General features: G+C 72.6%; 93 protein-coding genes and 3 pseudogenes (2 of these 96 only partly in view). 45 read left to right on the plus strand and 51 right to left on the minus strand.

Going from position 1 to position 115,034, the window contains the following annotated elements:
- Both HEP81_RS18515 and HEP81_RS18520 read left to right on the plus strand, forming a co-directional pair.
- On the plus strand, window positions 1–719 hold the 3' portion of the coding sequence (locus HEP81_RS18515; RefSeq protein WP_037658354.1) for an ABC transporter permease. 97 nt of this gene lie to the left of the window's left edge; 719 of the gene's 816 nt are visible here — the last part of the coding sequence; the start codon falls outside the window, past its left edge; it ends in the stop codon at window positions 717–719.
- A complete protein-coding gene (locus tag HEP81_RS18520; RefSeq protein WP_037658353.1) occupies window positions 716–2,518 on the plus strand; it encodes a dipeptide ABC transporter ATP-binding protein in 1,803 nt (600 codons plus the stop codon). The genes HEP81_RS18515 and HEP81_RS18520 overlap by 4 nt, the downstream gene beginning before the upstream one ends.
- Window positions 2,519–2,543: 25 nt before the next feature.
- On the opposite strand, the gene HEP81_RS18525 is transcribed toward HEP81_RS18520, so the two are convergent.
- Entirely contained in the window at window positions 2,544–3,569 is a 1,026-nt protein-coding gene (locus tag HEP81_RS18525; protein ID WP_078967497.1) for a bile acid:sodium symporter family protein, read from the minus strand.
- Window positions 3,570–3,675: 106 nt separating this feature from the next.
- Between HEP81_RS18525 and HEP81_RS41540 the strand changes: the two are divergent.
- Window positions 3,676–3,897, plus strand: a pseudogene (locus tag HEP81_RS41540) (glycosyltransferase); the annotation flags it as partial.
- Between the two features lie 15 nt (window positions 3,898–3,912).
- Here the strand turns inward: HEP81_RS41540 and HEP81_RS18530 are convergent.
- Complete coding sequence (locus tag HEP81_RS18530) at window positions 3,913–4,167, minus strand: hypothetical protein (protein ID WP_051850318.1); 255 nt, start codon at window positions 4,165–4,167, stop codon at window positions 3,913–3,915.
- A 13-nt stretch (window positions 4,168–4,180) separates the two neighbouring features.
- On the minus strand, window positions 4,181–4,702 hold the full coding sequence (locus tag HEP81_RS18535; protein ID WP_243279475.1) for a hypothetical protein: 522 nt from the start codon (window positions 4,700–4,702) through the stop codon (window positions 4,181–4,183).
- A gap of 267 nt (window positions 4,703–4,969) precedes the next feature.
- Between HEP81_RS18535 and HEP81_RS18540 the strand changes: the two genes are divergently transcribed.
- A complete protein-coding gene (locus HEP81_RS18540) occupies window positions 4,970–6,358 on the plus strand; it encodes a hypothetical protein (protein ID WP_037650117.1) in 1,389 nt (462 codons plus the stop codon).
- Between the two features lie 25 nt (window positions 6,359–6,383).
- On the opposite strand, the gene HEP81_RS18545 is transcribed toward HEP81_RS18540, so the two are convergent.
- The 4 genes from HEP81_RS18545 to HEP81_RS18560 all read right to left on the minus strand — a co-directional run bounded on the left by HEP81_RS18545 (window position 6,384) and on the right by HEP81_RS18560 (window position 11,753).
- A complete protein-coding gene (locus tag HEP81_RS18545; RefSeq protein ID WP_037650753.1) occupies window positions 6,384–7,616 on the minus strand; it encodes a vWA domain-containing protein in 1,233 nt (410 codons plus the stop codon).
- Window positions 7,617–7,765: 149 nt separating this feature from the next.
- Window positions 7,766–9,115, minus strand: a complete 1,350-nt coding sequence (locus HEP81_RS18550) for an AAA family ATPase (protein WP_243279476.1) — start codon at window positions 9,113–9,115, stop codon at window positions 7,766–7,768.
- Window positions 9,116–9,269: 154 nt separating this feature from the next.
- The gene (locus HEP81_RS18555; RefSeq protein WP_037650755.1) at window positions 9,270–10,649 is read right to left on the minus strand and encodes a hypothetical protein; all 1,380 of its coding nucleotides are present in this window, start codon (window positions 10,647–10,649) and stop codon (window positions 9,270–9,272) included.
- A gap of 315 nt (window positions 10,650–10,964) precedes the next feature.
- Entirely contained in the window at window positions 10,965–11,753 is a 789-nt protein-coding gene (locus HEP81_RS18560; protein ID WP_037650119.1) for an Fpg/Nei family DNA glycosylase, read from the minus strand.
- A gap of 257 nt (window positions 11,754–12,010) precedes the next feature.
- Between HEP81_RS18560 and HEP81_RS18565 the strand changes: the two genes are divergently transcribed.
- From HEP81_RS18565 to HEP81_RS18585, 5 genes are all read left to right on the plus strand, one after another.
- Window positions 12,011–12,349, plus strand: a complete 339-nt coding sequence (locus tag HEP81_RS18565) for a MerR family transcriptional regulator (RefSeq protein ID WP_037650121.1) — start codon at window positions 12,011–12,013, stop codon at window positions 12,347–12,349.
- Between the two features lie 232 nt (window positions 12,350–12,581).
- Window positions 12,582–12,785 (plus strand): cold-shock protein, encoded by a 204-nt coding sequence (locus HEP81_RS18570; protein WP_003969786.1) that lies wholly within the window; start codon window positions 12,582–12,584, stop codon window positions 12,783–12,785.
- 239 nt (window positions 12,786–13,024) lie between these two features.
- Entirely contained in the window at window positions 13,025–14,653 is a 1,629-nt protein-coding gene (locus HEP81_RS18575; protein ID WP_051849829.1) for a DEAD/DEAH box helicase, read from the plus strand.
- Between the two features lie 134 nt (window positions 14,654–14,787).
- Window positions 14,788–15,252, plus strand: a complete 465-nt coding sequence (locus tag HEP81_RS18580) for a hypothetical protein (RefSeq protein ID WP_037650757.1) — start codon at window positions 14,788–14,790, stop codon at window positions 15,250–15,252.
- A gap of 6 nt (window positions 15,253–15,258) precedes the next feature.
- Window positions 15,259–18,753, plus strand: a complete 3,495-nt coding sequence (locus HEP81_RS18585) for a CHAT domain-containing protein (RefSeq protein WP_037650123.1) — start codon at window positions 15,259–15,261, stop codon at window positions 18,751–18,753.
- Window positions 18,754–18,759: 6 nt separating this feature from the next.
- On the opposite strand, the gene HEP81_RS18590 is transcribed toward HEP81_RS18585, so the two are convergent.
- Both HEP81_RS18590 and HEP81_RS18595 read right to left on the minus strand, forming a co-directional pair.
- The gene (locus HEP81_RS18590) at window positions 18,760–20,043 is read right to left on the minus strand and encodes a serine/threonine-protein kinase (protein ID WP_243279477.1); all 1,284 of its coding nucleotides are present in this window, start codon (window positions 20,041–20,043) and stop codon (window positions 18,760–18,762) included.
- A 189-nt stretch (window positions 20,044–20,232) separates the two neighbouring features.
- Window positions 20,233–21,225 carry a helix-turn-helix transcriptional regulator gene (locus HEP81_RS18595; protein WP_037650125.1) on the minus strand — a complete coding sequence of 331 codons (993 nt, stop codon included), beginning with the start codon at window positions 21,223–21,225 and terminating at the stop codon, window positions 20,233–20,235.
- A 95-nt stretch (window positions 21,226–21,320) separates the two neighbouring features.
- Between HEP81_RS18595 and HEP81_RS18600 the strand changes: the two genes are divergently transcribed.
- Window positions 21,321–21,764: a VOC family protein gene (locus HEP81_RS18600; protein ID WP_037650128.1), complete on the plus strand. Its 444-nt coding sequence runs from the start codon at window positions 21,321–21,323 to the stop codon at window positions 21,762–21,764.
- Window positions 21,765–21,878: 114 nt separating this feature from the next.
- Complete coding sequence (locus HEP81_RS18605; protein ID WP_051849781.1) at window positions 21,879–22,349, plus strand: rhomboid family intramembrane serine protease; 471 nt, start codon at window positions 21,879–21,881, stop codon at window positions 22,347–22,349.
- 89 nt (window positions 22,350–22,438) lie between these two features.
- Here the strand turns inward: HEP81_RS18605 and HEP81_RS18610 are convergent, their stop codons facing one another.
- Window positions 22,439–22,870 (minus strand): PPOX class F420-dependent oxidoreductase, encoded by a 432-nt coding sequence (locus tag HEP81_RS18610; RefSeq protein ID WP_037650130.1) that lies wholly within the window; start codon window positions 22,868–22,870, stop codon window positions 22,439–22,441.
- Window positions 22,871–23,194: 324 nt separating this feature from the next.
- Here HEP81_RS18610 and HEP81_RS18615 point away from each other — a divergent pair, with 324 nt between their 5' ends.
- Window positions 23,195–26,233 carry an AfsR/SARP family transcriptional regulator gene (locus HEP81_RS18615; RefSeq protein ID WP_037650133.1) on the plus strand — a complete coding sequence of 1,013 codons (3,039 nt, stop codon included), beginning with the start codon at window positions 23,195–23,197 and terminating at the stop codon, window positions 26,231–26,233.
- Between the two features lie 327 nt (window positions 26,234–26,560).
- Here the strand turns inward: HEP81_RS18615 and HEP81_RS18620 are convergent, their stop codons facing one another.
- From HEP81_RS18620 to HEP81_RS18655, 8 genes and pseudogenes are all read right to left on the minus strand, one after another.
- Window positions 26,561–27,289, minus strand: a complete 729-nt coding sequence (locus HEP81_RS18620; RefSeq protein ID WP_037650135.1) for a hypothetical protein — start codon at window positions 27,287–27,289, stop codon at window positions 26,561–26,563.
- A 185-nt stretch (window positions 27,290–27,474) separates the two neighbouring features.
- Window positions 27,475–27,894 (minus strand): annotated as a pseudogene (locus tag HEP81_RS18625) (SDR family NAD(P)-dependent oxidoreductase); the annotation flags it as partial.
- 101 nt (window positions 27,895–27,995) lie between these two features.
- Complete coding sequence (locus HEP81_RS18630; RefSeq protein WP_037650138.1) at window positions 27,996–29,195, minus strand: NAD(P)/FAD-dependent oxidoreductase; 1,200 nt, start codon at window positions 29,193–29,195, stop codon at window positions 27,996–27,998.
- A gap of 119 nt (window positions 29,196–29,314) precedes the next feature.
- A complete protein-coding gene (sigJ, locus tag HEP81_RS18635) occupies window positions 29,315–30,259 on the minus strand; it encodes an RNA polymerase sigma factor SigJ (RefSeq protein WP_037650141.1) in 945 nt (314 codons plus the stop codon).
- A gap of 668 nt (window positions 30,260–30,927) precedes the next feature.
- Window positions 30,928–31,965, minus strand: a complete 1,038-nt coding sequence (locus HEP81_RS18640) for a sphingomyelin phosphodiesterase (RefSeq protein WP_037650143.1) — start codon at window positions 31,963–31,965, stop codon at window positions 30,928–30,930.
- A 159-nt stretch (window positions 31,966–32,124) separates the two neighbouring features.
- Window positions 32,125–33,387: an MFS transporter gene (locus HEP81_RS18645; protein WP_051849783.1), complete on the minus strand. Its 1,263-nt coding sequence runs from the start codon at window positions 33,385–33,387 to the stop codon at window positions 32,125–32,127.
- A 6-nt stretch (window positions 33,388–33,393) separates the two neighbouring features.
- Window positions 33,394–34,191, minus strand: a complete 798-nt coding sequence (locus HEP81_RS18650; protein WP_243279479.1) for a GntR family transcriptional regulator — start codon at window positions 34,189–34,191, stop codon at window positions 33,394–33,396.
- A gap of 98 nt (window positions 34,192–34,289) precedes the next feature.
- Entirely contained in the window at window positions 34,290–35,798 is a 1,509-nt protein-coding gene (locus tag HEP81_RS18655; RefSeq protein WP_243279481.1) for a hypothetical protein, read from the minus strand.
- 328 nt (window positions 35,799–36,126) lie between these two features.
- Here HEP81_RS18655 and HEP81_RS18660 point away from each other — a divergent pair, with 328 nt between their 5' ends.
- On the plus strand, window positions 36,127–36,756 hold the full coding sequence (locus tag HEP81_RS18660; RefSeq protein WP_037650144.1) for a phosphatase PAP2 family protein: 630 nt from the start codon (window positions 36,127–36,129) through the stop codon (window positions 36,754–36,756).
- Between the two features lie 44 nt (window positions 36,757–36,800).
- Complete coding sequence (locus HEP81_RS18665; protein ID WP_037650146.1) at window positions 36,801–37,745, plus strand: aminoglycoside phosphotransferase family protein; 945 nt, start codon at window positions 36,801–36,803, stop codon at window positions 37,743–37,745.
- A gap of 81 nt (window positions 37,746–37,826) precedes the next feature.
- Here the strand turns inward: HEP81_RS18665 and HEP81_RS18670 are convergent, their stop codons facing one another.
- On the minus strand, window positions 37,827–38,258 hold the full coding sequence (locus HEP81_RS18670; protein ID WP_037650148.1) for a GNAT family N-acetyltransferase: 432 nt from the start codon (window positions 38,256–38,258) through the stop codon (window positions 37,827–37,829).
- Window positions 38,259–38,369: 111 nt separating this feature from the next.
- Between HEP81_RS18670 and HEP81_RS18675 the strand changes: the two genes are divergently transcribed.
- Together HEP81_RS18675 and HEP81_RS18680 are read left to right on the plus strand one after the other, a co-directional pair.
- The gene (locus HEP81_RS18675) at window positions 38,370–39,527 is read left to right on the plus strand and encodes a permease (RefSeq protein ID WP_037650151.1); all 1,158 of its coding nucleotides are present in this window, start codon (window positions 38,370–38,372) and stop codon (window positions 39,525–39,527) included.
- A gap of 469 nt (window positions 39,528–39,996) precedes the next feature.
- Window positions 39,997–40,140 carry a hypothetical protein gene (locus tag HEP81_RS18680; protein ID WP_157854305.1) on the plus strand — a complete coding sequence of 48 codons (144 nt, stop codon included), beginning with the start codon at window positions 39,997–39,999 and terminating at the stop codon, window positions 40,138–40,140.
- Window positions 40,141–40,423: 283 nt separating this feature from the next.
- Here the strand turns inward: HEP81_RS18680 and HEP81_RS18685 are convergent, their stop codons facing one another.
- Window positions 40,424–45,280 (minus strand): DNA repair ATPase, encoded by a 4,857-nt coding sequence (locus HEP81_RS18685; RefSeq protein WP_051849787.1) that lies wholly within the window; start codon window positions 45,278–45,280, stop codon window positions 40,424–40,426.
- 142 nt (window positions 45,281–45,422) lie between these two features.
- Entirely contained in the window at window positions 45,423–47,609 is a 2,187-nt protein-coding gene (locus HEP81_RS18690; RefSeq protein WP_037650154.1) for a flotillin family protein, read from the minus strand.
- Between the two features lie 236 nt (window positions 47,610–47,845).
- On the opposite strand from HEP81_RS18690, the gene HEP81_RS18695 reads away from it, so the two are divergent.
- From HEP81_RS18695 to HEP81_RS18705, 3 genes are read left to right on the plus strand one after another with little or no spacing between them, the layout of a single operon-like run.
- Complete coding sequence (locus HEP81_RS18695; RefSeq protein WP_037650157.1) at window positions 47,846–48,913, plus strand: PucR family transcriptional regulator; 1,068 nt, start codon at window positions 47,846–47,848, stop codon at window positions 48,911–48,913.
- 46 nt (window positions 48,914–48,959) lie between these two features.
- Window positions 48,960–49,349, plus strand: a complete 390-nt coding sequence (locus HEP81_RS18700; RefSeq protein ID WP_037650160.1) for a helix-turn-helix domain-containing protein — start codon at window positions 48,960–48,962, stop codon at window positions 49,347–49,349.
- Between the two features lie 48 nt (window positions 49,350–49,397).
- Window positions 49,398–49,808: a VOC family protein gene (locus tag HEP81_RS18705; RefSeq protein ID WP_037650163.1), complete on the plus strand. Its 411-nt coding sequence runs from the start codon at window positions 49,398–49,400 to the stop codon at window positions 49,806–49,808.
- 28 nt (window positions 49,809–49,836) lie between these two features.
- On the opposite strand, the gene HEP81_RS18710 is transcribed toward HEP81_RS18705, so the two are convergent.
- The 5 genes from HEP81_RS18710 to HEP81_RS18730 all read right to left on the minus strand — a co-directional run bounded on the left by HEP81_RS18710 (window position 49,837) and on the right by HEP81_RS18730 (window position 55,154).
- Entirely contained in the window at window positions 49,837–50,775 is a 939-nt protein-coding gene (locus HEP81_RS18710; protein ID WP_037650165.1) for an MIP/aquaporin family protein, read from the minus strand.
- Window positions 50,776–50,882: 107 nt separating this feature from the next.
- Window positions 50,883–51,560 carry an SDR family NAD(P)-dependent oxidoreductase gene (locus HEP81_RS18715; protein WP_037650167.1) on the minus strand — a complete coding sequence of 226 codons (678 nt, stop codon included), beginning with the start codon at window positions 51,558–51,560 and terminating at the stop codon, window positions 50,883–50,885.
- Window positions 51,561–51,609: 49 nt separating this feature from the next.
- On the minus strand, window positions 51,610–52,311 hold the full coding sequence (locus HEP81_RS18720; RefSeq protein ID WP_037650169.1) for a DUF6445 family protein: 702 nt from the start codon (window positions 52,309–52,311) through the stop codon (window positions 51,610–51,612).
- Window positions 52,312–52,444: 133 nt separating this feature from the next.
- Window positions 52,445–54,091: a glycoside hydrolase family 13 protein gene (locus tag HEP81_RS18725; RefSeq protein WP_037650173.1), complete on the minus strand. Its 1,647-nt coding sequence runs from the start codon at window positions 54,089–54,091 to the stop codon at window positions 52,445–52,447.
- A 94-nt stretch (window positions 54,092–54,185) separates the two neighbouring features.
- Window positions 54,186–55,154: a nucleoside hydrolase gene (locus HEP81_RS18730; RefSeq protein WP_037650176.1), complete on the minus strand. Its 969-nt coding sequence runs from the start codon at window positions 55,152–55,154 to the stop codon at window positions 54,186–54,188.
- 204 nt (window positions 55,155–55,358) lie between these two features.
- Here HEP81_RS18730 and HEP81_RS18735 point away from each other — a divergent pair, with 204 nt between their 5' ends.
- Window positions 55,359–56,144 (plus strand): hypothetical protein, encoded by a 786-nt coding sequence (locus HEP81_RS18735; protein WP_051849794.1) that lies wholly within the window; start codon window positions 55,359–55,361, stop codon window positions 56,142–56,144.
- Between the two features lie 37 nt (window positions 56,145–56,181).
- Here the strand turns inward: HEP81_RS18735 and HEP81_RS18740 are convergent, their stop codons facing one another.
- The gene (locus HEP81_RS18740; RefSeq protein WP_037650179.1) at window positions 56,182–57,525 is read right to left on the minus strand and encodes a helix-turn-helix domain-containing protein; all 1,344 of its coding nucleotides are present in this window, start codon (window positions 57,523–57,525) and stop codon (window positions 56,182–56,184) included.
- Between the two features lie 112 nt (window positions 57,526–57,637).
- Here HEP81_RS18740 and HEP81_RS18745 point away from each other — a divergent pair, with 112 nt between their 5' ends.
- The 3 genes from HEP81_RS18745 (at window position 57,638) to HEP81_RS18755 (ending at window position 61,229) form a co-directional block, all read left to right on the plus strand.
- Window positions 57,638–57,817: a hypothetical protein gene (locus HEP81_RS18745; RefSeq protein WP_106979809.1), complete on the plus strand. Its 180-nt coding sequence runs from the start codon at window positions 57,638–57,640 to the stop codon at window positions 57,815–57,817.
- A gap of 66 nt (window positions 57,818–57,883) precedes the next feature.
- Complete coding sequence (locus tag HEP81_RS18750) at window positions 57,884–59,146, plus strand: amidohydrolase (protein WP_037650181.1); 1,263 nt, start codon at window positions 57,884–57,886, stop codon at window positions 59,144–59,146.
- Between the two features lie 115 nt (window positions 59,147–59,261).
- The gene (locus HEP81_RS18755) at window positions 59,262–61,229 is read left to right on the plus strand and encodes a hypothetical protein (protein ID WP_037650185.1); all 1,968 of its coding nucleotides are present in this window, start codon (window positions 59,262–59,264) and stop codon (window positions 61,227–61,229) included.
- Window positions 61,230–61,247: 18 nt separating this feature from the next.
- Here the strand turns inward: HEP81_RS18755 and HEP81_RS18760 are convergent, their stop codons facing one another.
- Window positions 61,248–62,474, minus strand: coding sequence for a hypothetical protein (locus HEP81_RS18760; protein WP_037650187.1), 1,227 nt, complete (start codon window positions 62,472–62,474; stop codon window positions 61,248–61,250).
- A gap of 151 nt (window positions 62,475–62,625) precedes the next feature.
- The gene (locus tag HEP81_RS18765; RefSeq protein ID WP_051849796.1) at window positions 62,626–63,822 is read right to left on the minus strand and encodes a PP2C family protein-serine/threonine phosphatase; all 1,197 of its coding nucleotides are present in this window, start codon (window positions 63,820–63,822) and stop codon (window positions 62,626–62,628) included.
- 144 nt (window positions 63,823–63,966) lie between these two features.
- Between HEP81_RS18765 and HEP81_RS18770 the strand changes: the two genes are divergently transcribed.
- Both HEP81_RS18770 and HEP81_RS18775 read left to right on the plus strand, forming a co-directional pair.
- Complete coding sequence (locus HEP81_RS18770; protein ID WP_037650188.1) at window positions 63,967–64,449, plus strand: hypothetical protein; 483 nt, start codon at window positions 63,967–63,969, stop codon at window positions 64,447–64,449.
- A 79-nt stretch (window positions 64,450–64,528) separates the two neighbouring features.
- Entirely contained in the window at window positions 64,529–65,464 is a 936-nt protein-coding gene (locus HEP81_RS18775; protein WP_037650190.1) for a hypothetical protein, read from the plus strand.
- On the opposite strand, the gene HEP81_RS18780 is transcribed toward HEP81_RS18775, so the two are convergent.
- Window positions 65,352–66,719, minus strand: coding sequence for an aminotransferase-like domain-containing protein (locus HEP81_RS18780; protein ID WP_037650191.1), 1,368 nt, complete (start codon window positions 66,717–66,719; stop codon window positions 65,352–65,354). The two genes, HEP81_RS18775 and HEP81_RS18780, sit on opposite strands and share 113 nt — an antisense overlap.
- A 99-nt stretch (window positions 66,720–66,818) precedes the next feature.
- Between HEP81_RS18780 and HEP81_RS18785 the strand changes: the two genes are divergently transcribed.
- The 4 genes from HEP81_RS18785 (at window position 66,819) to HEP81_RS18800 (ending at window position 72,603) form a co-directional block, all read left to right on the plus strand.
- Window positions 66,819–67,607 (plus strand): alpha/beta fold hydrolase, encoded by a 789-nt coding sequence (locus HEP81_RS18785; protein ID WP_037650192.1) that lies wholly within the window; start codon window positions 66,819–66,821, stop codon window positions 67,605–67,607.
- A gap of 170 nt (window positions 67,608–67,777) precedes the next feature.
- A complete protein-coding gene (locus HEP81_RS18790) occupies window positions 67,778–70,093 on the plus strand; it encodes a VWA domain-containing protein (protein ID WP_421673933.1) in 2,316 nt (771 codons plus the stop codon).
- A 98-nt stretch (window positions 70,094–70,191) separates the two neighbouring features.
- Window positions 70,192–71,808, plus strand: coding sequence for a methionine--tRNA ligase (gene metG / locus HEP81_RS18795; RefSeq protein ID WP_037650194.1), 1,617 nt, complete (start codon window positions 70,192–70,194; stop codon window positions 71,806–71,808).
- 99 nt (window positions 71,809–71,907) lie between these two features.
- Entirely contained in the window at window positions 71,908–72,603 is a 696-nt protein-coding gene (locus tag HEP81_RS18800) for a nucleotidyl transferase AbiEii/AbiGii toxin family protein (RefSeq protein WP_037650195.1), read from the plus strand.
- An 84-nt stretch (window positions 72,604–72,687) separates the two neighbouring features.
- Here the strand turns inward: HEP81_RS18800 and aspS are convergent, their stop codons facing one another.
- Window positions 72,688–74,451 (minus strand): aspartate--tRNA ligase, encoded by a 1,764-nt coding sequence (gene aspS / locus HEP81_RS18805; protein WP_037650197.1) that lies wholly within the window; start codon window positions 74,449–74,451, stop codon window positions 72,688–72,690.
- 165 nt (window positions 74,452–74,616) lie between these two features.
- Here aspS and HEP81_RS18810 point away from each other — a divergent pair, with 165 nt between their 5' ends.
- Window positions 74,617–76,797, plus strand: coding sequence for a SpoIIE family protein phosphatase (locus HEP81_RS18810; RefSeq protein WP_037650199.1), 2,181 nt, complete (start codon window positions 74,617–74,619; stop codon window positions 76,795–76,797).
- On the opposite strand, the gene HEP81_RS18815 is transcribed toward HEP81_RS18810, so the two are convergent.
- The 3 genes from HEP81_RS18815 to HEP81_RS18825 all read right to left on the minus strand — a co-directional run bounded on the left by HEP81_RS18815 (window position 76,710) and on the right by HEP81_RS18825 (window position 79,573).
- Complete coding sequence (locus tag HEP81_RS18815) at window positions 76,710–77,813, minus strand: AI-2E family transporter (RefSeq protein ID WP_037650201.1); 1,104 nt, start codon at window positions 77,811–77,813, stop codon at window positions 76,710–76,712. The genes HEP81_RS18810 and HEP81_RS18815 overlap by 88 nt on opposite strands.
- A gap of 150 nt (window positions 77,814–77,963) precedes the next feature.
- On the minus strand, window positions 77,964–78,941 hold the full coding sequence (locus tag HEP81_RS18820; protein ID WP_037650204.1) for a pirin family protein: 978 nt from the start codon (window positions 78,939–78,941) through the stop codon (window positions 77,964–77,966).
- A gap of 149 nt (window positions 78,942–79,090) precedes the next feature.
- Window positions 79,091–79,573, minus strand: a complete 483-nt coding sequence (locus HEP81_RS18825) for an SseB family protein (RefSeq protein WP_037650207.1) — start codon at window positions 79,571–79,573, stop codon at window positions 79,091–79,093.
- Window positions 79,574–79,768: 195 nt separating this feature from the next.
- On the opposite strand from HEP81_RS18825, the gene HEP81_RS18830 reads away from it, so the two are divergent.
- The 3 genes from HEP81_RS18830 (at window position 79,769) to HEP81_RS18840 (ending at window position 83,424) form a co-directional block, all read left to right on the plus strand.
- A complete protein-coding gene (locus tag HEP81_RS18830) occupies window positions 79,769–81,595 on the plus strand; it encodes an acyl-CoA dehydrogenase (protein WP_037650211.1) in 1,827 nt (608 codons plus the stop codon).
- Between the two features lie 124 nt (window positions 81,596–81,719).
- Window positions 81,720–83,018, plus strand: a complete 1,299-nt coding sequence (locus HEP81_RS18835; protein WP_037650213.1) for a M18 family aminopeptidase — start codon at window positions 81,720–81,722, stop codon at window positions 83,016–83,018.
- Window positions 83,019–83,163: 145 nt separating this feature from the next.
- Window positions 83,164–83,424: a DUF6458 family protein gene (locus HEP81_RS18840; RefSeq protein WP_037650215.1), complete on the plus strand. Its 261-nt coding sequence runs from the start codon at window positions 83,164–83,166 to the stop codon at window positions 83,422–83,424.
- On the opposite strand, the gene HEP81_RS18845 is transcribed toward HEP81_RS18840, so the two are convergent.
- Complete coding sequence (locus tag HEP81_RS18845; protein ID WP_037650217.1) at window positions 83,412–85,283, minus strand: NHL domain-containing thioredoxin family protein; 1,872 nt, start codon at window positions 85,281–85,283, stop codon at window positions 83,412–83,414. The two genes, HEP81_RS18840 and HEP81_RS18845, sit on opposite strands and share 13 nt — an antisense overlap.
- Window positions 85,284–85,436: 153 nt before the next feature.
- On the opposite strand from HEP81_RS18845, the gene HEP81_RS18850 reads away from it, so the two are divergent.
- A complete protein-coding gene (locus tag HEP81_RS18850) occupies window positions 85,437–85,931 on the plus strand; it encodes an LURP-one-related/scramblase family protein (protein ID WP_037650219.1) in 495 nt (164 codons plus the stop codon).
- A gap of 57 nt (window positions 85,932–85,988) precedes the next feature.
- Here the strand turns inward: HEP81_RS18850 and HEP81_RS18855 are convergent, their stop codons facing one another.
- Window positions 85,989–86,789 (minus strand): carbon-nitrogen family hydrolase, encoded by an 801-nt coding sequence (locus HEP81_RS18855; RefSeq protein WP_037650221.1) that lies wholly within the window; start codon window positions 86,787–86,789, stop codon window positions 85,989–85,991.
- A gap of 182 nt (window positions 86,790–86,971) precedes the next feature.
- Between HEP81_RS18855 and HEP81_RS18860 the strand changes: the two genes are divergently transcribed.
- Both HEP81_RS18860 and HEP81_RS18865 read left to right on the plus strand, forming a co-directional pair.
- Window positions 86,972–87,796 carry a maleylpyruvate isomerase family mycothiol-dependent enzyme gene (locus tag HEP81_RS18860; RefSeq protein WP_037650224.1) on the plus strand — a complete coding sequence of 275 codons (825 nt, stop codon included), beginning with the start codon at window positions 86,972–86,974 and terminating at the stop codon, window positions 87,794–87,796.
- A gap of 79 nt (window positions 87,797–87,875) precedes the next feature.
- Entirely contained in the window at window positions 87,876–88,628 is a 753-nt protein-coding gene (locus HEP81_RS18865; protein WP_037650227.1) for an SAM-dependent methyltransferase, read from the plus strand.
- A gap of 21 nt (window positions 88,629–88,649) precedes the next feature.
- Here HEP81_RS18865 and HEP81_RS18870 read toward each other — a convergent pair whose 3' ends face one another.
- Together HEP81_RS18870 and HEP81_RS18875 are read right to left on the minus strand one after the other, a co-directional pair.
- On the minus strand, window positions 88,650–89,945 hold the full coding sequence (locus tag HEP81_RS18870) for an MFS transporter (RefSeq protein WP_037650229.1): 1,296 nt from the start codon (window positions 89,943–89,945) through the stop codon (window positions 88,650–88,652).
- Window positions 89,942–90,613, minus strand: a complete 672-nt coding sequence (locus tag HEP81_RS18875) for a GntR family transcriptional regulator (protein ID WP_037650232.1) — start codon at window positions 90,611–90,613, stop codon at window positions 89,942–89,944. Before HEP81_RS18875 ends, HEP81_RS18870 begins: the two co-directional genes overlap by 4 nt.
- A gap of 187 nt (window positions 90,614–90,800) precedes the next feature.
- On the opposite strand from HEP81_RS18875, the gene HEP81_RS18880 reads away from it, so the two are divergent.
- The 3 genes from HEP81_RS18880 (at window position 90,801) to HEP81_RS18890 (ending at window position 93,206) form a co-directional block, all read left to right on the plus strand.
- Complete coding sequence (locus HEP81_RS18880) at window positions 90,801–91,703, plus strand: D-alanyl-D-alanine carboxypeptidase family protein (protein WP_037650233.1); 903 nt, start codon at window positions 90,801–90,803, stop codon at window positions 91,701–91,703.
- Between the two features lie 157 nt (window positions 91,704–91,860).
- Window positions 91,861–92,211 (plus strand): GntR family transcriptional regulator, encoded by a 351-nt coding sequence (locus tag HEP81_RS18885; RefSeq protein ID WP_037650238.1) that lies wholly within the window; start codon window positions 91,861–91,863, stop codon window positions 92,209–92,211.
- Window positions 92,208–93,206 (plus strand): DUF1648 domain-containing protein, encoded by a 999-nt coding sequence (locus HEP81_RS18890; protein WP_243279483.1) that lies wholly within the window; start codon window positions 92,208–92,210, stop codon window positions 93,204–93,206. The genes HEP81_RS18885 and HEP81_RS18890 overlap by 4 nt, the downstream gene beginning before the upstream one ends.
- Window positions 93,207–93,231: 25 nt before the next feature.
- On the opposite strand, the gene HEP81_RS18895 is transcribed toward HEP81_RS18890, so the two are convergent.
- Window positions 93,232–93,999 (minus strand): hypothetical protein, encoded by a 768-nt coding sequence (locus HEP81_RS18895; protein ID WP_243279485.1) that lies wholly within the window; start codon window positions 93,997–93,999, stop codon window positions 93,232–93,234.
- Window positions 94,000–94,371: 372 nt separating this feature from the next.
- On the opposite strand from HEP81_RS18895, the gene HEP81_RS18900 reads away from it, so the two are divergent.
- On the plus strand, window positions 94,372–95,226 hold the full coding sequence (locus tag HEP81_RS18900; protein ID WP_037650241.1) for a hypothetical protein: 855 nt from the start codon (window positions 94,372–94,374) through the stop codon (window positions 95,224–95,226).
- Between the two features lie 79 nt (window positions 95,227–95,305).
- On the opposite strand, the gene HEP81_RS18905 is transcribed toward HEP81_RS18900, so the two are convergent.
- From HEP81_RS18905 to pdhA (HEP81_RS18915), 3 genes are read right to left on the minus strand one after another with little or no spacing between them, the layout of a single operon-like run.
- On the minus strand, window positions 95,306–96,727 hold the full coding sequence (locus HEP81_RS18905) for a dihydrolipoamide acetyltransferase family protein (protein WP_037650242.1): 1,422 nt from the start codon (window positions 96,725–96,727) through the stop codon (window positions 95,306–95,308).
- A gap of 11 nt (window positions 96,728–96,738) precedes the next feature.
- Window positions 96,739–97,716 (minus strand): alpha-ketoacid dehydrogenase subunit beta, encoded by a 978-nt coding sequence (locus HEP81_RS18910; protein WP_037650243.1) that lies wholly within the window; start codon window positions 97,714–97,716, stop codon window positions 96,739–96,741.
- Between the two features lies 1 nt (window position 97,717).
- A complete protein-coding gene (gene pdhA, locus HEP81_RS18915) occupies window positions 97,718–98,971 on the minus strand; it encodes a pyruvate dehydrogenase (acetyl-transferring) E1 component subunit alpha (RefSeq protein WP_037650245.1) in 1,254 nt (417 codons plus the stop codon).
- Window positions 98,972–99,492: 521 nt separating this feature from the next.
- Between pdhA (HEP81_RS18915) and HEP81_RS18920 the strand changes: the two genes are divergently transcribed.
- Window positions 99,493–100,512 (plus strand): phosphotransferase, encoded by a 1,020-nt coding sequence (locus HEP81_RS18920; RefSeq protein WP_172636903.1) that lies wholly within the window; start codon window positions 99,493–99,495, stop codon window positions 100,510–100,512.
- Window positions 100,513–100,673: 161 nt separating this feature from the next.
- On the opposite strand, the gene HEP81_RS18925 is transcribed toward HEP81_RS18920, so the two are convergent.
- Window positions 100,674–102,320, minus strand: a complete 1,647-nt coding sequence (locus tag HEP81_RS18925) for a protein kinase domain-containing protein (protein ID WP_037650247.1) — start codon at window positions 102,318–102,320, stop codon at window positions 100,674–100,676.
- 344 nt (window positions 102,321–102,664) lie between these two features.
- On the opposite strand from HEP81_RS18925, the gene HEP81_RS18930 reads away from it, so the two are divergent.
- Window positions 102,665–104,299: a Stk1 family PASTA domain-containing Ser/Thr kinase gene (locus HEP81_RS18930; RefSeq protein WP_037650250.1), complete on the plus strand. Its 1,635-nt coding sequence runs from the start codon at window positions 102,665–102,667 to the stop codon at window positions 104,297–104,299.
- A gap of 124 nt (window positions 104,300–104,423) precedes the next feature.
- Here the strand turns inward: HEP81_RS18930 and HEP81_RS18935 are convergent, their stop codons facing one another.
- On the minus strand, window positions 104,424–104,966 hold the full coding sequence (locus HEP81_RS18935; protein WP_037650252.1) for a bacterial proteasome activator family protein: 543 nt from the start codon (window positions 104,964–104,966) through the stop codon (window positions 104,424–104,426).
- 180 nt (window positions 104,967–105,146) lie between these two features.
- Between HEP81_RS18935 and HEP81_RS18940 the strand changes: the two genes are divergently transcribed.
- The gene (locus HEP81_RS18940; RefSeq protein ID WP_037650254.1) at window positions 105,147–105,833 is read left to right on the plus strand and encodes a hypothetical protein; all 687 of its coding nucleotides are present in this window, start codon (window positions 105,147–105,149) and stop codon (window positions 105,831–105,833) included.
- A gap of 20 nt (window positions 105,834–105,853) precedes the next feature.
- Here the strand turns inward: HEP81_RS18940 and HEP81_RS18945 are convergent, their stop codons facing one another.
- The 7 genes from HEP81_RS18945 to pdhA (HEP81_RS18975) form a co-directional block, all read right to left on the minus strand.
- Window positions 105,854–106,834: an NAD(P)H-quinone oxidoreductase gene (locus HEP81_RS18945; protein ID WP_037650257.1), complete on the minus strand. Its 981-nt coding sequence runs from the start codon at window positions 106,832–106,834 to the stop codon at window positions 105,854–105,856.
- Window positions 106,835–106,891: 57 nt separating this feature from the next.
- Complete coding sequence (locus tag HEP81_RS18950; RefSeq protein WP_078967089.1) at window positions 106,892–108,034, minus strand: potassium channel family protein; 1,143 nt, start codon at window positions 108,032–108,034, stop codon at window positions 106,892–106,894.
- The gene (locus tag HEP81_RS18955; protein ID WP_037650259.1) at window positions 108,022–109,419 is read right to left on the minus strand and encodes a molybdopterin molybdotransferase MoeA; all 1,398 of its coding nucleotides are present in this window, start codon (window positions 109,417–109,419) and stop codon (window positions 108,022–108,024) included. The genes HEP81_RS18950 and HEP81_RS18955 overlap by 13 nt, the downstream gene beginning before the upstream one ends.
- Window positions 109,416–110,330, minus strand: a complete 915-nt coding sequence (locus tag HEP81_RS18960) for an NTP transferase domain-containing protein (RefSeq protein WP_037650261.1) — start codon at window positions 110,328–110,330, stop codon at window positions 109,416–109,418. Before HEP81_RS18960 ends, HEP81_RS18955 begins: the two co-directional genes overlap by 4 nt.
- Window positions 110,331–110,391: 61 nt before the next feature.
- Window positions 110,392–111,795 carry a dihydrolipoamide acetyltransferase family protein gene (locus tag HEP81_RS18965; protein WP_037650264.1) on the minus strand — a complete coding sequence of 468 codons (1,404 nt, stop codon included), beginning with the start codon at window positions 111,793–111,795 and terminating at the stop codon, window positions 110,392–110,394.
- A complete protein-coding gene (locus tag HEP81_RS18970) occupies window positions 111,795–112,799 on the minus strand; it encodes an alpha-ketoacid dehydrogenase subunit beta (RefSeq protein ID WP_037650268.1) in 1,005 nt (334 codons plus the stop codon). The genes HEP81_RS18965 and HEP81_RS18970 overlap by 1 nt, the downstream gene beginning before the upstream one ends.
- Window positions 112,796–113,950, minus strand: coding sequence for a pyruvate dehydrogenase (acetyl-transferring) E1 component subunit alpha (gene pdhA / locus HEP81_RS18975; RefSeq protein ID WP_037650271.1), 1,155 nt, complete (start codon window positions 113,948–113,950; stop codon window positions 112,796–112,798). The genes HEP81_RS18970 and pdhA (HEP81_RS18975) overlap by 4 nt, the downstream gene beginning before the upstream one ends.
- 175 nt (window positions 113,951–114,125) lie before the next feature.
- Between pdhA (HEP81_RS18975) and HEP81_RS18980 the strand changes: the two genes are divergently transcribed.
- Complete coding sequence (locus HEP81_RS18980) at window positions 114,126–114,623, plus strand: Lrp/AsnC family transcriptional regulator (protein ID WP_372504421.1); 498 nt, start codon at window positions 114,126–114,128, stop codon at window positions 114,621–114,623.
- 44 nt (window positions 114,624–114,667) lie between these two features.
- Window positions 114,668–115,034: pseudogene (locus HEP81_RS18985) on the plus strand (IS5 family transposase); it runs 463 nt beyond the window's last position.

The following is a 115,034-nucleotide window of genomic DNA, read 5'->3' on the forward strand; positions in this document are numbered from 1 at the left end:
ACCACGTGGACGCCGCCCGGCAACTCGCCGGCGCGGGCGGTGAACACCTGTTGGGGACAGACCAGTTCGGCCGTGACGTGGCCAGCCGCCTGATGGTGGGTGCCCGCATCACCGTCTTCGCCGGTGTCGTCGCCGTGGGCATCGCGCTGCTGGCCGGGGTACCCATGGGCGTGGTCGCCGGGATGACGGGCGGCTGGCTCAGCGCCGTCATCATGCGCGTGAGCGACTTCCTCCTGGCCTTCCCCGCCCTGCTGCTGGCCATCATGCTGGCGGCCGTCTACGGCTCCGGCACACTGACCGCGATGGTGGCGATCGGGATCGCCTCGGCCCCGGGTTTCGCCCGGGTCAGCAGGGCCGCGACGCTGCGCGTCATGACCGCGGAGTACATCGACGCGGCACGGCTGGCCAAGCGCGGCCGCGTCGCGATCGCCCTGCGGCACGTGCTGCCGAACATCGCGGACATCGTCATCGTGCAGGCGTCCGTGTCGTTCTCCACCGCGATCCTGGCCGAGGCGGCCCTGTCCTACCTCGGGCTCGGCACGACGCCTCCGACCCCCTCCTGGGGACGGATGCTCCAGGAGTCACAGGATCTGCTCTTCTCCACGCCCCAGCTCTCCCTGTGGCCCGGGCTCGCTGTCGCGGCCACCGTGCTGGGGCTCAACCTCCTCGGCGACGGTCTGCGTGACCGCGTGGACCCTGCTCTCGAAGGAGTGCGATGAGCCCAGGCGAGCCCCTGCTCGAAGTGACGAACCTGACGGTCGACTCGGCTTCGGCGCAGTTGGTGCGCGGTATCGGCTTCACCGTGGCGCGCGGCGAACGGGTCGGTCTCATCGGCGAATCCGGTTCGGGCAAGTCCCTGACCGCACTGGCCTGCCTGGGGCTGCTCGACGACGGGTTGCGGCCGGGCGGGAGCGTGCGCCTCGCGGGCGTGGAGTTCGACCTGCTGGGCGCCTCCGACCGGCAGCTGTCCGCGATCCGCGGCAAGCGCGTCGGCATGGTCTTCCAGGAGCCGATGACCGCCCTCAACCCCGTGCGGAGGGTCGGCTCACAGATCACCGAGGGGATCCGCCTGCACGGCACCCGGCCCACCCGCCGGGCAGCCGACGAAGCGGCCGTGGAACTCCTCGACCGGCTGCGGCTGCCCGCCCCCCGGCAGGCGGCCCGCTCCTTCCCGCACCAGCTCTCCGGCGGCCAGCGCCAGCGCGGCGTCCTCGGTATAGCCCTCTCCAACGACCCCGACCTGCTGATCTGCGACGAGCCGACCACCGCCCTCGATGTGACCGTGCAGAAGGAGATCACCGACCTGATCGTCGGCGATTGCGAGGAGCGGGGCACCGCGGTGCTGTTCATCAGCCACGACCTCGCACTCGTGTCGTCCGTGTGCCACCGCGTCCTGGTCATGTACGGCGGCCGGATCGTGGAGAGCGGGCCTGCCGACCGGGTGCTGGCGGCACCGAAGCACCCCTACACCCGGGCCCTGCTCGCCGCCTGTGATCTGACGCCCGGCTCCCGCGCCCGCGCCATCCCGGGCGTCGTCCCCGCGCCGAAGGACCTGCCGGCCGGCTGCGGTTTCAGCAACCGGTGCGCGTACGCGGATGAGCAGTGTGCCGCCCCGCCCGAGCCGACCGGCGAGAAGCCGGACGACACGGTCGCCTGCTGGCACCACGACGCGCTGCCCTCCTGGCCGTCCGCCGCCGAGTCCCCGGACCGGGACCGTACGGAGCCGGCCCACCGCGGGAAGGCCGTGGACAGCGAACTGCTGCTGTCCACGCAAGGCCTCACCCGGCACTACCAGGGGCGCCGTACGGGCCTCTTCGGCAAGCGCCCGACCTTCAGGGCCCTCGAACCCATCGATCTCGACCTGCGCGCGGGACAACGGGTCGGGGTGGTCGGCGAGTCGGGGGCCGGAAAGTCGACTCTGCTGCGGCTGCTGGCCGGTCTGGATCGCCCGAGCGACGGCGGCGTGCGCTACTTCGGGCGCGCCGACGGGCCCAGCGGCGGGGCCGGTTCCAGACTTCAGGTGGTCTTTCAGGACCCCATGGGCTCGCTCGATCCCCGGCTTCGGGTGCGGGAGATCATCGCCGAGCCCCTGCCCGCCCGCCGCTCCGCGGCCGCGCGGGAGCGGGTGTCCGAACTGCTGATGGCCGTCGGACTTCCCGAAGAGGCCGGCGAGCGCTATCCGCATCAGCTCTCCGGCGGCCAGCGCCAGCGCATCGCCATCGCGCGGGCGCTGGCTCCGGAACCCGCCGTCCTGCTCGCCGACGAACCCGTCAGCGCGCTGGACGTCTCGGTACGCGCCGAAGTCCTCGACTTGCTGCGCACGGCCACGACCGAGCGCGACATGGCACTGTGTGTCATCTCGCACGACCTCGGCGTCATCCGCTATCTGTGCGACAAGGTGCTGGTGCTGCGGGACGGCAGGCTGGTCGAGAGCGGCACGGTGGAGTCGGTGTGGGAGGCACCACGGCACCCGTACACGAAGCAGCTCCTCGCCGCCGTGCCGAGGATGAGGTACTGAAGACCGGCGGCCCGGCCCCGCCCGCTCAACTGCGGCGTGCCGCGCGGGACATCCAGGCCGCGACCGCCGCGCCCGAGACGTTGTGCCACACGGAGAAGATGGCTGCGGGCAGAGCCGCCGCCGGACTGAAGTGGGCGGTGGCGAGCGAGGCCGCGAGGCCGGAGTTCTGCATGCCGACCTCGAACGCCATGGCCCGGCTCGCCGGCCGGCTGAGGCGCGCCAGCTTCCCGGCGCCGTAACCGAGCAGCAGGCCGAGGCCGTTGTGCAGCACCACTGCGAGGAACACCAGGGCGGCCGCGTCCTTGATGCGAGCGGCGCTGCCCGAGATGACGACGAGCACGATGACGGCGACGGCGACGGCGGAGAGCCAGGGAAGCAGCCGCAGGACCCGGTCCACGTAACGGCCGACGGCCAGCCGTACGGCCAAGCCGACGAGGACCGGGGCCAGCACCGTCTTGAGAATGTCCACCACCATGGAACCGGCGTCGACCGAGAGGAACTTCCCGGCGAGCAGCAGCGTGAGGGGCGGCGTCACCAGCGGTGCGACCACCGTGGAGACCGTCGCCACCGAGACGGACAGCGCGACGTCTCCCCGGGCCAGGTAGGTGATCACGTTCGACGCCGTACCGCTCGGGGCGCAACCGACGAGGATGACACCGGCCGCCAGCTGAGGGGGCAGATCCAGCACCGTCGCGACCAGCCAGCCCAGGCCGGGCATGATGACGTAGTGGGCGACCAGGCCCAGCCCCACAGGCCAGGGGCGTCTGGCGATCGCGGTGAAGTCCGGCGGCGTCAGGGTCAGTCCCATGAGGAACATCACCACGCCCAGCATCCACGGCACGGCGGGCGCCCAGCCCGTGAAGTGCGCCGGCCAGAGCAGCCCGATCACACCGGCCGCGACCACCAGAAGGGGGAAGAGGACGACGGCACGTCGTGCCGCCCGGTCGGCGGACGGAACGTCAGCGGGAGGGGAGGGGGCGTCCGGGGTGGTCGGCGTCTCGGGTAACGAGGACAGCTCATCGCCGGAGACGCTCTGGTGCTCGCTAGGCATGACCGGCACCCTAGCCCGTAGCCGAGCGGGCCACCGAAACATTTGACGGTCAAGGGGCCACCGGCAGGACCCGGCCGAGCGGGGTCGCGGCAGCGGGCAGGCGGGCGCCGACCAGCTGTTCTGGGCGGCCCGTCTCGCCGCCCTCGGCGCCGCCACCGCCCCGATCCCCTTCCGGTCCCTCACCGCCGAACGGCTCTCCGACGCACTCCACCGTGTCGTGACCCAACAGGCGTACGCACGAGCCGCCATGAGAGCCGCGCACCACATGGCGACCGAGGACGGGGCGGGGCAGGCCCTCAAGGCCGTCGGGCAGTTGACCGAGGGATGAGGCCGGTCCGTCCGCTCATCCATGGGAGCCGATGACTCCGGCCGACGGCGCAGGAGCCCGGCCCGCATGACCACCCGCCGCACAGGCCGTCCGCCACGACGGGCTGCCGGGGCGGACCGACGCGAAGGCCGCCTCGAAGGTGGTGTTGCGGGTGATCTTGTACGACGCGACGAGGTTCCCGTGCGCGTCGACCTTGCCGCTCTTGAGCCGCGGGCGCGACGTGCCCGCCGGCTGGTTGCCCCCGGACCCGGGCCGGGCGGGGCGGGCCACGACGGACTCGCGCTCACTGCCCGGCAGGCTCGTCGTAGTCGTCGAGAAGAGGACTGTGACGTTCCGTCAGCGGGCCGACGCCGAGGTCTTCCCGCATGAGCTTGCGCATCCTGGCGGCCGCCTGACCGCGGGCCTCCCAGCGGGCGCGGTCCTCCGGGCTGCCGACCGGGGTGCCGGTGGCGTAGCCGTCGCAGATGCGGCGCAGGCAGTGGAACACGCCGTTGGACGCCTTGACGACGGGCTGGGGGGCGATGAGCCACATCCGTTCCGAGGCGGTGCTGATGCCGGAGTCCCGGAAGGCGTCGCGCAGCGCGAGGGCGCGCTCGCCGTCGGACGGGTGCTCGCGCCGGGCCAGCGCCCGCAGGGTCTCGCCGAGGACCTTCACGGTGGTGGTGTACTGCGTATAGATGTCGAGCCGCAGCCGAAGGGCCTCTTTGGCGTCGTCGTGCTTCCACCGGTTCCGGTCGGCGACGACGGTGGCGACGATACCGATCGCGGCACCGGCCAGGGTGGAGAGCAGCGGCAGCGAGTCCATGCGGGCCAGCTTGGGGCACCGGGGGGTGGGGGCACCAGGGGGGCGGACGGGGGGCTGACAGGTCTGTCCTGGTCATCGACAACCGTGGGCACCGACAACGGGAGCGGCGTCAGCAAACCCGCGCTCCCCATGGGCACTTGGTCGCGCCCAAGTCCCGGAAATCCCATGCGACCGGCGGCGTCGGCCCATACGATCTCCTCGCCGTCCGCACACCTGTGCCTATCGGGGCGCCGTATGCGGGCATCCAAACGGGAGGACCACTTGTCCATGTCCTTCGGCGCGCGCTCGCGTGCCGCCCTCGCTTCCCTGGGAACCCTCGGCCTGGCGCTGGTCGCCGGCGTGTCACCGGCGAGTGCGGCCGACGGGAAGCCGACCACGCCCACCCAGCTGTTCAACGGCTACCGGACCTGCTCGACCGACGCGGACCGGCCCACGTACCTCTCCGCGGTCGGCAACCTTGTCGTGGAGGGCATTCCCGGGACTGCCGACACCACCGGCAGCCCTTCGGTCAGCATCCGCTACCAGGTCTTCCCGGTCGGCGATCCGACCCGCACCGCCACGGTCACCCGCGACCACACGGCCGCCGGGTACGAGGCTCCCGGCATCCTGCCCGCCGACGCGCTCACCGACGGCCAGACCTACGCGTGGCAGGCACAGACGGTGGTCGGGGACGCGGTCTCGGACTGGACGTCCCCCTGCTTCATCACGATCGACAGCTCCCGCCCGGCGAACGCGCCCACCGTCTCCTCGCCGAACTACCCTCCGACCGGCTGGAACCAGGGCGGCGAGCCGGTCACGTTCAAGCTGAGCCCGAACGGCGTCGACGACGTCACCGGGTACGAGTACTCCTGGCAGCAGGATCTCCCGGTCATCGGCACGTCGATCGGCGACCACGGCATTCCGCAGCCCGTCGACCCGTATGCGGATACGAAATATTTCACGCGCGCCGACGCGACCGACGGTTCGGCCACGATCAGCCTGGTCCCGCCGACCGGTGTCGGGCCGATGACCCTGTGGGTGCGGAGCCTCGACCGGGCCTACAACTCCTCGGCGACCAGCAGTTACGGCTTCTACGTCAGCTCGACGGCACCCACCCTCACCCCGGCCGTCCCGTCGCCCGAGTTCGGCGTGCCGACCACGTTCACGCTCCGGCCCGATCCGGCGCTCCAGGCGAAGAGCCCGGTGGTCGGCTACTCCGTGCACACCAGTGGGGGCTCCACCCCTGACAGGACCATCGACGTCGCGGCGGCCGCGGACGGCACGGCGGACGTGCAGCTCACGCTGGACGGCGTCTACGGCGAGTTCGTCCAGGTGACCAGCAAGAGCGCGAACGGCTGGGTCAGCGACGCGGCCTCGTGGAGCAGCAGCTACGACACCACGCCGGCCGTCGCTTCGGACGTCTACCCCGAGTACGGGTCGAGCGGCGGGGTCGGCGTCCCGGGCACCTTCACGTTCACCTCGAAGGTGAAGGACGTCGTGAGCTTCACGTACTCCTTCAACGGGGGCCCGGAGGCCACGGTCGCCGCGGGTGCCGACGGTACCGCGAGCGTCGACTGGACCCCGGACTCGGACGGCGGCACCGACCTCATGGTCAGCGCGACGACCGGCTCGGGCATCCAACTGGCGCCCTACGACTACTTCTTCACCGTGAACTGAGACCGCGGATCGGCGGATCGCCTACTCACCCGATGGTGACCACCCGGGCCCAGGGTGGTGGGGTGTCCGGGAGGTGGTCGGGGTTCTCCTCGTCGGTGGGGCGGGGTGGGCGGGGGAAGAGGCCGACGACGCTGCGGCAGGGCGGGGGCGCGGAGGGCCAGGGGGTCTGGCCGTCGGTGAGGGCGACGATCACGTCGGGGCGGGAGCGCAGCGCCCGCGCGAAGCCGGAGCGCAGATCCGTGCCCCCGCCGCCGACCAGCGGGATGTCCTCCGCGCGGCACAGCGGTACGGCGATCCCGGCCGCCGCGTCGCAGGAGATCACCGAGACCAGGTCCCGTCGGCCGCCCACCGCCCGGGAGATCGCCGCCACCTCCAGCAGCGCGCTGCCCAGCTCGGCGTCGCTCACCGAACCGGAGGTGTCGATCACCACACACACCCGGGGCGGGCTGCGGCGCAGACTCGGCAGCAGCACCCCGGGGACACCGGCCGAGCGGCGGGAGGGGCGCCGGTAGCTGTGGTTCTCGCCCACTCCCGGCGCACCGGCCGCCGCCCGGACCGCCGCGCCGAGCAACTGCCGCCACGGCTGCGGGGGATGGAACACCGCGTCCGCCCATCTGCGCCATCCCTCGGGTGCGTCGCCCGGCCTGCCCCTGATGCCCTCCGCGACCCGGAAGCGGACCGCGTCCCGCTGCTGTCTGCTCAGTCCGTGTGCCCCGTCGGGTCCCAGCTCCCACGGCCGCCGCTGCCCGTCGGCGCCGCTGCCGCAGTCCAGCCAGGCCAGGTCCGCGGTGAGTCCGGACATCGACGCCGTCCGCAGGTACTCCTCCATCAGCAGCCCGTTGGGCAGCCCCAGCAGGGACGGCAGGACCGCGCCGGCCGGCCGGGGCAGGCCGTCGCCGTAGATGTCGTCGTTGATCTCGAAGTCGGCGGCGATGTTCTGCCGCAGCCGCAGCCACGCCCGGCCCTCGGCCGTGGCGCCGCGCTCACCCGGGCCGGGGCCCTCGTGCTCGCGGGCGTACCGCTCGCCGCGTCCGTGGTGGTCCCGGAGCAGGTGGGAGACCTCGTGCACCCAGACCCCGGCCAGCTCCTCCAGCGGGGTGCGGGCCACGAAGCCGGGTGAGACGTAGCAGCGCCAGTGCGCGTCCACCGCCATCGTCGGCACCGCGCGGTCCTCGACCACGTGCAGCGCGAAGAGGGCGGCGGCGAGGTAGGGGCGGACCTGCACCGCATGGAGGCGGGCGGCGAGCAACTTGTCCAGATCCAGGGGGAGTCCGGGGCGGGGGCCGGCGCTGTCCGGCCCGCCGGGAGTGGCCGGGGGGCGCGGGGTGATGGTGGTGGTGGGGCGTACCGGGCGGGGTGGGGGCACCGGGCGCGGCACCGGGTTCGGGTTCGGGGTCGGGGTCGTCATCAGCGGGTGGCCGTCGTACGGGGAGAGTTGGCGGCCGAGGCGGGAGGGGGCGTCGGCACCGGCGGGTTCGATGGGAACGCCGTCGGCGCAGGAGCAGCCGACTTGGTGGAGCCGGTGGCCAGATCCACTGACCGGGCGGCCCGTTGGGCGAGGCCGATCACTGCGGCCAATCGTTCCACCGCCTCCGGCACCTCCCACTCGTCCCGGCGCAGCGCGGCCAGCGCCGTCGCCGGGGCGACCAGCAGGTCCGGAGCGCCGGTCTCCAGGGCGCGGACGAGTACCGCCCAGCCCGCCTCCCACCGCTCCCGCCGCGGCCGCGCGCCGACGGCGGCCACCACCGCCTCCAGCGCCGCCTGCCGCAGATCGCCCCGCTCCGGCAGCTCGGCGGACGCCGGATCCGCGAGCAGCGATTCCGGGTCGGGGAGGTCCATCCGGTCGATATGGGCGAGGAGTTCGAACCCGGGGCCGTCCCCGACCGCGCCCCGCACCAGCAGCGCCAGCACCTCCTTGGAGACGCCGGCCGCCGTGCCGAAGGCCAGCAGGGTCAGCGCGGCCTCCCAGCTGCGCGGCGAGGGCCAGGCACCCCCGCGCCGCGTCTCGGTGCTCGGCAGCCGGTGGATCAGCGTCGGCCTGGCCTCCAGGAACCCGCACACCGCGCGCCGGGCGTACGCCACCGCCTCCGACAGCCGCTCCGGCAGCAGCCGGGGCAGCTCCGCCCGGGGCCAGACCCCGCCGAGGCCGCGCACCACCACCTCCCGGTCGTGCACCCAGTACAGATGCACGAACCGGTTGGCCAGCGGCGGGCTCAGCTCCCATCCGTCCGCAGCCGAGGCGCGCGGGTTGGCCGCGGCCACGATCCGTACTCCGGGCGGCAGTTGGAGCGCGCCGACCCTGCGCTCCAGGACGACCCGGAGCAGCGCGGCCTGGACCGCCGGGGTGGCGGTGGAGAGCTCGTCCAGGAAGAGCAGCCCCCGTCCGGCCCGTACCAGCTCCACGGCCCACTGCGGCGGCGCCATCGGCACGCCCCGCGTCTCCGGGTCGTCGCCCACGATGGGCAGCCCGGAGAAGTCGGTCGGCTCATGGACGCTCGCGATGACCGTGGTCAGCGGCAGGTCGAGGGTCTCGGCGAGCTGTGTCAGCGCCGCGGTCTTGCCGATGCCGGGCTCACCCCAGAGCAGCACGGGCAGATCGGCCGCGACGGCCAGGGTGAGCGCTTCCAGCTGCTCGTCGGGACGGGGCTCCGTGACGGTCGCACGCAGGAGCGTCAAGAGATTGTCGGCCACAGCGAGTTGGGGGTCGGTGGGGGTGGGGGCGGATACCGGTGCGGGGAGGAGGGTGGCGGAGGTCATGGGCATCACCTGGGTGGGAAGGGGGACGGCGACGGCGGCCGTCCCGGATGTCGGGGGGCGTGGGGTGCTCGGGGTAGCCGCCCGTGAGGCCGTAAGTCGGCGGCCAGAGCGGCGCGGGGCGGGAAGGTCGGTGCTGGACGGAGGGTCGCGCGGGTCAGAGCAGGCCGGTGCGTGGCCGGGGCCGGCTGCCTCGCTTGCTGCGCAGTGCGGCGGGCGTATGACGGTCGAGCCGAGGCCGCTGGGCCGTCGCCGCGGGGTGTACGGCGACCAGCCCCGCGCGGAAGAGCCCGTGGTCGACGCGGCGGGCCGCCGCCGACTCCAGTTCCTGCCGCAGAGGTCCGTCGCGCAGCATCGCGGCGGGGCCGAGCAGCCCCTCGACGACGGCCAGCGCGCCGCTGACGTCACCGTGGCCGAGCCGCTCCCGTACGGCGGGCAGCGCCTCGGGGTTGCGGTGCACCGCGTCGATCGCCCGCAGGCACGGCAGCGCGGGGCCGCCGAGGGCCACCAGCAGTTCCTCGCGACGCAGTTCGGCGGGGTGGTGGTCGATCGCCGTGAGCGCCCCGTCCCGCAGCGCGATCCGATGAGTCTCGCCCCGGCACCGCACGCGGTGCGGATCGTGGGGTTCGGGAGCGGGACCGGCCGGTGCCGGGCCCTGTGCGGGCGAGCCGACGGCGGTCAGCGCCTCGGCGACGAGCGGATGCAGTCGCCCGACCGTGATCAGCCCGGACCGCAGCAGCTCCAGATCCGGGAGGAGCCGGGCCGCGGCCTCCGGGAGCACCGGGAGCGCGGCGGCCTCCTGGGGAGGAAGGTCGTACGGCAGCGGCCGGAACGTCGGGACATGGCTGTCGTCGGGCGCGACGAGTTCGAGTACGGCGCGGCCGCGCGCCCCGAGTCGTACGGTGAAGGCGCCGCGCGGACGTCTCTCGGCCCGCAGGAGCAGCTCCGCCTCGGCGGCCCAACTGCCCTTTGCCCAGGGAGAGTCCTGGTCGGGCGAGCCGCAGCGCCGGGCCAGTTCGCCGCTGCGTGTCCGGTCCCAGAGGTGCCGGTGCAGATCGAGCCGGAAGCGGCGGTCGGGATGCGGGTGGGGATGGTGGCCCCAGGTGCTGTCGCCGGGCCCCTCCCACAGGCTCAGTGACATCCGCTGTCCGGCGTCCGCGCGGGCCGGTGGCGTCCGCACCACCAGCTGGACGGACGGTCTGTCGCCGTAACCGCCGTACTGGGCAAGGGGGATGGTGAGGCCGGGGCGGAGGCGTCCGTCGGGAGCGATCCGGGGCATGTGCCAGCGCAGCAGATCGGGGGCCAGTCGGCGCAGGTCCGCGCGCAGGCGGGAGGTGAGTTCGGTGCCGTGGCGGTCGCGCACGGCGCGCAGATCGAGATCGGCGTCGACCCGGGCGGCGGCGCAGGCCCCCGCCCAGTCGCCGGCCGCATGGCGTGCGGTCGCGGTCTCGATCATGGACGGTGGCACGGCGTACTCGCGCACGCGCTGCCACATCAGCAGGTGGGGCGGAAGGTCGTTCGCGAAGTGAGATGCCATCAGCACTCACCCTGAGCGAACGATTCCCCCAATCCGTACGAGGAGAAGTTCTTCATCGCGAGCATCATAAGCACCGCTTCGACGGTCTGTCAGTCGCGATAGCCGGGTGGACACCCGGCACACCGAGACGCCCCGGCCGGAGCGGGAGGACCCGGAGCACCCGCCACCGACGTCGTGATCGTCTCCCCGCTGTACTGGTACTCCGCGTCCTCGTACGCCAAGCGCTCCCGCGTTCTTCGCCGGGGAGTCCCGGCCGACCCGCCTTCCGGAAGGAGGCGAGGCAGCGGGCCGTTCGCGGCCACCGGGACCAGCGGCTCAGTCCCCGTCCCCCTGGCACCGGGGGCACCACACCGTTCCCCGGCCGCCCAGCCGCGTCCGGCGCAGCGGGGTCCCGCAGCGCGGGCACGCCGGGTCCGGGTCGTCGCGGTGGCCGGTGAGCCAGGAGGCGCGGGGTGGGACGCGGCCGGTGGGGAGCGCGGAGCGGAGGGTGCGGCGCATCTGGGTGTGCAGGCGCCGGAGTTCCGCCGGGGTGAGATCGCGGGCTCGGCGGTCGGGGCGCAGCCGGGCCCGCCACAGGATCTCGTCGGCGAGCAGGTTGCCGAGGCCGGCGAGGACGGACTGGTCGGTGAGGGTGGTCTTCAGGCGGCCGCGGCGGGTGGCGAGGGCGGCCGCGAGGTCGTCCCGGGTGACCGTCAGCGCGTCGGGGCCCTGGCGCGCGAGCAGCCGGTCGACCTCGGACTCGTCGTGGGCCAGCCACAGGCCCCGGAGTTTGCGCTGGTCGCGGTAGTGCAGCCGGTGGTCGTCGTCCAGCGTGAACAGGACGCGGTCATGGGCCTCGACCGGGTCGTCCGGGTCGGCGCACAGCAGCAGGCCGGTCATGCCGAAGTGCAGCAGCAGCGTAGGTCCGTCGGTGCGGGCCAGCAGCCACTTCCCGCGCCGCTCCGGCTCCGCGAACCGCCGCCCCTTGAGCGCGTCGCGCAACCCGCGCGCGCCGATGCCGTGCAGGACGCCGGTGTCGCGGACGTCGACACGGCGTACGACGCGGCCGCGGGCACAGGAGTCCAGCAGGCGGCGGAAGCCTTCGACGTCGGGGAGCTCAGGCATGCGGGAGCGCCCTCGGCGCGGGACAGCCGCCGCCCATGGGTTCTACGAGGTCCATGAACTCCATGAGATCCCTTTTTTCCCCCGTCAGCCTCGCGGAAGTACGGCGACTCGCGCGGCCGACGCGCCCGAAAATCTGCCACGGCCGGTACACATGTCCGCGCCCGGCGGCACTAATGTGGACCTACGAGGTGGACAGCGCCGGGTCCGGGCAGGGCGGGCGTCGGACTCCTCGCCGCAGTCCCCGGAACGAAGGTGTCATGCCCGCTGAGAACGCCCCCGCAGTCGGCAACCTGGACGACGACGACTACCCCGCCTACACCATGGGACGGGCCGCCGCCGTTCTGGGCATCACCCCCGCCTTCCTGCGGGCCGTGGGCAGGGCCGGACTGATCACACCGCTGCGTTCGGAGGGCGGCCACCGCCGGTACTCCCGCCGGCAGCTGCGCATCGCCGCCCGCGCCCGGGAGCTGGTCGACCAGGGCACTCCCGTGGAGGCCGCGTGCCGCATCGTCTCCCTGGAGGACCAGCTGACGGACGCCCGCCGGCTGAACCGGGACATGCGCCAAAAGCTGGACGCGCACGGTATCGATATCTAGTCCCGCCGATACAGAATCGCTGAGCACGGTGGGAGCAGAATTGGCCGGACGGCCTGAAAACCCCCCGGGCGCGGCCAAGCGACGTGTGTTAGCGTGATAGGCGTTGCAGTTTTGGTTGCCAGAGAATTTTTTTCTTTGCAGAGCTTTCCGGATCTTTCCGGAGGGGTGATCACAGCGGCGACTCGGCTTCGTAAGGTGCGAAGTCCGGCACTGCCCCCTAAGGGAGATTCACATGGCAACTGGCACCGTGAAGTGGTTCAACTCGGAAAAGGGTTTCGGCTTCATCGAGCAGGACGGCGGCGGCGCTGACGTGTTCGCCCACTACTCGAACATCGCCACCTCCGGCTTCCGTGAGCTTCAGGAAGGCCAGAAGGTCAGCTTCGACGTCACGCAGGGCCAGAAGGGCCCGCAGGCCGAGAACATCGTTCCTGCCTGACGCTGACACGCGTCGTCGCGAGCCGAGCGGCTCGCACATCATGAGGCTGGGGCCCGCGCTCTCGGGGTGCGGGTCCCAGCTCATTGTCTTTTTCCGGGCCCTCGCCTTTCCCTGGACGACTCCAGCGCCGAGAGCTGCCCGGTTCTTCACCATTTATTCGGCTCATTCTTGCGAATCCTCACGCGGTCGGCACCGCCGGACGGAATTCCTCGATACGCCGCATCGAGGAGGGTTCCCCCCTGAACCGCACCCGTCGCACCAACGGCACCACCGGTGACGTCCGCGCCCCCCGCAGGTCCGCGCGCCCCCGTCCCGGCACCAGCCGCAAGACCGGTCAGAGCGCTCGGCCCGCCGCGCGCCGGCAGGAGTTCGCCCTGCCCACCACGATCACCGAGCCGTTGCCCGCGGTCGAGGCGTTCGCCGAGCTCGACATGTCCGAGCGACTGCTGAAGGCACTGGTCGACGAGGGCATGACCATGCCCTTCCCGATCCAGGCGGCCACCCTGCCGAACGCGCTCGCGGGCCGGGACGTCCTGGGCCGGGGCCGTACCGGCTCGGGCAAGACGCTCGCCTTCGGCCTGCCGGTGCTGGCCCGGCTGGAGGGGCAGCGGGCCCAGCCCAAGCAGCCCCTCGCCCTGGTCCTCGTACCGACCCGGGAACTGGCCACGCAGGTCACCGACTCGCTCGCCCCGTACGCCCGCGCCCTGCATGTGCGCTTCGCCACCGTGGTCGGCGGTGTGTCGATCGGCCGCCAGACCAGCGCGCTGCGCGCTGGCGCGGAGGTCGTGGTCGCCACGCCCGGCCGCCTCAAGGACCTGATCGACCGCGGCGCCTGCCGCCTCGACCATGTCGCCGTCACCGTCCTCGACGAGGCGGACCAGATGGCCGACATGGGCTTCATGCCGCAGGTGACCGCGCTGCTCGACCAGGTCCCGGCCCGTGGGCAGCGGCTGCTGTTCTCGGCCACCCTGGACCGCAACATCGACCTCCTGGTGCGGCGCTACCTCCACGACCCGGTCGTGCACTCCGTCGACCCGTCGGCCGGCGCGGTCACGACGATGGAGCACCACCTGCTCCAGGTGCGGGACACCGAGAAGCACGACGCCGTGACCGAGATCGCCGCCCGCGACGGGCGCGTGATCATGTTCCTGGACACCAAGCACGCGGCGGACCGGCTGGCCAAGCACCTGCTGTCCGTCGGGGTGCGCGCCGCGGCCCTGCACGGCGGAAAGTCCCAGCCGCAGCGCGACCGTACGCTGGCGCAGTTCAAGAACGGCCAGGTCACGGCCCTGGTGGCGACCAATGTCGCCGCCCGCGGCATCCATGTCGAGGGCCTCGACCTCGTCGTGAACGTCGATCCCCCGGCCGACCACAAGGACTATCTGCACCGCGGCGGCCGTACCGCCCGCGCGGGCGAGTCCGGCACCGTCGTCACCCTGGTGCTGCCGCACCAGCGGCGCGCGATGGACCGGCTGATGGCCGACGCCGACATCACCCCGAGCACCGCGCGGGTGCGCCCCGGCGAGGACGAGCTCCAGCGCATCACCGGCGCCCGGACGCCCTCCGGCATACCGGTCGTCCTCGCCGCACCGGCCGACGAACGCCGCGAGAACGGCGAGGGCTCCGGCCGCCGCCGGGGCCGCGGCCGGGGCCGCGGCGCGGGTGGCCAGGGCGGCGCCGGACGCGCCACCGGCCAGGGAACCGGCCGCGGCGGCGCGAACGGGCAGAGTGCCGGCCGGAGCAGGAGCGGCCAGGGTGCCGCCGTGCGTGCCGAGGGCAGCGGCCAGGGCGGTCAGGGTTCCGCCGGTCGCGGTGGCAGCGGCAGGGGCGGGGCGCAGACGCGTCGCCCCCGCAGGACCAACCCGTAGTCCGAACCCCCCGACGGGGCGGGCGGGGCGATCCCGGGCGGTGACAGGCCGGGGGCGCGGCCACGCCGGCACCCGTTGTGAAGAGTCCCCCACACCTGCCCCCGCCCGTCCGCGTGCGGGGGCAGACTTGGCTCATGTCGCAGCGAGATGAGCTGGTACGCGAGATTCGTGCGCTCTCCGACGCGGAGGCCGTACGGGCGTTGACCGTGTTGGTGGAGGACCGGGGGTTGCTGTCCTCGGCCGAGCAAATGGCGTTACCCGACGGAGAGTTGGGAGCAGCGCTCACGGCGGCCGGGGTCGAGCCGGACGGCGGTGCGGGGGAAGGCGACGTCGCGCGGGCCGCGTTGGAGTACGCGGCCCTGGGCGGAGACGGTGTCGTCGGTGAGGCCGTGGAGTATGTGCGGTCGCCGATGGAGCGGTTCGATCCGGTGTCCGTGTCCGTGGGGGTGCTGGCCGTCACGCTGCTTCAGACCGAGGTCGTGGTCAAGCGGGACCGGCGGGGGCGGTGGAGCGTGACCGTGCGCAAGCGGGCCCTGAAGGACGCGGCGCTCGCCCGCGTGCTGACGGCGTTGCTCTCCCATCTCACCGACGGCAAGTAGGCCCCGGTGGTCTCCACGAGGACGCCGTACGAGTGGACGTGTGAGCGGTGCGGGCGGCCGTGCCGGGCGCCGGTGTGGCGGATCGTCGACAGCCGTGAGCGCGCCGATGTCCTCGAAAGCCCCGACGGCCCGTACGGCTTCGGGCCCGGGCTGCACTGGGCGGACTGCCCCGGCTGCGGGGCCCGGACACAGGTCGAGGCGCCGGTGCTGGTGCTGCGGGCCGGGGCGTTCGTACCGTCGCTGTTCGCCACCTCCGTCGCGGAGCTCCAGCGGGATGCCACCGCGAGCGCGGCCGCGCTGGTGGAGGAGGCACGGGTCGCCGGGGCCTTCACCGGCGGGCGGTTCGGCGGGAACGTGGTCGTGCTGCCGCGCAGACTGCTGCCGTTCGCGCTGAGCCGGGACACCGAGCGGGATCTGGCGGACCCCGAGGCCGCCTGCGCGGAGTTGGCGCCGTACGGGGCACCGACGGTGGCCAACTACCGGATCTTCCTGGACAACGTGGCGGCGGAGTCGGCGGAACCCGATGTCCGGGAGCTGCTGTACGCCGTCACCGTGACCATGCCGGACCGGCTCGCCGAACTGGTCCTGGCCCACCCCCGGCTCACCGGGAGCACCCTGGTGCGCGATGCCGGGGCGCGGGAGTTGCGCGAGGTCGCCGGCACTCCGCTGGAGGCTCCGCTGCGGATGCGGCAGCGGTTCCTGGAGGAGCTGTGCGGAGGTCGTGTCCCCGTGGGTACGGCCGTCGAGCACCACGCGGCCGCGCTGGCCGCCTTCGGGCAGGGCCTGCGGACCCGGCTGTACGCGATGTACGACCAGGTCCGGGGCGCGGAAGGGCCGGAGATCGTGCCACTCGCCCGGGAGGCGCTCGAACTCGCCGGGCAGACGGGAGAGTTCGCGATCGAGACCGAACTCGCCGCGCGACTGGGCGGGTTGCTGCTGTCGTCCCTCCATACGGCGGACCCCGCCGACCCCGCCGAAGCGGTGCGGGTGCTCCGACTCGCCCTGTCACGGCTGCCGGAGGGCACCCTCCAGTGGGCCGAGGTGGCCACCAACCTCGCCTCCGCACAGTACTTCCGCGACGACGGCGACCACATCGAGCGCTGGGAGACCGCCCGCGATCTGCTCGTCCGCGCCATCGCCGCGGTGGACCGGCGCACCCACGGAGGGTTCTGGGCCCGGGTGCAGACCAACTACGGGCTGCTGCTCGGTCAGCGGCCGGGCGGCGGGACCGACGATCTCACCCTCGGCATCGAGCACATCCAGGCCGGACTGGGCGAACGCGCCCGTGCGAGCGACCGCGTCGACCGGGCCTACTCCCTGATCAACCTCGGGCTGCTGCTGTTCCGGCGCGGCGCACCGGGTGACCTGAAGCGGGCCGAGCGGTGCTACCGGGACGCCCTCGGGCGGCTGCGTCCGGACGACGACCCGATGCTGTGGTCGCAGCTCCGGTGCAATCTGGCGGACCTGCTGCTCTCCCCCGGGCGCGACACCGCCGACCCGCGCGGCGCCCGTGCCGCGGTGGCCGCCGTCGTCGCCTTCGGCGCCGAGCACCCGGGGCGCCTCGACACCAGCCGCGCGACCTGGCTGCTGGCCCGGACCGCCGATCTGCTCGACGGTCCGGGGAGCGCCGAGGGGCTGCGGCTGCGGCGCGCGGCGCTGACCGCCGTACCAGCGAGCGTCTTTCCCTCCCTGCATCTGTCCATCGCCCGGGAGGCGGTCGACGCGCTCGCCGCCGCCGCTGCCTGGGACGCGGCGGCCGAGGTGGCAGCGGGCATGCTGACCGCCGCCCATGCGCTCTACGACGCCCAGGTCACCGCCGCCGGGCGCCGGGGCGTGCTGCTGCTGACGCGCGGGACCGCCCGCGAGGCCGCGTTCCTGCTGGCCCGCGCGGGGCGCCCGGAGCGTGCGGTGGAGGCGATCGAGCGGGGGCTCGCCCGTGAGCTGTCGGTGGTGACCGGGCGGGACACGGTGGATCTGGCGGCGCTGGAGGGGGTCGATCCGCTGCTGGCCCACCGGTACCGCCGGGCGCGGGAGCGGTACCGGGTGGTGGCCGCCGGGGTGGAGGGGGCGGGGCCGGCCGTCGAAGGGGCCGGGGCGGCAGTCCAAGGGGCGGGCGCGGCAGTCCAAGTGGGCGGGGCCGCGTCGAACGGCGGGTTCGCCGCCGGGACCGGTCCGGAAGGGGGTTCCGGCGCCTCGGACGTGGGGCTCGTCGCGCCGCCCGGAGACTTCGTCGCCGCCGCGGGAGTGCAGGCCGCGGCCGAGCGTGCGGTGCGCACCGTGGTCGAGGAGATCCGGGCGATCCCCGGCTTCGAGGGGTTCCTGCGCACGACCGAGGTGGCGGATGTCGTCCGGGCGGCGGGCGGGATGCCGCTCGTCTATCTGGTGAACGCGGTCTGGGGCAGCTGCGTCCTCGTGGTGCCGCCCGACGCGCGGACCGGGGTGCGCGCCGTATTCGTCCCCGAGGTGACCAGTTCCTCGGTCGTCCGGCTTCTGGCGCTGGACCCGGACACACCCGAGGCGGGACTGTTCCTGGCCCAGCAGGCCGGTGCGCTCGCGCGTCGGCGTGAACTGCCGCGCGCGGTCGACCGGTTGCGGGAGCTCGCCCCGTTGCTGCGGCCCCTCGCCGGGCTCCTGGCGGAGGATCCCCGGCATGAGGTGGTCGTCGTACCGACCGGGCTGCTGGGACACGTGCCGCTGCCGGCCGTACCACTGGGCCCGGAAGGTGAACTCCTCGATGATCTGGGGACTTTGACGCTCGCGCCGTCGGCCGGAGTGTACGCCGCCTCCCGGGCGGCCGCCGGCCGGCCGCCGTCGTCCCCGCCGCGGTTGGTCGCCGTCGCGGATCCCGACGGCTCGCTGCCCGGTGCGCGCGGCGAACTGGCCGGGATCCGGGCGCTGTTCGAGCCGGGCGGGGAGGCCGTGTCCGCGACGGGAGCCGAGGCGACGGTCGAATGGCTGCTGCCGCGTCTCGCGGAGGCGTCGTATCTGCATCTGAGCTGCCACGGGAGTGCGGAACTCGTGGGCCGGGGCGCCTCGTTGGCGCTCGCGGACGGCACGCTGGATCTGGACACGCTGGTACGGCTCCGGCTCCCGCGCTGCCGACTGGTGGTGGCGGGGGCCTGCCAGTCCGGGCGGTACGAGGTCATCGACGCGCCCGACGAGTTCACCGGGCTGCCGGGCGGCTTCCTCCAGGCCGGGGCCGCCTGTGCGATCACCAGCCTGTGGCAGGTGAACGATCTGGCGACGGCGCTGCTGATGACGCGGCTGTACGAGCTGCTCGCCCCCGTCGGCGAGGGGCGGGGCGAGCCCCCGGTGTCCGCGCTGCGTACGGCGCGTACCTGGCTGCGCCGGCTGACCTGGTCCGGCCTCGCGCGATACACCGACGGCCGCCCCCACCTCGCGCCCCTGGCCGGACGGTACGCCCGGCCGGGGGCCGACCCCGACGAGTGCCCCTTCGCCTCCCCCGTGCACTGGGCGGCGTTCACCGCGTGGGGGGTGTGAGCGGGGTCAGCCCCGGTACGTCGGGCCGAGCCGGTCGAGCGTGTAGTGGGCGTCGGGGTCGGTGGGCGAGCGCGGGGCCCGTACCTCCATGACGGTGTAGCGGCCGCCGGCCAGACCGGAGACGACGACCGTGGCCGCCGAGGTGACCTCCCCGCCCTCGGCGCAGCTCGGCCGGCAGACCACCTCCGAGACGACGCCCTGTGCGGTGGCCGTGGCGCTGCCCCAGTCGGTCCAGATCAGGTCGTGCAGCATGGCCGTACCGTCTCCGCAGAACAGCAGGAGCGAGACGGGCTCGGTCAGGGGCTTGCCCGAGCAGTCGTCGATCGTCCCGCTCTGCCGGGTCCGCCGGGGGGTCGGGGCGGGCGGCGCCTGGCTGGTGGGCGTGGCGGGCCGGGTGGCGGGGTCCGTGGAGGGCTCCGCGGAGGGGGTCTGCTCCTCGCTCGGTTCCTGCGGCGGGGTGTCGTCCTCGGTCGGCTGGAGCCGGGTGGGCCTGCTGGTCACCGGGGCGTCGGCGACACGGGTGCCGCCGTCGTGGCCCGGCACCAGGAGCAGCGCCGTGACGACCACGCCGACGAGGACCGCGGCCATGACCACGAGGGCGAGCCGGGCCCCGGACAGACCGCGCGGCCCCGGGCGAGGAGGCGCCTCGACCGGGGTGCCGGCGGGCGAGGCGGAGTCGACGGGGCCGCCGACAGGACCTCCGGCGGTTCCTCCGGCGAGTCGTCCGGCAGGGCCTTCGGCGGGTCCGCTGCCGGGGCCTTCGGCGGGGGTGGTCAGGCCGTCGACCTCGACCGTCCACACAGGTGCCTCGGACGGCTCCAACGCCTTGATGACGGCGAGCAGTTGAGCCGGGGTCGCCCGCTCCTCCGGATCCTCGGCCAGGCACCGGGCGACGACCTGCCGCAGCCGCACCGGAAGGTTGTCGAGGTCGGGCCGCCGGTTGCTGACGCCGGTGTACGCGGCGACCAGCAGCATCCCCAGCGCGACCATGTCGGCCGCGGGCACGGGCGCCCCGACACCCGGCTCCGCCCCGCCACCCGGCCGCACCCTGCCACCCGACGCGTCGCCCGGCCCCGGCGCATCGCCCGTCAGCCGGGGCCCGCCCCTGGTCAGCAGCACGTTCCCGGCCCGCACATTCCCGTGCGCCCGCCCGGCCCGGTGCAGCACGGCGAGGGCCCCGGCCAGGCCCGCCGCGATCCACAGCACCGCGTCCTCCGGCAGCCCGCCGGCGGCCCCGACGACCTGCGCGAGCGAGGGCGCGGGCCCGGCAGCGCCGGGATGCCTGCGCACCGGCACCCCGCCGGCCCGCGCCCCCTGCCCCGACCCGCCGCCTAATGGATCACTGTCCGCCGAACGCCTCATCCCGTCCCCCATGACCAGAAGAAGTTTCAGGACGAGTCTGACCAAATCCGGCTGCCGCTACAAGGACTTGGGCACCGGGGTCCCGGTCCTTCACCACACCGGCACGGATCCGCGTCGTCACGCCCGGTCGGCGTAGGACGTCAGCCGCTCGGCGAACTCCGCCATCAGGAGGCGCAGTTCGTCGGGGCCCTCGATCACGAAGGGGCGGTCCAGGGAGGCGAGGAGAGGGGGAAGCCAGTCGAGGTGCTCCGCGTGGAGGCGGACGCGGAGCCAGCGTTCGGCGGCCGGGGCCCGGTCCCCCGCGGGGTCGTCCAGGGTGGCGATGGTGGCGGGGAGGCGGGTGCGGATGTGGGCCGGGGTGCCGTGGATCCGCAGGGTGACCTGGTGGCGGTACTCGGCGGTGGCGAAGGCGGCCAGGACGCGCTCGGCCGGGTCGGGGCCGGAGGGCGGTTCGAACGTGCCGGGCAGGGTGCGCGCGGCGCCGATGCGGTCCAGGCGGAAGGTGCGGTCCTCGGCGCGGGAGGCGTCCTCGCCGGTGACGTACCAGCGGCCCGCGTGCGCGACGATCCCGTACGGGTGCAGGGTGCGTTCGCTGCGCCGGTCCGCGCGGTCGGTGTAGCGGATCGAGACCGGGCGGCGGTGGCGTACCGCGTCGGCGAGGGTGAGGAGGACTGCGCTGTCCGGGGGCTCCGCGGTGCCGGACGTGCCGGGCTCGTCCGTGAAGGCCAGGGCGTCCAGGAGGGTGTCCAGGCGGCCGGCGAGGTGCCGGGGCAGAACGCGCCGGATCTTCGCCGAGGCGGTCTCGTTCGCCGTGCGCTGCGCCGTCGTCAGCCCTGCCCGGCGGCCGGCGATCAGGCCGAGCAGGACGGCCAGTGCCTCGTCGTCGCTGAGCATGAGCGGCGGCAGCCGGTATCCGGGGGCGAGCCGGTACCCGCCGTAGCGGCCGCGCACCGACTCCACGGGCACGTCCAGGTCGATCAGCTGGTCCACGTACCGGCGCACGGTCCGGCCCTCGACGCCGAGGCGGCCGGCCAGCTCGGCCACGGTCCGGGTGCCGCCCGACTGGAGCAGTTCGAGGAGGATCAGGACACGGCCGGTGGGTCGGGACATGCGCACAATCTAACGCCGATAGTGGACCGGTTCTGTCCTCTATTTCTCCTAACGTGCGGGACGCAACCCGAATCCGGCACCGCAGGGAGACCCCCATGGACTTCGTCTCGATCCGCGTCATCACCGGCGACGTGGCACGCCTCGTCGCGTTCTACGAGCGCGCCCTGGGGGTGCGGGCCGCGTGGGCCACGGAGGACTTCGCCGAACTGCGGCCCGCGGGCGCCACGCTCGCGATCGCCGGCACCCGCACGGTCCCGCTGTTCGCGCCCGGCTCCGCCCGCCCGGCGGACAACCACAGCGTGATCACGGAGTTCCTGGTCGACGACGTGGACCGCGTCCACCGGGACCTGTCCGGCTTCGTCACCGAGTTCGTCACCGAGCCGACCACGATGCCCTGGGGCAACCGCTCCCTGCTGCTGCGCGACCCCGACGGCAACCTCGTCAACTTCTTCACGCCCGTCACCCCGGCCGCCGTCGAGAAGTTCGCGGACCGCCGATCCGCCCAGCCGGTCACCCCCGTCGGCGACCGCTCGCGATAGCCTCCGGTGGGCCGCGCCAGCGGGGCACGGGCGGCCTGTGGAGCGCATGGACCGGCCGCGCGGGCGCCCCGTCGCACGCCGGAACAGCCGTGTCGCGTACAGGAGTTGTACGGGGTGACCGGTGCACGGCGCGACGAACGGACACCGGCCCCGGAGCCCCGGCCCGGCGCCCGCGGATGGCGGGTGCCGCCGGTGACGGCGACGCTGTTCCTGGTCACCGGGCCGGTGACCGCGGCCCGGTTCGCCTTCCCCGGGGTGCTCGCCGCGCCCCCGCTGCTGGTGCCGTCCCCCGGCCGGCAGGCCCTGGTGACCGTGCCCGCCGTCGTGGCCCTCGGCAGCCCCGCCGAGAGGATCTTCGGCGCCAAGAGCGTACTGGCGCTGTACCTGGTGCCCGCGGCGATCGGCGAGGCCCCCGGCCACGTCTGGCAGCCGCACGGCTCCGGCGACTCCATCGCCGTGCTCGGCCTGGCCGGAGCGGTCGCGGACAACGCCTTCCGCGACATCCACGGCCTGCCCACCCTCGCGGGCGCGGTGATCGGGGCGGGGCTTCTGCTGCGGCGCCGCCGAGGGGCGCCCAGCGTCTGAACGCCGCGCACCCGACACCGTCGTACGCGACCACGACCGGCAGGCTCAAGAAGCACGACCGGCGGAACCAGGAAGCACGACCCGCAGGCTCAGGAAGGAAGCACCCCCGCCCGGAACGGCTCCACCCCCACCACGTGCCGCGCCTTCTCCGGCTCGACCAGCACATGCACCCGCCGCTCCCCCTCCATCAGCCACGGGTAGCCGTCCTGTCCCAGGTACTTCCGCGCCAGCCGGTCCATCCCGCGCTCCGCCTCCTCGCCCGTCACGAGGCGCACCGCGCGGCCGGACACCAGGACCCGGTCGTAGGGGTTCTCGGCGTCGGCATGGGAGAGGTGGACGCGGGGGTCATGGCGCAGGTTCTCCTCCTTGATCCGCCCGACCGAGGTGTTGAAGACGATCAGCCCGTCCTCCAGCCCCACCCACATCGGGGTCGCGTGCGGCGCCCCGTCCGGCGTCACCGTGGCCACGGACCAGAAGTTCGCCCCTTCCAGCCGCTCCCGGACCCGTTCCGTCAGTTCCATTCCCACGGCGGCCCCTTTCCTTGATCATCATCGGTCCGACCACCGTGACACGGCCCACCGGCGTCGGAACCGAGGATTCCGGGAAGATCATGTGAAGACCGACCGCGGGCCGCACGGGCCGATTCCCGCCACCCGGCACCGCCCCAGAGCCCCTCTCCGGGCTCCGCCCCCTCAGAACCCCCAGCCCCCAGGGCCGGACCCGGGAAAATATCTTGTTTATCGGTCAAATTCGGGATCGTGCGGCGCGCGCATAGCCAGCGTGAGCGGGGTCATGACACCCTCGTATGCCCGGCCAGTTCAGGTCCTACCGGCGGGAGGACTCTGGTGGAGTTCGAGATCCGGCTCTCAGGTTCGGTCGAGGTACGCGTCGGTGGGCGGGCCGGGCCGTTGGGGCCCACGAAGTCCCGGGCGGCCCTTGCCGCGCTGGCCTGGGACGCGGGGCGCTCCGTGAGCGTGGACAGCCTGGTCCACCGCATCTGGGACGACCATCCGCCGGCCACCGCCCGCGACACGCTGCACACCCACATCTCCCGGGTGCGCCGCGCTCTGCGCACGGCCGGCCCCGACGCGCCGGCCATCACCAGCCGGACGAACTCGTACGTCCTGCATGTCGACCCCGACCGCGTCGACCTGCGCGCCTACACCAGCTGCGTCGAACAGGCCCGCGCGCTCAAGGGCAGCGACGACGACGCGGCGCTCCAGCTGCTGGAACGGGCGGACGCCCACCGGTACGGCGAGCCGCTCGCCGGGATCTCCGGCTCCTGGCCGGACCATCTGCGCGCCACGGTGGGCGAGACGGCCCTGATCGCCGCCATGACCCGCGCCGAACTCCTCATGAACGCGGGCCGGTTCACCGAGGCGGTGCCGGTGCTCGCCCCGCTGGCGCCCGAACACCCCGTGGACGAGGCCCTGGTGGGGCTGCTGGCCGTCGCGCTGCACGGCGGCGGTCGTACGGCGGAGGCGACCAGGCTGCTGCAACGCACCCGGCAACGCGTCATCCGGGACATCGGCCTGGACGGGGGCCGGCGCCTCCATCGCATCCAGGAGGGAATCCTGGCCGGCACCCCGGCGGGCGCGCTGTACGGCCAGGGCCCCCGCCGCCGGCCCGCCGCACGGCCCGGCCGACCCGTGCCGGACAACCTGCCGCGGGACGTTCCCTGGATCGGCCGCCGCGAGGAGTTACGGCGGCTCACCTCGGCCCTGTCCGAGGGCGGCGGCGAGGCGGGGGCCGTGGTGACCGTGGAGGGGATGGGGGGCGTCGGCAAGAGCGCGCTGGCCGTGCACTGCGCGCACGAGGTGGCGGACCGCTATCCCGACGGCCGCTGCTTCGTACGGCTCGGCGGCCACGTGGCGGACCGGGCGGCCGGCGCCCCGGACCGCGCGCTCACCACGCTGCTGCGGGTGCTCGGCCCGGAGGGCAAGGAGTTGCCGCAGGACACCGAGGAACTCACCGCGATGTGGCGGTCGTTGGCCCGGGACCGGCGGATGCTGGTGATCCTGGACGACGCCGTCTGCTCGGAGCAGGTACGGCAACTGCTGCCCGGCGCCTCGCCGACGGCGATCGTGGTGACCAGCCGCCGCCGGCTCACGGGCCTGCCGGGCGCGCGCTCGATCTCGCTCGACGTGCTGCCGAGCGACGACGCGATCGCCCTCTTCGAACGAGGCCTCGGCACGACCGGGCGAACCCGGACGACGGAGATCGCAGACATTGTCCGGATATGCGGATATCTGCCACTGGCCATCGAGATCGCCGCGAGCCGACTGGTCACCAGGTCGTCGTGGACCGCCACCGACCTGCTGCGGCAGCTGACCACAGGCGGCGGACTGGAGGAACTCCGCGACGGGGAACGGACTTTGGAGCATGTGTTCGCGTTGTCCTATGACGCGCTGGACCCCCAAGAACAGCTGGTGTTTCGTCGGATCAGCCTTCATACCGGAATGGAGTTCGGACCGCACGCGGTGGCGGCCCTGACAGGCCTGCCCCTCTCGGTGACGGAACGAGCACTCGAACAGCTTCACATCCGGAATCTGGCAACCGAACACACCCCGAACCGCTTCACCCTGCACGACCTCCTGCGTAAGTACGCCCGAACCTTGGCTGACGCGGAAGGAACAGCATCGCGGGCGGCTGTCGAACGACTGGCGAACTTCTATATCAGCGCGGCGGATCGCGCAGACCGTCTAGTACATCCATACCGCCCTCGTACGAGCCTGAACCCCGACGACAGCATTACCCTTCCGGAGATCAACGACGTACACGCAGCAGAAAATTGGCTCATTGCAGAGAGCTCGAACCTTTCAGACACGCTTGATTGGATCACTAGTCATGGATCCGAACATCAACTCGCTTTATGTGTGCATGTGTTGACGGGTCTGCTCGACATGCACGGCCACCTGGCCACCGCGGAGCCGCTGCTACTGCGGGCCGTCGAACACTGGGCCACCACACGGAACAGCGGGGCCTGGGCGCGGGCACTGCTCGATCTGAGCGTTGCGCGCAGCCATCGATCCCGCTACGAGGAGGCGATCTCGGCCGCGCGAGAAGCCCTGGAGCTGGCACATGCGATGGGGGATTCGGACCTGGAGAGCGAATGCGTCAACCAAATGTGCATTCCACTCTGGCAGACGGGACGGTACGCATTGGCGCAGGCACTCCAAAAGCGAGCACATGACTCCCTCGTGCACACAAAGAACAAGCTGCAATTGGCGCGCAGTTACAACATGCTCGGGATTACACATCTACACCTGTCAGAGAATGACGCTGCGCTGGAGTGCTTCAACTCCGCGTTGGCCACATTCACAGAAATCGGCCACACGCGGGGGGTCTTCAATTCACTCAACAACGTGGGTGAATTACGAACCCGAACGGGAGACCTTAAATCGGCTGAACATGTTTACCGAAAAGCCATTTCCCTGGCAGCCCGAAGGTCCGACAAAAGAGAACAAGCAACTCTTCAGATGAACCTAGCCAACGCCCTGATCGGCCTGGGAAAGACGAACGAGGCACTGACACTCTCGCAGACCTCCCTTGAGGTCTTCCGCGCAGTGGGCGACCGGCGCGGGGAGGCGCTCGCCCTCAACCGGATCGGCAGGGCGCATCGTGCGGCCGGCCGCAGCGAGCAGGCCGTACCGCTGCACATCGCCGCACTCACCCTGGCCCGGAGCATCAACGCCGCGGGCGAAGTCGTCGACACGGCCTACGACGCCGCCCTGGCCGAACTGGACACGGGCCGCGTGGCCCAGGCGCGGGCACACTTCGAGCTGAGCCTGGCGGCAAGCAGAGAAATTTCGGCTCCGACCGAGACCGCCCGCGCTTTGCGCGCTCTCTCTACCCTGAGGGGTTCACGGACAGCGGTGCAGTGACGGTGCCGTCTTTTCGTTACGCGCCAGTAAGTAGTGGCGTGGGCTTTCGTGTGGTAAACCGTACATCCCGCATCGCTTGATCGACATCTCCTGCCGACACTTGCGGGTCCAAGCACGTCACACGAAATCCAAAGAACATGGAACGATGAAGATATCGAAGAAAAAGGCATTTCCGATGATTGCCGGGATGATTGTTCTCACCTGTATGACTTTTCTGGTGGGCACCCACTATTTCATTTCGTCGATGACACCCACATATAGCTGAGATTCTCCGAGAATGCACACCGGCCGCTCTTCCTCACGGCAAGAGCGGCCAACCCTAGCCTCTCAGGCCCGCACCATGTGCAGCCGCCCCGGGTCCGCCTCCATGCGCAGCGGGGCGCGTACCTCGCCCATCGGGACGCCGTCCACGTCCAGGCGGTGGGCGCCCCAGGCCCGTTCGAAGCGCAGGCGGCGGACGCGGCGCAGGCCGAAGGGCTCGGCCCGTACCTCCAGCAGTCCGGAACCGGTCGTCGTGACGGCGAGGCGGCGGCCGTCCGGCATGGTGATCTTCTCGTTGTCGAGGATGAGACGGATGGGGCCCGGGTCGGTGTTCAAGGACACCAAGTCTGCCTGGCGCAGGGCGAGTTCATAGCCGCGGCCCGCGAGGTGGATGCCGATGACGTCTCTGTGGCAGGCCCCCGCGCCCGCCATCCCGTCCGGCCGGTCGATCAGCAGCGGCAGGCGCCATAACGCCGCCGCCCGCATCGCATGCTCCGGCCGCACCCCCGGCGTGTGCACCAGCAGCCCCACCGACCGCGGCGGCAGACCGTGCTGGGCACCGGCGCGCTCCCCCGGCTCGGGAACCGGGCTCAACTCCAGGCTGGGCAGGCCCCGTTCGGCGAGCCGGGCCCGCAGCGCGGACGTGCGTTCGCGTTCGGACTGGTGGCGGCCCCGGACCACCCCGAGGGTGGAGCGGGTCGCCGGAAGGGTGCCGGAAAGCCGTACGGCAGCGGTCAGCAGTCGGTCGACGCCCGTGATGTGGTGGGCGGTCGGTGGCGAGGACGAGGGCGGCATGCGGCTCCTTGCGCGCTCGGGACGGAACGCACGCGGCCGCCTCCACGGCTCGGCCCACGGCGGCACCGGTCGTTCAATCCCTAACGTAGTGCGAGAGTGCGGCCGGTGTGAAGCTGCGCCAAGAGCGGGTGAACCCGGTCCGACTCCCGTGTGTCGAGAGACTTTCCGGGCGCTCCCGGTACGGCTTACGCCGCGACGACCGCCACCCCGGTGCGGCCCCCGTCGACGTCCACCACCGTCCCGTGCACGAACGCCGCCTCGTCGCTCGCCAGCCACACCACGGCGTTCGCGATCACGTCCGGCGTGCCGACCGTGCCCGCCGGGGTGCCCCGCATCATCACCTCGCCCGGATGCGGCTCGGTGCCCGCCGGGGACGGGGGCAGGATCACCCCGGGCGACACCGCGTTCACCCGCACGCCCCGCGGCCCGAACTCCGCTGCCCACGCCCGCGTCAGCGTCTCCATCGCGCCCTTGGTCGAACTGCAGAGCGCGCCGACCGGGACACCGAGACGGGCGATCCAGGAGCCGAGGTTCACGGTCGCCCCGCCACCGGACTCCGCCATCCAGGGGGCGACGGCGGCGGTGAGGAAGAAGGGTGCCTTGACGGCATGCCCTGATCGCCGGGATCCAGGGATCGACCATCGCCGTACGGCCGGGAGGTAGCGCCAACTCCCCTGAGGCGCATGCGTTATTCGGGCGGGGGCGCTCAGACCACCGTCCCGGCGAACCTCGTGTCGGCCGCGCCCTCCGCCGGCACCACCGCGCGTGCCCTGCTCGGCACCAGCAGCGGATGGGCGACACCCCAGGCCGCGCCCTTGCAGACGACCTCCTTGTAGCGGGCGGCGAGACGGCCGGTCAGGGCGTGATCGACGGCGCGGTCGTCCGCGGTGACGAACTGGATCAGGCCGTCCCGGCGGCCGAGGGAGACGCACTGCTGGTAGTAGCGCACCGGCGTCACCGGCACCTTCCCGCCGCTGAGCCGCGCCGCGATCGCGTCGGCCGCCTGCCAGGCGCTGGGCACCCCCGAGGCGCAGGACATCCGCAGCGGCTTGTCGCCGGGGCCCATGGCGAGGGCCGCGTCGCCGATGGCGTAGACCTGCGGATGCGAGACGGAGCGCATCGAGCGGTCGACGACGATCTGACCGTTCTCCCCCGTGTCCAGGGTGGTGGCCCGCGCGATCGGGTGGACGGCGAAACCGGCGGTCCACACGGTGGCCGCGGAGGGGAGCGTGGTGCCGTCGGCGGTGGTGACATGGCCGGCGGCCACCGCGGTCACGTCCGTGTGCTCGTGCACGGTGATTCCGAGCCGGTCGCAGACCGCGCGCAGATGACGGCGGCCCTTGGGCGAGAACCGCTCGCCCAGGTCACCGCGCACGACGAGGGCGACATCCAGGTCCGGGCGTGCCTCGGCGAGTTCGGTCGCGGCCTCCAGACCGGTGAGTCCGCCGCCGACCACGACCACGGGGGCACCGGCGGCCAGCTCGGCCAGGCGGGCGCGCAGCCTGAGCGCGCCGGGCCGGTTCGCGAGGTCGTGGGCGTGCTCGGCGACGCCGGGAACGCCCTGGTCGTGCCATCCGCTGCCGAGGGCGTAGACGAGGGTGTCGTACGGCAGTTCCTCCGCCGTGCCCTGCTCCCCGGTGACGGTGACGGTCCGCCGGTCGGCGTCCACGGCGGTGACCCGGGCGAGCCTCAGGGTGACGCCGGTGCCCGTGAACATGGCGGCGAGGGGCCGGGGCGGGAGTTCCTGGCCGGCGGCGAGCTGATGCATCCGGACGCGTTCGACGAAGTCGGGCTCGGCGTTGACGAGGGTGATGGCGACGTCCTCGCGGCGCAGTCGGCGGGCGAGACGGCCGGCGGCGATGGCTCCGGTGTATCCGGCGCCGAGGACGATGACGCGGTGCTGCATGGCCTGCTCCTGTCGCTCATGGGACGGCGTCCCAAGCGGTTCGCCCCTTGAACCGGGCGGCCCGCCGTTTCCTGACAGGAGCGGGCTGTGACCTGCGTCACGCATGCATCACATGGGCGTCAGAAGACCTTGAGCACGGGGTCGCCGTGCTCGCCGGCCGCCCAGCGCCGGGTCGCGCGCACCAGCTTGTCCGGGTTGACCTGGCTGCGGAAGGCGGCGATGCCCTGCCGGGTGATCTCCAGACAGGTGATGCCGATGACCCGCCCGTCGAGCACCACGACGAGCGCGGGGGCTCCGTTGACCAGGCAGACATGGAGGTCGGGCGAGCCGCCGACCAGGTTGCGCTTGGCCCTGCCGGGCTTGAACAGGCCCCGCATGAACGTCGCGACCGCGCGGGCCCCCTCGAACGCGCGAGCGCGCGCGGGCACCTTGCCGCCGCCGTCGCCGATCGCGATGGCGTTCTCGGTGAGCAGTCGTACCAGCGGTTCGGTGTGGCCGCTGGTGGCGGCGGCGAGGAACTCGTCCACGATCCGGCGCGCGGCCGCCTCGTCGATCTCGGCGCGCGCCCGGCCGGTCGCGACATGCTTCTTCGCGCGGTGGAAGATCTGCTGGCTGGCGGTCTCGGTGAGGTCGAGGATCGCCGCGATCTCCCGGTGCGGGTAGTCGAACGCCTCGCGCAGCACGTACACCGCACGCTCGTTCGGGGTGAGGCGCTCCAGCAGGGTGAGGACGGCGTACGACACCGACTCGCGCTGTTCGGCGGTGTCGGCGGGGCCCAGCATCGGGTCGCCGGCGAGCAGTGGCTCGGGGAGCCAGGCGCCGACGTAGGTCTCGCGGCGGGCGCGGGCGGAGGCCAGCTGGTTGAGGCAGAGATTGGTGAGCACCTTGGTCAGCCATGCCTCGGGGACCTCGATGCGCCCGGTGTCGGCGGCCTGCCAGCGCAGATACGTCTCCTGTACGGCGTCCTCCGCCTCGCTCGCCGAGCCGAGCAGGCGATAGGCGATGGCTTCCAGACGGTGCCTGGACGCCTCGAACCGGTCCACGTCGTCCACGGTCAGGGCCATGCCCGGGATCCTAGCCCGCGGCACCGGTCAACCGCCCCGGATATCGGGCCCGGTGGCCCACCGCTGGTCGGTGGGCCACCGGGCTCCCTGCTGCTCGGTCAGCGGGCGGTGTGGCCGTCCGGAGCGGGCAGGTGGGTGCGGTCGGGACCGGCGCCGGTGCCGGTGCCGGGCATCGGACGGCCGGCGGGGGCCTCCCCGCCCCCGCGGTCTCCGCGCCGTTGGTACCGCCGTACAGGCTGAGCAGACCGGTCGAGGTGTCCGGCGCGGTCGGCGTGGCCTGCGCGCTCGGTGCCGCGGCACCGAGCAGTCCGGCCGCCAGCGAGGCGGCCGAGGTGAGCGTCGCGAGGTGGCGGCGCGTACGAGAGTTCAACGAGCCCCCCAAGAGCGAGTGTTTCTCGCCGCGGGCGTCCCGGCCGGGTGTGCGGCGGTGTCGTGACGGACGGGTTCCGGCGCGCGCGTGGGCTCGCGCGGCAGCTCCGGCGACCGGTGATCGCCCATCGGCAGCAGGACGGTATGTGAAGGGCGCGCCGGACACCGGTGAAGCCGTCCGAACAATGGGTGAACGCGCGTGGTACGAAGGAACGCGGACCGGGGGATCTCCGTCGGGACCCGGCCCCCGGTGCGCGACGACGGCACACCGGAAGGCCGAACACCCCTGTGTCGCGGGTTCAGTTGAGCTGGAACGTGGTCTCGATCGGGTAGTGGTCGCTGGGTGCCTCGGTGTCGGTCTGGCCGGTGGTCCAGCCGGCCTGGGGGTCGAAGTCGACCTTCACCGGGGAGACGGCCGAGGGGACCGGACGGCCGGGGGCGTTGAGGTAGCCGAGGTAGTCGAGGTCGTCGCGGTAGTCCTTGGGGAAGGTCTCCACGCCGGACATGTACTGGCACCACGCGGAGACCGGGCAGTCCATGGTGCGCAGGGTCTGGTCCGGGTCGGTGGCGGGGGTGCCGAGGACGCCGTTCACCGCACTCTGGGCGTTGGCGTGGTCGCCGCGTGACCGGCCGCCGTAGTACTCGACGTTCAGGTCGCCGCCGATCAGCACCGGAGCGCTCGTGCCGGCGATGCCGTCCGCCCAGGAGCGGATCTCGCGGAGCTGGGCGAGCCGGGTGGACTGGGTGGTGTCGGTGGAGGTGCCGGACTCGTCGGCCTGGAGGTGGGTGCCGATCACCCAGCTCTGCGTGCCGCCCTTGGCGATCCGGACCAGCGCCGCGCCCTTGTTGGCGTGGTAGTCCCAGGTGCTGGACGCGGAGTTGCTGAAGACGTGCGCGTACTGGGCGGTGATCGGGTACTTGGACAGGATCATCGTGCCGCCGTTGATGACGAACGGCGAGTTGGAGCAGTCGCCGCTGATGCCGGTCCAGCCGCCGCCGGAGCAGCTCTGGCCGACCACCGGGGTGTGGTACGGGTACAGGTCCGACAGCTTGCCGACGAGGTCGGCGGTCGAGGTGTTGTTGAAGTCCTCGTCCAGCACCACCACGTCCGCGCCGTGCCCCCGGACGATCGACTCGATGACCGGCGTGCGCTGGGCCGCCTTCTCGTTCTGGGTGGTGTCCACGATCGCGGTGCCGAGGTCGACGTTCCAGGCGAACACCGACAGGCTGGTGCCGGGGCCCGCCGCGCTGGCCGCGGGGGCCGGGTAACCGGCGACCCCGAGGAGCGTGGCGGCCGCGGTGACGGTGAGGGCGGTAGCGGTACGACGCGAGACCATGCGCTCTCCTGCTGGAAGTGAGCCCCTGACCGGTAGCGGGGCGCGTACATGACAGCGAGACACTAGGGGTGCGCGGGTACGCCGGGAAGAACGTCGACGAAGCGCCCCATGGACAGACAGAAGAGAAAAGGTGTCTGGACAAGTCGGCGCCCGGAAGCGTCAACTCGGCTTGCAGATCCGAGAGCTTCCTCGGTTGGCTGTGCGCAGCGGGGAGAGGAAGGCGGGGAGGAAGCCCAGTGTCATGCCGGCCGCGGCGATCAGCAGGGTGGCCGGTGCCCCGAACGCGGTGCCCGCGGCGCCGCCCAGCAGTCCGCCGAGCGGGAGGCCGCCCCAGGAGACGAACCGGGCGGTCGCGTTCATCCGGCCGAGCAGCCGGTCCGGGGTGAGGGACTGCTGGAAACCGGCCTGGGCGACGACGCGTACGACACCGCCGAAGCTCAGCGCCGCCAGACCGGCCGCCGCCAGGCAGAGGCTCCACCCGGGGCGGGCCAGGGGGATCAGCGCGGTCGGCGGGCAGGTGACCAGTGGGGCGAGCCAGACGGCCGTGCCCGGTCCGAGCCGCCGCGCGATCCTGGTCGCCGACAGCGCGCCCAGCAGGGCACCGCACCCCATCCCGGAGAGGATCAGGCCGACCCCGGCCGCGTCGAGCCCCAACTCCCTTTCCAGGAAGAGCAGAAGCATGGCCTGGTACATGGCCAGGGAGAGGTTGAAGAGGGCGTCGCCGAGGATCGTGGCGCGCAGCACCGGATGGGCGAGCACGAAGCGCAGCCCCTCCCGCACCTCGCGGCGCAACCGGGGCCGGGTGCCGGGCCGTTCGGGCCTCTTCTCGTGGTCACGGATGGCCAGCGCGAGCAGGGCCGACGCGGCCGTCCCGGTCGCGCTCGCCAGGAGCGTGGTGGCCGGTCCGAAGCCGCCCACCAGCGGGCCCGCCAGTGCCGGGCCGCCGACGCTGGTCGCCGAACGGATTGCGGAGAGCGTGGAGTTGGCCTCCAGGAGCCGGGCGCGGCCCACCAGGTGGGGCAGGTAACTGGCGTAGGAGACCTCGAAGAAGACGGTGAGCAGGCCGTGCACGAGGGCGACGCCGTACAGCCATTCGACACTCAGCAGGCCGCACCAGCGGGCCGCCGGGACGGAGAGCAGGACCAGAGCCCGGGCAAGGTCGGCGGCGATCAGCACCGGTCGTTTGCGCACCCGGTCCACCCAGGCGCCCGCCGGGAGTCCGACGAGGAGGGAGCCCGCGGTGGTGGCCGCGGTCAGCAGGCCGACCTGGAAGGCGCCGGCGCGCAGCAGGGCGATGGCGACCAGGGGCAGCGCCAGGAAGACGACGCGGTCGCCGAGTTGGCCGAGCGCGGTGGCGGCGGCCAGCAGGCGGAAGTCCCGGTCGCGCAGGAGTCCGGACCGGGTGGCGGGGCGCGGGGGCATCGGCGGCTATCCCCGCTCGACGGCGAACTCGTAGAGGACTTCACGGCGGGCGTCCGGGACGACGATGTCGGCGGTCTCCACCGGGCGGCCCCCGTCGTCGTACAGGGTCCGCTCGATCCGCAGGACCAGGTCGCCGAGGCTGATGCCGAGCAGATGGGCCTGCTCCCGGGTGGCGCGGGCCGGGCGGGGGAGTTCGGCCACGGTCTCGACGAGCACCCCGATGGAGCGCATCCGCTCGACCACCCCCTTGCCCGCGAGCGGCCCCTGCTCGGGCAGCACGATCGGAGTGCCGTCGGTGATCGCCAACGGCTCCCAGGAGTGCGAGAGCTGGACGGGCCGGCCGTCGGCGAGGAACTCGCAGCGCGTGCTGACGCAGGGGTCCCCGGGCGCGATGGCGAGCCGCTCGGCGATCGCCGCGGGCGCGGGAAACCGCACCCGGGTGTGGAAGTCCCACGCGCCCGCCCGGCCGCGCTCGGCGACACTGGTGGCCGGGTGCCCGAGGCCCCCGTGCCGGCGCGCCCGGATCATCGGCAGCCGCTCGCGCGGCGCCCGTACGTAGGTCCCCGACCCCGCGCGCCCTTCGAGCAGCCCCTCGGCGATCAGCCGGTCCACCGCCCGCTGGGCCACATTGCGGCCGACCCCGTACTCCTCCGCGAGCCGCGCCCGGGACGGCAGCCGCCCGCCGATCCGCCATTCACCCCCGCGGATCCGCGCCCGCAGCGCGTCGGCGACGGCGAGGTAGGGCGCCTCACGGGGCTTGAGGGGCAGGGGCGGCAGGGGCGGCACGGGTGGCAGGGGCGGCACGGGCGGCTCTCCGGTCTCACGAGGGCGGGAGTCCCGTCCCACGGGGACGGGGTCCGGACGGAGTCGGAAAGCTATCGCGCGGGCGGAAAGCTGATGGATCAGGAACGCGGTGCGTGGCCCTCGCGCAGGGGCCGCGGCGGGGGCTGCGCCGCCAGGAACTCCACCACGGCCAGGACGAACAGCAGGCACAGGGCGATCCCGAGGACCACCCAGCCGGTGGGGTACGGCCACAGCAGGCAGACCAGAACCGCCACGGCGACCAGGATCCAGGTGAACCAGGCGCGGTGCCGGCGTACGAAGGGGCCGACCGGACCGGTGCGCAGGCCCGCGTGGTCGGCGGTGCCGCGGGCCGCGCCGATGCCGTCGGTCCACAGGCCCCGCACCAGTCCGGCCCGCCGCCCGGGCCCGCTGAGCCAGGCGCCCAGCGCGATCACCACGCCGAGCACGATCACCATCCGTACCGCGGTCTCCAGGAAGCGGGTCAGGGTGTCGTAGACCGCGCCGGCCGCGCCCGGGGAGACATCGGCGGGCAGCCGGTCCAGGTAGAACACGCGGAAGACGCGCAGCCCGATGCCGAGCACGGCGGTGGCGACGGCCGCGCCGAGGCAGCCCGCGACGAGGGCGCGGCGGCGGCGCAGCGACAGCAGGACACCGGCGGCGATCAGCAGGACGGCGAGCACCGGCAGCCAGTTGCCGGCGATCCGCAGCAGCCGTACGTACGTCTTCACCTTGCCGATCTGCTGGGACTCCAGAAGCGTGAACTGGGCGTGGATGGCCGGGATATGGCTCGCGAAGGTCATCCCCGCGTCGACCATGCGCTTCTTCACGTCCTCGATCAGCGGGGCGAGATCGAGGGTGACGGTGTCGTCCTTCAGCTGCACCGCGCCGCCACCGGTGCCGGTCAGCGCCTTGTCCAGGGAGGCGTGGATCCTGCGGTTGGCGTCGGTCCAGACCGTGGCGAAGGCCGAGGAGGCGACGGCCTTGCGGGCCTGGTCGTGCACGAACCCCCGTACGGCGTTCTCCAGGCCCCCGCCGAGCCCGCCCAGCGCCTTCTCCAGCAGGGGCCGGTCCTTGGGCGCCACGTCGGAGAGCAGCGTGGGCAGCTGGATCCGGTCCATCAGCGCGTCCGTGGCCCGGTTCGCGACGGCGTCCTGCACGGCGGGGTTCCCGGCGAGCGGGGCGACGGTCGCGACATAGCGGTCGGTGTCGCCGACCAGGTCGGCGGCCCAGGTGGCGACGACGGCGAGCGGGGCGAGGAGGCAGCCGATGACGAGGAGCACGGCGGCGAGCGCGGAGAGGGGCCGCCGCCGGGGCCGCGCCGCCCCGCCGTGCCGCGCGTGCCGCTCCGCTTCGAGGGCGGCGAGGCGGGAGCGGAGGTCGTCGAGCTCGGAGTGGCCGGGGCGGTCCGAGTGGTCGAGTCCGTTCTGCCGTTCCGGGCGGTCGGGACGGTCGTGTCGTTCCGGGTGATCCGCGGGCTCCGGCCGGTCGGGGTCGCGTGGCCGACCTGGTTCGCCCGGCCGCTCGGCGCCATCGGGCCGGTCGGGGTCGCCAGGGCGGTCGGAGCGGCCCGGGTCGCCGGGGTGGTCGGGGGTCGCACCGTTCGTCACTGGCACCTCCTCGCCGTGCGGATCGCCATGCAGATCACCAGCGCACCGCCCCGCGCACGCGAGCGCGAGCAGGGCGGGGCCGTTCGGGTCAGTCGGGGCGGCACGGGTGGGGCCACCGTCGGCACGGGCGAGGCGGCACATGCGCTACGGGCGAGGCACCACCGTCGGTCCAGGCGAGGCGGCGCCCCGCGCCGTAACCTGATATCGTCTACATACTTGTAGACGTTTACCTCTGAGACGTCCGCGCTTCATCCGTACGTCCGATCGGTGCCCGCGCCCGTTTCCCGGAGCCCGCGGCCCACGCAGCACGGCCCCGGAGACCCATCTGATGACGACTTCCTCCCCGACCACCCAGGCGCTCGACGGCGCGGCGATAGACGGCGGTCTGTACACCGACGTCACCGACTTCGCCCGGCACACGCACTGGCTGAACGAACCGGTCTCGGTGTTCAGTGCCTTCGGCATCGGCCTGTTCGCGGTGTATCTGCTGGTGGCGTGGTGGCGGGCCAGAGGACAGGGCAGCACCGCGATGGCCGCCGTGCTGGCGACGCCGGTCGCCGTCGTCCTCGCCTACGTGGTCAACAGCGGGATCAAGGACGTCTTCGACGAGCCCCGGCCGTGCCGCGCGCTCCCCCACGACTTCCTCCTGGAGGCGTGCCCCGCGCCGGACGACTACGCCTTCCCCAGCAACCACACCACCGTCGCCTTCGCCTTCGCGGTGGCCCTCCTGCTGATCAGCCGCCGCCTCGGCACCCTCGCCCTGGTCACCGCGCTCGCGATGGGCGCCTCCCGGGTGTACGTCGGCGCGCACTACCCGCACGACGTCGCCGTGGGCGCCCTGGTCGGCAGCGTCGTCTCGCTCGTCACCGTCCTGGTGCTGCGCCGGATCGCCCCACCGCTGGTGGACCGGCTGCGCACCGGCGCCCTGCGTCCGCTGCTGACGTCGCAGCCCTCCTGATCCCTCCCGGACGTACCCCTGCGGGGCGGCTACGGTTGCCCCGCATGACCCACGACGGCACCGCACTCACCGCGGACCTGGTCCGCACCCTGCTGCGCGCCCAGCACCCGGACCTCGCCGAGCGTCCCCTGCGGCTGGGCGCGCGCGGCTGGGACAACCAGCTGTGGCGGCTCGGCGACGACCTCGCGGTGCGGCTGCCCTGGGCGACCGCGACGGCGGACGCGCTGCTGCTCAAGGAGCACACCTGGCTTCCCGTCCTCGCCCCGCGCCTGCCTCTGCCGGTCCCCGTCCCGCAGCGGCTCGGCGCCCCCACGGCAGGGTTTCCGCGGCCCTGGATCGTCACCACCTGGGTGCCGGGCACGCCCGGTGATCTGGCCCCCGCGACGCGCGGCCGGGAGGCGGCCGACGCCCTGGCCGGCTTCCTGACCGCCCTGCACCGGCCCGCCCCCGACGACGCGCCCGCCGGCCGGGAACGCGGGGGGCCGCTGGCACCGCTGGTCGGCCAGTTCGAGCGGGGGCTGGCCTCGGCGGCCGAACTGGGGCTGCTGCCCGATCCGGAGACCGTCCGGGCGATGCGCGCGATCTGGGCGGACGCCGCCGCCGCGCCCGTGTGGTCCGGCCCGGCGGTATGGCTGCACGGCGATCTCCACCCGGCCAACGTGCTCACCGCGGACGGCACCTTCTGCGGCGTGATCGACTTCGGGGACCTCTGCGCAGGCGACCCGGCCTGTGATCTCGCCGCGGCCTGGACCCTCCTGCCGGACGGCGCCCTCGACCGCTTCCACACCACGTACCGGCCCGCGTACCGGCCCGCACAGGACCCCGCCACGCACGCCGCGGCCCTGCGCCGCGCCCGGGGCTGGGCGCTCTTCCGCGCCCTGGGCTGCCTTCTCATCGGTGAGGCGGGCCGCCGCGGCCGCCCCGGCGGGAAGCCCAGTTGGGCCCCGCCGGCCCGCGCGGCGCTGCGCCGGATCGTGCCGACTCCCTGAAGCGGCGCGGCTGTTCGCGGTGGAGCGGCGGACGCCGACTCCCCGAAGCGGCGCGGCCGTCCACACCGAGGCGGCGGACGCCTACTCGCTCAGCCGGAACACCGTGGACTCCCGCGTGCGGAAGCCGAGCCGCTCGTAGAGCCGGTTCGCGGAGGCGCGGTCCGGGCGGGAGGTGAGGTCGAGCGTGCGCGCGCCCGCCTTACGGGCGAGCCGTGCCGCCTCCTCGATCAGCAGCCCCGCGACACCCCGGCCGCGCGCCGCGCCGTCGACCACCACGTCCTCGATCCGGCCGCGCAGCCCGGACGGCAGGGGCAGCAGCACCAGGACCAGGGTGCCGACGATCGCCTCGGGGGTGCGGGCGAGCAGCACCGTGTTGGTGTCACAGGACACCAGCCGGTCGATCGCGGCGCGGTCCAGGGGCGCGGCGGCCGAGGACAGCTGCGGAAGCAGCCTCCCGAAGGCGTCGACCAGCTCCTGGGACGGCTCCCGTACGGCCTCCACACGGATATCCATGCGGGGAGGATACCGATCGCCGAACGGGACCTTCGCTGCGTTTCGGGATACCCCATAGGGGTACTCTCGGCCGAGTGGCGGAACCGCACCACCGTGAAGGGAGTGCGCTGCATGCACGCGATCGGGCACGCGTTGTCCATCACCGGATCGATGACCTGGGAGATCACCTGGGCACTGATCCTCGGCTTCACCCTCTCGGCCGTCGTCCAGGCGGTGGTGCGCCGCGAGGCGGTCGTACGGCTGCTCGGCGACGACCGCCCGCGCACGCTCGCCCTGTCCGCGGGCCTCGGCGCCGCGTCGTCCTCCTGCTCCTACGCCGCCGTCGCCCTCGCCCGCTCCCTGTTCCGCAAGGGCGCGAACTTCACAGCGGCGATGGCCTTCGAGATCGCCTCGACCAACCTCGTCATCGAACTCGGTGTGATTCTCGCCCTGTTGATGGGCTGGCAGTTCACCGCGGCGGAGTTCGCCGGCGGCCCGATCATGATCGTCGTCCTCGCGGTGCTGTTCCGCGTCTTCCTGCGCGAACGTCTGCTGCACCGCGCCCGGGAGCAGGCCGAGCGCGGGGTCGCCGGGTCGATGGAGGGCCACGCGGCGATGGACATGTCGGTGCGGGGCGAGGGCGGCTTCCTGCGCCGGCTGCTCTCGCGCGCCGGGCTCACCTCCGTGTCGCACATCTTCGTCATGGAGTGGGCCGCGATCCTGCGCGACCTGGTGGCGGGGCTGCTGATCGCCGGTGCCATCGCCGCCTGGGTGCCCGACGACTTCTGGCACACCTTCTTCCTGGCCGGCCATCCCCTCGCGGCCAAGCTGACCGGCCCGCTGATCGGCCCGGTCGTCGCCGTCGCCACGTTCGTCTGCTCCATCGGCAATGTGCCGCTGGCGGTGGTCCTGTGGAAGGGCGGCATCAGCTTCGGCGGCGTGATCGCCTTCATCTACGCCGACCTGCTGATCCTGCCGATCCTCAACATCTACCGGAAGTACTACGGCCCCCGCATGGCCGGCTTCCTGCTCGCCACCTTCTTCGCCGCCATCGCGGTGGCCGGCTACGTGGTGGAGTTCCTCTTCGGCGGCCTCGGCCTCATCCCCGACCAAGCCGTGGCCCGGCTCCCCGAGGAGGGCATCCGCTGGAACTACACGACCTGGCTCAACATCGCCTTCCTCCTCCTCGCCACCTCCCTCGTCATCCGCTTCCTGCGCACGGGCGGCAGGGCGATGCTGCGGACGATGGGCGGGGGGCCGCAGGAGGGTGCGGAGCACGGGCACGGGTGAGGTGCGAGCGGGGTCACTGATGCAACTGGACCGGCGCGTACCTGAGTTGAAGGTCAGGATGTGGTCGCCGTCGAGCCAGTAGACGGTCATGGTCGACAGGAGGCGGCGCTTGACCGAACGGGCGCGTTCGTTGACCGCCTCCTCCTGGGCGCGGATCCAGGACTCGACCCGCTTGGGCAGGCTGAAGGTCATGGCGTAGGCACCCGGATCGGCGGCAGGGCGCACGCGCCACACGGAGTGGTTCCCGTCCTGGACCCGGCCCAGGTTGATGTCGTGGGTGGGGTGCGCGCGGGCGTAGTCCACGAAGGCGCAGAGGTCCTCCGAGGCCAGGCCCGGCACGAACGGCGCCGATGGGAAGGCCAGTACGAGGCCGAGTGTCGAGCGGCTGCTGAGGACACCGGCCAGCCGGTCAAGGGGCTCCGTGACGCTCTCCGGCAGCGGATGGGCATCGGCATCGGGGTCGTACTCCATGTACTCGTCCCTGGCCACCGACCTCACCAGCTCCCGCGGGCCCGCGAAGTCGGGCATGGACAGGTCGACCAGCGATATCTGGTGGGCGAGCGCGTACTCCTGCGCGTTCCGGCTGAAGCCGGCGGTGGAGAAGACGGCGTAGCTGTAGTGGTGGCGCGGTCGCGGGCGGCTGGGCCCAGGGTCCTGGCGGGTGGTCACCATGTTCTCGTTGATGTCGTGCACCACCCCGTGTCCGTTGCGCACGGTCGAGAGCTGCACCTTGCCCTCGGTGAACTTCGCCTCCACGAAGAGCCTGACCGGCAGCGAGAACGGCGGAACGTAGCGGAACTGCCCGAGCGCGTTCGCCTGGTGCCTCCAGCAGATATCCACGCAGCGCCGCCTCGGTGACCATGCCCAGACTCCAGGCACGGGCGGGGAGCCGCCTGTCAGCGGGAGGTGCCCTCGCTCTCGGTCCCGGTGGCCCGGATGATCGCCGATTCCACCGCTGCCACCCTGTCCGCCAGTACCGTCAGCGCCGCGACCGCGCGGGTCAGGGGGTCCTGGTCGGGGCCGCCGAGGGTGCGGGTGCGGATGTGGGCGGTCTTGATGTCGGTCCAGCGGGCCGCGCGGGTGGTATCCAGCTCGCCGCGCAGTTCGGCGAGTTTGAGGAGGTTGACCTCGGCGCCCGTGGTCAGGGTCTGGGCCTCGGCCGTGTAGTGGTCCTGGACGACGGCCTCGCGCTCGGCGGTGTTCATGACCGGGCGCAGCCGCTGGGCGATCTTGTTCATGTCGCGGTACGAGCCCTGGAGGCGGAACGGCGGCTCGGTGCGGGCGTCGGCGGACTGGGCGGCGGAGGCGATGTAGGCGGCGTTGACCGTGAGGATCGTGTCGCGGACGGCGAGGACATGGCGCAACAGCGCGAGTACGGAGTCGAGTTCGGTGGGCGGCAGTGCGGCGGACAGCCGGTCGGGGCGGGCCGTCGGGTCGCCCGCGGCCAGCCGGACCAGCAGCTCCAGGTCGGCGCGCTCGCGGGCGGCGAGGGGGGCGAGGACCGGGTTGGCGGTCAGGGCGTTCTCCACGAAGCTCAGCGCGAAGACGTCCTCCTTGCCGGTCAGGACGTCGCCCAGGTTCCATACGTCGGCGCGGTTGGCGAGCATGTCGGGAATGCGGAACCGCTCCCCGGACTCCGTGTACGGGTTGCCCGCCATGCACACCGCGAACCGCTTGCCGCGCAGATCGTAGGTGCGGGGCTCACCGTTCCACACGCCGTCCACGCGCCGGGTGGCGTCGCAGAGCGGGATGAATTTCTGGAGGAGTTCGGGCGAGGTGTGCTGGATGTCGTCCAGGTGGAGCAGGGTGTTGTTGCCCGCCGCGAGCGCGAAGTTGATCTTCTCGATCTCGCGGCGCGCGGTGGCGTCCGGGGCGTCGGCCGGGTCCAGCGAGGTGACGGAGTGACCGAGCGCCGGGCCACTGATCTTGACCAGCATCAGGCCGAGCCGGTCGGCGACGTACTCCATGAGCGTCGTCTTGCCGTAGCCGGGCGGCGAGACCAGCAGGAGCAGGCCGCCGGTGTCGGTGCGCTTGCCCGCGCCGGTGGTGCCCAGCTGGCGGGCGAGGCTGTCGCCGATCAGCGGCAGGTAGACCTCGTCCACCAGGCGGTTGCGGACGAACGACGGCATCACCCGGGGCCGGTGATCGGCCAGGCGCAGCCGTTCGCGTTCGGCCGCGAGCAGCGCGCCGCGGCGGCGCTGGTAGGCGCGGAAGCCGGGCATGTCGTGCGCGGTGTGCCGGGCGGTACGGGCCAGGAACTCGTCCAGGCGCAGCTCCAGCCGGCCGCCCGCCACCCGGGGGTGAGCGCCGAGGAGGCCCTCGACGGTCGTGGTGAGCCGGGCGTCGCCGTCGTAGCGGGGCAGCTCGGGGCACAGTTCGGCGGCGACCGCCTCGGCCAGCTCACCGGGGGCGGCGGCGCTGCCACTGGCGTCGGCGTACGCGGTCAGCCAGGCCTCGACCACCTGGCGGCGGTCCCGCAGTTCGGTCAGTCCTTCCAGGTCGCGGCCGTAGTCCGAACCGGCCAGCGCCTGGTGGAACTTGTCGAGCAGCGCGCGGGCGGCCCCGCCGAGCACGAAGTCCTCGGGGCCGGTGCCGCCGGTCAGTTCGTCGAAGAGGTAGGCGGCGGCCGCCTCCGCGGACCAGCGGTCGAAGCCCCGGTCCGCGCTCTCGCGGGCGTCGGAGGGCTCCCACTGACCGAGGGCCGCCGCCAGCTCCGCCACCAGCTCCCCCAGTGCCGCCGTCGGACCGAAGGCGTCGCGGGCGCGGGCCAGGGACACGGCACGGCGGCTCCAGGCGGCACGGGCCGCCTCCGTGGTGCCGTGGGTCCAGAAGAGCTGGGCCCGGGCGCGGGCCGCGGGCTCGTGGCGCAGGGAACCGGCGGCGTCGTACAGGGGCAGCAGCGCGGTCAGGATCAGGGTCGCGTCATGGTCGTGGACACCGCGCTCGTAGCCCTCGTCGTACGACTCCTGCGCCACCCGGCGGACCAGGCCCGGCAGGTCCTCGGCGGCGGCGAGGGCGGCCGGGCCGTGCTCGCCGAGGAGGCGGGCGGCGAGGTGTTCGGCGCGGTAGACCTCGGGGGACTCGGAGGGCAGATGCCGGTCCCAGTAGGGGCGCATCGAGACGAGGTCGGGGTCGGTGACCGGGGCGCGGTAGTCGGTGCCGGTGACCGCGAGGGCGAGACCGTCGGCGGCCGGCACGAGGGCGAGGTCCAGCGGCTGGGTGTTGACGGCGAAGCGGTGGCCGCCGAGCAGCAGGGTGCGGCCGTCGTCGGCGTACAGGTCGCCGCGGTCGCGCAGGGCGCGTGCGGCGTCCTGCCGGGCGGCCTTGAGACGGCCGTCGAGTTCCTCGGCGCGCACGCTGTCGCCGAGGTCGCGCAGCTCGCCGGCGGTACGGACGATCTTGGCGACCAGCGGGTCGGAGGCGAAGTACGCGGTGACCGCGTCGGCGTCGGCGAGCCCCGCCGCGCGCCGGGCCACCGTCTCCAGCATCCGCCCGGCCGATACGGCCAGTTGCTCCGCCCGGCGGGCCCGGACATCGGCGAGGGACTGCTTGCGGGCGGCGAACGCCTCGTAGATCTCGGTGCGTCTGCCCGCGAGTTCGGTCAAAAAGTCGTCGAACTCGGCGAACCGGCCGTCCAGGTCCTCCAACCGGGCCAGCACGGAGGCGAGTTGGTCGTCGCAGGCCTCGGGGGTGGTGGCGTCGGCGAGCGCGGCGGTGACGGCCTGGGCGAGCAGGGCGGTCTCGGCGGCGAACTCGGCGCGGCCCTCCTGGTCCTGGAGGGAGCGGCGGCGGGCGCCGAGGGTGGCGCGCGCCCGGTTGACGCCGCCCAGGACATCGGCGATCCGCTCCAGTACGGCGGTGCGCACGGTGGCGTCAGCGATGTCGAGGCCGGTGACCACCTCGGTGACGGTGCGCAGCCCGTCCGCCAGCTCGTCCAGGCGCTCGGTGACGGGCCCGGCGTCCGCGACCGTGCGGATCGCGTCCGCGTCGGCCACCAGCCGCTCCACCTCGGCGCGCTGGGCGGTGAAGGCGTCCTCGCGGGACAGGAAGGTCACCGCGCGCCTGCCGAACGCGGCCAGGTCGGACTCCGCCTCGGCGGCCAGCGCGGCCACCCGCTCGGTGTCCACGTGGCGCAGCTCGCGCAGGGTGAGCAAGTGGCCGTGGGCGCGGCGGAGTTCGGTCAGTCCGCGTACCCAGGCGGCGGCCTCGCGCGGGGCCTCGCCGCGCAGCCGGCGCACCACGGCCGCGATCCGCTCGGCGGCCTCCTCCAGCGCCTCGGCGGCCCCCCGGGTCAGCTCGCGCACCGTCTCGAACTCGGCCAGCACCTGTTCGGCGGTCTCGCGGACGGCCGCCAAAGGCTCCTGGACGGCGCCGAGTTCGGGGTCGGCCAGCCAGTGGTGGGTGTCGGCAGCGCGGACGCACGCGGCGGTCAGCGCGCGGTAGCCCTCGCCGGTGGTGATGCCGTCGGCGACCAGCCGGGCCACGGACAGGCAGTCGGCGAGACCGCGCACCAGGTCCGCGTTGCCGACGCGGGCGAGCGGGCCGGTGCCGGTGCGCAGGGCGGCGGCATGGGTGTCGGAGACGTACGGCGAGGTCCACCACTGCACGGGATGCGTGTGCGCGGGCTCGTCGCCCCCGGCGCGCAGCACGGCGAGCGCGCCGTCCTCGAACAGCGCCCAGCCCTGGCAGGGCAGCGGGGTGGCGACCTCCTTGCGCAGGGTGTTGTACGACAGCAGGAGCGTGCCGCCGCCGGAGCGGTCCCGGAACGCGTACAGCACGTCCTCGCCGTTGGGCGCGCGGATCTCCTGTTCGAACTCCAGTCCGGTCACGTCGAGTTCGTACGCCTTGTGCTGTCCGCCGGCCAGGCAGTAGCCGCCGGGGAAGACGACGCCCTGCTCCTCGGGCAGCCGCCGGCACGCCTGGCCGATGCCGTCGAGGCGGACGACCGCCCGGGTCAGGGCGTTGAAGACCAGATAGCGGTCGGTGTCCTCCTTGTACGGCCGCACGCGCAGCAGCGTCAGGGGGCCGACGCTCGCGTACGCCACGGCGGCGTCGGCGAGGGACTGGAGGGGCTCCGCGACGGGCTCGGCGTACAGCCGGGTGCCGTCCTCGGCGCGGACAGTGAGGGTGCCGCCGAGGGCCGCGACACCGAGTCCGCCGGGTACGGCGACGTACGGCTCCCGGCCCAGCACATGGTCCGCGCGGCCGGTGCCGGTCCAGGTGACGTCCTGGGCCGGGGGTACGACGTCGTCGCGCTCGCCGCGCGCGTCCAGGAACTCGGCGCGGCCGTCCTCGGTCAGGGTCCAGCGCAGCGCGCGGATGTCGTCGGCCTTCTCGCCGGTGCGGAACACCGCGAGGAGACGGCCGTCGGTGCGGCGCAGACGCAGCAGGTGGGCGTCGCGGTAGTAGCGGGTCAGGGCGGTGAACTCGCGGACGAACGCGGGGTCGTCGAGGAAGCCGCCGTCCTCGGGGAGGCGGTTTCCGGCGCGGTCGTAGAGGGCGAGGACGGGTTCGCTGCCGCGCGCCCGGCTGCCGAAGAGCAGCTTGTCGCCGACCGCCACGATGTCCTGCCGGAGACTCGCGTGGGGGGTCTTGAGATTGGCGGTGGAGGCGAGTTCGAGGCGGGTCGAGCCGAACTCCTCGGCACGGCGGGCGTTCAGTTCCTCGGCCCGCCGTGCCAGTTCGGCGGCGTGTGCGGCCAGCCGGTCGCGGAGGACGTCGTACGTTCCGGCGTCGACGGTCTCGGTGGCCATGATCGCCCTTCGTGATTCAGCGGGGTTCGGATTCGCCGTAGGGGTGCGGGATTCGTCGCGGACTGCGGGTGCGTCGTGGCTGATCGCGCCCACGCGGCGGAGCCGCATATCGATACGGCCCCGCCCCTAAGGGGCGTTCGCCTCAGTTGCGGGCGGCACCGTTCAGTGACGCGACCGGCGTGTCCGCCAGCCCCAACTCCCCCGCCTTCTCCAGCAGCTGGCGGAACTGGGACGCCTCCGCGCCGCCGCCGTTCATCAGTTTCATCAGCAGGGCCGACACCGTCAGGTTCTGGATGTCCGCCGTGCCCACCGAGCCGAGCACCCGGCTCAGGTCATCCGTGAAGCTGCCAGACCCGTCCAGCCACGGCTTGGCCAGGGTCTGGGCGGTGCGGGAGTTGGCCACGAAGCCGTCGACGCCCTTGCCGAAGGACACCGCCGAGACGAGCCGGTCGAAGAAGACGGACTCCCCGCCGACGATGTCGATGTCGGCGTTCTCCAGACCGGTGGCCAGCACCGTCGCCTGCGCCTCGGCCACCTTCCGCTGGGTCTCCAGGCCGGCCAGCCGGATCTCCTTCTCCGCCTGGAGCCGCAGCCGGTACTCCTCGTGCCCGCGCGACGCCTCGTCCAGCGCGGCCATCGCCGCCGCCTTCTCGGTGAGCCCCGCCGCCTCGGCCTTCAGCTTCTCGCCGATACCGGTGGCCTCCGCCAGCGCCGCCGCCTTCGTGCCCTCGGCCTCCGCGAGCGCCTTCGCCCGGGCGCCCTCCGCCTCGGCCCGCAGCCGCGCCTCCGTCGCCGCGGCCGCCGCCTGCGCGCCCTCGGCCTCTGCGAGACCCCTGGCCCGCGCGCCCTCGGCCTCCGCGAGCGCCTTCGCCTGGGTGCCCTCGGCCTCCGCCCGCAGCCGCGCCTCGGTGGCCTCCGCCTCCGCGCGCCCGGCCTTGACCGTGACCTCGGCCTCCTTGTCCCGGACCTGCACCGCGGCGAGCCCCTCGGCGGCCGACTCGGCCTGCACGCCCTCCGCGAGCCGCAGCTTGGCCCGCGCGTCGAGGTCGGCGGTCTTCAACCGGGCCTCAGCCAGCGTCAGTTCCTCGGCGGCCCGGTGGGTCGCGGCCTGCTCGGCGGCCTCCGCGGCCTTGATGTCCTTGACCAGCTTCTCCTGCGCCTCCGCCTCGGCGGCGATGACCAGGGCCTGCCGCTCGCGCTCGGCCTCCTCGACCACGCGCAGCTTCTTGATGGACTCCTCCTGCTCGGCGACCGTACGGTCCACCGCGACCCGCTCCCGGATGACCTCGGCGATCTCCCGCTTCTCCGCCTCGACCTCCTTCTCGGCGGAGATCTGGGTCAGCTGCGTCTCCCGCTCCCGGGCGATGACCTCCAGCAGGCGGTCCTTCTCGATGCGCTCGTTCTCCACCGCGATGACCCGCTCGCGGTTCTTCGCGGCGACCGCGATCTCCCGGGCCTGGTTCTCCCGCTGCACCCCCAGTTGCTCCTCGGTGCGCAGGAACGCGGTCTGCGCGCGCAGCCGCTCCTCCTCCATCACCCGGGCGGTCTCGGCCTCCTCGCGGGCGCGGGAGGTCTCGATCTCCCGCCGCTGCTTGATCTCGGCGTCCGCCTGCCGGCGCTCCAGCTCCAGGATGGCCTCGCGGGCGTCGACGTCCTGCCGGGTGATCTCCTTCTCCTCCGTGCGCTTGGCCTCGTTGGTGCGCACATGCTCGACGGCGGTCAGCTCGGTGATCTTGCGGATGCCCTGCGCGTCGAGGACGTTGGCCGGGTCCAGCTGGGTCAGCGGCGTCTGCTCCAGATAGTCGATCGCGGCGTCCTCAAGGTGGTAGCCGTTGAGGTCGACACCGATCAACTCGATGATGTGGTACCGCAGTTCCTCGCGCTTGGTGTACAGGTCGGTGAAGTCCATCTGCTTGCCGACGGTCTTCAGCGCCTCGGAGAACTTGGCGTGGAACAGCTCCTGGAGCGTGTCCTGGTGGCTGGCCCGCTCGGTGCCCACGGACTGGGCGACCTTGATGACGTCCTGGACGGTCTTGTTGACCTTGACGAAGAACAGGATCCGGATGTCGGCACGGATGTTGTCCCGGCAGATCAGCCCGTCCCTGCCGGAGCGGCTGATCTCGATGGTCTTCACCGAGATGTCCATGACCTCGGCCTTGTGCAGGATCGGCAGCACGACCTGTCCGGTGAAGGACACATCCACGCGCCGCGTCTTGGAGACGATCAGGGCCTGGCTCTGGTCGACCTTGCGGTAGAGCCGGGAGAACCCGAGCAGCAACAGCACGGCGATGATCACACAGGCGGCGACGAGCACGCCGAGGGCTTCCATGGCATACGTCCTTGCGTCAGACGGCGGGTCGGAGCTCCCCCGAGGCGCCGGTGCGGGGCATCCCCCCGCGATGCCCCGCACCGGAACCCTCCGTAGTGCTCCCCGCAGAGGATGGTGCGGCCCGGGGGACCGTTTCCGCATTGCCGGTTTCCGGCAGTCTTCACTACTGTCTGCGTGCCGGAATCGCGCTAGGAAAGCGTCACCGGCGCGTCAAGATCACGGGGGAACGGGGCAGGGTGAGCGAGCAGGGGATATCCGGGCGCTATCTGGACGGCTTCGCGGGGGTGCTGGCCGAGGTCGCGAGCACCGGCAGACGGCTGACCCGCGAGGAGCTGAGGACCCGTCGGGCGCTGGGCGAACAGGCCGCGGAGGCGGGGCTCGGGCTGCGCGCCCTGGTCGTCGCGCATCTGGCCGCGGCCCGCGGCGCCTGGCCGGTGGGACCCGGTTCGGCCGAGAGCACCCTTGCGGCACTGGCCGCCGTGGAGCAGGCCGTGGATGTGTTCGCGGAAGGCTATGAGCGCGCCCAGCGGCTGACGGTACGCCGGGAGGAGGCGGCGCGCCGGGAGTTCATCGACGATCTGCTCTACGGCCGCAGCGACCTGGGAAGGCTCGCCGAGCGCGCCGAACGGTTCGGGCTGCGGCTCTCCCGCGCGCACGCCGTCGCGGTCGCCGAGGGCGCCCGGTCCTACGGCGAGGGCGACGCCGTCGCCCGGCGGGTGGAGGCCGAGGTGCTCGCCCGCTTCGACTCCCACAGCATCCTGCTCACCACCAAGAACGGCCGGCTGCTGTGCGTCGCGCCAGGCGACACCGACGAGGTCCTCACCTACTTCGCCCGGCAGGCGTCCGCCGCCACCGAGGGCGGCCGGGTGGCCATCGGGCGCCCGCAGACCGGCCCCGGTGGCGTCGTGCAGTCGTACGAGGAGGCGCTCGCCGCGCTGGAGATGGCCGAGCGGCTCGGGCTGCCAGGTCCGGTGCTGCACGCCGCCGACCTGCTGGTCTACCCGGTGCTCGCGCGCGACCGGCAGGCGATGGCCGACCTGGTGCAGCACACGCTGGGCCCGCTGACCGCGGCCCGGGGCGGCGCGGTGCCGCTGCTGGAGACCCTGGTCGCCTATTTCGACTCCGGCTGCGTGGCCGCCGAGGCCGCGCGCCGGCTCTCGCTGAGCGTGCGCGCGCTCACCTACCGTCTGGAGCGCATCCACCAGCTCACCGGCGCCGACCCGGCCGACCCCGCGCACCGCTACATGCTCCAGACCGCGGTGATCGGCGCCCGCCTGCTGGACTGGCCCGAGCGGCCGCTGTGAGGGACACAACCCCCGCCGTGCGCACGGGACATGAGGGGAGGGCGCGATGAGCCGCGCCACCGAGGGGACCAACCGGCGGATGCTGCGCGCCCGGGACACCATGGACCGCGACTACGCCCGGCCGCTGGACGTCCCCGCGCTGGCCCGCGTCGCACATGTGTCACCGGCCCACTTCGCGCGCACCTTCCGGGCCACCTTCGGCGAGACACCGCACCGCTATCTGCAACGCCGCCGGGTGGAACGGGCGATGTACCTGCTGCGCGAGAGCGACCGGAGCGTCACGGACATCGCCTTCGAGGTCGGCTTCGGCAGTCCGGGCACCTTCAGCCGCACGTTCCGCGACATCGTCGGCAGCTCGCCGCGCGCGTACCGAAAGGAGGCGGTGGCCGCGGCGGTGCCGACGTGCTTCACGATGGCCTGGACCCGTCCCGCCTGAGCAGTTTCGGATAAGTTCTCGCGCCGTCCGCCCGCTAGCGTGGACGTCATGTTCAACGCGATCACACAGTCCCAGATATACGTCCTCGACCAGGACGAGGCCCTCGACTTCTACGTCGGCAAGCTCGGCCTCGAGGTCAGTGCCGACGTCCCCCTCGGCTTCATGCGCTGGCTGACGGTCTCCGTCCCCGGTCACCCCGAGCGGCAGATCCTGCTGGAGAAGCCGGGCGCCCCCGCGATGTCCGAACAGACGGCGGAGCAGGTGCGCGAGCTGATCACCAAGGGCGTCATGGGCGGCTGGCTCATCTTCACCACGGACGACTGCCGGGGCACCTACAAGACGCTGCTGGACAAGGGCGTGGAGTTCACCGAGGAGCCCACCGAGCGTCCCTACGGGATCGACTGCGGGCTGCGCGACCCCTTCGGCAACCGCATCCGCTTCACCCAGCCCAGGGCCTGAGGCCCCGCCCCGGCGCGTCCCGGCCGGGCTACCGCGGCGGCTCCGGGCGCGCCCGGCCCGGCTCCGGGGCCTCGTCCCGGGCGGCGCGCGCCGCCAGGACGTCGCCGATGAACAGGTCGTACACCAGGACTCCGATGACGCCGCCGACCAGCGGGCCCACGATGGGGATCCACCAGTAGCCGCTGAACGACCCCGCCAGGCTGCCCGGGAAGGCCAGGCTCCCCCAGCCCTCCGCGTACGTGAGCAGCCGGGGGCCGAAGTCACGGGCCGGGTTGATGGCGTAGCCCGCGTTGGCGCCGAAGGACATGCCGATGGCGGCCACGATGAAGCCGGTGATCAGCGGGGCGAGGTTGGACTGCACGGCCTGGTTGCGCAGGTCGATGATGGCCACGACCAACATCACCAGGAGCGCCGTACCGACGATCTGGTCGATCAGCGGACCCCAGATTCCGCCGTGGAAGTACGCGGCGGGGAAGGTCGCGAAGATGGAGAACGAGGCGTTCGTATGCCCGTTCACCTTCGGGCCGGGGGCGGCGGCGTCGTACGCGCCGATCGCCTGGTGGTAGACGAGGTACACCAGCGCCGCGCCGGTGAAGGCGCCGACCAGCTGCGCGAACCAGTACGGCAGCACCTTGACCCAGGGGAAGCCCCGGCGCACCGCCATCGCCAGGGTCACCGCGGGGTTGATGTGGGCGCCGCTGACGCCGCCGGCCACATAGACGCCGAAGACGACGGCCATCGCCCAGCCCCAGGTGACCAGCAGCCAGTCACCGGCGGCGAGGAAGATCGTGGTGGGCGTTTCGGCGCGGCCCGAGCCGGGCAGCGCGGCGACGGCCATCGCGACGACACCGCAGCCGAAGCAGATGAGGACGAACGTCCCGAGGAACTCCGCCAGGCACTCACCCAGCAGGCCGCCCCTGGCCCGTAGTTTGGAGGGCTTGATGAGCGACGGAATCTCGACAGCCATGAAAGGCCCCCTTGGAGAGGAGCAAAACGGCCAACGTCCCCATATTGGCTCACAAATACTCTTCACGCAGGGCGGGCCGAGGGGCCGTCACCCGTTCGCGGGAGGCGTCAGCGGCTGTCGAGGTCGTCCGCGAAGTGCCGGAACCCGTGCCGCTCCCGGTGCATGCCCCACAGCATCTCGGCGAGCACGGCGGGGTCCTTGCGGGCGTGGCCCGGGGTGATGGCGCCGGGGACGACGAGTTGGGCGACATGGATGCCCTCGGCGGCGAGGCGTTCGTGCAGCAGATGCCCGTACGCACTCTGCGCGGCGAACGCGACGGACGTACCGGTCCGCTCGACCTGGGGCACGGCGGCCGTGCCCCCGTTCACGAACAGTATGGTTCCGCGCCCCAGGGCCCGCATCCCGGGCAGTACCTGCTGTACGGCCGCGACGGGGCCGTACACCGAGAACTCGATGGGCCCGGCCAGCTGCCGGTGGCCGGTCTCCAGGACGGGCCGCATGAAGTCCTTGTGCGGCACCGGGCTGTACTGGAGCACCTCGATGGTGCCCAGCTCCCGCGCGGCGTCGGCGAGGGCGCGGGCCAGCCGTTCCGGTTCGCGGACGTCGGCGGGGAAGGCGCGCGCGGTGACGCCGTCCTCGGCCAACTCCCGGACCAGCGCCTCCAGCCGGTCGCGGGCACGGGCGACGAGGGCGACGGCGTACCCTTCGCGCCCGAACCGCCGGGCGACGGCGGCGCCGAGTCCGGGACCGGCGCCCACGATGGCGACAACGCTCACGTCCACCATCCGTACCGCACGCCGGTCCTCCCCGCACCCCGGACCGGTGGCCCGGCCGTCAGGCCATCCAGAAGAAGACGGCCGTCATGCGCTTCTCCTCCAGCGTGGCGCCGGTGTAACCAGTCGCGCTGTGCACGAGGTTGGCGTTGTAGAGCAGCAGGCGGTTGTACTTGTGCGGGACGCGGACGTCCTCCTCGAAGGCGTCCGGGGCGACGAAGCGGGTGCCGAGGGCCTCGACCAGGTTGGTGTGCGGGGCCTGGACGACATTGCCGCCGAGCCGGCCGCCGGGCAGGTGCTGGCGGTAGAAGCTGGTGCCGCAGTCCTTGGGGACGCCCGGGTTGAGATACAGCACGGCCGCGTACCGGCACAGCGCGCGCGAGTCGGTGTGCGGGCGCGGCCGGCTCTCGCCCGCGCCGACGACCTGTACGCAGTTGTGGTTGAGCGTGCCGCCGCCGGGCGCCTTCTGCACCCACAGCTCCTTGGCGCCGGTCGCCTTCTTCACCAGCCGTTCGATGACGGCGAGTTCGGCGGGTTCGAGCCCCGGCATGGCGCGCAGGCCCGGCCACGTCTCGGAGGTGTACGGGTAGCCCTCGACCCAGTCGTCCTTGGCCAGACAGCGCGCGCGCACCGCGTCCACGTCGGGCAGGACGTCGTCCAGGACCCAGTAGTCGCGGCCCTTGGTGGGCTTGCGGTAGGGCAGCACGGGCAGCGCGCCGGGGGCGCTGGCCGCGGGCATCCTGGGAGGTGGCTGTGGGGGCATGCGGCGAATCTAGGCCCGCGTTCTCCCCGCCTTCTCCCGAGGACAGGTCAACGTTCCCCCAACCATGTGTCATGTACACCAAACGGCGGCAATGAGGCCGGCCACCGGGTGACCGGCCCCTTCGTCCCGCCGGTCAGCCCAGCCAGACCGTCGTGTCCGGAGGCAGCGTCCCGTCCCCGGGCAACGGCCCGCTGCTCAGCAGTACTTCCCCGGCGGGCACCGTCACCGCCGCCGTCCCCAGGTTGGCGACACACCGCCACCCCTCGCAGCGGCTGAAGTCCAGTACGTCTTCAGGGGAGTCGGTCGACCAGATGAGCGACTCCCCGTCGAGCAGCTTGCGGCGCAGACGCAGCGCGGTGCGGTACAGCTCCAGCGTCGAGCCCTCCACCCCGCTCTGCGCCGCGACGGCGTACGCCGCGAAATCGGGCGGCTGCGGCAGCCAGGCACCGCCGGGTCCAAAGCCGTACGACGCCCCGTCCGCCGTCCACGGCAGCGGCACCCGGCATCCGTCACGCCCCTTGCGGACATGCCCGGTCTGCTCCCAGATCGGGTCCTGGAGCACCTCGGTGGGCAGATCGGCGACCTCGGGCAGCCCGAGCTCCTCCCCCTGGTAGAGGTACGACGCCCCGGGCAGCGCCAGCATCAGCAGGGTGGCGGCCCGGCCCCGGCGCAGGCCCGCCTCCCGGTCGACCGCGGGCGCGTGACCGCCGGACAGCAGCCAGGCGCCGGGGTCGGTGCCGGGCGGGAGCATCAGCCGGGAGTGGTGCCGTACGACGTCGTGGTTGGACAGCACCCAGGTGGCGGCGGCGCCCGCGGCCCGCGCGGTGGCCAGTTCCTCGGTGATGACCCGGCGCAGCTCCTCCGCGCTCCAAGCGGCTTCCAGATACTCGAAGTTGAACGCCTGGCCGAGTTCGTCGGGCCGGGCGTACAGGGCGCGGCGGGGGCCCGGGACCCAGGCTTCGGCGACGGCGCTGCGCGGTGGCCGGTAGGCGTCGAAGACCTTGCGCCAGTCGCGGTAGATCTCGTGCACCTCGTCGCGGTCCCAGTAGGGGTGGTCGCCGGGCGGGACACGGAGCAGCGCGGTCTCCCCGGAGGCGCCGATGCCGCCGATGTCGCGCAGCGGCTCGGTCAGCTCCTTGGCCAGGCCGTGCGCCACGTCCACGCGGAAGCCGTCCACGCCCCGGTCGGACCAGAACCGCAGGGTGGTGCGGAAGTCGGCGCGCACCTCCTCGTTGTCCCAGTTGAGGTCGGGTTGCTGGGCGGCGAACAGATGCAGGTACCACTCGCCGTCGGCCACCCGGTGCCAGGCGCTGCCGCCGAAGACGGACTGCCAGTCGGAAGGCGGGAGTTCACCCCCGGCGCCGCGGCCGGGCCGGAAGACGTACCGCTCGCGGGCGGCGGATCCGGGACCGGCCCGCAGCGCCTCCTGGAACCACGGGTGCTGGTGCGAGGTGTGGTTGGGCACCAGGTCCACCACGACCTTCAGACCGAGCCGGTGCGCCTCGGCGACCAGGGCGTCGAAGTCGTCCAGGCTGCCCAGGCGCGGGTCGACGTCCCGGTGGTCGGCGACGTCGTACCCCCCGTCGGCGAGCTCGGACGGATAGAACGGGCTCAGCCACAGGGCGTCCACGCCGAGCGCGCCGAGATGGTCCAGGCGCTGGGTGATGCCCTTGAGGTCCCCGAGCCCGTCCCCGTCGGCGTCGGCGAAGCTGCGCGGATACACCTGGTAGATGACGGCCTGCCGCCACCAGTCGGGGTTCCTGGAGGAGAGGTCTGCCATACGGGTTCCCTTCGGTACGAAGGACGAAGCGGACGCGACGTAGAGAATCTGTCCACATTGCCCGGAAAGAGAACCTTGGAAACCGGAGACCGCGTCAGGGCCGTCCGACCGTCTCCAGATACAGCCGCGTGTACCGGCCCGCGTCGACCGCCAACGCGACGTCGATCAGAGCCCGTTCGCGCTCCCCGTGATGGATCTCGGCCTCGCCGGGGCGGGGCCGCCGGTCCACGATCGTCTGCCCGCGGCCCGGCCCGGGCGCGAGGCTGACCTCGACCGGCAGCGGCCGGGTGGTCAGCCCGCCCGGATCGGCGACCGCGCACACCGCGCCCGCGTCCCCGAGCCCGCCCGCCTCCTCGGCCTCGGGCGGCTCGCCCTGGGTGGCCGGACGGTGCGCGAGCAGCTCCCCGGCCAGCCGCGCCCCGCGGTCCCCGCTCGCCCGCAGCCGGCGCACGTCCTCGGCCTCCACGACCACCTGCCGGAACACGTCCAGGCCGTACATCGTGATCGGCACCCCTGCGGTGAGCAGTACGGCGGCCGCCTCCGGGTCGTGCCAGACGTTGAACTCGGCGACGGGCGTGGCGTTGCCGACCTCGACCGCGCCGCCCATGAAGACGATCCGCTCGATGTTGCGGGTCACCTCGGGGTGGGTGCGCAGCAGCAGCGCGATGTTGGTCAGCGGCGCGGTGGGGATCAGCGTGACCGGGCGGGGCGAGGCGAGGATCTCGCGGCGCAGCAGGGTGACCGCGTCCACCTCGGCCGGCCGCCGGGCCGGGGCGGGCAGTCCCAGGTCCCCCATGCCGTCCGCCCCGTGCACATGGGTGGCGGGCCGGGCCGGCTCCAGCAGCGGCCGCTCGGCCCCGCGCGCCACGGGTGTCTCCGGTGCCCCGGCCTGCTCCAGCACGGTCAGGGTGTTCCGCACCACCCCGTCCACATCGGTGTTCCCGGCCACACAGGTCACCGCCCGCAGCTCGATCCCGGGGTGCCGCACGGCGAACAGCAGCGCGAGGGCGTCGTCGACCCCGGTGTCACAGTCCATGATCACGGGCACGGGACGGCCGGGCATGGGGTCTCCTTCACGACGGAGGGGCGCCGCTCGGCCCGTCGAGGGACGTGCGGGGCGCGAGGGGGTCACACATTAGTTCAGGCGGGCCGCGCGGGACGCGCCGACCGGCCCTTCGTACGGCTCACCCGTCCGGCCTTCCGCGCTGGTGGGGCGGCCGGGGTGGTGGTGCCGTGGGAGGAGGCACCAGGACCGGGAGGCAGCGTGATGTTCGAGGGGATACGTCCGCGCGGCCGGCTGCCGATGTTCCTGACCGGGCTCGGGCTGCTCGGCATCGGGGGGTGTGCGGCGCTGACGCTGAAGCAGCCGGAGACGGCGCCGCAGCCGTTGCCGACGATCGACCGGCCGGCCCAGAGTTCCAAGGCCCCCGCCCGGCCCGACGGCTCCTCGCTCACCGACGCGCAGGCGCAGGCCGCGCTCCTCGGCCAGAGCGATCTCGGCGCCCCCTGGACCGCGACGCGCGGGGCGGCGACCTGGCGGGACGGGATGCTGAAGGCGAGCACCTCGGCCGGTGAGTGCCAGAAACTCCTCGACGCCCTCTACAGCGATCAGCTGCTCGGCGGCCCGGCCCGGGTCGCCGTCGGCCTGGACGACGCCGACACAGACGCCCAGCTCCGCTACCAGATCGGCGCCCGCCGCCCCTCCGACGTGGACGCCGCGCTGAACTGGCTGCGCACGATGCCGGTGAACTGCGCCCGCTTCGACGCCGTCACCCCCCAGAACCTCCAGGAGAACGTCCAGGTCTCCGAACTCGCCCTCCCCGAGGTCGGCGACGCCCGGCAGGGCCTGCACATCACCGTCTCCGCCACCACCGAGGACGACCAGGACGTCCGGCTCACCCTGGACGTCGCCACCGTCCGCGTCGGCAGCGACGCCTTCGCCTTCACCAACGGCGGTCTGGGCGATGTACCCAACGACGCCACCCAGGCGGCCGTGCAGGTGGGCGCGCTGCGGCTGGCGGAGGTGCGCAGGCAGGGACGGGCGGACGTGTAGGGAGGCAAGGGGCCGAGGGGGCAGAGGAGCCAAGGGGTCAGAGGGGCGGCTGGGCCGGGGCCGGGCCCAGGGTGGTGGTGCCGGGGGTGGTCCGGTGGCCGAGGCCCGTGCGGTAGGCGTCCAGTGCGGCCTCCGTACGGCCGGTGCGGCGCAGGAGGTCGCCCAGGAGGCGGCACAGGTCGGCCAGATCGCCCGCGGCGCCCGCGCGTTCCAGGAGGCTGAGGGCGCGGACGTAGTGCTCCTCGGCGGACTCGGTGTCCCGGGCGTCCTCGGCGATGATGCCGAGCAGCCGGTGCGCGGCCGCGGCGTGCATCGCGCCGCGCTCGGAGGAGAAGTCGCCCAGCACCCCCTCCAGGAGGGCGGCGGCCTCCGTGGAGCGGTCCAGGCGGTGCAGCACATCGGCCAGTTCCACCGCGGCCTGGCTGCGGTAGAGGGCGGCGCTGGTCTCCGAGAGCATGGCGAGCGCCTGCCGCAACTCCACCTCGGCATCGTTCAGTTGGCCGTTCTGGGCATGCACATAGCCGCGCATCCAGTGGCAGTTGGCCAGTTCGGTGCGCAGCTGGAGCTGGCGGTACAGCTCGGCGGCCTTGGCGAGGGACGCGTCGGCCTCTGCGGGGCGGCCCTCGGCGAGCAGGGTGCGGGCCACCGAGCGGTGCATCCGGGCGATCAGCGCCGGGTCCCCGGCGCGCGGCGCGAGCGCGAGCGCGAACTCGGCGGCCTGGGCGGCGCGCGCGTGGGCGCCCATGTCCAGGTAGGGGCCGATGACGCTGGCGTACAGGAGCAGCAGCGCGTCCGGATCGTGCAGGCCGCCCCGGTTGAGCTCGTCGAGGGTGGTTTCCAGGAGGTAGACGGCGTAACGGAGTTCGCCCGCCAGATAGTGGGCGACCGCCCGGCCGCGCACGGCGGGGGCACGGGCCGCCGGAGAGGCGTCCGCGAGGCGTTCCTCGGCACGCTCGAAGTGCCCGTGGGCGCTCGCCAACTCGCCGGTCTCCAGGGCGCATTCGCCGAGCCCCAGCAGCGCGGCCGCCTGCTCGCCCGGCAGGCCGTGCGACTCCGCCTCGGCCAGCAGCTCGGTGTACCGCCCCGCCGCCTCCTCGGCCCGTCCGTCCGCGAGCGTCCGCCGGGCTTCGGTGAGCCGCAGCCGCAGCTCCGTCGCGAGATGGGCGGGACGGCCCAGGGCCAGTTCCTCGAAGCTCACGCCGAGCCGCCGCGCGATGTGCCGCAGCGCCTCGTCGGAGGCGCGCACCCGGCCGGCCTCCAGGGTGGAGATGTACGCCGGTGTGTAGGCCGGTTCGGCCAGCTGCCGCTGGGTCAGCCCGCGCTCGCCACGCAGCCGCTGCACCCGTCGCCCCACCGTCTCCGGATCGTCCCGCTCACGCACCGCCGCAACCCCCAACTGGCCCGCCGGACCTTGCCGTTCGGCTCGGAATGCCTCTAGGTTAAACGGCGGATTAAACCTGCTTAATACGCCGCTGTCGTGTTGCGAGGTCGCCGTGTACGGACGTCCATCCGCTGCTTACGGATACTCCACCGCGCGGAGGGCCGTCGCCGCCGCCGTGATAGCCGCGGCGTCCCTGATACTCGCGGCCAACGCGGGCCCGGCGCGCGCCACGGCACCGACGGCCCCCGAGGACCAGGTCACCGCCTCGGCCCCGGCGACGGCCGACCGCTGACCGGAACCACGGGAACCGCGGGAACCACCGGTGTCGGAATCCCCACCGTCCGCCTAACCTGCCCGCATGACCTCTGCCGACGCCAGCGCCGCCACCGCCGCCCGCACCGCGCGGGACCTCACCGCCGACCTCCCGCTCCCCGCCCTGGAGGACCTCTACCGGGATCTGCACCGGCACCCCGAGCTGTCCCTGCGCGAACACCGCACCGCGGGGAAGCTGGCCAGGCGGCTGGCGGACGCCGGGTTCGAGACGGCGGAGGGCGTCGGCGGCACCGGCGTCGTCGGGCGGCTGGCCAACGGCGACGGCCCCACCGTGCTGCTGCGCGCCGACATGGACGCGCTGCCCGTCACCGAGGCGACCGGGCTGCCGTACGCCTCCGCCACCGCCGGTGTGATGCACGCCTGCGGGCACGATCTGCATGTCACCTGGCTGGCCGGGGCCGCCGCCGCGCTCGCCGCTGGCCGGGACACCTGGCGCGGCACCCTGCTGGTGGTGGGGCAGCCCGCCGAGGAGTCCGGACAGGGCGCCCGGCGGATGCTCGCGGACGGCCTGTACGAGCGCTTCGGGCGGCCCGACGTACTGCTCGGCCAGCATGCCGCGCCCGGCCCCGCGGGCCTGTACCCGCACGCGCCCGGGCTGATCATGTCGGCGGCGACGGACGTGGACATCGTGGTGCACGGCCGGGGCGGCCACGGCTCGCGCCCCGAGGCGACCGTGGACCCGGTGGTGACCGCCGCCTACCTCGTCACCCGGCTCCAGACCGTGGTCTCGCGCGAGGTCGCCGCGGGCGAGTCCGCCGTCCTCACGGTGGGCCGTATCGAGGCGGGCACCCGGCACAACATCATCCCCGACGAGGCGCGCATCGCCCTGAACCTGCGCACCCAGTCCGAGGCGGTACGGCAGCGGATGCTGGCCGCGATCCGCCGGATCGCCCAGGGCGAGTGCCTGGCCGCCGGCTGCCCCCGGGAGCCGGAGGTGACCCTGGGCGCCACCTTCCCGGTGACCGTGAACGACGCGGCCACCGACACCACCGTGGCCGCCGCGCACCGCGAACTCTTCGGCGCGGCAGCGGTGTTCGACCCCGGCCCGGCGATGGGCAGCGAGGACTTCCCCGAACTCGCCCTGGACGGCGCCATTCCCTACTCGTACTGGTTCGTCACCACCACGCCCCACGACATCTGGAACGAGGCGCCCGGCGACACCCTCCCGGAGAAGCTCGCCGCCGTTCCCAGCAACCACAGCCCGCACTTCGCCCCCGACCCGGCCACCGTCGCGCCGGGCGTGCGCACCCTGGTCTCGGGGGCGCTGGCGCTGTTGTCAGAGGCATGACCTAGTCTTCGCGTACTCGCCACACAGGGCACACACGGCTCGCACATACGGAGCTTCGCGGGGCCGTGCCCGAAGGCGCTCATGTCTTCATTCGTTCCGGGGGGTTCGAATCAGCGTGCGTATGCGCACTCTCACCGCCGCCACCACCCTGGCGGTCCTCTTCAGCTCGGCGGTCCTCGCCGCCACCCCGGCGTCCGCCGACACCGCCACCGCCCTGCCCGTCAGGCAGGTCGGCGATGTCGTGGTCGACGGGCTCCACCAGCAGGTCTTCGTCAGCGACCCGGCCAACGGCAAGATCGTCATCACCGACTACAGCGGCAAGGTGCTCAAGCAGCTGACCTCGCTGCCGGGCGTCATCGGACTCGAACTGTCGGCGGATTCCGGCACGTTGTACGCCGCCGTCAAGGGCGCCGACCAGATCGCGGTCGTCGACACCGCGACGGACACACCCGGCACGCCCTACGCCGTGGGCGGTCAGCCGATCAGTGTCGCGGTCGCGGGCGGCCGGCTCTGGTTCGGCTACGGCGCGAGCGGCGGCGGCGACATCGGCTCCGTCGATCTCGCCTCCGAGCAGCACGAGGTCACCCTCGACCAGGGCAGCGGCTGGTACGCCGGGCCGTTCCTGGACGCGGCGCCCGGCTCGGACACGCTCGTCGCGGGGGAGAGCGGGGACAGTTCAGGCACGGTCGTCTCGTACGACGTCTCCACCGGCACGCCCACCCGGCTCGCGAGCACCCAGGCGGGCGACGGTCTGCGCGACCTCGCCGTGACGCCCGACGGCAAGGACGTCATCACCGCGAGCGGATCGCCGTACCAGCACCCGGTGTTCAAGACCGCCGACCTCACTCCGGACGGTGTCTACGCCAGCGACACCTACCCGAACGCGGTGGCCGTCGCGCCCGACGGCACGGTCGCGGCGGGTGTCGACGGCTGGTACAACCCGGACATCTTCCTCTACAAGCCGGGCGCCAGGACCCCGGTGCGCACCTACGACTTCCCGAACACCGGGAACTCGTCCGGCTCGGACGAGCTCGCCGATTCCGCGCTCGCCTGGGCGCCGGACGCCTCCCGGCTGTTCGCGGTGTCGTACAACAGCCTGGGCGCGTACACGCTGCGCGTCCTGAACGCGCCCGCGAAGGCGGTCACCACCGTCACCGTGAGCGCCCCGGCCACCGCCACCCGCGCCAAGCAGCTCACCGTCAAGGGCAAGGTCAGCGCCACGGTCGCGCTGCCCGCGGGCACCGCGCTGTCCGTCACCCGTACCGACCTGGACTCCCCCAAGGGCAAGGCCCTGAAGGCGGTCGCGGTCAAGGGCGACGGCACCTTCTCCTTCACCGACACCCCGCCGGCCGGCGGCAAGGTGAAGTACACGGTGGCCTACGCGGGCGACGCCCAGCACACCGCGGGCTCCGGCTCCGGCACGGTCGACGTCTCCCGCGCCAAGCCGTCGATCAGCGTCGACAACAACGGCAAGACGTACGCCTACGGCAAGTCCGTGAAGTTCACCGCGCACCTCGGCTCGACGTACAAGAACCGCTCGGTGGAGATCTGGGCCGACCCCTACGGCGGCGACCGGCCGAACAAGCTGGTGAAGTCCGGCAAGGTGGACGCGCACGGCAATCTCTCGGTCTGGATGAACCTGTACCGGGACACCAAGGTCACCGCCAAGTTCACCGGCGACGCCCGCTACCGGTCGGCCACGGCGACGAGCACGGCGTACGACCGGGTGAGCGTCTCCACCTCGGTGTCCGGCTCGTACAAGTCCAAGTCCACCTGGGGTCACACCTATTACTTCTTCCACAAGGCCAAGAACCCGGTCGTCAAGACCAAGATGACGTACTACCCGGGCCGGTCGCAGAAGTTCGAGTTCGAGGTGTACTACCAGGGCAAGTGGTACCCGGGTGACCCCGAGTACTTCGGGCTGGCCGCCAACGGCACCTCCTCGGTCACGATCACCGGTGACCACGGCCAGGACGTCGGCTGGCGCTTCCGGGTCCGCTCCTCGTACATCAACGGCACCTCGGGCGACATCGTGAACTCCACGACGCACGGCGCCTGGAAGTACTTCACCTTCACCAAGTAGCCGCCCTAAGGCGGTGGTTCAGATCTCCTGAAGCTCCCTGAGCTGCCGCCGCACGTCTTCGAGCGCACCCCGCCTGCGGCCCGGCACCCGGGCGCGCAACTCAGCGAGCGCGGGCCCCAGTTCACGGGCCCGCGCCGCTTCGCCGATCCGGCCCCACTGGTGGTGCGCCCGGTCCACCGCGGCCTCCACGGCGGGCGCGTCCGCCTCCTGCCCGGCCGCGAGCCGCCGCTCGGCGACCGCCATCCACCCCTGGCAGCTGCATGCCGCGTCCCCGGCGAACATCGCGAGATCGGCGCGCACCTCGGCCCAGTGCAGGGCGTCCTCGGAGGCCGGGCCGTGCTCGTCCGCCGCGGCTTCCTGATGCCGGGCGGCGATCGCGTCCGCCTCCTCGTGCCGCCCGGCCTGTACGGCGGTGCTGATGGCGGCGTGCGGATCCGGGGCCCCGGGGACGGGGTCCTCGGGCGGCGGGGGTACGTCGAGAGGGGCGCCCGGTTCCACGACCGTGTCCGCGACCGCGGCGACGGGACCGCCGTACGTCTGCTGCGCGCCCACGGCCGGTCCGAACCCGAGGGTCCCGCCGGGCGTCGGATGCGGGATCGCCGCATACGGCTGCGGGGCCGTGACCGGAGCCAGCAGGATGTTGGTCGGGGTCTCCTCCGGGATACGGGCGAGCGCCTGCTGGTGGAGTTCGTCCAGCGGAGGGCGATGGCCGCTGCGCAGCAGGGTGGCGACCGTCTTCATGTACGACGGCTCGGCCGGGCCCCGGCGCCCGTGCGGCGGGGCGATCCGGCCGTAGACCGCGGTGGTGCGGCCGCAGTCCAGCGGCTGTTCGTGCAGCTGCCGCCAGACCTCCGGGTCCGCGTGCAGATCGACCACCAGGGCCGTCTGCCCGGGTGCGCGCAGCCGCAGCTCCTCGCGGATCCAGTGCCAGGGCACCGCGGTGTAGCGGACCGTCGCGGGGGTGGTGCGGGCCAGCGCCAGATGCGGCAGCCGCTGCCTGCGGTCCAGGTGCAGCTGGCCGGTGAGGTACACGGTGAGCGGTCCCGGCGCGGCCGCGGCGGCACGCAGCCGGGTCAGCACGCCCTGGGGCTCCACCGGGTCCGCGAGCTCCACGACGTTGGCGGTGTCGGTGCCGGACAGCACGGTGGGGGCGACGGCGGCCAGCACCGGCAGCACGGCGGCCGCGTCCACCAGGCGCCCCCGGCCCAGCGGCGCGGCCGCGAGCAGCAGCACGGTTCCGGGCATGGTCCCTCCCCCTGTAGGCCCTGCGGTCCCTGCGGATCCGCTCTCTCCCGTCAGCACCGTAACCGCTGTGACCCCCGCGCCGCGCCTTCGCCCGGGGAACATCCCCGTTCGGGCGCTTACGCCTGCCCCCCGGTCCCTCGGGGTTGCCCCCTCAGGGGATCTGGGCCCCCGGCGGCCGCGGCGCCTGTCCGATCTCCGGCAGCGGCTGCGTCCCCGGGCGCTCCTCCATCTCCGGGAGGCGGCGGACCGCGAAGACCGTGGTGTCGTCGGCCAGCCGGCCCCCGCTGTGCCGCAGCACCCCGTCGCGGACGCGCCGGACCAGCCGGCCGGGTTCGGCGCAGCCGGGATCGGCGGCGACCGCGCGGGCGACATCGCCGATCAGGTCGTAGAACTCGCCCCTGCCGTCGCGGGCCTCGGTCACCCCGTCGGTGACCGCCAGCAGCGTCTCCTCCTCGGCCAGCGGCACCCGGTGGACCGGCGGCAGCCCGCCGACCAGGTCGCCCAGGCCGAGCGGTGCCCCGTCCCCGCTGGGCAGCTCGCGCACCCCGTGCGGCCCGACCGCGAGCGGCGCCTCATGGCCGAAGTTGATGACGTCGACCATTCCGCTCTCGCCCCAGGCGAAGTCGACCAGCACGGCCGTGGCGAACCGGTCCCCGTCCCGGCGGCCGATCGCGGTGGTGTGCACACGGTGCCGCAGCATCCGGATCTCCAGGCGCTCACCGACGGTCCCGAGATCCTTCTCGTGGTACCCGGCCTCCCGGAAGGTGCCGAGCAGCGCGGCCGCCGCCTCCACCGCGCCCAGCCCCTTGCCCTGCACATCGCCGAGCAGCACACGGGTGCCGTACGGGCCGGGCTGGATGTCGTAGAAATCGCCCCCGACCTGCGCCTCCACATCCGCGGCGAGATACACCCCCGCCTGCTCGAGACCGGCCCAGCGCGCGGGCAGCGGGCGCAGCACGGCCCGTACCGTGGTCTCGGCGACGTCCTGCATACGCAGCATGTGCCGCTCCTGCCGCATCCGCAGCGCCGCCGTCAGCGTGGCCAGCGCACCACCGAGAGCGACCAGCACGAAGTCGGGCAGGCCCGCCTTGTACTGATCGGGCCAGGCGCTGTCCACGAGGACGTACGACACCAGGGACAGCAGCCCGAAGGCGGCGGTCGTCCCCACCCCGCAGACCGCGGCGGCCAGACCGGGCACCAGGACGATCCAGGAGACGATGCGGAACTCCGCACCGGTCTCCAGGTCCAGCAGGGCGATGCCGACGAGCAGCAGCGACGGCAGCAGCCAGCCGTAACCGCGCCCGCAGACGCGCGGCGGATGCCACCGCTTGTATCCCGTCCCGGTCACGATCTCCGAGTCTCCAGGTTCCTCGAAGAAACACGGAGAAAGCACGTCGTATCGGGGCACTCCGGCCCCCGGCCGACTTGCCAGAGCCCGCCCCCAGGTGTGCATTGGATAGCGAAACGGGGGCGAGGAGAGAGGAGTGCTCTCATGGCTCATGCGGCACCCGCACCCGGCGGAATCCCCCGGCGCGCCCCGGCGCCCGAGGTGCAGGCCGGCACCTCCCCCGAGCGGCGCCGGACACCCGATGTCCTCGGCGCCCGCACCCATCGCATCGCCCGGATCGCGGTCCCCGTCGTCCTGGCCCTGATCTACGGCTACTGGGTCGCGGCCGACAATCGCGCCGGCGGCCCCATCACCGGCTGGAACCTGCTGCTCGGGTTCGTCAGCGCCCTCGTCTTCGCCGTGGTCTGCATCGCCCTGCTGGCGCTGGCCCCCCGGATGATCCGGGAGGTGCACGCACTGCTGTGGACGGCGTTCGTCGGCATCGCCTTCGGCTTCCTCTACAGCCAGAGCGGCCACTCGATCCTGCGCTCCATCCTGATGTCCCTGCTGATCGCCGGGGCCACCTTCGTCGTCTTCTTCTACCGGTACTACACACGCGAGGACGCCTTCGGGCGGCGGATCCGCTGAGGCGGGCGCGATCCACCGGGATCGCCCGAGCGGACGCACTCCGGTCGCGTGCGGCCCCCGCAGGCAGTTGCCTGAGAGGGTGCCGCCACGCCTGAGGAGCGCCCTGTCGGCCGTACTGATCACCCTGTCCTGCCTGCTCGTGCCGTTCGGCGCGCTGGCACTCTGGGCGACGTACGGACTCACCGACACGGGCCGGTACGTCACCACGATGGCCCCGCTGGCCACCGACCCCGACGTACGGGAGGCCATCGCGGACGCCGTCGGCGACAGCCTGCTCCACGAGGCCGGCGGACGGCTGGACACCGGCCCGCTGCGCGGCTCCGTACGACCCTTCGTGCACGACGCCGTGCGCTCCTTCACCCAGACCCAGGCCTTCCGGCTCGCCTGGGACGCCGGTAACCGGGTCACCCACGACGCGGTGCTGCGGGCCCTGCGCGACGACCGCGACGAAGCGGCCGCCGAGCCGGTCACCGTGGACTTCGCCCCCGTCACCGCCCAGGTCAAACAGCAGCTCAGCGACGAGCACATACCGCTCGCCGCCCGTATCCCGGTGCAGCACACCGCGGTCGCCGTGCTCCCGGCCGACGAACTGACCTCGCTACGAAAGGGGTTCCAGGTGCTCGAAGTCGCCGGATTCTGGCTTCCGCTCGCGGCCGTGGCCTTCGCCGCCGCGGGGATCGCCCTGGCCGTGCGCCGCCGCCGGGCCATCGCCGCGACCGCCCTCGGCACCGCCCTCGGCGGCGCGCTGCTCGGACTCGCGGTCGCCGTCGGCCGCGCCCTGACCCTCGCCGGACTGCCCGGCGATGTGCCCCGCCCGGCGGCCGGCGCCGTCTACGACGCCCTGACCGGGACCCTGCGCACCGTCTCCTGGCTGCTGCTCGGCCTCGGCCTCACGGTGGCCCTCACCACCTGGCTGACCCGGAACCTGCGGCCCGCCCGCCTCGTGCGACGGCTGCGAGGACCGAAAGAGCCCGCGCCAGCTCCGGCTCAGGAGCCGACCCGAGTCCAAGCCTGACCGCGCCCGGCGCCCCGCCGGGCCCCACCGCGAACGCCGTCCCCGGTGTGACCGCGATCCCGCGTTCCCGCGCCGCCGCCGCGAAGGTGTCGGCCCGCCAGGGCGCCGGCAGCTCCCACCAGGCGAAATAGGAGGACGGGTCCGACCGTACGGCGAAGCCGTCCAGCTCCTCGGCCACCAGCCGCCGGCGCCGGGCGGCATCCCGCCGCTTGGCCGCCACCAGCCGCTCCACCGTCCCGTCCCCGATCCAGCGCACCGCCGCCTCCAGCGCGAACCCGCCCGCGCTCCAGCCCCCGGACCGGATCGCCCGCGACACGGCCTCGACGCGGTCGCCGGGTACGACGACGAAGCCGACGGTGAGCCCGGGGGCGACGCGTTTGGAGAGGCCGTCGACGAGGTGGACGAGATCGGGGGCGAGGGCCGCGAGCGGGGGCGCGCCCGCTTCGGCCGACGGGCGCAGGAAGGACCAGATCCGGTCCTCGATCACCGGTATCCCCAGCCTGTGGATGACGTTCGCCAGCTCGGCCCGGCGGTTCGCGCTCGTGGTCAGCGTGGTCGGGTTGTGCAGGGTCGGCTGGAGGTAGAGGGCGGACAGGGGCGCGGTGCGGTGCGCGGCGGCGAGGGCGTCCGGCCGGGGGCCCTCCTCGTCCATGGCGAGCGGCACCAGGGTCCGCCCGAGCCGGGTGCCGATCTCCTTGACCAGCGGATACGTCAGCGTTTCGACGCCGACCCGGCCGCCGGGCCGGACCAGGGAGACAAGCGTGGCGGCGATGGCCTGCCGGGCGTTGCCGGTGAACAGGATCCGCTCCGGTTCCGCCTGCACACCTCCCTGGGCGAGCAGCCCGGCGACCGCCTCCCGCGCGGCCGGGGTGCCCGCGACCGAGGCCGGGCGCAGCGCGCCGCCGAGGGCGTCCGAGCGCGCGAGCGAGGCGAGGGCCGGGCTCAGCATCTCCGACTGCCCCGGCAGATAAGGGTAGTTGAGCTCAAGGTTCACCGGTTCGTCACCCGCCGCCTCGGTCAGGGTGCGACCCGGCTGCCCATCCGGGGCGGCGGCCCGTACGAACGTCCCGCGTCCGACCTCCCCCACCACCAGCCCCCGGCGCACGAGTTCGGCGTACACGCGCCCCGCGGTGGAGGGCGCCAGGCCGTGCCGCCGGGCGAACGCCCGCTGCGGGGGCAGTTGTTGCCCCGCCCGCAGTCGTCCGCTCGCGATGTCAGCGGCTATTCGGTCGGCGATACGCCGGTAGTCGTTCACAGCTCCCCCTGATGCCTTGCGCTCTCGGCGCGGTGATGGATTGCACCGAGGGCAAAGATCTTATTGCACCGAGGAGTTGAGCCACTTAAGGTCACCCACATGCCCCCTTACCTCTCCTACACCGACAAAGGCCCCGAAACCTCCCACCGGGCCCCCCTCCTCCTTCTCCACGGCCACCCCTTCGACCGCACGATGTGGGACCCGCAGGTGGCGCGGTTCTCCGCCGAGCGCCGGGTGATCGCCCCGGATCTGCGCGGCTACGGCGCCTCCCCGGTGACCCCGGGTACCGTCCCGTTCTCCCGCCATGCCGACGATCTGGCCGAACTCCTGGACTTCCTGGGCGTGGACACATGTGTGCTCGCCGGGCTTTCGATGGGCGGCCAGCTCGCGATGGAGTGCTGGGACCGCTTCGGCGACCGGATCCGGGGGCTTGTCCTCGCGGACACCTTCGCCACCCCGGAGACGCCCGAGGGGAAGCGGGACCGGCGGGCGATGGCGGACCGGCTGCTCGCCGAGGGCATGCGGGGGTACGCCGACGAGGTGCTGGAACGGATGGTCGCGCCGTACGCCGACGCCCGGGTGAAGGCCCATGTCCACGGCATGATGACGGCCACGCCGCCGGGGGGTGCCGCGGCGTCGCTGCGCGGCCGTGCCGAACGCCCGGACTACCGGCCCGTGTTGACCCGTGTGTCGGTCCCCGCGCTGATCGTGGTCGGCGCCGACGACACCTACACGCCCGTCCCGGACGCCGAGTCCCTGGGCGCCGCGGTGCCGGACGCCGTCGTCGAGGTCATCGAGGGCGCGGCGCATCTGCCGAATCTGGAACGTCCCGAGGAGTTCAACCGCGCGCTGCACGCCTTCCTGCTGCGGGTGGACGGCACCGCGTAGGCACGGACGCGGACCGGGCACCGCGTCCAGGGCCGCTAACCTTACGTGTCCGTCCTGGCCAGCGATTGACGGTGTCACCTCAGCGAAGGGTTGCACGCATGGGCATTCTCACTCTCCTGCGAAACGCATTCGGCCGCTCACGCAAGCCCCGGGCCGCCGAGGCAGAGGGTGTGACGTCCCAACCGGAACCGACCACCCCGAAGGCAACCCCGCCGATCCCGGAACCCCGCGAGTCCCCGTCCCTCGAACAGGACACGGACACCCCGCCCACCGCGGAACATGACCTGGTGGCGGCCGCGTTCGACAAGATCCGGGTACCGAGGCAGCCGGGGGAACCCGGGACCGAGGGGGCGACCGGCACCGGGGCCGAGGCGGGTGTTGCGGCTGACGTCGAGACCGAGGCTGGGGTTGAGCGTGCGGCCGAGGACACCGAGTCGGAGGTAGGGGCCGAGCCCGAGGCGGCGGCGGAGGCCAGGACTGAGCTTGCCGCGGAAGCCGAGACCGAGCCTGATACGACGGTTTCGGCCGAGGCCGAGTCGGAAGCCAACGCTGAGAAGCAGACCGAGCCCGAGGCGACGGTCGAGGCCGAATCCGAGACGGTCGTCGAGCCGCATCCGGACGCCGAGATCGCGGCTGAGGCCGGCACCCTGGCTGAGGAGCAGGGCGAGCCCGACACCACGGCTGAGGCCACCGCCGAGCCGGACATCGAGCCGCAGGCAGCAGCCGAGGCCGCCCGCAACGAACCGGTCGAGGCCGAGGATGCGATAGCAGCTGAGGAGCAGCCCGAGGCCACCGTCGAGCCGAAGGCCGAGCCCGAGGCGACGGTGGACGCCGAAGCCGAGGCAGACGTCGAGCCGCGGGCGGACGCCGAGGCCGACCCCGAGCCGACGGCCGCGACCGAGACGGACATCGAACCGCAGGCCACGCCGGAGGCGGACGCCGAGGCAGCAGCAGCCGACGCTGCCGTCGACGCACCGGTCCAGACCGAGGAGAAGGCCGAGGCCGAAGCCGAGCCGACCGCCGCGCCTGAGGCCGAGGCCGAGGATGCGATAGAGGCTGAGGAGCAGCCCGAGGCCACCGTCGAGCCGAAGGCCGAGCCCGAGGCGACGGTGGACGCCGAAGCCGAGGCAGACGTCGAGCCGCGGGCGGACGCCGAGGCCGACCCCGAGCCGACGGCCGCGACCGAGACGGACATCGAACCGCAGGCCACGCCGGAGGCGGACGCTGAGGCAGCAGCAGCCGACGCTGCCGTCGACGCACCGGTCCAGACCGAGGAGAAGGCGGAAGCCGAGCCGGCTGCCACGCCCGAGGCCGAGGTTCCGGTAGAAGCTGAGGAGCAGCCCGAGGCAGCCGTCGAACCGGAGCCGGAAGCCGAGGCCGACCTCGACGCGCCGGCCGAGCCCGGGGCGGACATCGAACCGCAGGCCGTGGCCGAAGCCCAGCCCGACGCTGCGGGGCAGACGGAAGCGACCCCCGAGCCCACTTCCGAGGTGGAGCCGGAGGCCGAGGCCGAAGCGGCTCCGGAGACGGCCGCCGACGAGACGCACGAGGTCGCCGTCGCGCTCACCGCACCCACGGACGAGGAGCCCTCGGCACCCGCCGCGGACGCGCCCGCGGAAGCCACGACCGACGAGCCGAAGGCCACCCCCGAACCGGAGCCGGTCGAGGCCGGGCCGGAGGCGACGGCAGACGCTCTCGAAGCCGCCCACCACCAGCAAGCCGCCGACGGCGAGCCCGCCCCACAGGCCGCACCCGCCTCCGAAACCCCCCGCACGGGCGGTGCGGGTGGGAAGGACACCGGCGAGGACGCCCCCCGCACCCCCGCCACCCCCCTCCCCGCCCTCAAGGAATCCGCGCCCGCCCTCACCACCGCCTACACCGCCGCCTCCGCCCCCCTGGCGAACACCGACCTCACCGGCACCCGAGCGAAGCTCTACCTCGTGCTGGACCGCTCCGCGAGCATGCGCCCGTACTACAAGGACGGCTCCGCCCAGGCCCTCGCCGACCAGACCCTGGCCCTCGCCGCGCACCTGGACCCCGAGGCCACGGTCCACACCGTCTTCTTCTCCACCGAGGTCGACGGCACCACCGACCTGACCCTCACCCCGGACCACGCCACGCGGATCGACGACATCCACGCGGGCCTGGGCCGTATGGGCCGTACCAGCTACCACGCCGCCGTGGAAGCCGTACTCGCCCACTACGACGCGAACGTCGCCCCCGGCACCCCCGTCCTCGTCGTCTTCCAGACCGACGGCGCCCCGGACGCCAAGACCCCCGCGACCCAGGCCCTGACCGCCGCCGCCAAGTCCCACCCCACGGTCTTCTTCTCCTTCGTCGCGTTCGGTGAACCCGACAACAAGGCCTTCGACTACCTCCGCAAGCTGAAGACCCCCAACACCGCCTTCTTCCACGCGGGCCCCACCCCCCGCGAACTGACGGACACCGAGTTCTACGAGGGCGTCCTCGCCACCTGGCGCCCGTAACCCGTCGGGACACCGAAGCGCCCGGGGGGTGGACGACCGCGTCCACCCCCCGAAACGCGTGTGAGGCCATCTCCCCGGGACCAGTAGGATTTCGCCTTATGGCGGCCACTGGATCCGAGAAGCAGGCGGGGAAGGCGTACTACGTCTCCACGCCCATCTACTACGTCAACGACGCTCCTCACCTGGGCCACGCCTACACGACCGTCGCAGGCGACGTGCTCACCCGCTGGCACCGCCAGCGCGGCGAGAAGGTGTGGTACCTCACCGGCACGGACGAGCACGGTCAGAAGATCATGCGCACGGCCGAGGCGAACGGGGTGACGCCCCAGCAGTGGGCGGACAAGCTCGTCACCGAGGCCTGGCAGCCGCTGTGGGAGCACCTGGAGATCGCGAACGACGACTTCATCCGCACCACCCAGCAGCGGCACACGGACCGCGTCCAGGAATTCGTGCAGGACCTGTACGACAAGGGCGAGATCTACAAGGGCGGCTACGAGGGCCCGTACTGCGTCGGCTGCGAGGAGTACAAGCTCCCCGGCGAGCTCCTCGACGGCGAGGGCGAGTACGCGGGCCAGAAGCTGTGCCCCATCCACAAGCGGCCCGTGGAGATCCTCAGCGAGGAGAACTACTTCTTCCGCCTCAGCGAGTACGGCGACAAGCTCCTCGCCCTCTACGAGGCGAACCCGGGCTTCATCCAGCCCGAGTCCGCGCGCAACGAGGTCGTGAACTTCGTCCGCCAGGGCCTCCAGGATCTCTCCATCTCCCGCTCGACGTTCGACTGGGGCATCCCGATCCCCTGGGACGACAAGCACGTGATCTACGTGTGGGTCGACGCCCTGCTGAACTACGCCACGGCGGTCGGCTACAACGAGAACCAGGAGAAGTTCGAGGAGACCTTCCCGGCCGACGTCCACCTCGTCGGCAAGGACATCCTCCGCTTCCACGCGGTGATCTGGCCGGCCATGCTGATGGCCCAGGGCCTGCCCCTGCCCAGCAAGATCGCCGCGAACGGCTGGCTGATGGTCGGCGGCGAGAAGATGTCGAAGTCCAACCTGACCGGCATCAAGCCGCAGGACCTCACCGAGCACTTCGGCGTCGACGCCTACCGCTGGTACTTCCTGCGCGCCATCGCCTTCGGACAGGACGGCTCCTTCTCCTGGGAGGACTTCTCCGCCCGCTACACCAGCGAGCTGGCCAACGACTACGGCAACCTCGCCTCCCGCGTGGCCGCCATGGTCGGCAAGTACTTCGGCGGCGCCCTGCCCGCCGCCGCGGCCGACGGCCCGGCGGAGACGGCGGTCCAGGAGGGTCTGGCCAAGGCGGTCGCCGAGGCCGACCGGAAGATCGGCGAGGAGCTGGACTTCCAGGGCGGCATCCTGGCCGTCTTCGACTTCGTCAAGCAGGTCAACGGCTACATCACGGAGCAGGAGCCGTGGAAGGTGGCCAAGGACGACTCCGAGGAGGGCCGGGCCCGCCTCGCGACCATCCTGTACACCGCCGCCGAGTCGCTGCGCGCGGTCGCCGTCCTGCTCAACCCGGTGATGCCGGAGACCTCGCAGAAGCTGTGGGACTCCCTGGGCGCCGAGGCCGGCCTGGGCGCGCTCGCCGAGCAGCGGGTCCAGGACGCGGGCGACTGGGGCAGGCTCCCGGCCGGCTCCACCGTCACCAAGGGCGCGGTGCTCTTCCCCCGCCTGGAGGAGAAGCCGACCGCCTGAGTCGTGCTCGTAGGACACACCAGGGCCCGGAACGCCATCATGGCTTCCGGGCCCTGCCCGTCTCCACCACCCCGTTCCCTCCGGCAGAGTGCGGATCCCGTGAACCTTCCCGAACCCCACCGGCGGCTGATCGCGGACGCCGTCACGGCGGGTGCGCCGCATGGCCTGGTCCTCGCCGGCGGCTACGCGCTCCAGGCGCACGGCCTCCTCCGGCGACCGCACACGGATGTCGATCTCGCCACCGAGAGCGCCGAGGACATGGCGGGCATCGCCGCCGCCGTCGCGGCCGCCCTGGAGGCGAGGGGCCGTACCGTCCGGGCCGAGGCCGCGACCGCGCGCACCGCGCGGCTCACCGTCACCGACCCGCCGACCGGCGAGTCCTGCGTCCTCGCGCTGCACAAGGAGAGCCTGTGGGGGCCGCCGGACCTCACCGCGTACGGGCCCGCCCTGTGCCTGGAGGACGCCGTCGGTACGAAGATCCGCGCGCTCTACGACCGGGGCGCGGCCGTCGACCTGATCGACGCCCACGCCGCGGCGGCCCGGTTCTCGCTGCCCGACCTGGAGGAACTGGGCCGTCGGCACGCCCATGACGCCTTCGACCTGCCCACCCTCCAGTCCCGGCTGACCGGCACCGACTTCTACCCCGACAGCCAGTTCACCCGGTACGGCCCCACCGAGGCGGAGATCGCCGGGCTGCGGGCCTGGGCCCAGCACTGGTCGGACGACATCGCCGAGCGCCTGCTGGAGGACGGGGCCGCACCGGACGAGGAGGACGGGCCGGAGGAGGACGGGTGACGTGAAGAGGCCCGGAACCCCAAAGGGCCCCGGGCGTCTTCACGACAGCGATGGCGACGCCGACATCGACAGCCGCCGGCCGGACTACTTCGGCTGCGGCTTCCTGATGCTCAGGTGCAGCTCGCGCAGGCGGGACTCGTCCAGCTCGGTCGGCGCGCCCATCATCAGGTCCTGGGCGTTGCCGTTGAGCGGGAAGGCGATCGTCTCGCGGATGCTGGGCTCGTCCGCGAGAAGCATCACGATGCGGTCCACGCCGGGGGCGATACCGCCGTGCGGCGGGGCGCCGAAGCGGAACGCGCGCAGCATGCCCGCGAACTTCTCCTCGACGGTCTCCCGGTCGTAGCCCGCGATCTCGAACGCCTTCAGCATGATGTCCGGCTCGTGGTTCCGGATCGCGCCGGAGGACAGCTCGACGCCGTTGCAGACGATGTCGTACTGCCAGCCCAGGATGTCCAGCGGGTCCTGGGTCTCCAGGGCCTCAAGACCGCCCTGCGGCATCGAGAAGGGGTTGTGCGAGAAGTCGATCGAGCCGGTCTCCTCGTCCCTCTCGTACATCGGGAAGTCGACGATCCAGCAGAACCGGAAGACGTTCTCCTCGAACTGGCCGGCGCGCTTGGCGGCCTCGACGCGGACCGCGCCCATGATCTTGGAGACCTCGTCGTACTCGCCCGCGCCGAAGAAGATCGCATGGCCGGGGGCGAGCGAGAGGCGCTTGGTCAGCTCGGCGACGTTCTCCTCGGTGAGGAACTTCGCGATCGGGCCGGTGAGCGTCCCGTCCTCGCCGACGCGGACCCAGGCCAGGCCCTTGGCGCCCAGCGTGACCGCGAAGTCACCGAGCTGGTCGAAGAACTTGCGCGGCTGGTCCTGGACCGCCGGCACCGGCAGCGCGCGTACGTGCTTGCCCGCGAACGCCTTGAACTCCGAGCCCTCGAAGACATCGGTGATGTCCACCAGCTCCAGCTTGGCGCGCAGGTCCGGCTTGTCGGAGCCGTACTTCAGCATCGCCTCGCGGAACGGGATCCGCGGGAAGGGAGAGGTGACATGGCGGCCGCCGCCGAACTCCTCGAACAGCTCGGTCATGAGCTTCTCGATCGGCTGGAAGACGTCCTCCTGCTCGACGAAGCTCATCTCGACGTCGAGCTGGTAGAACTCGCCCGGCGAACGGTCGGCGCGGGCGTCCTCGTCGCGGAAGCAGGGCGCGATCTGGAAGTAGCGGTCGAAGCCGGAGATCATCAGCAGCTGCTTGAACTGCTGCGGGGCCTGCGGCAGAGCGTAGAACTTGCCGGGGTTCAGCCGGGAGGGGACGACGAAGTCACGGGCGCCCTCGGGAGAGGTCGCGGACAGGATCGGCGTCGCCATCTCGTTGAAGCCGAGCGCGGTCATCTTGTGGCGGATCGCCGAGATGACCGCCGTACGCAGCATGATGTTGCGGTGCATGCGCTCGCGGCGCAGGTCGAGGAAGCGGTACTCCAGGCGCCGCTCCTCGTTGACCCCGTCCTCGGCGTTGATGGTGAAGGGGAGGGGCTGAGCCGCGCCGAGCAGCTCGACCTCGGTCACCTCGACCTCGATCTCGCCGGTCGGCAGGTCCGGGTTCACGTTCTCGGTTCCACGTGAAACAACGGAGCCGTCGACGCGGACCGTGGACTCCTTGGAGAGCTTGTCCAGGGCCTCGTAGGCGGGGGTGCCGGGGCGGGCGACCAGCTGCGTGATGCCGTAGTGGTCGCGCAGATCGATGAAGAGGATGCCGCCCAGGTCGCGCCGATTGTGCAGCCAGCCACTGAGCCGGACGTCGGTGCCGACGTCAGAGGCGCGGAGCTGGCCGCAGGTGTGGGACCTGTACCGATGCATCGTCGTTCATCGTCCTTCGTGGGTGCGAGCTTCGAGTTGGTGATCGCCCGGGTTGCCGCCCTGGCTGATCCAAGGGTACCGGCCACCCCAAGATCGGCTCCCCGCGATTTACCGCCCGCGGTCCTACGGTGGCACGCATCGAGCGCATCTCCTTAAATTGGGGCAATGCGTACAGATGAGCCGCTCCCGGCCGTCGGGGACGTCCTCGCCGCCCTCGCGACCGGGCTGTGGCACTGGGACACCGCGGACAAGCTGGTCATCGTGGACGCGGAGGCGGCGCGGCTGCTCGGGCTGCCCGCGGCGTCGGCCACCCTCACCGAGGCCCAGACCCGGGCCCGGCTGCATCCGGCCGACTGGAACGAGATCACCGCGGTGGTGCAGCTCGCGGTCGCCGAGGGCACGCTCGCCGAGGTGCGGGTGCGGATCATGGACGAGGAGGGCACGGTCCTGCGCGTCGTACGCAGCCGTTCGAAGCCGTCGTACGACGCCGAGCGGCGCGCCTATGTGCTGACCGGCACCCTCCAGGAGGTCGCCGAGCCGGGACCGGACCCGGCGGGCGGCCGCACCGCGGTCACCGGGCCCTGGCGGCGCTCACGGGAGGCGTTCCTGCTGGACGCGGGCCGGGCGCTGGCCGAGGCGCGGTCCACGGCGGAGGTGCTGCGGGTCGCGGCCGGCCTGTCGATGCCGGGCTTCTCGCCGAACGGCCTGGTGGTGTTCGGGGTGGAGGGCGACCGGCTGACGATGATCGGCCACCACGGTCACCAGTCCGACGAGATGGGCCCGTTCACCAGCATGCCGCTGGGGCTGGAGTACCCGGCGGCCGAGGTGGTGCGCACCGGGCAGGCGGTGTACCTCTCCTCGCCGGAGGAGTACCGGGACCGCTATCCGGTGACCTGGCCGCTGGCCCGGCCCTTCGGGCGCAGTTCCTGGGCGTTCCTGCCGCTGACCGTGGGCGGGCGCACGATGGGCGCCTGGATGGCGGGCTTCGCCCATACGGTGCGCTTCACCCCGGACGAGCGGGCGGTGCTGACGACGGTGGCCCGGATGCTCGCGCAGGCCCTGTCCCGGGCGGAGACCGCCGAGTCGGAGCGGGAGCTGACGGAGGGTCTCCAGCGCTCCATGCTGCCCTCGCTGGGCCCGGAGGTCCCTGGGGTGCGGATCGCCGCCCGCTACATCCCGACCGGCGGCGGACTCCAGGTGGGGGGCGACTGGTACGACATGATCCCGCTGCCCGCCGGACGGTTCGCGCTGGTCATCGGGGATGTGCAGGGCCACGATGTGCGGGCGGCCGGGCTGATGGGCCAGCTGCGGATCGCGCTGCGCGCCTACGCCTCCGAGGGGCACCGCCCGGACGCCGTGCTCTCGCGCGCCTCCCGCTTCCTGCACGGGATGACAAACGACGAGGAGACGTCCGACCCGCGGTTCGCGACCTGTCTGTACGTGGCGGTCGATCCGGTGAGCGGGCGGCTGGAGATCGCCCGCGCGGGCCATCCGGACCCGGTGATCCGGATGGCCGACGGCACGGTGATGCTGCGGCCGACGGCGGGCGGGCTGCCGCTGGGCATCGACCCGGACGCGGACTATCCGACGACCCGGTTCGCGCTCCAGCCCGGGGAGACGCTGATGCTGTGCACGGACGGGCTGATCGAGACCGGCGGGCACGACCTGGACAGCGGCTGGCTGCGGCTGCGCTCGATCCTGGAGCGCCACGAGGACGATCTGGAGGCGCTGGCCGACGCGCTGGTGCAGGGCGTGCACGGGCCGTCCTCGCACCACACGACGGGCCCGCTGGCCGACCGGCGCGAGGACGACATCGCGCTGTTGCTGCTGTGCCGCCCCGGGCCGGGCTGTGGCTGCGCCGACACGGTGACGGTACGGCCCCGGGTGCGGCGCATGCTGCATTCCGTGGGCCAGGACGAGCCGGAGCGGATCGCCGTGGCACGCCGGAACGTGCGCGACCTGCTGCACGACTGGGCCGCCCCGGACCAGGTCGACTCGGCGGAGCTGCTGGTCTCCGAGATGGTCACCAACGTCCTGGTGCACACCGACGCGGACGCGCTGCTGCTGGTCGAGGTCGTCGAGGAGGACGGGCGGCGCAGGCTGCGGGTCGAGGTCTTCGACAGCGGCGACGACCTCCCGCACAAACGCCGGCCCGGCGAACTGGCCTCCTCCGGGCGCGGACTGCTGCTCATCGGGCTCCTGGCGCACGCGTGGGGGGTGGACCCGCGGGGCGAGGGCAAGAGCATCTGGTTCGAGCTCTACGAAGGTCCGGGGGAGCCGGGCGGCGGGGTACCGGGCGAGGGGGTTCCGGGCGACGGGGAGTCGTCCGTGGTCGAGGGGCCGTAGCGGTCGCGCAGTTCCTGTACGACGCCGAAGGCGGCCGCGGTCAGCGGGACGGCCAGGAGCATGCCGAGGATGCCCGCCACGGAGGCGCCGGCCGTGATGGTGAGCATGACCACCGCGGGATGCATCTGCACGGTACGGCTCTGGATCATCGGCTGGAGCACATGCCCCTCGAGCACCTGCACGGCGAGCACCACCCCGAGCGTCCACAGCGCGATGACGAAGCCCCGGTCCGCGAGGGCGACGAGCACCGCGACCGCGCCGGAGATGAACGCGCCGAGGTAGGGGATGAAGGCGCCGACGAAGACCAGCGCGCCGAGCCCGAGGGCGCCGGGCACCCGGAGGATCAGCAGGCCGACGGTGATGCAGAGGGCGTCGATCAGGGCGATCAGGGTGGTGCCGCGCATGAACCCCTCGACGGCCCGGTAGGCGCGCCGCGCGACCGCTTCGAGGGTGTCGCCGGTGCCCCGGGGCGCGATGGAGCGCAGGGCGGTCGCCGCGAGATGGGAGTCGCGCAGGAAGAAGAAGACCAGGACGAGGGCGAGCACGGCCAGCGCGATACTCTCGCCGACGACGCTCACCCCGCTGATGACGTTGGACGCGGCCGTGCCGCCGAAACGGCGCAGCAGTTCCCCGGAGTTGGTGGTGAGGTCCTCCAGGCCGGTCCCGGCGGCCCCGAAGTGCCGGGAGACGCTCTTGGCGGCGTTGCGCAGCGAGGTCATGATCTCGTCGCCGCTGCCGACGAGGGCGGCGACGACGATGTAGACGGCGCCGCCGACGACGGCCACGACCGCGACGCAGGTCAGCCCGGCCGACACCGAGCGCTGTACGCCGGCCCGCACCAGCCGCCGGTGCAGGGGGGCGAGCAGGGCGGTGCCGAGGAGGGCGAGCAGGACGGCGGTGACGGCCGTACGCAGCTCTCCGCACAGCCGCACCCCGACCCATCCGACCCCGGCGACCAGCAGCAGCACGGCGCACCACGCGGCAAGCCGCCGAACGGGCTCGGGCAACAGATGCACGTCCCCCAGCGGATCACGCCGGCCGCCGGGTGTCTCGCGCTGCGGGCCGGGCGGGTGAGCACGGGTCCGGGGCGCCGCTGCCTGCGGTCGGCCCAAAGGGCGCCGCTCCAGGCTTCGTCGGCTGGAGGGGCGCCCTGTCTCGGGGGAGGGTCAGGCCCGCGGACCCTCGTCCGTCATGCCGTGCACGGCCGGGACGGTGCCGAGGCGGCCCTTCTGGAAGTCCTCGAAGGCCTGCATCAGTTCGTCCTTGGTGTTCATGACGAAGGGGCCGTAGTGCGCCATCGGCTCACGGATCGGGCGGCCGCCGAGGAGGACGACCTCCAGGTCCGGCGTGTTGCCGTCCTGCCGCTCGTCCGCGCGCACGGTCAGCGAGGACCCGGCGCCGAAGACGGCCGTCTGGCCGGTGTGGACGGGACGGCGCTCTTCGCCGACGCTGCCGCGGCCCGCCAGCACGTACGCCAGCCCGTTGAAGTCCTCCCGCCAGGGCAGCGTGATCTCCGCACCGGGCGCGAGCGTCGCGTGCACCATGGTGATCGGGGTGTGCGTGATGCCGGGGCCCTCGTGGCCGTCCAGCTCACCGGCGATCACCCGGAGCAGCGCGCCGCCGTCCGGCGAGGTCAGCAACTGGACGCTGCCGGCCCGGATGTCCTGGTAGCGCGGGGCCATCATCTTGTCCTCGGCCGGGAGGTTCACCCACAGCTGGAGCCCGTGGAAGAGCCCGCCCGAGACGACGAGGTGCTCCGGCGGCGCCTCGATGTGCAGCAGCCCGGCACCCGCCGTCATCCACTGGGTGTCGCCGTCGGTGATGGTGCCGCCACCGCCGTTGGAGTCCTGGTGGTCGAAGATCCCGTCGATGATGTACGTGACGGTCTCGAAGCCGCGGTGCGGGTGCCAGGGGGTGCCCTTGGGCTCGCCCGGCGCGTACTCCACCTCACCCATCTGGTCCATCATGATGAACGGGTCGAGATGGCGGTAATTGATCCCCGCGAACGCCCGGCGCACGGGAAAGCCCTCGCCCTCGTATCCGCTCGGCGCGGTGGTGACGGTGAGCACCTTGCGCCCCACGGCATCGGCGGGAGCGGTCACACGGGGCAGCGTCAACGGATTCTCGACGGTCACTGCGGGCATGGTGGCTACCTCCTTCGTACGCTCACTTTAGTTGAGCGTTGAACTTCTTGCCACCCACAACAGAGCGGGCCCGGAGGGAATTCCCTCCGGGCCCGCGCGGCGACGAGTCTCAGCCGATCGGCCGTACGTCCCGCCGGCCGGGCATCCGGTCAGCCGTACATCCGGCGCATCGCGAAATCGACCATCTGCTCGACGGCCTTCGCGTCGAACACCATCCGGTGCTCGCCCTCCATGTCCAGGACGAAGCCGTAGCCGGTCGGCAGCAGGTCGATCACCTCGGCGCCGGTGATCACGAAGTACTTGGACTCCTTGCCCGCGTACCGCCGCAGCTCCTTGAGCGAGGTGAACATCGGGATCACCGGCTGCTGGGTGTTGTGCAGGGCGAGGAAGCCGGGGGTGTCACCGCGTGGGCAGTACACCTTCGACGACGCGAAGATCTGCTGGAAGTCCTCGGGGGACATCTGCCCGGTGGTGAACGCGCGCACCGCGTCCGCGAGCGACGGCGGGGACGGCTCGGGATAGAGCGGCGGCTGCTGGCCGTACCCGCCGGCCCCGCCCGCCATCTGCTGCTGCCCCGACGTGTACTGCTGCTGCGCGGCGCCGCCGTCCATGGGCTGGCCGTATCCGTACATGGGCGCAAGCGTACCGAGATCCGGGCCGCCGCAGGGATGGACCCGAAAGGCCCACAGGAGTAGACCCTTCTCACACTTGGCCGGACTGGGGTTGCGTCTTATTACCGGCGGGTAGCATCATCGTAGCTACTTATTGGTACGTGAAACAGATGCGAGGAGCCAGTGCCTCGCCGATCCCTCAACGGAGCCGTCGCCATGGGGCACTACAAGTCGAATCTCCGCGACATCGAGTTCAACCTCTTCGAAGTACTCGGGCGCGACAAGGTGTACGGCACCGGCCCGTTCGAGGAGATGGACGTCGAGACCGCCAAGAGCGTGCTGGAGGAGCTGACCCGCCTCTCGGAGAACGAGCTGGCCGAGTCCTTCGCCGACGCCGACCGCAACCCGCCGGTCTTCGACCCGGAGACCAACACCGCGCCGGTCCCGGCGTCCTTCAAGAAGAGCTACCAGGCCTTCATGGACTCCGAGTACTGGCGCCTCGGCCTGCCCGAGGAGATCGGCGGCACCACCTCGCCGCGCTCTCTGATCTGGGCCTACGCCGAGCTGATCCTGGGCGCCAACCCGGCCGTGTGGATGTACTCCTCGGGCCCCGCGTTCGCCGGCATCCTCTTCGAGGAGGGCAACGAGGTCCAGAAGCACATCGCCTCGATCGCCGTGGACAAGCAGTGGGGCTCCACGATGGTGCTCACCGAGCCCGACGCGGGCTCCGACGTGGGCGCCGGCCGCACCAAGGCGGTCCAGCAGGAGGACGGCTCCTGGCACATCGAGGGCGTGAAGCGCTTCATCACCTCGGGTGAGCACGACATGTCGGAGAACATCCTCCACTACGTGCTCGCGCGTCCCGAGGGCGCCGGCCCCGGCACCAAGGGCCTGTCCCTCTTCCTGGTGCCGAAGTACGAGTTCGACTTCGAGACCGGCGAGCTGGGCGAGCGCAACGGCGTCTACGCCACCAACGTCGAGCACAAGATGGGCCTGAAGGCCTCCAACACGTGCGAGATGACCTTCGGCGACCGCCACCCCGCCAAGGGCTGGCTGATCGGCGACAAGCACGACGGCATCCGCCAGATGTTCCGCATCATCGAGTTCGCCCGCATGATGGTCGGCACGAAGGCGATCTCCACGCTGTCCACCGGCTACCTGAACGCCCTGGAGTACGCCAAGGAGCGCGTCCAGGGTCCGGACCTGGCCAACTTCATGGACAAGGCCGCGCCCAAGGTCACCATCACGCACCACCCCGATGTGCGCCGCTCGCTGATGACGCAGAAGGCGTACGCCGAGGGCATGCGCGCCCTGGTGATGTACACCGCCTCCATCCAGGACGCGATCCAGGTCAAGGAGGCCAACGGCGAGGACGCCTCCGCCGACCACGCCCTCAACGACCTGCTGCTGCCGGTCGTCAAGGGCTACGGCTCCGAGAAGGCCTACGAGCAGCTGGCCCAGTCGCTTCAGACCTTCGGCGGCTCCGGCTTCCTTCAGGAGTACCCGATCGAGCAGTACATCCGGGACGCCAAGATCGACACCCTCTACGAGGGCACCACCGCGATCCAGGGCCAGGACTTCTTCTTCCGGAAGATCGTCCGCAACCAGGGCGCCGCGCTGAACTCGCTCGCCGAGGACATCAAGAAGTTCCTGGCGCTCGGCACCGGCGGCGAGGAGCTGTCCGGCGCCCGCGAGCACCTGGCCAAGGCCGCGGTGGAGCTGGAGGCGATCGTCGGCCTGATGCTGACCGACCTCGCCGCCACCCAGGACGACGCCAAGAACATCTACAAGGTCGGCCTGAACACCACCCGCCTGCTGCTCGCCTCCGGCGATGTCATCGTCGGCTACCTGCTGCTCAAGGGTGCCGCCGTCGCCGCCGAGAAGCTCACCACGGCCTCCGCCAAGGACAAGGCGTTCTACACCGGCAAGATCGCCGCCGCGAAGTTCTTCGCCGCGAACGTCCTGCCGGGCGTCACCCTGGCCCGCAAGCTGTCCACGGGCATCGAGCTGGACCTGATGGAGCTGGACGAGGCCGCGTTCTAGAACACGGAACGGCGTCGTTTCCACAGCGCCGGTTCCGGACGTTCCGGACGTCCCCGCCGTTTCCGCGCACGGGCCCGCTCCCCTTACCGGGAGCGGGCCCGTGCCCGTCGTTAAGGTGAATCCCATGAGCGCACCAGCCCGCTTCGACCGCGGCCACACCGACGACCTGATGTCCTTCCTTGCGGCCGGCCCGTCGCCGTACCACGCCGTGGCGAACGTCGCCGAGCGGCTGGAGAAGGCCGGTTTCAGGCAGGTCGCGGAGACGGACGCCTGGGACGGCGCCAGCGGCGGCCGGTACGTGCTGCGCGGTGGCGCGATCATCGCCTGGTACGTCCCCGAGGGCGCCGCGCCGCACACCCCGTTCCACATCATCGGCGCGCACACCGACTCCCCCAACCTGCGGATCAAGCCGCGCCCGGACACCGGCGCGCACGGCTGGCGGCAGGTCGCCGTGGAGATCTACGGCGGCCCGCTGATGAACTCCTGGCTGGACCGCGATCTGGGCCTGGCCGGCCGGCTGACCCTGCGCGACGGCTCCACCGTGCTGGTCGACGTGGACCGGCCGCTGCTGCGGGTGCCGCAGCTCGCCATCCACCTGGACCGCTCGGTCAGCAACGAGGGTCTCAAGCTGGACAAGCAGCGCCACCTCCAGCCGGTGTGGGGCCTCGGCGACGAGGTGCTCGACGGTGACCTGATCTCCTTCCTGGAGCAGGAGGCCGGCCTGGAGGCGCACTCGGTGGCCGGCTGGGACCTGATGACGTACCCGGTGGAGGCACCGGCCTACCTCGGCCGGGACCGCGAACTGGTCGCCGGTCCGCGCATGGACAACCTGCTGTCCGTGCACGCGGGCGCCGCCGCGCTGGCCGCCGCCGCGACCTCCGGCGCCCCGCTCACCCGCATCCCGGTGCTGGCCGCCTTCGACCACGAGGAGAACGGCTCCCAGTCCGACACCGGCGCGGACGGCCCGCTGCTCGGCTCCGTCCTGGAGCGCTCGGTGTTCGCCCGGGGCGGGTCCTACGAGGACCGCGCCCGCGCCCTCGCCGGCACCGTGTGCCTCTCCTCCGACACCGGCCACGCCGTGCACCCCAACTACGCCGAGCGGCACGACCCGACGCACCACCCCCGCGTCAACGGCGGCCCGATCCTCAAGGTGAACGTCAACAACCGCTACGCCACGGACGGTTCGGGCCGCGCGGTGTTCGCCGCCGCCTGCGAGAAGGCCGGTGTCCCCTTCCAGTCGTTCGTCTCCAACAACTCCATGCCCTGCGGCACCACCATCGGCCCGATCACCGCGGCCCGGCACGGCATCCGCACCGTCGACATCGGCGTGGCCATCCTCTCCATGCACAGCGCCCGCGAACTGTGCGGCGCCGACGACCCGTTCCTCCTCGCCAACGCCCTGACGGCCTTCCTGGAGGGCTAGCCCGCGGTCCTCCGTAAGGCCGGGCGGGAACGGTCTTACGGAGGGGCGGTTGTCGAACGGCCGTCGTACGCAGGGCTACTCGGGGCCGCGGCGGGTACCCGGACGGGACCGGAGATTCCGGAACCGAAAGGGGAGGCGAAGCCTCATGGGGCTCGGCGGATGCATCATTCTCATCGCCGTGGGGGCCATACTCACGTTCGCGACCGACTGGCACATGCACGGCGTCAATCTCACCGTCGTCGGCCTGATCCTGATGGCCGTCGGACTGATCGGCGTCGCCACGTTCAGCGGTATCGCCCGGCGCCGGCGGGTCGTCGTACCGCCCACGACGCCGATCGTGGAGGAGGAACCCCACCGCCATCACCACCACACCGGTGACGGCTACACCGACGGCTACGGCGTCTGAGGCCCGCTCTCCTGCTCGTCCAGGCCCGCCAGGACGAGCGGCAGACGGTCCGTCGCACCCTCGGTGAGGCGGACCGGGACGCCCCAGTCCTGCTGGTGCACATGGCACGCGGGGTACTCTCCCCCAGTCTTCGACTGGGAGGTGCCCCCAGCAGGGTCGTCGTCGCAGGACGCGGCCATCGCGGATATGTGCAACACCCCTTCCCGGACGGCCGCGTCGAGCTCCAGCTCGCGGCTCAGATCGGTGCCCGCGCCCTCGCCCTTGAGCAGCAGCTCGGGCGGGGTCGAGGAGACCAGGAGGCGGGTGGAGGGGCCGTACCGGGTGTCCAGCTTCTGGCCCTGCGGGGCCTGGAAGACGACGTCCAGCCGCAGCCGGCCGGGGGCGACCTCGGTGGCCGCGCGCCGGGTGCGGTGGGCCACCGGTTCCACGCGCACCGCCTCATCAGGAAGCCGCAGCCGGGTCAGCCGGTGCCGGGCCGACTCCACCACCACGATGTCCTCGCCGACGAGCACCGCGTCGCTGGGCTCGCGCAGATCCGTGGCGAGCGTGGTCACCTCGCCGGTCGCCGGGTCGAAGCGGCGCAGGGCGTGGTTGTAGGTGTCGGCGACCGCGACCGAGCCGTCCGGCAGCGCGGTGACACCCAACGGGTGCTGGAACAGCGCCTGTCCGGCCGCGCCGTCCCGGTGCCCGAAGTCGAACAGGCCGGTGCCGACCGCGGTGTGCACCGCTCCGTCGGGGTCCACCCAGCGCAGGGCGCTGGTCTCGGAGTCGGCGAGCCAGAGCCGGTCGGCGGTGGCCGCGAGCCCGGAGGGCTGGGCGAACCACGCCTCGGCGGCGGGTCCGTCGACCAGTCCCTCGTTGGTGGTGCCGGCCGCGACGGCGACCGTGCCGTCCTCGGGGTCGTACGTCCACAGCTGGTGGACGCCCGCCATGGCGATCCACACCCTGCCCTGCCACCAGGCGACGTCCCAGGGTGAGGAGAGGTCGACCTCGCGGGCCGGTCCCGAGGTGGCGGCCCCCTGCATCCACTGGTGCCCGGTGCCCGCGAGGGTCGTGGTGCGGCCCGTCTCCGGGTCGAAGCGGCGCAGGGCGTGATTGACGGTGTCCGCCACCACCACGGTGCCGTCGGGCAGCAGGGCGAGCCCCTGCGGCTCCTGGAACCGGGCGCGGTCCTCCGGGCCGTCGGTCAGCCCCCGGCCGCCCTGGCCGATCCGCCGTACGACCGTCTCCCCGTCCGCCGCCAGTTCCACCAGCTGGTGCCGGGTGGTGTCGCTGACCAGCAGACTCCCGGACGGGAGCAGCAGGGCCTTGCCCGGGAAGCGCAGCACCGTCGGCTCCGGCTCCGGCGGGACGTACGGGCCGTCACCGCGGCGCAGCGTGCCCTTCGCCCCGTGCTCGGCCTCCAGCTCCGTCACCAGCCGCTCGATCGCGTGCACATGGCCCTCGCCCGCGTGCTGGGCGACGACATACCCCTCCGGGTCGATCACCACGAGCGTCGGCCACGCGCGCACCGCGTACTGCTTCCAGGTGGCCAGCTCGGGATCGTCGAGGACCGGGTGCGCCACTCCGTACCGTTCCACCGCGTCCACGACCGCGCCGTGCTCCGCCTCGTGCGCGAACTTGGGGGAGTGCACGCCGATGACCACCACCGTGTCCGGGTGCCGGTGCTCCAGCTCGCGCAGCTCGTCCAGGACATGCAGGCAGTTGATGCAGCAGAAGGTCCAGAAGTCCAGGACGACGATGCGGCCGCGCAGGTCGGACAGGGTGTACTCACGCTCGCCCGTGTTCAGCCAGCCGCCCTTGCCGATCAGCTCGGGGGCGCGGACGCGGGGGCGGCGGGGTGGTGCGGAATCGGTCATGGCTCAAGAGTGCCACCGGCCTCCGGCATCCCGCTCGGCCTGTGGATAACCCGGGCAACTCGCCCGCACCGCCTGTGGAAAAGCGGTCCGCGCACGGCGAATCGCCCCGCGCCCGCCGTGATGAATCCGCCGAACCTGGGAAGGGCTCAGGACATGAGATTCCTGGTACGCGACCGGCTGCTCGGCATCGGCGAAGACTATTGGATCGAGGACGAGCACGGCCGCAAGGTCTTCCTCGTCGACGGCAAGGCCATGCGGCTGCGGGACACCTTCGAGCTGAAGGACGCCCAGGGCCGGGTCCTGATCGACATCCACCAGAAGATGTTCGCCCTGCGCGACACGATGGTGATCGAACGGGACGGCGAGGGTCTGGCCACCATCAAGCGCAAGCGGCTTTCCCTACTGCGCAACCACTACCGCGTCGCGCTGGCCGACGGCTCCGAGCTGGACGTCAGCGGCAAGATCCTCGACCGCGAGTTCGTGGTCGAGTACGACGACCAGGTGCTGGCCGTGATCTCCCGGCGCTGGCTGCACCTGCGGGAGACCTACGGTGTGGACGTCGTACGCGAGGACGCGGACCCGGCGCTGCTCATCGCGGTCGCGGTGTGCGTGATCCACCTCGCGGAGAAGGAGCGGGAGGACGACTGACGTGCCCGGACGGCTGACGTGTTGTCGGCGGGGCCGCCGGTGTGCGGACGGCCCCCGCTATCGCCGGGGCGTCGCCAGCCCCAGCACGCGGTCCTTCAGCGCGGGGAACTGCTCACGCGTCGCCGCCACCTTCGCCGGGTCGAGGTCGACCGTGAGGACCCCCTCGCCTGCGCCGGCCTCGGCCAGCACCTCGCCCCAGGGATCCACCACGATCGAGTGACCCGCCTGCGGAACTCCCGCGTGCGTCCCGGCCGTTCCACAGGCGAGCACGAACGCCTGGTTCTCCACCGCCCGCGCCCGGGCCAGCAGCGTCCAGTGCGCGCGGCGCCGCTCGGGCCAGCCCGCCGGGAGCACCAGCACCTCGGCGCCGGCGTCGACCAGCGCGCGGAAGAGTTCGGGAAAGCGCAGGTCGTAGCAGGTGCCGAGGCCGAGCGTGGTGCCGGGCAGCGGGACCGTCACCGGCTCCCGCCCCGCGCCCATCAGCACGGCCTCGCCCTGGTCGAAGCCGAAGCGGTGGATCTTGCGGTAGGCGGCGGCCAGTTCACCGGAGGGGGAGAAGACGAGGGAGGTGTTGTAAAGGGTGCCGTCGGCGGAGGTCGCGCGCTCGGGGATCGACCCGGCGTGCAGCCACACGCCCGCGTCGGCCGCGGCCGCGGCCATCGTCTCGTACGTCGGTCCCTGAAGCGGCTCGGCCTCGCGGCCGAAGTCCTCGTAGGCGAAGGCGCCGGTGGTCCACAGCTCGGGCAGCACCACCAGATCGGCCCCGGCCTGGGCCCGGACCAGCGCGGCCGCGCGCTGTCTGCGCGAGACGGGCGATTCGCCCTCGTCGACGGCGATCTGGATCAGAGAGGCGCGCACACTACCACCGTCCTGGCATTCGAGTCGTCCATACGGGCCTACGATCGTCACGCGAAAGCACTGCCGGGGTGCCTGCCAGCAGCGTAACTTAGCTTCCCAGACACCCGCCGACATGCAGCCGCCGCCCGCTGGCACCGCCGCCGCAACCTGCCCGTGTACCGACCGCCGAGGGGTCCCGTTCCGTGAGTCTGCATCCCATCCTCCAGCCCTACGCCGACGCCTGGACGCACTCCGTCGACGCGATATCAGAGATGGTGCAGCCGCTGCCCGAGGCCGAGTGGAACCGGCGGACGCCGTGCCCGGGATGGTCGGTACGCGATGTCGTCTCGCACGTCATCGGCCTGGACTGCGAACTGCTCGGCGACCCGCGCCCCATCCACTCCCTGCCGCGCGACCTCTTCCACGTCGCCAACGAGCACCAGCGCTACATGGAGATGCAGGTCGACGTCCGCCGCCATCACACGGCGCCGGAGATGACGGCCGAACTGGAGTACACGGTCATCCGCCGCAACCGCCAGATGCGCAACGAGAACCGCGAGCCCGGTGCCACGGTGCGCGGCCCGATGGGCACGGAGATCACCCTCGAACACGCCTACCGGACGCGCGCCTTCGACGTCTGGGTGCACGAACAGGATCTGCGGACGGCCCTCGGCCGCCCCGGCAACCTCGACTCGCCCGGCGCGTACGTCACCCGCGACTTCCTGCTGGACGCGCTGCCGAAGATCGTGGCGAAGGACGCGGACGCGCCGCGCAGTTCGGCCGTCGTCTTCGATGTGCACGGGCCCGTGGAGTTCCTGCGCACCATCCGCGTCGACATCCAGGGCCGCGGCACCCTGGAGACCGCCCCGGCGCTCGGCCCGGTGGCCTCCCTCACCCTCGACTGGGAGACCTATGTCCGGCTGGCCTGCGGCCGGGTGACCCCCGAGGCGGTGGCGGACCGCGTCAAGACGGAGGGCGACCAGGAGCTGGCGGAGGCCATCCTGCGGAACTTCGCGGTGACGCCCTGACCGCCCTTTCCCGGGCGGGAATTCAGGGCGCCGGCAATTCGGTGGTGGCGCCCGGGGCGATCTCCTAGCGTTGCCCGGTATGACCATCGACCTGCCTCGGCTCGCCCGGCTCACCTTCCACGGCCCCCTGTCGGAGGCCCGCGCGACCGCCATGGTCCAGCGGCTCGCGGCCAACCGCCCCCGCACCGTGCTGGACATCGGGTGCGGCTGGGCCGAGTTGCTGCTCCGGGTGCTGGCCGCCGTACCGGGCGCCACCGGAACCGGTGTCGACCTGAACGCCGAGGATCTCGCCCGCGCCCGGAAGAACGCCGAGGAACGCGGGCTCGGCGACCGGGTGCGGTTCGCCGAGGAGTCCGCCGTGGGCACCGAGCGGGGCCCGGCCGACCTGGTGCTCTGTCTCGGCGCGACGCAGGCCCTCAGCGAGGCCGAGCCGCCGACGGCCGAGGCCCTGCGCGCGCTGCGGCGCCTGGTGACCGACCGCGGCCGGGTGCTGGTCGGCGAGGGTTTCTGGCAGCGGCCGCCCACCGAGGCCGAGTTGTCCGGCATGTGGCCCGGTGCCGCCCCGGACGACCACGACGATCTCCGCGGACTGCTCGACCTCGCGGTAGAGGCCGGTTTCCGCCCGGAGTGGACCGAGACGGCGAGCCCCCAGGAGTGGGAGGAGTTCGAGTCGGGCTACCAGGCGGGCCTGGAAGTATGGCTCGCCCAGCATCCCGACCATCCGCTGGCACCCGAGACCCGCGCCCGCCTGGACCGGCACCGCGGCCAGTGGATGAGCTACCGGGGCGTCCTCGGCATCGCGTACCTCACCCTCGTACCGGATCTGCGCTGACCCGGGGCCCGGGCGGCCGGCTCACGCCGGTACGTGCACCGTCTCCACCCGGCTGGCCACCAGCCGCTCGCGCTCACGGCGGGCCGCCCGGGAGCGCAGCCGCAGGATCTGGCTGAGCCCGATCGCCTGGAGGGCGAACACCGCGGTGAACGCCACCTGGTAGTCGTCGCCCGTCGCGTCAAGGAGCACGCCGATCGCGAGCAGTGTGGTCATCGAGGCGATGAAACCGCCCATGTTGGTGATGCCGGACGCGGTGCCCTGACGCTCGGGCGGGTTGGCCGGGCGGGCGAAGTCGAATCCGATCATCGAGGCGGGCCCGCAGGCGCCGAGCACCGTGCACAGGACGATCAGCAGCCACATCGGGGCGTGCGGCGCGGGGTAGGCCAGCGTCGCCGCCCACAGCAGCGCGGTCGCCGCCACCGTGCACAGCGCGAGCGGCAGCCGGGCGGTGTGGTGCCGGGCGATGACCTGGCCGTAGACCAGTCCCACCACCATGTTCGAGAGCACGACGAGGGTCAGCAGCTCCCCGGCCGTGGCCCGGCTGAGCCCCTCCGCCTCGACCAGGAACGGCAGGCCCCACAGCAGCAGGAAGACCATCGCCGGGAACTGGGTGGTGAAGTGCACCCACATCCCGAGCCGGGTGCCCGGCTCCCGCCAGGCCTCGGCGATCTGCCGGCGGACGTAGGCGGAGCCCTGGTGCGGGGACGGCGCGGGCTCGTGCCCCTCGGGGTGGTCCTTCAGGAACAGCAGAGTCAGTACGAGGACGACCACGCCGGCCAGCGCACTGCCGGCGAACGCCTGCGTCCAGCCGATGCTGTGCAGCAGCCGGGCCAGGACGAGGGTGGAGATGAGGTTGCCCGCCATGCCGACCAGGGCCGCGAGCTGCGCGACCATGGGGCCGCGGCGGGCCGGGAACCAGCGGGTGCCCAGGCGCAGGACGCTGATGAACGTCATCGCGTCGCCGCAGCCCAGCAGCGCCCGGGAGGCGAGCGCGGTGCCGTACGACGGTGAGAAGGCGAAGCCCAGCTGCCCGATCGTGAACAGGACGGCGCCCAGGGCCAGCACCTTCTTGGTGCCGAGGCGGTCGACCATCAGGCCGACGGGTATCTGCATGCCGGCGTAGACCAGCAGCTGGAGTATGGAGAAGGTGGACAGCGCCGAGGCGTTCACATGGAAGCGGTCGGCCGCGTCGAGGCCCGCCACGCCCAGCGAGGTACGGAAGATGACGGCGACGAAGTAGACCGCTACGCCTGTGGACCACACGCCGACGGCCCGGACACCGCCCGGCGGGTCACCCGGAAGGGTGAGCTTGTTCATCGGACCTCACCCCGCGCGAGCAGCGACACCCGGCTCACATGCCGGTGCACGACCCCGACGGCCGCCTCCGCGTCCCCGGCACGCAGCGCCCGGAGGATCTCCTCGTGCTCGGCGAGCGTGGTGGCCACCCGGTCGGGGTGGGAGTACATGACGGCGACGCCCATCCGCAGCTGGCGGTCGCGCAGCTGGTCGTAGAGGCGGGCCAGGATCTCATTGCCCCCGCTGCGGACGATCTCGGCGTGGAAGCAGCGGTCGGTCACCGCGGCCTCGGCCAGCTCCCCGGCGGCGACCTGCGCCTTCTGCCGCTCCAGCAGCTCGGCCAGCCGCTCCACCAGGCCCGGCGGGGCGGGCACGGCCTTGCGCGCGGCGTGCTCCTCGACCAGGAGCCGGGTCTCCACCACATCGGAGATCTCCTGCACGGAGACGGGCAGGACCAGGGCGCCCTTCTTCGGGTAGAGCCGGATCAGGCCCTCGACCTCCAGCCGCAGCAGCGCCTCCCGCACGGGTGTGCGCGACACGCCCACGGCCTCGGCCAGCTCGCCCTCGGTGAGCAGGGTGCCGCCCTCGTAGCTCCGGTCGAGGACGCTCTGTTTGACGTGCGCGTACACGCGATCGGCGGCGGGTGGCTGCTTGGCGGGAGGGGCGGAGTGCGGGACGGCCGTCTTCATGCCTACAGGATAGATACAACAGGTACGCAACGCGCGCCGGAGTCCACCATGCGGACGTGATGCCCGTCTCCCCCGATTGCCGCACAACCTTCTGTGCTACCTACGTGTCAGACAGATGCGGCCCTTTTCTCTGAGCACCTCAACTCGGCCGCATCCAGGGGCATTCCAGACAATCGGGGTATTTACTTTGATTACCGGCATCAAGGGCATCCGCCTCCGCCGAGCCACCGCCGTCGCGATCACCTCCGGTGCGCTGATCGCCACCGGCGCCCTGACCGCGGCGCCCGCACAGGCCGTCACCGCGCCCTCGATCGGGGCCAAGGGCGGCTATGTGATGAACAACGGGAGCGGTTCGACCCTCTACACCAAGGCCGCGGACACCAAGCGGTCCACCGGGTCCACGACCAAGATCATGACGGCCAAGGTCGTACTGGCGCAGAAGAACCTGAACCTCGACGCCACGGTGACGATCCAGAAGGCGTACAGCGACTACGTCGTCAAGAACAACGCCTCTCAGGCCCACCTGATCGTCGGCGACAAGGTGACCGTCCGCCAGCTGCTGTACGGGCTGATGCTGCCCTCCGGCTGCGACGCCGCCTACGCCCTCGCGGACAAGTACGGCTCCGGCTCCTCCCGCGCCGCCCGCGTGTCGAACTTCGTCGGCAAGATGAACAGCGCCGCCAAGAGCCTCGGCCTGAAGAACACGCACTTCGATTCCTTCGACGGCATCGGCAACGGCAAGAACTACTCGACGCCGCGCGACCTGACGAAGATCGCCAGCAGTGCGATGAAGAACTCCACGTTCCGCACCATCGTCAAGACCAAGTCGTACACGGCCAAGACGAAGACCAAGTCCGGCGGCACCCGCACGATGGGCGCCTGGGTCAACACCAACGGTCTTCTCAAGAGCTACAGCGGCACCATCGGTGTGAAGACCGGCTCCGGCCCCGAGGCGGGCTACTGCCTGGTCTTCGCCGCCACCCGTCACGGCAAGACCGTCATCGGCACCGTCCTGTCCTCCACCTCCATCACCAAGCGCGAGTCGGACGCCACGAAGCTGCTCAACTACGGCTTCGCCAAGCTCGGCTGACCTCGGACGCCGGTTCACCGGCTCGTCCACCGCGCAACCCGGGCCCGTCGCACCCAGCGGCGGGCCCGTCGTGCTGTCCGGGACCGGCGGGCCACCGGAGCCCGAGGGCCGGGCGGGGTGCCGCGATGAAGCGAATGGTGCTAGCTTCATTAGCACCATGTTGCTGCGCCTGGACACCACCGACACCCGCCCCCTGCACGAGCAGGTCGCGGCGGCGATCCGACGGGCCATCGCCGAGGGCGAATGCCGTGCGGGCGAGCGTCTGCCCTCCGCCCGCGATCTCTCCGCGGCCCTGGACCTCAACGTGAACACCGTCCTGCGGGGCTTGCGCGAACTGCGCGACGAGGGCCTGCTGGAGTTCCGCCGGGGCCGGGGCATCACCGTCGCCGAGGGCGCCTCGGCCCCCCGCTCGGGGCTCCGGATCAAGGTGCGGGAGCTGGTGGCCGAGGCATCCCGGCTGGGATACAGCCGGACCGATCTCATCGACATGATCCGGGAGTCGTCATGACGGACGGGCACGACGGGGGACACGGCCGGCGCCGTGCCGTGCGCTGGGCACTGGTGGGCGGTACGGCGGCCGTCGCCGCGCTGGTCGCCGGGCTTCCCTGGCTCCAGCGGGACCGGCTTCCCGACCGGCTGGCCACCCACTGGAGCGGCGGCCCGGCACCCGACGGCTCGATGCCGCTGTGGTCGGCCTCCGTGGTGCCGGCCGCGGTCTGGCTGGTCCTCGCCCTCGCCCTGAGCGTGCGATGGCGCCGCTCCTGGACCGGCCCCCGCTCCTGGCTGCCGATCGCCCTCGCCCCCACCGGTGTCGTCCTCGTCGGCGCCCAGATCTCGATCGTGCGGGCGAATCTCGACCGCGCCGACTGGCACCAGGCCCGCCAGCCGGGCTGGTGGATCGCCGTCACCCTGGCCCTCGCCGCCGCGGCAGGAGTGCTCGCCTGGCGGCTGGCCGTCCGGGCCACCGCCACCGCGCCCCTGGCCGGGACCCCGGAGCTGGACCTGGCACGCGACGAGCGCCTGGTCTGGTTCTCCCACACGGCCAACCCCTGGCTCCAGTCGCTGTCGGCGGTGGCCGGCCTGGTCGCCGTCGGCGCGGCGCTGGGGCTGGTGCTGGGCCTGGCGCCCGCCGCGACGCTCTGGCCGGTGTGCGCAGGCTGCGCCGTCCTCGCCCTCGCGGGCAGCGTCTCCTCCTCGGTCCGGGCGAAGGTCTCGGAGGCGGGCCTGGAGATCTCCTTCGGCCCCCTCGGCTGGCCCGCCCGCCGCTGGACCCCGGACGCCCTCGAATCCGCCCGCGCCGAGCGGCGCCTGCCCTCCCAGGTCGGCGGCTGGGGCTACCGGCTCAGCGGCCTCGGCACCACGGTCATGCTGCGCGCCGGTGACTGTCTCGTCGTACGCCCCCGGGGCCGCCGTTCCGACTTCGCGGTGAGCGTGGACGACGCGGAACGCGGCGCGGCCCTGCTGAACGCCCTCCGCGCGCGTACGCCCGGACCCGGCCGGTGAGTCGCGGTCCGGCGCCTTGTCGCCGCTACCGCGCCGGTATTCGAGGAAGTCGGTCGTAGGTCTTGAAGGTGTACGACGCGTCGTACGTCATCAGGTTCCCCTCGGCCGCCGGCAGGCCCAGGCGGTGGTTGACGAGCGGGGCGAGCGGTCCGCAGCGCTCGGCGGCGGGGGCGGCGAAGGTGTCGTCGTAGGCCGAGAACTCGATCATCGGCGGGTCCTGGGAGACCCAGGTGGAGGGGCCCGAGCGCTTCAGCCGGAAGTCGACGGGGGCGGTGGCGCCGATGGTGCAGCCGGGAGCCAGCTGACGACCGAGGAGCCGGAAGCGGAGACTGAACGTGCCGGTGTAGAAGTCGGACCGGCGGCCGTACTCGGGCTGTATCGCGAGACCGCGGACGCCCGGCACGGCCGTCGGCGTGCTGTGCATCGCGCCCCACACCTGCCCGTCGCCGCCGTCCGGCAGGGGCCCCTCGGCATGGGTCATGGTGATCGGGGCGAGCCGCACCGTCACCTTGCCGATCGTCAACACCGGTGCCGCGGTGTGCACTTCGCATCTCCAGCGGGCCGGGTCGGCTCCGGCGGGCAGGGGCGGGCAGTCGCGGAAGTCGGTCGTGGGCGCGGCGGACGCGGCGGCCCGGGGCGCGGCGACCGCGACACCGGGCGCGCACACCGCAGCCGTACCGGCGAGAACGGCCGCACCCGCGACGGCGGCGGTGCGACGGGCGGACAGGCGCCGCACGGAGGCGAAGCGGCGAACAGGGCTCGAACCGGCCCCGGCGGCAGTGGATTTCGTCATGCCACCAGCGTGCCGCCGACCGCCACACCCCCACCATCCGTGACACCCCTGGCAGGACCCTGACCCACCCCTGATGCACCGTCAGGGACCGGCCCGAGAAAAGCTCAGGGTCTGCTCCGTCCCCCTCCCGCAATTCATGCGTCGAATTGCGGCAAGCGCACCCATTCCATCCGCTCCGCCGGCGAACTCCCGCCATATCCCGAGCCCGTGTCGGACGTCGGCCACATTCGGTTCAGAAAAAGTCGGTGAGACGTACAACCGTTCGTTGGGGTCGCGTGTCTTTCTTGCGAGTCAACAGACTCACTACATCGTTCAGAGCCCGCATACCCCCCATGCATCGTGCGCGAGGCTCTCTCCACGTGGGGAACACAGATGCGTATTCGTGCCAGCCTGGCCGCCGTGACGATGTCCGGTGCCGTGGCGCTCACCGCGCTCCTCGCTCCTGCCGCACAGGCGGCGGACAGCCCGAAGATCCCGCAGGGCTTCACCTCGAAGCCGTCCGTCGGGCGCAACGCGCCGGCCGACGAGAAGCAGGGTGACATCCAGATCACCAAGGTCACCGACAACGCGAACAAGGACGTCGTCGTCGGCCTCGGCAAGAAGACGTTCACCATCTACGTCACGGCCACCGCCCCGTCCGGGATCTACACCGCCGACGCCATGCTGTGGCACGGCACCAGCCTGGACAGCGACGTGGACGGCGTGCTCTACACGGACACCGGCGACACCAACTCCACCTGCGACAACTGGAGCGCCACGAGCGCCACCTGCAAGATCACGATCACCGCCGTGCCGGGCACCGACCTGTACGACAGCGCCCTGAACGGCAAGTGGAACGTCTCCGTCCTCGCCGTCGCCAACAACGGCGACTACGTCGAGACGGACGTCTACAAGAACCGCTGGGTCAAGCGTGCCGCCAGCTTCAGCGGTTTCAACGCCGCCCCGGAGCCCGTCACCAAGGGCAAGACCATCACGGTCACCGGCACCCTGAACCGTGCCAGCTGGTCGTACATGAGGTACTACGGCTACGGCAGCCAGTCCGTGCAGCTTCAGTTCAAGCCCGCGAACAGCAGCACCTACAGCACGGTGAAGACGATCAAGAGCTCGTCCACCGGCTACCTGAAGACCACCGTCACCGCCTCGGTGGACGGCACCTGGCGCTTCCACTACGCCGGTAACTCCAACTCCTCCGTCGCGGACGCCTACGACTACGTCGACGTGCGCTGACCCTTCGCCGCCGACGGCGGCATGACGAAGGCCCTGTGGAGCGATCCACAGGGCCTTCGGTCTTATGCGGAAGGGCCGGTCACGCCCAGGTGATCAGCCGCTTCGGCTGCTCCAGGATCGCGGCCACATCGGCCAGGACCTTGGAGCCCAGCTCGCCGTCGACCAGGCGGTGGTCGAAGCTCAGGGCGAGGGTGGTCACCTGGCGCGGCTTGACCTTGCCCTTGTGGACCCACGGCTGGAGCTTGATCGCGCCGATGGCGAGGATCGCCGACTCGCCCGGGTTGAGGATCGGGGTGCCGGTGTCGACGCCGAAGACGCCGACATTGGTGATCGTCACCGTCCCGCCCTGCATGGCGGACGGGGAGGTCTTGCCCTCGCGCGCCGTGGCCACCAGCTCGCCGAGGGCGTCGGCCAGCTGGGGCAGCGTCTTGTCCTGCGCGTCCTTGATGTTCGGCACGATCAGACCGCGCGGGGTGGCCGCCGCGATGCCCAGGTTGACGTAGTGCTTGACCACGATCTCCTGGTTGGCCTCGTCCCAGGACGCGTTGATGTCCGGGTTGCGCTTGATCGCGACCAGCAGTGCCTTGGCGATCAGCAGCAGCGGGTTGACCCGCCTGCCCTGCATCTCCTTGTCCTGCTTCAGCTCCTCGACCAGCTTCATGGTGCGGGTCACGTCCACCGTCACGAACTCCGTGACATGCGGGGCCGTGAACGCCGAGCCGACCATCGCTGCCGCGGTCGCCTTGCGCACACCCTTGACGGGGATACGGGTCTCGCGGACACCGTCGTACGAGGCCGCGGGGGCGGGCGCGGCCGGAGCCGCCGCCACCGGCGCGGGCGCGGCCGCGGGCGTGGCCGCCGCGTGCACGTCCTCACGCGTGATGATCCCGTCCGGGCCGGACGGGGTGACCGCGGTCAGATCGACGCCCAGGTCCTTGGCCAGCTTGCGCACCGGGGGCTTGGCCAGCGGGCGGGGGCTGTCCGCCGCCGGGGCATGGCCGTTCAGCTCGGGCTGGGCGGGCGCCGGGACGGTGACCTCGGGACCCTTGCGCGGGCGGCGCTTGGTCGCGGAGGTCGACACGCCGTAGCCCACCAGGACCGGCTGACGAGCCGCGGGCTTGGCCTCCTCGGCCGAAGCCGGAGCCGATGCCGAAGCCGTTGCCGCCGGGGCCGGAGCCTCCGGTGCCGCCGGAGCCGCGGGCGCCGCCTCGGCCTGTGCCGGGACCGGGGCCGGGGCCCCGCCCGCCACCCGCACCGCGATGATCGCCGTACCCACGTCGACCGTGGTCCCCTCGGGGAAGCGCAGCTCGCTGACCACGCCGTCGTAGGGGATAGGCAGTTCGACGGCCGCCTTGGCGGTCTCGACCTCGCACACCACCTGGCCGTCGGTGACCGTGTCGCCCGGCTGGACGTACCACTTGAGGATCTCGGCCTCGGTCAGACCCTCCCCCACGTCGGGCATCTTGAACTCGCGTACGGACGCGTCCGTCATCGTCGTCACGACCTTCTCCCTCAGTACGCCAGCGAGCGGTCGACGGCGTCGAGCACGCGGTCCAGGTCGGGCAGGTACTCCTCCTCCAGGCGGGCCGGCGGGTACGGGGCGTGATAGCCGCCGACCCGGAGCACCGGGGCCTCCAGGTGGTAGAAGCAGCGCTCGGTGATCCGGGCGGCGATCTCGCCACCGGAGCCGAAGAACACCGGCGCCTCATGGACCACGACCAGGCGGCGGGTCTTCTCGACCGAGGCCTGGATGGCGTCGAAGTCGAGGGGGGAGACCGAGCGCAGGTCCAGGACCTCCAGGCTCTTGCCCTCCTCGGCGGCCGCGGCGGCGACCTCCTGGCAGAGCTTCACCATCGGGCCGTAGGCCGCGAGGGTCAGGTCGGTGCCCTCGCGGACCACCTGGGCCTTGTGCAGCGGGGCGGGGATCGCCTCGACGTCCACCTCGGCCTTGTCCCAGTAGCGGCGCTTGGGCTCGAAGTAGATCACCGGGTCGTCGCTCTGGATGGCCTGCTGCATCATCCAGTAGGCGTCCGACGCGTTCGACGGGCTGACGATCTTCAGGCCGGCGACATGCGCGAACAGGGCCTCGGGGGACTCGGAGTGGTGCTCGACCGCGCCGATGCCGCCGCCGTAGGGGATGCGCACGACGACGGGCATCTTGACCTTGCCGAGCGAACGCGCGTGCATCTTGGCGAGCTGGGTGACGATCTGGTCGTACGCCGGGAAGACGAAGCCGTCGAACTGGATCTCCACCACCGGCCGGTAGCCGCGCAGGGCCAGGCCGATCGCGGTGCCGACGATGCCGGACTCGGCGAGCGGGGTGTCGATGACCCGGCTGTCGCCGAAGTCCTTCTGGAGGCCGTCCGTGACCCGGAAGACGCCACCGAGCTTGCCGACGTCCTCGCCCATGACCAGGACCTTGGGGTCGGCCTCCAGGGCGCGGCGCAGCGACTCGTTGATGGCCTTGGCCATCGCCATCTTCTCGGCCATCTCAGTGACCCCCTTCTGCGTCCGCGAACGACGCCTGGTAGGCGGCGAACTGGGCCCGCTCCTCGTCGACGAGCGCGTGCCCGTCCGCGTACACGTTCTCGAAGATGGCGAAGTGGTCCGGGTCGGGCATGGCGCGGACCGCTTCGCGCACTCGCTTGCCCAACGCCTCGGACTCCGCTTCGAGTTCCTCGAAGAATCCCTCGTCCGCGTGGTTCGACGCCTCCAGATGGCGGCGCAGGCGCAGGATCGGGTCCTTGGCCTCCCAGGCCTGCCGTTCCTCGTCGCCACGGTAGCGGCTGGGGTCGTCGGAGGTGGTGTGGGCGCCCATGCGGTAGGTGAACGCCTCGACCAGGGTCGGGCCCTCGCCGTTGCGGGCGCGCTCCAGGGCCCACTTGGTGACCGCGAGGCAGGCCAGCACGTCGTTGCCGTCCACGCGCACGCCCGGGAAGCCGTAGCCCTGGGCGCGCTGGTAGAGCGGCACCCTGGTCTGCTTCTCGGTCGGCTCGGAGATGGCCCACTGGTTGTTCTGGCAGAAGAACACCACGGGCGCGTTGTAGACCGCGGAGAAGGTGAACGACTCGGCCACGTCGCCCTGGCTGGAGGCGCCGTCGCCGAAGTAGGCGATGACGGCCGAGTCCGCGCCGTCCTTGGCCACGCCCATGGCGTAGCCGGTGGCGTGCAGCGTCTGCGAGCCGATGACGATCGTGTACAGGTGGAAGTTGTTGCTGTTGGGGTCCCAGCCGCCGTTGTTCACGCCGCGGAACATGCCCAGCAGGTTGGTCGGGTCCACACCGCGGCACCAGGCGACACCGTGCTCGCGGTAGGTCGGGAAGACGTAGTCGTCCTCCCGGGTGGCCCGGCCGGAGCCGATCTGGGCGGCCTCCTGGCCCAGCAGGGAGGCCCACAGGCCCAGCTCGCCCTGGCGCTGGAGTGCGGTGGCCTCGGCGTCGAAGCGACGGGTGAGCACCATGTCGCGGTAGAGGCCGCGCAGGTCTTCGGGGGTGATGCCGGCGACGTAGGAGTCGTACACGGCGTTCTTGACCCGCTTGCCCTCCGGCGTCAGAAGCTGCACGAGCTCGGGCTCGGTGCTCTTCTTCGCGCCGGCGCGCGCGGTGCGCGGGGCTCGGGTCGTGCTGGTGGTGCGCTTGGCGCCGGTGGCTCCGGACTTGGTCCCGGCCGAGTCGGCCTTGCTGCCGGTGGTGCCGGCCTTGCCTGCGGCGCTGCGCTTGCGCGCGGCACTGCTGTCCACGGTCACGTGTGCTCCTCCGTCGTTCCGGCCCCCGGGGTTGCCGGTAGGCCAGTGCGGCTCACCTGTTTCGACCACCGGGCACGGGGTGGGTGCCACTCGGCCGGGAACAGGCGTGACAGGTGCCCCGGCGAGCGCCCTGCGACCATTACGTTACCCAGTGCTCCACATTTCTGTGAAACCCCACTTGACCTGCGATTTTGCTTGGATTTCCAAGTAAATCGAAGAGATGCGGAAGCGCGCTGGTCACAGCCTTGCGGCAAGGCCGGAGCAAGCGAACGTTATCCCGGTCACCCAGGTGACGGGAAGAGTTCTCGGAGGGAGAACGGTCCCGTGCTTTGCGGGAGGAATACTCCGAAACCTTGAAAAGCCTCTGGACCTGCTCGAACACCGCGGACCTCCACCGTTCGGCCCGGTTCACCCAGTGACCAATTGCGACCGCCGACGACTGACTGTGAAAGCCCCAGCTCACAGGGTATTTTTCGTGCCCTAGCATCTGCGGCGTGCCGCGCCTTTGTGTACCACCCCCCGTGCCCCACGCGCCCCCTCTGGGCGCGTTGCTCCGCCTGTACGAAGCCGCCGGGACGCCCTTGGCCTGCGAACCGGTCGACCAGGGGCTGCTCAACCGCGGCTACCGGCTGTGCACCACGCGCGGCCGGTATTTCCTCAAGCACCACTTCGACCCCGACACCGCCGACCCGGCCGCCATCGAACGGCGGCACCGGGCCACCCAGCGCCTGGCCGCGCTCGGTGTGCCGGTCGCCGTGCCGCTCGCGCACCGGGAGGGCCGTACCGTCGCCGTCGTCGGCGGCCATGCCTACGCCCTGCATCCCTGGATCGACGGCGGACACCGCCACGGCGGCCAGCTCACCCGCTCGGAGAGCGCGCGCCTGGGAGCGCTGCTGGGCGCCGTGCACGCCTGCCTGGAGCGCGTGATGCCGCCCAAGGGGCGCACCCGCCCGGCCACCAGCCCCCACCCCGTGGAGAGCGCCGACCCGGCCGACACGTTCACGCTCATCGACGAGTTACTCGCCCGGGTGCGCCGGCACCGTCCGTCCGACGCCTTCGACGCACTGGCCCGGCACCGGCTGCGGGAGCGGCGGGTGCTGCTGGAGCGGCACGCGGACCGGCGCCCGCCGCCCGGCGGCCCGGTGGGCTGGGTGCACGGCGACTTCCACCCGTTCAACCTGCTCTACAAGGACGGCGCCCCGGCGGCCATCGTGGACTGGGACCGGCTCGGCGTGCAGCCCCGCGCCGAGGAGGCCGTGCGCGCCGCCGCGATCTTCTTCGTACGCCCCGCGGGCGCCCTTGACCTGCCGAAGGTACGGGCGTACGCCCGCGCGTATCGGCGCGCTGCCGATGCCACGCCCGCGGAGCTGGCGGCGGCCGTACGCCGGGTGTGGTGGGAGCGTCTGAACGACTTCTGGATGCTGCGCTGGCACTACGAGCGTGGTGACACCCGCGCCGACTGCCAGTTCCCGGCCGCCTCGGCGCTCGTGGTGTGGTGGACCCGCGAGTACGACGCGGTGTGCGACGCGTTCACCGGGTGAGCGGGTTTACGTCCGTCCCGGCGGCCAAGGAGTGGCCTTCCAGCAGCGGAGTCGGTCGTCCCACGCCCGGCAAACGACCGGGGCCCGGTCTCCCGGGCCCCGCGGATGTCCTCTTGGCGGCCGATTCCGCCGTATGCGACCGACGAGCGGTCCGCCGATGTTCAGCCGGTGGGCAGTCCCGCCGCCCCGCCGGCCGCCGCGTTGCCGTCGGTGGTGTCGCCGCCTGTGGTGCCCGTGTCCGTGCCGCCCCCGGTGGTTCCTCCTCCGGTGTCGGTACCACCGGTATCGGCAGTGCCACCGGTGTTCCCGCCAGTCGTACTACCACCGGTCGTCGGATCCGTGGACTGCGACGACGTGGGCTGCGGTCCGGTCGACTGGTCGGAGGGGCCAGTCGTCTCCGGCGGAGAAGACGGCGGTGTGTCCGACGGCGACCAGTCCGAACCGGAGCCGGTGCCCGACCCGTCGCCGGTGGCCGTGTCCGTGGGCTGCCCGGTGTTGTCGTCGCTCGGGCTGGACGAGGCGGAGTCATCGGTGCTCTTGGTGTGCGTGGCCGGCGGCTTGGTGTCCGTACCGGCACCGCCTCCGCCGCCCGCGCCCTTCAGCGCCAGCGCCACACCCGCCGCGATGGCGATGACCGCGAGCACGGCCAGGATCCACAGCTTGCCGCGGCCGCTGCCCTTGTTGCCGTGTCCCTCGAAGCCGCCGTCGTCGCCGTGGCCGTAGCCCTGCGGCAGCAGCGGCTGCGGGATCTGCGTGGTGCCGGCGCCGGCCATCGGGTGCGACATGGCGGTCGTCCCCGCGAAGCCGCCCGCCGGGGTGTGCCGGCCGTCGTGCGCCGCCACCGGGCCGGTGTTCCAGGTGCCGGTGTGGCCGCCCTGGTCGTACAGCATCTGAAGGCCGTACTGGACCAGGCCGCGCATCTCCTCCGCCGTCTGGAACCGGTCGTCCGGCTCCTTGGCGAGCGAGCGCATGACCAGGCCGTCCAGCTCCGGTGGGCAGGCCTGGAGGACCTGCGACGGCGCGACGGGCATGTCCTGGACGTGCTGGTAGACCACTGACAGCGGCGTCTCGCCGGTGAACGGGGGCCGCAGCGCGAGCAGTTCGTACAGCAGGCAGCCGGTCGCGTACAGGTCGGAGCGGTGGTCGACGGCCTTGCCGAGCGCCTGCTCGGGGGAGAGGTACTGGGGGGTGCCCATGACCATGCCGGTCTGGGTCATCGTGGACTGCGCGCCGTGCAGGGCGCGGGCGATGCCGAAGTCCATCACCTTGACGGCGCCGCTGTCGGTGATGATCACGTTCGCCGGCTTGATGTCGCGGTGCACGATGCCGTGCTGATGCGAGTAGGCGAGCGCCTCCAGGACACCGGAGACGATGATCAGCGCCTGCTCGGGCCCGGGCGCCTCCGCGTTGATCAGCAGATCGCGGATGGTGCGGCCCTCGACCAGCTCCATCACGATGTACGGCACCGACTGGCCGCCCACGACGTCCTCGCCGGAGTCGTACACGGCGACGATCGCGTGGTGGTTGAGCCCGGCGACCGACTGTGCCTCACGCGTGAATCGCGCCTTGGAGACGGGGTCCTCGGCCAGGTCGGCGCGGAGCAGCTTGACCGCGACCGTACGGCCCAGACGGACGTCCTCGGCCGCGAAGACCTCGGCCATGCCGCCTCGGCCCAGGCGGTGCGTGAGCCGGTAGCGGCCGTCGCCGACCAGCCCCGCGTTGCCCCAGTTCTCCGGCCCGTCGGACATGCCGCCGCCGCCAGACGCCTCCGGGTCGGACGGGCCCTGGGCGCTGTGCGTCTGTGCCATCAGTCCTCGCCGTCGTTTCTGCCCGCGGTGCGCGCGGTGTTGTCACGGTCTCCGTCGGCCACGCTACAGCCTCCGTGGGGGCCACCGGTTCGGAACCGGAACCGGGACCGACTCTGCGACGGACCGGCCATGAAACCCTCAGCACGGGCCGTCGTGCAAATTCTGTGTGCTGCTCGCACGCCCCCTGTAACGCTTGCGCGACGCTTCTTGCTCGTACGGTCACGGAACGGGCACCGAGCTTGACGTGTCAGTGGCCTGGGGCAGACTTGGCCGGGAATGACACATTCGATCAAGGCCTGTGCGACGAGCCAAGGTGCCGGACGGCCGATGGGGGACGCGGAGAGATGAGCCAGGACGGCACACACGGCCGGTACTCGGGGCAGGGTCTGGCCGGTGGCCGATACCAGCTGCGCGACTTGCTCGGCGAGGGCGGCATGGCCTCGGTGCACCTCGCCTACGACGCCGTACTGGACCGCCAGGTCGCGATCAAGACCCTGCACACCGAGCTGGGCCGGGAGCAGGCCTTCCGCGAGCGCTTCCGCCGTGAGGCCCAGGCCGTGGCGAAGCTCACGCACACCAACATCGTCTCCGTCTTCGACACGGGCGAGGACGACCTGGGCGGCCTGGCGACTCCGTACATCGTCATGGAGTACGTCGAGGGCCGCCCGCTGGGCTCGGTCCTGGAGGAGGACATACGGCGGTACGGCGCCATGCCCGCCGACCAGGCGCTGAAGGTCACCGCGGATGTGCTCGCGGCGCTGGACATCAGCCATGAGATGGGGCTGGTCCACCGCGACATCAAGCCCGGCAACGTGATGGTGACCAAGCGTGGTGTGGTCAAGGTCATGGACTTCGGCATCGCGCGCGCCATGCAGTCCGGCGTGACCTCGATGACGCAGACCGGCATGGTCGTCGGCACCCCGCAGTACCTCTCGCCCGAGCAGGCCCTCGGCCGCGCCGTGGACGCCCGCTCCGACCTGTACTCGGTCGGCATCATGCTCTTCCAGCTGGTGACCGGGCGGCTGCCGTTCGACGCGGACTCCCCGCTGGCGATCGCGTACGCGCATGTGCAGGAGGAGCCGGTCGCCCCGTCCTCCATCAACCGCTCGCTGCCCCCGGCGGTGGACGCGCTGGTCGCCCGCGCGCTGCGGAAGAACCCGAACGAGCGCTTCCCGACCGCCGACGCCATGCGCGAGGAGTGCCTGCGGGTCGCCGCCTCCCTCCAGGCGGCCGCGCCGAGCATCGTGCCGAACGCCGGTCCGCAGCAGAGCGGCTCGGGCGTCGGCTCCGCGGTGTTCCCGCCGGTCGACCAGAGCCGCCAGACGCCGCCCGGACCGGTGCAGACGCCGTACCAGCCGGGTCCGTACGGCCCCCACACCCCGGCGCCGGCCACGCCCGCGCCGTCCTACGGCTATCCCCAGCAGGCGGGCTACCAGACGCCTCCGGTGGGCTACGGGCCCGGCACCCCGCCGCCGTACGCGGGGACCCCGCAGACGACCACGCAGGGGTCCGGCTCGGGCGGGGGCAAGAGCGGCAAGGCCGTGATCATCGGCGCGGTCGGGGTATCGCTCGTCGCGGTCGTCGGCCTGGTCGTCGCGCTGACCATGAACAGCGGTGGCGGCGGTGGCGACACGGGCGGGCACGGCGGCTCCAGCGCCTCGGCGTCCTCCACCCACCAGGCGGGCTACCGGGGCCCGGACACCACCCGGGTGATCGACAAGACCAAGTGCACCGAGCCGGACGAGTCCTACGACGACCCCAACAAGATCCGGCTGCCCGATTTCCGCTACAAGGACATCAACTCCGTGAAGGCCTGCTTCCAGGCCGCGGGCTGGACGCTGCACGTCAAGAAGGTGGACGACAACACCTGGGGCGACGGCACCGTCATGGACCAGTTCCCGTCGGAGGGCACGGACGTGAACGCCAAGGACCCGGGCACCATCGAGCTGAGCGTGTCGACGGGTAATCCGCCGCAGTAGGGACGCGGTACGAGGAGGGGCCCGGCGCTCGTGCGCCGGGCCCCTTTCGCGTGTTCGGCGCGCGAAACCTCGTACCCCGGAGGTGAATCCTCGTGGGACCTGCTCGTGGGACCTTCTCGGGGGCCTACAGGTACGGGCCGCCCGAGTGCCCGCCCATGTGCTGGTCGTCGCCCTCGGGACCCGACACACCCGGCGGGAGCGCCCGGCGCATCTGCTCCAGCTGCGCCCGCGCGGCCATCTGCTGGGCGAACAGCGTGGTCTGGATCCCGTGGAAGAGCCCCTCCAGCCAGCCCACCAGCTGTGCCTGCGCGATGCGCAGCTCGGCGTCGCTCGGGGTGACGTCGTCGGTGAACGGCAGCGACAGGCGCTCCAGCTCCTCGACCAGCTCCGGCGCCAGACCGTCCTCCAGCTCCTTCACCGAGCTGGCGTGGATCTCCCGCAGCCGCACCCGGCTGGCCTCGTCGAGGGGAGCGGCACGCACCTCCTCGAGGAGCTGCTTGATCATGCTGCCGATCCGCATGACCTTGGCGGGCTGCTCGACCTGCTCGGTGACCGGAATCTCGCGGGAATCGTCGTCCCCGCCTCCGCCGCCGAGCGCCATCCCGTCCTGGCCCACGACGAGGATCTGGGGCTTCTCCGGCGACCGTTCGTTCCTCGGCATCTCCATGCCGTCATTCTCTCGCACCCGCCCACCTCACCACCGTGGCGCCCCCCGGGTGCGGCGGATCCGCCGTTTAGACCCGTCGGCCCAATCCGGAATGCCCGGAGAGTCCGGCGATGTGAGGCTGTTCCCGTCGGTTCATCATCGATCACGCTCACGCCAGCTGGGCTCCGGGAGGTCACCGACGTGACTCCATGGCTGCGACTCACCCACCCCTGTCTGCGGCTGCTGCTCGTCCTCACGGCGGCCCTGCCCGCCTACGGCACCGCCGCCGCGTACGCCGCCGAGGCCGGTCTTCCGCACTCCCCCACCGCGCGCCACCCCGCCGGCACCCCCTCGGCCTCGGCCTCAGCCCCCGGCCACGGGGGCGGCCCGGGCGGCGCGGGAGGGTCCTCGGCGGCCGGGAACGCCGCCGGTTCCGGTCACTCCGGGCACGATCACCAGGACCGCCCGGGCCACGACGGCGCCGGCCCCCAGCACCCGGCCGTGCCGTCCGGCTCGGCCTCCGCCTCGGACAGCGCGCCGTCCGGCGAGCCGTCCCGGGCGGGGAGCGGCGCCGGTGAGGCGAAGCTGCACCCGGGGCGGCACGACGGGCCCTGGGCCCAGGTGGAGGGCGACGAGGACTCCGTCCCCGGCTCCGCCGCCGCACAGCCGGCGGAGCCGGAGACCGCGGAGACGCCGACGGCCTCCCGGCCCCCCGAGGAGGCGGGCCTCGATCCCACACCGGGGCAGTCGGCCGATCAGAACGCCGCCCGGCAGAGCGAGAACGCGAGCGAGCCGACCCTGCGGATCCTGCCACTGGGCAGCGGGCTCGTCCTCATCGGCCTGGGCCTCGGCCTGGCCTTCCTGGGACTGCGGCTGCGCAGAACCTGAGCCCGGGTCCGGACGGAGCGCTACGGCGCCACCAGCAGCACCTTGCCGATGTGGCCGCTCTCCTCCACCACCCGGTGCGCCTCGGCGGCCTGTGCCATCGGCAGCTCACGGTCCACCACCGGACGCACCCGCCCCGCGGCGAGCAGCGGCCAGACGTGTTCGCGCACCGCGGCGACGATGGCCGTCTTCTCCTCCACCGGCCGCGCCCGCAGCGAGGTCGCGGTGACGGCGGCCCGCTTGTGCAGCAGCGCGCCGATGTTCAGCTCGCCCTTGGCACCGCCCTGGAGCCCGATGATCGCCAGGCGCCCGTTGATCGCCAGGGTCCGCACATTGCGGTCGAGGTACTTGGCGCCCATGTTGTCGAGGATGACGTCGGCACCCGCGCCGCCGGTGGCCTCCTCGACCTCGGCGACGAAGTCCTGCTCCCGGTAGTTGATCAGGATGTCCGCGCCCAGCTCGGCGCAGCGCTCCAGCTTCTCCTTGGTCCCGGCGGTCACCGCGACCTTGGCGCCGACCGCCTTGGCCAGCTGGATCGCCATGGTCCCGATGCCGCTGGAGCCGCCGTGCACCAGCAGGGTCTCGCCCGGCCGCAGGTGGGAGATCATGAACACGTTGGACCAGACCGTGCAGGCCACCTCGGGCAGCGCGGCGGCCTGCACCAGGTCGACGCCCTCCGGCACCGGCAGCAGCTGCCCGGCCGGTACGACGACCTTCTGCGCGTAGCCGCCGCCCGCGAGCAGCGCGCACACCTCCTCGCCGACGGTCCAGCCGGACACCCCGGGGCCGATCGCGGCGATCCGGCCGGAGCACTCCAGGCCGGGGTAGGGGGACGCACCGGGCGGCGGGTTGTAGAAACCCTGGCGTTGCAGGACATCGGCGCGGTTGACGGCACTGGCCACCACCTCGACCAGCACCTCGCCCTCGCCGGCCACCGGATCGGGTACCTCGTCCCACACCAGCGCCTCGGGACCACCAGGTTCGGGAATCGTGATCGCATGCATGTCCGCGACGCTACTCCCCCCGACGTGCCGGGCGGCCGCGGCACTCGACGCCTCGGCTCAGTCCCTGGGCAGGGGGCGCGGATACGGCGTGATCTGGGTGCCGGGGCTGGCGCGCACGATGGTGATCAGCCGGTCCGTCAACTGGAGGGTGCCGATGGACCGGTCGTCGTAACCGAGCACCCGATGCCCGCGTACGACGCTCACCACCAGGTCGTCGATCTCCCGCGGCCCCTTGCCCGCCTCGGCGCGCACCACCGGCCGCTCCACGAGGTCCAGCCCACTGCCCTGCTGGATGAGGTCCTCTATGACCATGCCGGCGGCGGGGCTGAGGACGGACAGGCCGAGCAGCCGGCCGGCCGCGCTGGCGCTGGTGATGACCGCGTCGGCGCCCGACTGCCGCAGCAGCGGGGCGTTCTCCTCCTCGCGCACCGCGGCCACGATCTTCGCGCTGCGGTTGAGCTGACGGGCGGTCAAGGTGACCAGTACGGCGGTGTCGTCGCGCTGCGGGGCCACGATGATCTGCCGGGCCTTGTGCACCTCTGCCCGCCTGAGCACATCGCTGCGGGTGGCGTCGCCCATGACCCCGGCGTAGCCGTCGGCGGTCGCCGCGTCGATCACCTTGGCACTGGGGTCGACCACGACCACCTGCTCCTTCTTCAGCCCGGTCGCGCAGACGGTCTGCACGGCCGAGCGCCCCTTCGTGCCGAAGCCGACGACGACGGTGTGCTCGCGCAAGGCGGACCTCCAGCGTTTCAGGCGCCATTCCTCCCGGGTGCGCTCGGTGAGGACCTCCAGCGTGGTGCCGACCAGGATGATCAGGAACAGCACGCGCAGGGGCGTGATGACGAAGATGTTGGTCAGCCGGGCGCTGTCGCTGACCGGGGTGATGTCGCCGTATCCCGTGGTGGAGAGGGTGACGGTGGCGTAGTAGAACGAGTCGAGCAGGTCCACGGAGTCATCGGCGCTGTCGCGGTAGCCCGCGCGGTCGGCGTAGACGACCAGCGCGGTGAGGACCAGCACCAGCAGTGCCATGAGCAGCCGTTTGGCGACCTGGCGGAGCGGCCGTTCCACCACCTTCACCGGCAGCTTCACCCGGTTGACGGCCGGGCGTTCGTCCGCCGTGAGGGTGTCGTCCTGCGGGATCCCGTTGGCATCAGGGGTGTTGAGGGTGCCGCCGTCCGCACGTTTCACGTGAAACATACCCCGATCCCCGCGGTCGTCCAGGGCAGGTCCAGCAGCTCCGTCTCCGCGCCCTGCCGGACCCCGCCCGGAGGTACGACGGCCAGCGCGTCGGCTGCGGCGATGCCGCGCAGCATGGCCGGGCCGTTGTAGTGCAGCGGTACGGCGCGGTCGCCGCGCAGCACCACGGGGACGAGCCGGGTGTCGTACGGATGCCCGTGCACCGGTTCCGTCAGCGGCAGCGTGTACGGCTCGGGGGCGGGGCGGGCGGCGAGGGTGCGCAGCAGCGGTTCGGCGAGCGTGATGAGGCCGGAGACGGCCGCGAGGGGGTTGCCGGGCAGGCCGACGAGGTGCTGGTCGTCCCTGGTGCGGGCCAGCAGCATGGGGTGGCCGGGGCGCACCTTCACGCCGTCGACGAGGAGTTCGGCACCGAGGCGTTCCAGGGTGGGGTGGACGTGGTCGTGGGGTCCGGCCGCGGTGCCCCCGGTGGTGACGACCAGGTCGGCCGTCGAGGCGGTGATCGCCTTGTGCAGGGCCTTGGCATCGTCGCGGATCCGGCGCACCGCGACGACCTCGGCGCCGAGCGCCCGCAGCCAGGGCGGCAGCATGGGGCCGAGCGCGTCCCGGATCAGTCCCTCGCGCGGCAGCCCCTCGGTCAGCAACTCGTCCCCGAGGACGAGGACTTCGGCGCGGGGCCGGGGGACGACGGTGACGGTGTCGTATCCCGCGGCCGCGGCCAGGCCGAGGACGGCCGGGGTGATCTGGGTGCCGACGGGCAGCAACTGGTCGCCGCTGCGGCACTCCTGGCCGCGCGGGCGGATGTCCTGGCCGTGGACCATGTCCCGGGTGGCGTGCAGCCGGCCCTGGGTGTCGGTGCGGCCGTGCTCGGTGCGCAGGACGGCGGTGGTGTCGGCGGGGACGCGGGCGCCGGTCGCGATACGGACCGCCTCACCGTCGGTGAGCGGCGCGGGCTGGGCGTGCCCGGCGAGCACCCCCTCCTCGCGCACCGTCCAGGGACCGGGTCCGGCGACCGCCCAGCCGTCCATCGCGGAGGTGTCGAAGGAGGGCAGGTCGCTGAGCGCGTCGAGGGGCGCGGCGAGGACGAGGCCGAGGGCGTCGCCGAGGGGGACCGGGACGGGGGTGCGGCGGGGGGTCGATGACGTGGTGGCGGGCCTGGTCGCGCGGGTGGCCCGGGCGGCTCGGGCGGCGATCTCGCGGGCCTGGGGCCAGGCGGTGGCGCGATGCCGTTCCGCCGGGGCATGGCGGTGCGGCTCGGCGGGGCGCGGGTCCCGGGCCGGGCCGGTGCCGTCGTCCTTGGCTTCCCTCACGAGGGCCAGGGCCTCCTCGACATCGAGGTCGTCGCTGTCCTCCACGGGTGCCCCGTCGCGGAGTCGGGGCGCGGTCATCCGGCGTCCGGGGCGCTCGGCCCCCCGCTTTCCCCGGCCTCCGCCGCCTCTTCCTCCCAGCGCAGGGCCAGCGCGGCGGCCTTGCGGGCGGCCTCGGCGACGGCCTCGGGGCCGCCCTCGCCCCGGGCCGCGGCGTAGCCGACGAGGAAGGTGGTCAGCGGGGCGGCGGGCCGGGCGACACCGTGCGCGGCGTCCCGGGCCAGGTCGAGCAGGACGTTCGTGTCGACGTCCAGGTCGATGCCCAGCTCGTCCTTGACTGCGGAGATCCATTCATCCAACACGTGCCCATGCTCCCTGATGCGTGCCCTGGCGTTGACGATGTCGTCCCAGGTGTCGCAGTCGAAGGACGCGTGCGGGTCCGGGACACGGGTGAGGCGGAGGGCGCCGGTGAGCCGGCGCAGCGGCAGCCCGGTGAGGCCGTCGTGCGCGGCGGCGAGGGCGTCGAGTTCACGGCGCAGCGCGGCGGTGCGGTACGCGGCGACCAGGGGCTGGTCGCGGCCTTCGGCGTCGGTGAGCAGCGCGCCGTCGGCGCCGCTCTCGCCCAGGGCGGTCAGCAGCCGCCGCAGCGTGTCCGCCCGGAGGAAGGGCAGGTCGGCGGAGAGGACGACGGTGTGTGCGGCCGTGGTGTGCCGCAGCCCGGCCGCCAGCGCGGCGACCGGTCCCGCGCCGGGCGGCTCCTCGCGGGCCCAGCGCACCGGGCGGGCGGTGCTCCGGGGCGCGGCCACGACGACGGTCGTACGGGCGTCCGCGCAGGCCGTGAGCACCCGGTCCAGCAGCGCCCGGCCGCCGATCCGGACCCCGGGCTTGTCGGCCCCGCCGAGCCGCCGCGCGGCACCTCCGGCCAGCACGACGGCGTCGTACGGCAGGGGTGCCGCGGTGGCCGCCGGCCCGGCGGTGGCGTTGTCGGTCACTCCCCGAGTATGCGGGCCGGGCCGATCACAGGGAACCGAGGTACGACGGTGGCCCGGCGGGTCACAGGGTGCGCAGCAGCACCGCCGGCTGTTCCACGCAGTCCGCCACATACCTCAGGAAGCCGCCCGCCGTGCCGCCGTCGCAGACCCGGTGGTCGAAGGTGAGCGAGAGCTGGACGACCTGGCGCACGGCCAGCTCGCCCTCGTGCACCCACGGCTTGGGGACGATCCGGCCGACGCCGAGCATGGCCGCCTCGGGGTGGTTGACGATCGGTGTGGAGCCGTCGACGCCGAAGACCCCGTAGTTGTTCAACGTGAAGGTGCCGCCGGTGAGTTCGCCCGGGGTCAGGGTCCCGGCGCGGGCCGCCTCGGTGAGCCGGGCGAACTCGCCGGTCAGCGACTCCGCGTCGCGGGTGTGGGCGTCCCGGACGACCGGCACGACCAGGCCGCGCTCGGTCTGTGCCGCGAACCCGAGGTGCACATACGGGTGCTGGACGATCTCGCGGGCCTCGGTGTCGACCGAGGAGTTCAGCTCCGGGAACCGCGCGAGGGCCGCGGCGCAGATGCGGGCGAGCAGCGCGACGAGGGAGATCTTCGTGCCTCCCGCCGCGTTCATCGCGGTCCGGGCGCGCATCAGTTCCGTCGCGTCGGCGTCCACCCAGCAGGTGGCGTCCGGGATCTCCCGGCGGCTGCGGGACAGCTTGTCGGCGACGGCACCGCGGATGCCCTTGAGCGGAACACGCACCTCGCCGGGGACCGAGGCCGACGCCACGGCTTGGACGGGCAAGGCCGCGACGGGAGCGGCCGCGACGGGCGCCTCGGTCGTACGACCATCGCCCTGTCCCGCTCCGGTCCGCAGGGCGCGCTCCACGTCGGCGCGCAGGATCAGCCCGTCCGGGCCGGAGCCCGCCAGTCGCCGCAGATCCAGTCCGCCCTCGCGGGCGAGCCTGCGCACCAGCGGGGAGATCACGGGCACCGGGCCGTCGGACGGCGGGGCGGTGGCGGGCAGGCTCGAAACCGGCGCGGCGGCGGTGCCGTTCAGCCCGGGACTCGCGGCTTTGGTGCCGTTCACCGCGGCATGCGCGCCGGTGGCACCGTTTCCGCCCGCGCCACCACCGGTCAGGGCCACCGGGCGCACCCGGCGGCGCCGGCCCGGCGCCTCGGACGTGCCGTAACCGACCAGGACATTGCCCGAACCGGCCGTGGACTTCCCGTCCGGCTCGCCGACCGCGACCGTCAGGAGCGGGGCGCCGACCGGGAGTTCGGCGCCCTCCTCGCCGTAGCGGGCGGTGACCACGCCGCCGTAGGGGCAGGGGACCTCGACCGAGGCCTTGGCCGTCTCGACCTCGACCACCGGCTGGTCGACGGCGACCACGTCACCGACCTGGACCAGCCAGCGCACGATCTCAGCCTCGGTCAGTCCCTCGCCGAGGTCGGGCAGCTTGAACTCCAGCACCTGTGCCATCAGCCCTCGGCCTCCCACTGGAGCCGGGCCACCGCGTCCAGGACGCGGTCCACGCCGGGCAGATGGTGCCGCTCCAGCATGGGCGGCGGGTAGGGGAGGTCGAACCCGGCCACGCGCAGGACGGGGGCCTCCAGGTGGTGGAAGCAGCGCTCGGTGACCCGGGCCGCGATCTCGCCGCCAGGACCGCCGAACCCGGTGGACTCGTGCACCACGACCGCGCGTCCGGTGCGCCGCACGGAGGCGCAGACCGTCTCGTCGTCGAACGGCACCAGGGAGCGCAGGTCGACCACCTCCAGGTCCCAGCCCTCGGCCCGCGCGGCCTCGGCGGCCTCCAGGCAGACGGGCACGGAGGGGCCGTAGGTGATCAGCGTGGCGCTGCGGCCGGTGCGCCGGACCACCGCTCGCCCGATCGGCTCGACCTCGGTCGGCTCCTCGGGGTTCCAGGTGTCCTTGGACCAGTAGAGCCGCTTGGGCTCCAGGAAGACGACCGGGTCGTCGGAGGCGATGGCCCGGCGCAGCAGACCATAGGCGTCGGCGACGGTCGCGGGCGTGACCACATGCAGGCCGGGGGTGGCCATGTAGTACGCCTCGGAGGAGTCGCTGTGGTGCTCGACGCCGCCGATGCCGCCCCCGTAGGGGATGCGAACGGTGATCGGCAGGGGCATCCGGCCGCGGGTGCGGTTGCGCATCCGGGAGACATGGCTGACCAGTTGCTCGAACGCTGGGTAGGCGAAGGCGTCGAACTGCATCTCCACCACCGGGCGCAGGCCGTACATGGCCATGCCGACGGCGGCGCCGAGGATGCCGGCCTCCGCGAGCGGGGTGTCGGTGCAGCGGTCCTCGCCGAACTCCTTGGCGAGCCCGTCGGTGACGCGGAAGACACCGCCGAGGGTGCCGACGTCCTCGCCGAGCACATGCACGGTGGGGTCGGCGGCCATCGCGTCGCGCATCGCGCGGGTGAGGGCCTGGGCCATGGTGGCGGGCTTGACGGCCACGGTGGTCATCGGCGGTCGCCTTCCTGCGGGTCGGAGCCGTCCTGCTCGGCCGCCAGCTCGGCCCGCAACAGGTTCCGCTGTTCGCGCAGTTGGGCGGTGGTCTCGGCGTAGACGTGGTCGAAGAGTTCCATCGGGTCGAGCTCGGGGTCCTGGTTCATGCGTGCGCGCAGGTCGGCGGCCATCGCCTCGGCGTCCTCCCGTACGGCCTCCAGGCCGGCCGCGTCGATCAGGCCGCGCTCGGTCAGCTCCGTCTCCAGCAGGCGCACCGGGTCGTGTGCGCGCCAGGCCTCGACCTCGGCGTCGCCCCGGTAGCGGGTGGCGTCGTCGGCGTTGGTGTGGGCGTCGATGCGGTAGGTGACCGCCTCGATCAGTGTCGGTCCGCCGCCCGCGCGGGCGTGCCGTACGGCGTCGGAGAGCACCTCGTGCATCGCGGCCGCGTCATTGCCGTCGACCAGCCGGCCCGGCATGCCGTAGCCGACGGCCTTGTGGGCCAGGGAGGGCGCGGCGGTCTGCTTGGCGAGCGGGACGGAGATGGCGAAGCCGTTGTTCTGCACCAGGAAGACGACGGGCGCCTGCCAGACCGCGGCGAAGTTCAGCGCCTCGTGGAAGTCCCCCTCGCTGGTGCCGCCGTCGCCGATCATGGCGAGCGCGACCACGTCGTCGCCCTTGAGACGGGCGGCGTGGGCAAGGCCCACGGCGTGCGGCAGCTGGGTGGCCAGCGGGGTGGAGAGGGGGGCGACCCGGTGCGCGTACGGGTCGTAGCCGGTGTGCCAGTCGCCGCGCAGCAGGGTGAGGGCCTCGACCGGGTCCACTCCGCGGGCGACGACGGCCAGGGTGTCGCGGTAGCTGGGGAAGAGCCAGTCGCGCTCTTCGAGGGCCAGGGCGGCGGCGACCTCGCAGGCCTCCTGGCCGGTGCTGGAGGGGTAGACGGCGAGGCGGCCCTGCTTGGTGAGCGCGGTGGCCTGCGTGTTGTAGCGGCGGCCGCGCACCAGCTGGGCATGGAGCCTGCGGAGCAGATCGGGATCGGCCTTGGCGACCGCCTCGGTGCCGAGGACGCGATACGGCTCGGCGTCGGGCAGCAGCGGCGCGGGGTCCATACGGGGCTGCCAGGCGGGCGGCGGCGATGGCCGGTACGCGCCCCGCTGCTCCAGAACCGTCATGACGGCACCTCCTCGTGGGAGCGGCTACGGGAGACGTGTCGGCTGTGACCCGTCTCACCTACCGATTGTTCGGTCGTCGGCACATTTTGGCTACAGGCACCTCCAGGCTGTGGACAAACGGTTCTCCACAGCCTGCAATGAACGCAGGACGTCCACGGCGATGAAGCGGGGGGACATGGCACCTGAACAAATGGCCGAGACAGCGCAGGACGCGCTGCCGCCGCCGGCGCGACCGCTGGACGCCATCGATCAGGACATCCTGCGCATCCTCCAGGCGGACGGCCGCGCCTCGATACGGTCGGTCGCCGAACGCGTCCATGTCTCGCGGGCCAACGCCTACGCGCGTATCAACCGGCTGGTCGAGGACGGGGTGATCCGGGGCTTCGGCGCCCGCGTGGACCATGAACGGGCCGGGCACAGCACCTCGGCGTACATCACGCTGAAAATCGTCCAGAACACCTGGCGCACGGTCCGCGAGCAGCTGCGCCAGCTGCCCGGGGCCTCGCACATCGCGCTGGTGGGCGGTGACTTCGACGTCCTGCTGCTGGTGCACACGCCCGACAACCGGGCACTGCGCGAGCTGGTGCTCACCCGCCTCCAGGCGATCCCGGAGGTGCTGAGCACCCGCACGCTGCTGGTGTTCGAGGAGGAGGACCTGGAACCGGACGCCTAGGCAGTGTCTTCAAATGATCTTGCCTGGTGGATCATGGTGGCGTGATACGTCGTCATGAACTGTCTGATGCCGAGTGGGAGTTCGTCCGGCCGTTGCTGCCCGAGTCGTTGCGGGGGCGGAAGCGGCTGGACGACCGCAGGGTCCTGAACGGGATCGTGTGGAAGTTCCGCACCGGTGTCGCCTGGCGGGATGTGCCCGAGCGTTACGGGCCGTGGGCCACGCTCCATACCCGTTTCCACAGGTGGGCGGTTGACGGAACGTTCGACCGGATGCTCCGAGCCGCCCAGGCGAAAGCCGATGCGGCTGGTGACGTCGAGTGGCTCGTCTCGGTCGACTCGACCGTCGTCCGTGCCCACCAGCACGCGGCCGGGGCTCGAAAAGGGGGCTCCGGAACCCAGCTCTCGGCCGGTC

Origin of the sequence: Streptomyces griseofuscus, assembly GCF_014673495.1 — a bacterium.
Classification (GTDB): domain Bacteria; phylum Actinomycetota; class Actinomycetes; order Streptomycetales; family Streptomycetaceae; genus Streptomyces; species Streptomyces murinus.

What these genes read in the sequence shown, in the direction of transcription:
- HEP81_RS18520 (WP_037658353.1), top strand. Translation starts at nt 716, where the DNA reads ATGAGCCCAGGCGAGCCCCTGCTCGAAGTGACGAACCTGACGGTCGAC.
- HEP81_RS18525 (WP_078967497.1), bottom strand. Translation starts at nt 3,569, where the DNA reads ATGCCTAGCGAGCACCAGAGCGTCTCCGGCGATGAGCTGTCCTCGTTA.
- HEP81_RS18535 (WP_243279475.1), bottom strand. Translation starts at nt 4,702, where the DNA reads ATGGACTCGCTGCCGCTGCTCTCCACCCTGGCCGGTGCCGCGATCGGT.
- HEP81_RS18540 (WP_037650117.1), top strand. Translation starts at nt 4,970, where the DNA reads ATGTCCTTCGGCGCGCGCTCGCGTGCCGCCCTCGCTTCCCTGGGAACC.
- HEP81_RS18550 (WP_243279476.1), bottom strand. Translation starts at nt 9,115, where the DNA reads ATGACCTCCGCCACCCTCCTCCCCGCACCGGTATCCGCCCCCACCCCC.
- HEP81_RS18555 (WP_037650755.1), bottom strand. Translation starts at nt 10,649, where the DNA reads ATGGCATCTCACTTCGCGAACGACCTTCCGCCCCACCTGCTGATGTGG.
- HEP81_RS18560 (WP_037650119.1), bottom strand. Translation starts at nt 11,753, where the DNA reads ATGCCTGAGCTCCCCGACGTCGAAGGCTTCCGCCGCCTGCTGGACTCC.
- HEP81_RS18565 (WP_037650121.1), top strand. Translation starts at nt 12,011, where the DNA reads ATGCCCGCTGAGAACGCCCCCGCAGTCGGCAACCTGGACGACGACGAC.
- HEP81_RS18570 (WP_003969786.1), top strand. Translation starts at nt 12,582, where the DNA reads ATGGCAACTGGCACCGTGAAGTGGTTCAACTCGGAAAAGGGTTTCGGC.
- HEP81_RS18580 (WP_037650757.1), top strand. Translation starts at nt 14,788, where the DNA reads ATGTCGCAGCGAGATGAGCTGGTACGCGAGATTCGTGCGCTCTCCGAC.
- HEP81_RS18595 (WP_037650125.1), bottom strand. Translation starts at nt 21,225, where the DNA reads ATGTCCCGACCCACCGGCCGTGTCCTGATCCTCCTCGAACTGCTCCAG.
- HEP81_RS18600 (WP_037650128.1), top strand. Translation starts at nt 21,321, where the DNA reads ATGGACTTCGTCTCGATCCGCGTCATCACCGGCGACGTGGCACGCCTC.
- HEP81_RS18610 (WP_037650130.1), bottom strand. Translation starts at nt 22,870, where the DNA reads ATGGAACTGACGGAACGGGTCCGGGAGCGGCTGGAAGGGGCGAACTTC.
- HEP81_RS18620 (WP_037650135.1), bottom strand. Translation starts at nt 27,289, where the DNA reads ATGCCGCCCTCGTCCTCGCCACCGACCGCCCACCACATCACGGGCGTC.
- HEP81_RS18630 (WP_037650138.1), bottom strand. Translation starts at nt 29,195, where the DNA reads ATGCAGCACCGCGTCATCGTCCTCGGCGCCGGATACACCGGAGCCATC.
- sigJ (WP_037650141.1), bottom strand. Translation starts at nt 30,259, where the DNA reads ATGGCCCTGACCGTGGACGACGTGGACCGGTTCGAGGCGTCCAGGCAC.
- HEP81_RS18640 (WP_037650143.1), bottom strand. Translation starts at nt 31,965, where the DNA reads ATGGTCTCGCGTCGTACCGCTACCGCCCTCACCGTCACCGCGGCCGCC.
- HEP81_RS18645 (WP_051849783.1), bottom strand. Translation starts at nt 33,387, where the DNA reads ATGCCCCCGCGCCCCGCCACCCGGTCCGGACTCCTGCGCGACCGGGAC.
- HEP81_RS18660 (WP_037650144.1), top strand. Translation starts at nt 36,127, where the DNA reads ATGACGACTTCCTCCCCGACCACCCAGGCGCTCGACGGCGCGGCGATA.
- HEP81_RS18665 (WP_037650146.1), top strand. Translation starts at nt 36,801, where the DNA reads ATGACCCACGACGGCACCGCACTCACCGCGGACCTGGTCCGCACCCTG.
- HEP81_RS18670 (WP_037650148.1), bottom strand. Translation starts at nt 38,258, where the DNA reads ATGGATATCCGTGTGGAGGCCGTACGGGAGCCGTCCCAGGAGCTGGTC.
- HEP81_RS18675 (WP_037650151.1), top strand. Translation starts at nt 38,370, where the DNA reads ATGCACGCGATCGGGCACGCGTTGTCCATCACCGGATCGATGACCTGG.
- HEP81_RS18680 (WP_157854305.1), top strand. Translation starts at nt 39,997, where the DNA reads ATGTACTCGTCCCTGGCCACCGACCTCACCAGCTCCCGCGGGCCCGCG.
- HEP81_RS18685 (WP_051849787.1), bottom strand. Translation starts at nt 45,280, where the DNA reads ATGGCCACCGAGACCGTCGACGCCGGAACGTACGACGTCCTCCGCGAC.
- HEP81_RS18690 (WP_037650154.1), bottom strand. Translation starts at nt 47,609, where the DNA reads ATGGAAGCCCTCGGCGTGCTCGTCGCCGCCTGTGTGATCATCGCCGTG.
- HEP81_RS18700 (WP_037650160.1), top strand. Translation starts at nt 48,960, where the DNA reads ATGAGCCGCGCCACCGAGGGGACCAACCGGCGGATGCTGCGCGCCCGG.
- HEP81_RS18705 (WP_037650163.1), top strand. Translation starts at nt 49,398, where the DNA reads ATGTTCAACGCGATCACACAGTCCCAGATATACGTCCTCGACCAGGAC.
- HEP81_RS18710 (WP_037650165.1), bottom strand. Translation starts at nt 50,775, where the DNA reads ATGGCTGTCGAGATTCCGTCGCTCATCAAGCCCTCCAAACTACGGGCC.
- HEP81_RS18715 (WP_037650167.1), bottom strand. Translation starts at nt 51,560, where the DNA reads ATGGTGGACGTGAGCGTTGTCGCCATCGTGGGCGCCGGTCCCGGACTC.
- HEP81_RS18720 (WP_037650169.1), bottom strand. Translation starts at nt 52,311, where the DNA reads ATGCCCCCACAGCCACCTCCCAGGATGCCCGCGGCCAGCGCCCCCGGC.
- HEP81_RS18725 (WP_037650173.1), bottom strand. Translation starts at nt 54,091, where the DNA reads ATGGCAGACCTCTCCTCCAGGAACCCCGACTGGTGGCGGCAGGCCGTC.
- HEP81_RS18730 (WP_037650176.1), bottom strand. Translation starts at nt 55,154, where the DNA reads ATGCCCGGCCGTCCCGTGCCCGTGATCATGGACTGTGACACCGGGGTC.
- HEP81_RS18735 (WP_051849794.1), top strand. Translation starts at nt 55,359, where the DNA reads ATGTTCGAGGGGATACGTCCGCGCGGCCGGCTGCCGATGTTCCTGACC.
- HEP81_RS18750 (WP_037650181.1), top strand. Translation starts at nt 57,884, where the DNA reads ATGACCTCTGCCGACGCCAGCGCCGCCACCGCCGCCCGCACCGCGCGG.
- HEP81_RS18760 (WP_037650187.1), bottom strand. Translation starts at nt 62,474, where the DNA reads ATGCCCGGAACCGTGCTGCTGCTCGCGGCCGCGCCGCTGGGCCGGGGG.
- HEP81_RS18770 (WP_037650188.1), top strand. Translation starts at nt 63,967, where the DNA reads ATGGCTCATGCGGCACCCGCACCCGGCGGAATCCCCCGGCGCGCCCCG.
- HEP81_RS18785 (WP_037650192.1), top strand. Translation starts at nt 66,819, where the DNA reads ATGCCCCCTTACCTCTCCTACACCGACAAAGGCCCCGAAACCTCCCAC.
- metG (WP_037650194.1), top strand. Translation starts at nt 70,192, where the DNA reads ATGGCGGCCACTGGATCCGAGAAGCAGGCGGGGAAGGCGTACTACGTC.
- aspS (WP_037650197.1), bottom strand. Translation starts at nt 74,451, where the DNA reads ATGCATCGGTACAGGTCCCACACCTGCGGCCAGCTCCGCGCCTCTGAC.
- HEP81_RS18810 (WP_037650199.1), top strand. Translation starts at nt 74,617, where the DNA reads ATGCGTACAGATGAGCCGCTCCCGGCCGTCGGGGACGTCCTCGCCGCC.
- HEP81_RS18820 (WP_037650204.1), bottom strand. Translation starts at nt 78,941, where the DNA reads ATGCCCGCAGTGACCGTCGAGAATCCGTTGACGCTGCCCCGTGTGACC.
- HEP81_RS18825 (WP_037650207.1), bottom strand. Translation starts at nt 79,573, where the DNA reads ATGTACGGATACGGCCAGCCCATGGACGGCGGCGCCGCGCAGCAGCAG.
- HEP81_RS18830 (WP_037650211.1), top strand. Translation starts at nt 79,769, where the DNA reads ATGGGGCACTACAAGTCGAATCTCCGCGACATCGAGTTCAACCTCTTC.
- HEP81_RS18835 (WP_037650213.1), top strand. Translation starts at nt 81,720, where the DNA reads ATGAGCGCACCAGCCCGCTTCGACCGCGGCCACACCGACGACCTGATG.
- HEP81_RS18840 (WP_037650215.1), top strand. Translation starts at nt 83,164, where the DNA reads ATGGGGCTCGGCGGATGCATCATTCTCATCGCCGTGGGGGCCATACTC.
- HEP81_RS18845 (WP_037650217.1), bottom strand. Translation starts at nt 85,283, where the DNA reads ATGACCGATTCCGCACCACCCCGCCGCCCCCGCGTCCGCGCCCCCGAG.
- HEP81_RS18850 (WP_037650219.1), top strand. Translation starts at nt 85,437, where the DNA reads ATGAGATTCCTGGTACGCGACCGGCTGCTCGGCATCGGCGAAGACTAT.
- HEP81_RS18865 (WP_037650227.1), top strand. Translation starts at nt 87,876, where the DNA reads ATGACCATCGACCTGCCTCGGCTCGCCCGGCTCACCTTCCACGGCCCC.
- HEP81_RS18870 (WP_037650229.1), bottom strand. Translation starts at nt 89,945, where the DNA reads ATGAACAAGCTCACCCTTCCGGGTGACCCGCCGGGCGGTGTCCGGGCC.
- HEP81_RS18875 (WP_037650232.1), bottom strand. Translation starts at nt 90,613, where the DNA reads ATGAAGACGGCCGTCCCGCACTCCGCCCCTCCCGCCAAGCAGCCACCC.
- HEP81_RS18885 (WP_037650238.1), top strand. Translation starts at nt 91,861, where the DNA reads ATGTTGCTGCGCCTGGACACCACCGACACCCGCCCCCTGCACGAGCAG.
- HEP81_RS18890 (WP_243279483.1), top strand. Translation starts at nt 92,208, where the DNA reads ATGACGGACGGGCACGACGGGGGACACGGCCGGCGCCGTGCCGTGCGC.
- HEP81_RS18895 (WP_243279485.1), bottom strand. Translation starts at nt 93,999, where the DNA reads ATGACGAAATCCACTGCCGCCGGGGCCGGTTCGAGCCCTGTTCGCCGC.
- HEP81_RS18900 (WP_037650241.1), top strand. Translation starts at nt 94,372, where the DNA reads ATGCGTATTCGTGCCAGCCTGGCCGCCGTGACGATGTCCGGTGCCGTG.
- HEP81_RS18910 (WP_037650243.1), bottom strand. Translation starts at nt 97,716, where the DNA reads ATGGCCGAGAAGATGGCGATGGCCAAGGCCATCAACGAGTCGCTGCGC.
- HEP81_RS18925 (WP_037650247.1), bottom strand. Translation starts at nt 102,320, where the DNA reads ATGGCACAGACGCACAGCGCCCAGGGCCCGTCCGACCCGGAGGCGTCT.
- HEP81_RS18930 (WP_037650250.1), top strand. Translation starts at nt 102,665, where the DNA reads ATGAGCCAGGACGGCACACACGGCCGGTACTCGGGGCAGGGTCTGGCC.
- HEP81_RS18935 (WP_037650252.1), bottom strand. Translation starts at nt 104,966, where the DNA reads ATGGAGATGCCGAGGAACGAACGGTCGCCGGAGAAGCCCCAGATCCTC.
- HEP81_RS18945 (WP_037650257.1), bottom strand. Translation starts at nt 106,834, where the DNA reads ATGCATGCGATCACGATTCCCGAACCTGGTGGTCCCGAGGCGCTGGTG.
- HEP81_RS18950 (WP_078967089.1), bottom strand. Translation starts at nt 108,034, where the DNA reads ATGTTTCACGTGAAACGTGCGGACGGCGGCACCCTCAACACCCCTGAT.
- HEP81_RS18955 (WP_037650259.1), bottom strand. Translation starts at nt 109,419, where the DNA reads ATGACCGCGCCCCGACTCCGCGACGGGGCACCCGTGGAGGACAGCGAC.
- HEP81_RS18965 (WP_037650264.1), bottom strand. Translation starts at nt 111,795, where the DNA reads ATGGCACAGGTGCTGGAGTTCAAGCTGCCCGACCTCGGCGAGGGACTG.
- HEP81_RS18970 (WP_037650268.1), bottom strand. Translation starts at nt 112,799, where the DNA reads ATGACCACCGTGGCCGTCAAGCCCGCCACCATGGCCCAGGCCCTCACC.
- pdhA (WP_037650271.1), bottom strand. Translation starts at nt 113,950, where the DNA reads ATGACGGTTCTGGAGCAGCGGGGCGCGTACCGGCCATCGCCGCCGCCC.
- HEP81_RS18980 (WP_372504421.1), top strand. Translation starts at nt 114,126, where the DNA reads ATGGCACCTGAACAAATGGCCGAGACAGCGCAGGACGCGCTGCCGCCG.